Source organism: Streptomyces sp. NPDC031274 (assembly GCF_055570235.1).
The window spans coordinates 123,912-239,254 of sequence record NZ_JBVIHP010000014.1 but is presented as its reverse complement, the minus strand read 5'-3'; the positions used below and the strand labels follow the sequence as shown (position 1 = coordinate 239,254).

Genomic DNA, 115,343 nt, shown 5'->3' with positions numbered 1-115,343 from the left:
GGGATTCGCGCGTGGCGCGGCAGATGTCCACCACGTAGGCGGTGATCTCGGGGGAGACGGATGTCTTGGCGACCGCCGTGCGGGCTGCTTCCAGGTCGGCGGGGCCCGCCACGGGGCGGATGCCGGCGGCGTGCAGGTCGCGGGGGTTGAAGCCTTCCGCGTGGCGGGTGAGGACGTTGATCTCGTCCTGGCGGGAGGGGAGAGGGACGGTGAGCTTGAGGAGGAAACGATCCAGCTGGGCTTCGGGGAGCGGGTACGTGCCTTCGTACTCGACCGGGTTCTGGGTGGCCGCGACGAGGAAGGGCTCCGGGAGCGGGCGAGGGGTCCCGTCCACCGTGACCTGGCGTTCCTCCATCGCTTCGAGGAGGGAGGACTGGGTCTTGGGAGGGGTGCGGTTGATCTCGTCGGCGAGCAGGAGGTTGGTGAAGACCGGGCCCGGCTGGAACGAGAACTCGGTGGTGCGGGCGTCGTAGATGAGCGAGCCGGTGACGTCGCTCGGCATCAGGTCGGGGGTGAACTGGACGCGCTTGGTGTCGAGTTCGAGGGATGCGGCGAGGGCGCGGACGAGGAGGGTCTTCGCGACTCCGGGTACGCCTTCGAGGAGGACGTGGCCGCGGCAGAGGAGGGCCACGACGAGGCCCGTCACCGCGGGGTCCTGACCGACCACGGCCTTGGAGATCTCGGTGCGCAGGGACTCCAGGGAGGAGCGGGCGCTGTCGGAGCTTCCGGAGTTCTCGGCGTTGTCAGTGGTCGGGTCCATCATGAAGTACGTACCTCTTTTTCGAGGGCGTCGAGTTGGTCGGCGAGGGTGATGAGGGCTGCGTCGTTGCCCGGGGGCGGGCCGAAGAGGAGGGGGTGCAGGTCCTGGCCGGGGGCGCGGAGCCTGGCGGACAGGGCGGGGAGCAGGGTTTCGGGTGCGTGGGCCTGGCCGGGGGACACACCGATGAGGGGGGCGATGCGGGTGCGGGTGGTCGAGCGGAGGGCGGCGGAGGCGCGGTCGCGGGCGTTCGCCTTGCGGTAGAGGCGGGCTCGGCCTTCGACGGTCTCGGAGGCGCGGATGGCCACGGGGAGGCGCTCGGGGACCAGTGGGCCGAGGCGGCGGGCGCGCCACAGGGCGGCGAGCGCGGCGGCGACGGTGAGTTGCAGGGTGGCCCAGAGCCAGCCGTCGGGGATCAGGTCGAAGAAGCCGCTGTCGGCGGTGTCGTCGGTCGCTGCGTCGTCGGCGAGCGAGGGGAGGTACCAGACCAAGTCGGGGCGGGAGCCGAGGAGTTGGAGGGCCAGTGAGGCGTTGCCCTGTTCGTCCAGGCGGTCGTTGAGGAGGATGTCGGGGGCGCCGAGTACGACGGTGTCGCCGCCCCCTTCGGCGGCCGGGAGGTGCAGGAGGCTGGGCAGGCCGTCGCTGAGGTAGCAGGCCTCGGCGTCCGGGGCGAGGGTGTCGTAGCGCAGGCCGCCCACGTCGGCGGAGCCCGCGCGCTCGGCGGCGGGCAGGGAGCAGCGGGGGGAGAGCGTGGAGTCGAGGCTGGGGGTGGCGTCCACGGTGACCCCCGGGGCGAGGGTGCTGGCCGAGGGGGTCCCGGGGGCGATGAGGACGGTGCGGCCTCGGGAGTCCTCGATGGCCGAGCGGAGGCGCTTCTGCTGGCGCTCGGTGAGCCGGTCGGGGGCGGCCACCAGGAGCGTGGTGTCCGGGCCTGCCGCGGACCTGGCCTCTTCGGAGCTGGTGACGACGCGGGTGGATACGCCGCGGTCGGCGAGGAGTTCGGCGACGGCGCGGCTGCCGTAGGGGTCGGCGGAGCGCGGGTCGAGGCGTCCGTGCTGGGCACCGGAGCGGACGGCCGCGATGGCGATGGCGGCTGCCAGGAGGACTATCAGGGCGAGGAGGAGGCCTCGGGTTCGGGTCCAGAGTTGGCGGGGGGTGGGGGAGGTGGATGTGGGGGCAGAGGGGGCTGGAGGTGTTGAGGGGGCGAGCCCTGGGTTCGCGGGGTCCTTGGGGGCCGTCACCTTGGGGCTCCCTCGGGGGTGGTGGTGAGGGTTGGCCTTGTTCGGGTCAGGGCGTTGTCCAGGGACGTCAGTTGGTCGTAGGTCGGTTGGGTGGCTGTGCGGCCGCCGTAGGTGATCGCGTCGAACGACTGGGCCGCCGCGTGGAGTTCGGTGGCGTGGGTCGGGAGGGTCCGGGAGGCCTCTGCCGCTGCCTCGTCCGCTGTGCGGCCGGGGCGGGGGTCCAGGAGGGCGCGTTCCTCCAGGGAGCGGACTATGGCCCGCATGCGCTCCTGGACGGCTTGGTTCCAGTGGCCCTGGGCGGCGTGGGCCTCGGCGGCGGCGCGGTGTTCCGCGGCGGTGCGGGGGCGGTCGTCGAAGAGGGCGGGGGATGTGGTGGGGGCGCGGTGCGGTGTGCCCAGGCGCCACCAGAGGGCCCCGATGAGGGCCAGTACGGCGAGGACGATGACCAGGAGGCCGAGGCCGCCGCCCGGGGTTGCCCCCGAGGCGGCGTTGAACAGGTCGTCGACCCAGTCCCAGAAGCGGTTCAGGGCGCGGTTCAGGAGGCTGGGGTCGTTCTCGTGGTACGTCGGCTTGGAGAGTTCGCGTTCGGCGGCCTCCCGTGCGGGGTCGCGCGGGATCGTCACCGGTGGGGCGTCGTCGCCGCCGGTGCGTGCCAAGAGCGATGTGACCGTCTTCGACCCGTGCAGTACTGCCCCCGTCACCGCATCAGCTCCCGGAGGTTCCGGGGGCGTTGGAGCCGCCGGTGTCCTGGAGGCCCGCCGCGCGCGCGAGTTCGAGGTCGAGGGCCTCTCGGCGGATCCGCTGGTCGATGTAGAGGAGGACCGTGACGCCGGCGGTGATCGGGAACGTGAGCATCGAGCCGATGACCGAGCCGACGCCGCTGACGATCAGGAAGGTCCAGCCGAGGTCGCCGGTGCCGCTGTCGAGGAAGCCGGTGACGCCGTCGCCGCTCACTGCGCCCGCGATGAGCGTGAAGGGGATGACGATGATCGACGCCACCACGTTGGCGATGATCGCGGCGAGCAGTTGGATGCCGAACACCCGCCACCAGGAGCCGCGGACCAGCTTCACCGAGCGGGTCATCGACTTCTTGACGCCCTGCTTCTCCAGCATCAGGGCGGGCGAGGCGAGCGAGAAGCGGATGAGCAGCCAGACGGCGACGATGAGGGCGCCGAATCCGCCGAGGACGGCGAGGCTGATGCCCGCGTCGGTGGACCCGACCACCACGATCAGTACGCCGGGCAGGGTGCCGACGGCGACGACCGCGGCGCCGATGAGGGGCAGGAGCAGCGTCAGGCCGATCAGCCTCGGCAGCTGCGGCTTGGCGTCCTGCCAGGCCTCTGCCGTGGTGACCGACTTACCGAGCACGGCGCGGCTCGTGACCATCGTGAGCAGGGCGGTCGCGACGATCGTGCCGAGCAGGGTGATCAGCAGGATCACGCCGGAACTCAGCAGGGTGTCGCCCAGGGCGCGGGTCAGTTCGCCGACGGTCGCGCTCGGGTCGTCGATGGCGTCCGTGCTCGCGCTGTCGTCGAGGACGAGGCCCTGGAGCAGGATGACGATGATCTCCGTGAACACGGCCACGGCCAGGGAGATGCCGAGCACCGTGCGCCAGTACGTACGCATCGTGGAGACCGCGCCGTCCAGGATCTCGCCGACGCCGAGCGGCCGCAGCGGGATGACGCCTGGCTTGGCGGCGGGCGGCGGGCCCTGCCACGCACCCCATCCGGGGTAGCCGCCGGGGCCGCCCCGGCCGGGTCCACCTGGTCCGGGGCCGCCGGGGCGTCCGCCGCCCCAGCCGCCGCCGGGCGGAGTCGGCGGCGCGGGGGTCTGGCCGGACGCCGGCGGGCTGGGGGCGGACCACTGGGCGGGCGGCGGCTGCTCCTTGGACCACTTCGAGGGCGGGCCCTCGGGCTTGTCCGCGGGCTTGTCCTCGGGCTCGGCGGGTCCGGACGTACCGGAGTCCTGTCCGTCGGAGGGGGCGGATCCGGGCGAAGCCCAGCCCGGAGTGTCGTTCATCGTCGCTCCTTCACGGTGCCCGTCCGCGGTCGCGGCGGCCGGTTGGCAGCCATCGTGCCACGGCACACCCTTGCGGTGACTGGGCGGCGTATGGGCTGCACACCTTCAATTGTCCGTCAGGTACGGGGCAGACTGGGCGGATGGCTGATCAGTACGCGCAATCAGGCGAGGACACACGGCCGACCGACACCCCTATGAGCGCAGCGAAACCAGCGGACACAGAGAGCGCAGAGAGCACAGCGAATCCGGTGAAGGCGGTGGACGCGGCGATTCCCGCGATCCGCTGGGCCGAGCCGCCGGAGGGCCCCGTACTGGTCCTCCTCGACCAGACCAGGCTGCCCGGCGAGGAGACCGAGCTGGTGTGCACGGACGCGCCGGCGCTGGTGCAGGCGATTCGCACGCTGGCCGTCCGCGGGGCGCCGCTGCTCGGCATAGCCGGTGCGTACGGAGTCGCGCTGGCCGCCGCGCGCGGCTTCGACGTGGACGAGGCGGCGGAGGCGATCGCGGGCGCGAGGCCCACCGCGGTCAACCTCGGTCACGGCGTACGCAGGGCCCGGGCGGCGTACCGCTCGGCGGTCGTGGGCGGGGCCGGTCAGGAGCAGGCCGCCGCCGCGGCCCTTGCGGCGGCGCGGGCGCTGCACCGGGAGGACGCCCTGGCCAGCGCGGAGATGGCGGTGCGGGGTCTGGCGCTGCTCGACGAGATGCTGCCGGGCGGCGGGCACCGGATCCTGACCCACTGCAACACGGGGGCGCTGGTCTCCGGGGGCGAGGGCACGGCGTTCGCGGTGGCCCTCGCCGCGCACCGGAAGGGACGTCTGCGCAGGCTGTGGGTGGACGAGACGCGTCCCTTGCTGCAGGGTTCGAGGCTGACCGCGTATGAGGCGGCGCGGAGCGGAATGGCGTACACCTTGCTTACGGACAACGCGGCGGGGTCGCTGTTCGCGGCGGGTGAGGTGGATGCCGTACTGATCGGCGCCGACCGCATCGCGGCCGACGGTTCGGTGGCGAACAAGGTGGGGAGCTATCCGCTCGCGGTCCTTGCCCGCTACCACCACGTTCCGTTCATCGTGGTGGCGCCGGTCACGACCGTGGACCCGGACACCCCGGACGGAGCGTCCATCGAGGTGGAGCAGCGGGCGAGTCATGAAGTGACGGAGGTCACGGCACCCTATGTGCCGATGGCCGGAATTGAAGCGGGAGGCGGGATCGCGGTGGCACCTCTGGGGACCCAGGCGTACAACCCCGCGTTCGATGTGACACCTCCGGAACTGGTGACGGCGATCGTCACCGAGGAGGGCGTCGTGTCGCCCGTTACAGCAGAGGGCCTGGTCGAGCTGTGTGCCAGGTCACGCCAGGTATCGATGAGCTAATGGGATGATGTCAGGCATGAAGGGACGAGTCCTTGTCGTCGACGACGACACCGCACTGGCCGAGATGCTCGGGATTGTGCTGCGTGGAGAAGGTTTTGAGCCGTCGTTCGTAGCTGATGGCGACAAGGCGCTGGCCGCTTTCAGGGAGGCAAAGCCGGATCTTGTACTGCTGGATTTGATGTTGCCGGGCCGTGACGGCATCGAGGTGTGCCGCCTGATCAGGGCGGAGTCCGGGGTGCCGATCGTCATGCTCACGGCCAAGAGCGACACCGTGGATGTGGTGGTCGGGCTCGAGTCCGGCGCCGATGACTACATCGTGAAGCCCTTCAAGCCGAAGGAGCTCGTGGCCCGCATCAGGGCGCGGCTGCGGAGGTCCGAGGAGCCCGCGCCGGAGCAGCTCGCCATCGGTGACCTGGTCATCGATGTGGCGGGGCACTCCGTGAAGCGGGAGGGGCAGTCGATTGCGCTGACGCCGCTCGAATTCGACCTCCTGGTCGCGCTCGCCCGCAAGCCGTGGCAGGTGTTCACGCGTGAGGTGCTCCTCGAGCAGGTCTGGGGCTACCGCCACGCGGCCGACACCCGCCTGGTGAACGTGCACGTCCAGCGGCTGCGCTCGAAGGTCGAGAAGGACCCCGAGCGGCCGGAGATCGTGGTGACCGTCCGTGGTGTCGGTTACAAGGCCGGACCGAGCTGACGTGACCCGGGACAGTTCCCCCGCACCGCCCGGGGCTCCGGGTGGCCGCTCGGGGCGGACTGGAGGACCCGGGCGGCGCGGTTCCACGTACGGACGGCTTCTCGAAGGCGGTCTGCTGTTGCAGGGCGGGGTTCAGGGCAGCCCCGTCCTGAGGCTCTTCGTGCGCTGGGTGCGGCGTCCGCTGCTGCCCGCCCTGCGGCTGTGGCGGCGCAACATCCAGCTGAAGGTCGTCGCCACGACGCTGCTCATGTCGCTCGGCGTGGTCCTGATGCTGGGCTTCGCCGTTCTGAGCTCGGTGAACAACGGCCTGCTCAAGGCCAAGGTGAAGGCCTCGCAGAGCCAGGCCGACGGTGGATTCAGGGCCGCTCAGGACGAGGCGAACTCCGCGCGGCCGCGCTCCGGGCAGGACAGCGGCGGCGGCACGACCGGCGGCGGGGCCGCGCAGCCCACCGCCGTGTGGATGTCCGACCTGGTGGAGCAGCTCTCCAGCGGTGGTCAGAACGCGTTCAACGTGGTGACGCTGAGCCCGACGTCCTCGCCCGGCGGCGTCAGCACGCGCGGTCCGCGTGCCTCCGGGGGCGTGGACCCGATCCAGAGCGTGCCCGAGGCGCTGCGCGACAGCGTCGACAAGGGCACCAGGGCGTATCAGAGCAATACGCGGATCGTCTTCAACGACGGCCGCGACGCACAGCCCGGCCTCGTCATCGGCAAGCGCCTGAATGATTTGAACGGCGATCCTTACCAGCTGTACTACCTCTTCCCGCTGACGCAGGAGGAGGAGTCGCTCGGCGTCGTCAGGACGACGCTCGCCACCGCGGGGCTCTTCGTCGTCGTACTGCTCGGCGCCATCGCCTGGCTGGTGGTGCGCCAGGTCGTCACGCCGGTGCGGATGGCCGCGGGCATCGCCGAGCGGCTGTCCGCCGGGCGCCTTCAGGAACGTATGAAGGTCACCGGAGAGGACGACATCGCTCGGCTCGGTGAGGCCTTCAACAAGATGGCGCAGAACCTCCAGCTGAAGATCCAGCAGCTGGAGGAGCTCTCGCGGATGCAGCGGCGGTTCGTCTCGGACGTGTCGCACGAGCTGCGTACGCCGCTGACGACCGTCCGGATGGCCGCCGACGTCATCCACGACGCGCGCGTGGACTTCGATCCGGTGACGGCGCGCTCGGCCGAGCTGCTCGCCGACCAGCTGGACCGGTTCGAGACGCTGCTCGCGGATCTCCTGGAGATCAGCAGGTTCGACGCGGGCGCGGCGGCTCTGGAGGCCGAGCCGATAGATCTGCGTGAGGTCGTACGACGTGTCGTGGGCGGTGCTGAACCGCTTGCGGAGCGCAAGGGCACGCACGTCCGGGTCGTCGGGGACCAGCAGCCCGTGGTCGCCGAGGCGGACGCACGCCGTGTGGAGCGTGTCCTTCGCAACCTCGTGGTCAACGCCGTGGAGCACGGCGAGGGCCGGGACGTCGTGGTGCGGCTCGCGGTGGCGGGCGGCGCGGTGGCGGTCGCGGTGCGCGACTACGGAGTGGGGCTCAAGCCCGGCGAGGCGACCCGGGTGTTCAGCCGCTTCTGGCGGGCCGACCCGGCACGCGCGCGTACCACCGGTGGTACGGGTCTCGGTCTCTCCATCGCGCTTGAGGACGCACGGCTGCACGGCGGCTGGCTGCAGGCGTGGGGCGAGCCGGGCGGCGGTTCGCAGTTCCGTCTGACACTGCCGCGTACGGCGGACGAGCCGCTACGGGGATCGCCGATACCCCTGGAGCCCGACGATTCGCGGCGCCACCGTGGCCTGAACGACGCGGGTCTCCCGCTCGGCGGCGCGAACAAGCTCGCCACGGTGCCCGCGCAGCCGTCGGCGTCGGAGCGGGTGCCCCCGCCGGTCCCGGCGAGGGCACCGATAGCGCCGCGGCTCGCACAGTCGGCCGCGACGGCGGACCCGACCGCGTTGCCGGGGAACGGGTCGCGTGTCGTCCCGCGGCGACCGATGGACGACGGCGTGCCGGGGGACGAGGAGCCGGAGGGCGGCCCCGCCGCCGAGGGGCCCGCGTCGGAGGGCCTCGCATCCGAGAGCCCCGCGTCCGATGTGGCCCGGAGAGCCGGTGATCCGGCGTCCGGAACGGACCGTGCGCACGCGTCCGGAACAGACCGCGCGCACGCGACCGAATCAGACGACGCGCACGGGACCGAAACAGATCCCGCCAGGGAAGGGGAGATCTCTCGTGGGCGCTGACCACGATCGCCGCGCTCAGCGGCATCCGGCTCACCGGCGTCCACTGCGGGCCGGTCTGCTGTTCGGCTCCTGCGGGCTGCTGCTCGCGGGCTGCGCCTCGATGCCCGACAGCGGCAACCTCAAGGCGGTCGACGCCTCCCAGCGGCCGGACTCGCAGTCGCAGGTCCGGGTCTACGCGATGCCGCCGGGTGAGGACGCGGGCCCGGTCGAGATCGTCCAGGGCTTCCTTGAGGCGCTGACCAGCGACGACCCCGATTTCGCGATGGCGCGCAAGTACCTGACCAAGGAAGCGTCCAAGACCTGGAACCCGGATCTGCAGACGACGGTGCTCGAGAACGGGCCGAGCACGGGGTCGGGCAGTGTCGCGGACGGCGCCGAGACCGGCCGTTCGTTCCCGCTGACCGGGCGCAAGGTCGCCACGGTCGACAAGGAGCACGCGTACCAGCTCGACAACGACGCCTACAACAAGAGCGTCCACCTCACCCAGCGGGACGGGTCGAGCGGCAAGGAATGGCGGATCGACCGGGTCCCGCAGGGAGTCGTGCTCGGACAGTCCGACTTCCAGCGGATCTACTGGTCCGTCAATAAGTACTACTACGCGACACGTTCGGCAGGCGCCTCCGCGACGTCCGCCGCGACCGGCGGCGGCCAGAACCTCGTCGCCGACCCCGTCTACATACGCCAGCGAATAGATCCCGTGACGGAGACCGTCAAGGCGGTGCTCGACGGGCCCACCACCTGGCTCAAGCAGGTCGTGGACACGCGCTTCCCGACGGGTACGCGGCTCAAGTCGGGCACCAAGACACTGGCGCCCGACGACCAGGGCAAGCTGACGGTGCCGCTGAACGAGAAGGCCGATCCCATAAACCAGGAGCGGTGCACCGAGATGGCCGCGCAACTGCTCTTCACGCTCCAGGACCTGACGTCGTCCGGCGTCGAGGAGGTGGAGCTGCAGCGCCGCAACGGCTCGCAGCTGTGCGTCCTGAGCAAGGAGCGGGCCGAGTCCGTCGCCTCGCGCCGCACCGCGGACCAGCCCGGCTTCCAGTACCTCATCGACGACAAGCGGCGCCTCGTGCGGATGCCGGCCAGTGACGGCGGCAAGGCCGATCCCGTACCCGTGCAGGGGAGGCTGGGCAGTGGTGAGCAGCCGCTGCGCTCCGCCGCGGTGTCGCGGGACGAGGAGCGGGCGGCCGGGGTGTCGCTCGACGGGCGCTCGCTGTACATGGGGTCGCTCGTCTCGCCGGGCGCGCTCGGCAAGCCGGAGGTGCGCAGCAAGGCCAAGTCGGAGGAGGACGGTCTCTCCACGCCCAGCTGGGACGGCCGCGGCGACCTATGGGTGGCCGACCGGGACCCGAAGCAGCCGCGGCTGCTCTGGCTTGAGCAGGGCGCGGGGGAGCCGCAGCCGGTCGAGATCTCGAACCTCGACGGACGGATCGAGGCGGTGCGGGTGTCGGCCGACGGCGTACGGATCGCGCTTCTCGTGAAGGACAAGGACGGCAAGAAGGCCCTGAAGATCGGCCGCGTCGAGCGGTCGGGGGCCAAGGGCGAGCAGCCGGTCATCTCGGTGGTCGAACTGCGCCGGGCGGCACCGCGGATGGAGGAGGTCACCGCCATGTCGTGGGCGGGCGGCAGCCGTCTCGTGGTGGTCGGGCGCGAGTCCGGCGGTGTGCAGCAGATGCGGTACGTCCAGTGCGACGGCTCGGTGCCCGCGAGCGCGACGCTGCCGGGCCTCACCGGCGTGAAGGAGATCGCGGCGTCCGAGGACGAGCGGCAGCCGCTTCTGGCGCACTCGGACGACGGGATCGTGCGGCTGCCGACGGGTGCGCAGTGGCAGACGGCGGTCAAGGAGGGTTCGGCGCCGTTCTATCCGGGGTGATCCATCCGGGGTGACGCGCCTCAACGCCTGTTCCGCACGCGAGCCAACGCCTGTTCCGCACGCGAGCCAACGCCTGTTCCGCACGTGCCTCAACGCCCGTTCCGCTCGGTGGAGTTATCCACAGGCGGTTGTCCACAGGGGTGGCAGTGTCGCTCGCGGGTTGGCACAGTGGTGGGCATGCCGGGGTGGTGGCAGGACCTCACCGATCTGGTGCTGCCGGCCGAATGCGGAGGCTGTGGCAGGCCTCGCGCGGCGCTCTGCGCTCAGTGCGGCGACGCCCTGTGCGGTGCGGTGCCGCGCAGGGTGCGCCCCGATCCACGGCCGTCCGGGCTGCCGGTGGTGCACGCGGCGGCTCCCTACGAGGGTGCGGTGCGGGCGGTGCTGCTCGCGCACAAGGAGCGGGGTGCTCTTGGGCTCGCGGGACCGCTGGGCGTGGGTCTCGCCGGGGCGGTGCGGGCGGGGCTGCGGCTGCGGGACGGCGACGCTTCAGTAGGTGGCGGCGCTCCCGTACGTGGTGACGCTTCCGTACATGGCGCCACTCCCGTACGTGGTGACGCTCCGGTACTGCTCGTGCCTGTGCCGTCGGCTCGCGGGGCCGTGCGGGCGCGTGGGCACGATCCGGTACGGCGGATCGCACTGGCCGCCGCGGGTGAGCTGCGGCGGGGCGGGACGCGGGCCCGGGTGCTCTGCGTGCTGCGCCAGCGGCGTGCCGTGGCCGACCAGTCGGGGCTCAACTCCCGGCAGCGGCAGGCGAATCTCCAGGGCGCCCTGGAGGTGACCGCGGGTGGCGGGCGGCTCATCGCCGACGGTGGCCGGGTCGTGATCGTGGACGACCTGATGACCACGGGCACGACTTTGACGGAGGCGGCCCGCGCAATATGTGACGCATACACGGAAAGTAAAGAAAGGCGCGCGGTGGTAACAGCCCGTGAAATGGCGTGCGAGAGCACGATCACTGCGGCCGTTGTCGCCTCCTCACCGGATTCTTTCGGAATAAACCGGAACTGATTGGGAACTTGCATCGTTGCAGGTAGTGAGAGGGTCAATAGACCTGAATGGAGGTATGCGGCGGTAGAGGGTGACGCCATCCGCCCGGGCGAGATATCTTCAGTTGTGAGGAATGGTGGACGCCGTACCTCACATATCGGAATGCCGGTCGTCGGGGTTTTCTGCAATCACCCTGGCCGGTCGGGGTGGAGATCTTGTTCGTGGGGGAGGAGGAGGTGGAAGTCACCGAGTCCGAGGCTCCGGGAGTCACCGGGGCCTGGTGCAAAGAGGGGATGCTCCGCCGCCGAAGCGGGGCGATCCGGGAACGGAGTTCTGCGTGGACATCGTCGTCAAGGGCCGCAAGACAGAGGTACCCGAGCGGTTCCGCAAGCACGTGGCCGAGAAGCTGAATCTGGAGAAGATCCAGAAGCTCGACGCCAAGGTGATCAGCCTCGACGTCGAGGTGTCCAAGGAAACCAACCCCCGTCAGGCCGACCGTTCCGACCGCGTGGAGATCACACTCCGCGGGCGGGGACCCGTGATCCGCGCGGAGGCCTCGGCAACCGATCCGTACGGGGCGCTCGACCTGGCCACGGCCAAGCTCGACGCACGGCTCCGCAAGGAGCACGAGAAGCGCCACAACCGGCGCGGCACCGGCAGGCTCTCCGCCGCCGAAGTGGCCGAGCGGGTGCCGGACGCGGCGACTCTCAACGGAGACGGCACCATCGCGCGTGACGAAGAGCCGGACGGCGTGCCCGTCAAGAGGATCGGCTCGCTGGAGATCCAGGGCGAAGGCCCGCTCGTGGTCCGCGAGAAGACCCACGTGGCGGCCCCGATGACGCTCGACCAGGCGCTCTACGAGATGGAACTCGTCGGGCACGACTTCTACTTGTTCGTCGACTCGGAGACCAAGGAGCCGAGCGTCGTCTACCGGCGACACGCCTACGACTACGGCGTCATCCGCCTGAACACCGACCCGATGGTCGCGCAGCCCGAGATGGGCGGCGGGGGCGGCGCGCTCGGCGGCTGACCCAGGTCGGCCGAGGGTGAGATGGTGCCTCTGGAGCGCATGTGCGCCCCCAGGGGCACCATCGTGCGACCCCTGCGCGCACCGCACGGCCGTCCGGGCATGAAATCATGGACAGAGATGGCCAACCGGTGTGCTGCTGCCTCGGGTTGGCGGCAGCCAACGCACAACGGGCCATGGCCTTCAGGGGGAGGAACGATGGCGGACAGCTTCGGACCGATGCGGGATGAGGGTGCCGACGACGGCACGGGCATCGGCACGGACACGGGCGCACCGCGCAAGGAGCCCATCAGGGTCCTTGTGGTGGACGACCACGCGCTCTTCCGCCGTGGCCTGGAGATCGTCCTCGCCGCCGAGGAGGACATCCAGGTGGTCGGGGAGGCGGGCGACGGCGCCGAGGCGGTGGACAAGGCGGCGGACCTGCTGCCGGACATCGTCCTGATGGACGTACGCATGCCCAAGCGCGGCGGAATCGAGGCGTGCACCTCCATCAAGGAGGTCGCACCCAGCGCCAAGATCATCATGCTGACGATCAGCGACGAGGAGGCCGACCTCTACGACGCGATCAAGGCGGGCGCCACGGGCTATCTCCTCAAGGAGATCTCCACGGACGAGGTGGCCACGGCGATTCGCGCGGTGGCCGACGGGCAGTCGCAGATCAGCCCGTCCATGGCGTCGAAACTGCTCACCGAGTTCAAGTCGATGATCCAGCGCACCGACGAGCGCAGGCTGGTGCCCGCGCCGCGGCTGACCGACCGCGAGCTGGAAGTCCTGAAGCTGGTGGCCACGGGGATGAACAACCGCGACATCGCGAAGGAACTGTTCATCTCCGAGAACACCGTGAAGAACCACGTGCGCAACATCCTGGAGAAGCTGCAGCTGCACTCCAGGATGGAGGCGGTCGTGTACGCGATGCGGGAGAAGATCCTCGAGATCAGGTGAGGCCCGCGGCCCGGGCTCAGCCCAGGGCGCGGACCAGCTCGGCGGTCAGCTCGGGGCGGTTCACGCGCTCCACCCGGACGGAGTCGCAGTTCACCCAGGACGCCGCCTCACGCAGCGCCTGAGCCACCGCGGGCACGGCCTTGGGGCTGTCGAGCGACACCTGCTTGGCGACCAGCGTGCTGCCCTCACGGGCGGGATCCACGCGGCCGACCAGGTGGCCCCCGGCGAGCACCGGCATCGCGAAATAGCCGTGGATCCGCTTCGGCTTGGGGACGTACGCCTCCAGGCGGTGGGTGAAGCCGAAGATCCGCTCCGTGCGGGCCCGCTCCCAGATCAGGGAGTCGAAGGGCGAGAGGAGCGTCGTGCGGTGGCGGCCGCGCGGGATCGTCTCCAGAGCGGCGGGGTCGGCCCAGGCGGGCTTGTCCCAGCCCTCCACCGTCACCGGGACGAGCCCTGAGTCCGCGACCACCGCGTCGAACTGCTCGCCCTTGAGGCGGTGGTAGTCCGCGATGTCTGCGCGGGTGCCGACACCGAGCGACTGGGCGGCGAGACGGACCAGGCGGCGCAGGCACTCCGCGTCGTCCAGGTCGTCATGGAGCAGCGTGTCCGGGATCGCGCGCTCCGCGAGGTCGTACACCCGCTTCCAGCTGCGCCGCTCGGTGCAGACCACCTCGCCGTACATCAGCGCGCGCTCGACGGCGACCTTCGCGTCCGACCAGTCCCACCACTCGCCCTTGTTCTTCGCGCCGCCCAGTTCCGTGGCGGTGAGGGGGCCTTCGGTGGTGAGCTGCTTGATGACCGTGTCGTACGCGCCGTCGGGCAGGTCGTGGTGCCAGTGCGGGCGGGTGCGATACGCGCGGCGGCGGAAGGCGAAGTGCGGCCACTCCTCGATGGGCAGGATGCACGCGGCGTGCGACCAGTACTCGAAGGCGTGCGGCCGGGCGGGGCCCGCGCCCGTCGACGCCCCGTCCCAGTACGCCGCCTCGACCCTGTCGCGGCCCACGGCGCCCAGCCGGGCGTACGGAATGAGCTCGTGGGAGCGGGCCAGGACCGAGATCGTGTCGAGCTGGACCGCGCCGAGATGGCGCAGCACGCCCCGCACACCGGATCTGCGGTCCGGGGCGCCCATGAACCCCTGGGCGCGGAGCGCGATGCGGCGGGCCTCGTCGGCGGACAGGGTGGTGGCGGGGCGCGGCAGGCTCGTCATGCCGAAAACCATAGAGGTCGCTACTGACAACGCCGGTGGCCCGCGTGAACGGACCGGCGGCCGGGGCCGTCCTCAGCCCCGGGCCGGCAGATACGGCTGGACCGGCGGCAGGCCCAGGTCGCTCGGGAGCAGGGCGCCCACCCAGGAGTCACGGAGCGTGGACTTGTTCAGGAGAGCGCCGCGCAGGGTGCCCTCGAAGGTGAAGCCCGCCTTCTCCACCACGGCGCGCGACCCCGTGTTGCCGACCTCGGCGCGCCACTCCAGGCGGGTGCAGCCCAGGTCGGTGAAGGCCCACCTGGCCAGGGCGAGGACGATCTCCGTCATATAGCCGCTGCCCCGGTGCTCCTTCGCCGTCCAGAAACCGATCTCCCAGGCGCCCGAGCGCGGGTGGTGCAGGCTGGCTGCGGCGATCAGGGGGCCGCCGTCCCGGGGACGTACGGCGAAGGTGTACTCCGTGTCGTAGCGCCAGCCGTCCGGCACCATGCGCGTGATGAAGCCCGCCGCGTCCGCGCGCGCGTAGGGCGAGGGGATCGTGGTCCAGCGCTGGATGTCGGGGTCCTGGCAGGCTCTGTACGTCTCGTCCGTGTCGGCGGGCGTAAAGGTGCGCAGGCACAGACGTTCGGTGGTGAGGGTGACGGGCTCCATTCGGCGATTCTGCGGGGGCGGGGGAGCTGAGGCCAGTGCTTTTCAGCGACCTTTCACCCGCATTTCGCCGAGCGCTGATCGGCACAACCCGGCACCTTCCAGGCCCCCCGCCCGTTGACGTATCGGCAGACCTCCCGGCGCGGCCCGCTCCTCGCTTACGATGGCCGTTGCCCTATGAGTAAACCGACCATGCCAGGCCCGACCGGCAAGGAGACCAACCCTCGTGTCCGTCCTCTCGAAGATCATGCGTGCAGGCGAAGGCAAGATCCTGCGCAAGCTGCACCGCATCGCGGACCAGGTCAACTCCATCGAAGAGGACTTTGTCAGCCTCTCCGACGCCGAGCTGCGCGCGCTGACCGAGGAGTACAAGGAGCGTTACGCCGACGGCGAGACCCTTGACGACCTCCTCCCCGAAGCCTTTGCCACGGTGCGCGAGGCCGCCAAGCGCGCCCTCGGCCAGCGGCACTACGACGTCCAGATGATGGGTGGCGCCGCGCTGCACCTCGGCTATGTGGCCGAGATGAAGACCGGTGAGGGCAAGACCCTCGTCGGCACCCTTCCCGCGTACCTCAACGCCCTGTCGGGCAAGGGCGTGCACCTGATCACGGTCAACGACTACCTGGCCGAGCGCGACTCCGAGATGATGGGCCGCGTCCACAAGTTCCTGGGTCTGACCGTCGGCTGCATCATCGCCAACATGACCCCGGCCCAGCGCCGCGAGCAGTACGCCTGCGACATCACGTACGGCACGAACAACGAATTCGGCTTCGACTACCTGCGCGACAACATGGCGTGGTCGAAGGACGAACTGGTGCAGCGCGGCCACAACTTCGCGATCGTCGACGAGGTCGACTCGATCCTGGTGGACGAGGCCCGTACGCCGCTGATCATCTCCGGCCCCGCCGACCAGGCCACCAAGTGGTACGGCGACTTCGCCAAGTTGGTCACCCGCCTCTCCAAGGGCGAGCCCGGCAACACCCTCAAGGGCATCGAGGAGACCGGGGACTACGAGGTCGACGAGAAGAAGCGCACCGTCGCCATCCACGAGCCCGGTGTCGCCAAGGTCGAGGACTGGCTGGGCATCGACAACCTGTACGAGTCGGTGAACACGCCGCTCGTGGGTTACCTGAACAACGCCATCAAGGCGAAGGAACTCTTCAAGAACGACAAGGACTACGTCGTCATCGACGGCGAAGTCATGATCGTCGACGAGCACACCGGCCGTATCCTCGCCGGCCGCCGCTACAACGAGGGCATGCACCAGGCGATCGAGGCGAAGGAAGGGGTGGACATCAAGGACGAGAACCAGACCCTGGCCACCATCACCCTTCAGAACTTCTTCCGCCTCTACAAGCGTCAGGACCACGGGGGCAAGGAAGTCCCCGGCCTCTGCGGCATGACCGGTACGGCCATGACCGAGGCCGCCGAGTTCCACCAGATCTACAAGCTGGGCGTCGTGCCGATCCCGACGAACCGGCCCATGGTCCGCGCCGACCAGTCGGACCTGATCTACCGCACCGAGGTCGCCAAGTTCGCCGCCGTCGTGGACGACATCGCCGAGAAGCACGACCGGGGCCAGCCGATCCTGGTCGGCACGACGTCCGTGGAGAAGTCGGAGTACCTCTCCCAGCAGCTCTCCAAGCGCGGCGTCCAGCACGAAGTGCTCAACGCGAAGCAGCACGACCGTGAGGCGCCGATCATCGCCCAGGCCGGCCGCAAGGGCTCCGTCACCGTCGCCACGAACATGGCCGGACGAGGCACCGACATCAAGCTCGGCGGCAACCCCGACGACCTCGCAGAGGCGGAGCTGCGCCAGCGCGGCCTCGACCCCGTCGAGCACGTCGAGGAGTGGGCCGCCGCGCTGCCCGCCGCCATGGAGAAGGCCGAGCGGTCCGTGAAGGCGGAGTTCGAGGAGGTCAAGGACCTGGGTGGTCTTTACGTCCTCGGCACCGAGCGCCACGAGTCGCGCCGCATCGACAACCAGCTGCGCGGTCGTTCCGGCCGTCAGGGCGACCCCGGTGAGTCCCGCTTCTACCTCTCGCTCGGCGACGACCTGATGCGGCTCTTCAAGGCGCAGATGGTCGAGCGCGTGATGGCCATGGCGAACGTCCCGGACGACGTGCCGATCGAGAACAAGATGGTGACGCGCGCGATCGCGTCCGCCCAGTCGCAGGTCGAGCAGCAGAACTTCGAGACGCGTAAGAACGTCCTGAAGTACGACGAGGTCCTCAACCGCCAGCGCGAGGTCATCTACGGCGAGCGCCGCCGCGTCCTGGAGGGCGAGAACCTCCAGGACCAGGTCACGCACTTCATGGACGACACGATCGACGCGTACATCTCGGCGGAGACCGCCGAGGGCTTCGCCGAGGAGTGGGACGTCGACCGGCTGTGGGGCGCCTTCAAGCAGCTCTACCCGGTGAAGGTCACCATCGAGGAGCTGGAGGAGGACGCGGGCGACCGCGCGGGTCTGACCGCCGAGTTCATCTCCGAGGCCATCAAGGACGACATCCACCAGCAGTACGAGGCGCGTGAGGAGCAGCTCGGCTCCGAGATCATGCGTGAGCTCGAGCGGCGCGTGGTCCTCTCGGTCCTCGACCGCAAGTGGCGCGAGCACCTCTACGAGATGGACTACCTCCAGGAGGGCATCGGCCTGCGTGCCATGGCGCAGAAGGACCCGCTGGTCGAGTACCAGCGCGAGGGCTTCGACATGTTCAACGCCATGATGGACGGCATCAAGGAAGAGTCCGTCGGCTACCTGTTCAACCTGGAGGTCCAGGTCGAGCAGCAGGTCGAGGAGGTTCCGGTGACGGACGCGGCCGAGACCTCGCTGGACAAGAAGGACGCCGTTCCCGCCGGGAGCGGCCGTCCGGAGATCCGTGCCAAGGGGCTCGACGCGCCGCAGCGTCCCGACCGTCTTCACTTCCAGGCGCCGAACGCCGAGGGCGGGGTCGACGAGGGGGACTTCGAGACCGAGGACGCGGGCGCGCGGTCCGACTCGGACGGTACGACGCGCGCTGAGCGGCGCAAGGCTCAGAAGGGCGGGCGTCGCCGCAAGAAGTAGTCGCGGGACGCTTTAGCGGGATTGCTGGTCAGCGGGATTGCTGGGGCCGGGCGCCGAGAGGTGCTCGGCCCTTCGCGTGCGTGGAGTTCCGCGTCGCTACTTCGCCGGGGCGCCGACTTCTACCGCCGTGCAGCGCCACCTCTGGTCCGCTCCCAGGTGCAGGCGGAAGGCCAAGGCCCTGAGGGCGTGGCCCGTACCGATCCTCGCGAAGACCTCGTAGACCCCGGGGCACGGTTCGTAGTGGCCGATCCGGTGGATCGTGGGGCGCCGGCCGTTCACGTTCAGGGGAGCGAGCTCGGCGAGGCGGGTCACGTCGTCGAAGGCGGTGTGCGCGATGTGGCGGGCCGCCCAGTGGACCGGCTTCTGGCCGCTGAGGACCAGGAGCAGACGCTCGGTGAAGAGCTCTGTGGGGTGTGGTGGGGGCTGGGGCGGGGTCCTGAGGGGGCGAGCCGCCGTACGTGCCGCTGGGGCCGCTGTGGGGCGGCGGGTGTCCGTACGGCCCGGTGGGCGGGTGGTCATCGGGCGGGTGCGGGGCCGGGTCATTACCTTGGTCATCGCCTTGTGCATGCCGTGTCGCCTCCGGTACCGAGGAGTAACTTCCGTCGGGGATCTTGTACGGGGGCGGAGGCGGGGGTCGCAAGGGGATGCCGGTGGTGGGGGCGGGAGCCGGAGGATTCACCTATCAGGGTGAACGGGGGCGTCCGGTGCCTTGGGGGTGCTGGGGCGTGCCGGGTGAAGGGCGGGGGTGCCGGGTGACGCGGGGGGTGGGTACGGGGCGCAGCTCGAAGGGGGACTCCCGCGCGTATTCTGGGGATCTGATCTTTGACCTTCCGGCCTACCGGTCTACCGGTGCTGTCCTTCCGATTCTGTGATTCCGACTCTGTGATTCCGACTGTGAAAGCGGGCCCGTCATGCGCGTCTACGTTCCCCTGACCCTGAGCAGCCTCGCTGAGGTGTACAAGGCGGGCGAGCTGGGTCCGGGGCCGCTGACCGCCTATGCCGTGACGCCCGCGCTGCGTGAGTGGTACGCCTCGGACGACATCGAGGAGCTGGAGTACGCCGCCCTCAATCGGGCGGCGCTCTCTTCGTTGCGGCTGATCGCCGGGGACGCGGGGGCTGCTCGGCGGCGGGTCGTGCTGGCTGCGGATGTGGCGGACGGGGCGGTGGATCCGGGGGATCTGGGGGCAGGGGCAGGGGCAGGGGCAGCGGCGGGGGCTCACGGGCTTGGTGAGGTGCGGGTTGCCGGGGTGTTGGGGTTGAAGAAGGTTGCCGCTGTGCATGTGGATGCGGCGGATGCTGAGGCGGATGTCGCTGCGGCTGCGGCTGTGGGGGTGCTGGGGGCTGCGGATCAGGGGGACGGTGGTGCGGGGGCCCTTGTGGACGGGGTTGAGGATCATGAGCTTCTTTGGTTCGCCACGCAGGAGATTCCTGGGTTGATCGGCTGAACATTCCCTGCGGGTTCCCTGCGGGGCTGGGGCGGTGGGGGCGTCTGTCTCTGGGGGTACGGGTCTCTCCCGCCCACCCGCCCGATTGCCCCGGGTGTAGCTCTGGACGAACAAGCTCTCCCGCCCACCCGCCCGATTGCCCCGCATGCGCCTCTCGACGAACAAGCGATCCCGCCCGATTGCCCCGGGCGCGCCTCTGAACGGACAACCCATGCGTGGGCCCACATGAGGCCTGGGTACCGTTTCCTCATGGGGAAGCTTCAGCGCGGGGCGCACATCGTGTGGGACTGGAACGGGACGCTGCTGCATGACATTCATGCGGTGATCGAGTCGACGAACGCCTCGTTCGCGGAGATCGGGCTCGATCCGATCACGCTCGAGCGGTACCGCGATCTGTACTGCGTCCCCATCCCCCTCTTCTACGAGCGGCTGATGGGACGCCTTCCCACGGACGCCGAGTGGCAGGTCATGGACGCCGTGTTCCACAAGCACTACTGGGCGCGGGCCGAGGCGTGCGGCCTCGCCGACGGTGCGGCCGAGCTGCTCGCGGGGCGCCGGGCGGCCGGGCGTACGCAGTCGTTGCTCTCGCTCGCGCCGCACGAGCACCTGGTGCCGATCGTGCGGCGGCACGGGATCGAGGAGCACTTCGTGCGCATCGACGGGCGCATGGACACCTCGCACGCCGGCAAGGCCGAGCGAATGGTGCGCCACCTGGCGGCCCTGGAAGGGGTGGCCGCCGCCGAGCGGATCGTCGTCATCGGTGATGCCGTCGACGACGCCGTGGCGGCGGCGCACGTGGGCGCGCGGGCCGTGCTCTACACCGGGGGATCGCACAGCAGGGCCAGCCTGGAGGCGGTCGGCGTCGAGGTCCCCGTGGTCGACAGTCTCGCCGAGGCCGTGGAGGTGGCCGAGCGGCTTGCCGCCTGAGCGCCTGAGCGCCTGAGCACCTGAGCGCCTGAGCACCTGAGCGGCGGAGCTCAGGCCACCCCGCCCGCGCCCCGACGCCCACGCCCCAACGCCCACGCCCCAACGCCCACGCCCCAACGCCCACGCCCACCGCCCACGCCCCACCGCCTAGGTGACAGGCGCCTTCGCCCGCAGCACCGTGAGGAACTCCCTCATCCAGCCCGACTGATCCGGCCACGCGCGGGCCGAGACCAGCATGCCGTCGACCACCACCTCCGCGTCCTGGTACGTCGCGCCCGCCGTCTGCATGTCCAGTTCCAGGGCCGGATACGACGTCACCCTGCGGCCGCTCAGGGCGCCGATCGCCGCCGTCAGGAGCGGGCCGTGGCAGATCTGCGCGATCGGCTTGTCCGAGTCGAAGAAGGACTTGAGGATCTTGCGGAGCTCCGGGTCGTTGCGCAGATACTCCGGGGCCCGGCCACCTGGGATCACCAGGGCGACGTACTGGCCGGGGTCGACCTCGGAGAAGGCGAGGTCCGCGGGCCACGTGTAGCCCGGCTTCTCCGTGAACGTGTCGAAGCCCGGCTCGAAGTCGTGCACCACGAACTGCAGCTTCTTGCGGGCGGGGGCGGCGATGTGGACGTCGTACCCCTCCTCGCGCAGCCGTTGGTAGGGGTACATGACCTCCAGCGACTCCGCCGCGTCACCGGTCACTATCAGGATCTTGGCTGCCATCGGTGCTCGCTCCCCAATCGTGGGCGGACCGCATCCGGCCCGTCGCGCGCTGTCCGTTGCTGTCCGTTGCTGTCTGTCCGTCCGCTGTCCGTCCGCTGTCCGTCCGTCCCGCTCAACGTGCATCCGTGCGTCCGGTTTGCCAAGAGGGCGAGCGGTTGACGGATGGCGCGATAGTTCCTGTGCAGAGTGTCAAAGTTCCACCCCTTGTTTTGTACACATCCGGCCCATGACGAGCCCAGGGTGGAGGGCGATAGCCTTGACCCGTGATCAGCGCGATATCCCGCGGGGGCGTGTACGCCCCCGCCCTGCGCCCGGGGAACACGGAGGACATCCGTGCCCGGGGCGTCGCTGACGCTTCTTCGTGGTGCGGACAGCCCACTATTCCCAGCCATCGATCAGCGAAACCGCTGAAAATGGCGAATAACCGCCCGCTCATCTCTCACCGCGGCATAACGTCGACTTCGACCGGAGACCCCGCGTCGTGGCGTTACGTCGGATCATTTCCTTCTACGTCACGCAACGGCGCGCGACAGGAGTCAAGAGGACAATGCAGAACAAGCTGGACGAAGCCAAAGCCGAGTTGCTCACACGGGCGGCCCGGGTAGCTGAGAACAGCCCGGTCGGTGGCCGCCTGCCACATGGCGCACCGACCGGGTCGAAGGGCGACAAGGCCACGACCGACCAGGACATGGCCCTTGCGTTCCTCCAGCGCTACTACCTGCACACCGCCCCGGAGGACCTCGCCGACCGTGACCCGGTCGACGTCTTCGGAGCGGCCTTCTCCCACTACCGACTTGCCGAGACCCGCCCGCAGGGCACGGCCAACGTCCGCGTGCACACACCGACGGTCGAGGAGAACGGCTGGACGTGCAGCCACACCGTCGTCGAGGTGGTCACCGACGACATGCCCTTCCTCGTCGACTCGGTCACCAATGAGCTCTCCCGGCAGGGGCGCGGCATCCATGTCGTCATCCACCCCCAGGTCGTCGTACGGCGGGATCTGACCGGAAAGCTCCTGGAGGTCCTCACGGACCCGGGCACGGAGCGCCCGCACGACGCGGTCACCGAGTCCTGGATCCACGTCGAGACCGACCGCGAGACCGACCGCGCGGACCTGAAGCAGATCAGCGTCGATCTGCTGCGGATCCTCTCCGACGTGCGCGAGACCGTCGAGGACTGGGAGAAGATGCGCGATGCCGCCCTGCGCATCGCCGACGAGCTGCCCACCGAGCCGACCGCGAACGACCTGCGCGACCAGGAGGTCGGCGAGGCGCGCGAGCTCCTTCGCTGGCTGGCCGACAACCACTTCACCTTCCTCGGCTTCCGTGAGTACAACCTGACGGACGACGACTCGCTCGCCGCGGTGCCCGGCACCGGCCTCGGCATCCTGCGCGCCGACCCGCAGCACGACGGGGAGGAGGACCATCCGGTCAGCCCCTCCTTCAGCCGGCTGCCCGCGGACGCGCGCGCGAAGGCCCGCGAGCACAGGCTCCTGGTGCTCACGAAGGCCAACAGCCGTGCCACCGTGCACCGGCCCAGCTATCTCGACTACGTCGGCGTGAAGAAGTTCGACGCCGAGGGCAACGTCGTCGGTGAGCGGCGCTTCCTCGGGCTCTTCTCGTCCGCCGCGTACACCGAGTCCGTGCGCCGCGTGCCGGTCATCCGCCGCAAGGTCCAGGAGGTCCTCAAGGGCGCGGGCTTCTCACCCAACAGCCACGACGGCCGCGACCTGCTCCAGATCCTGGAGACCTACCCGCGCGACGAGCTCTTCCAGACCCCGCCCGACGAGCTGCGCTCCATCGTCACGTCCGTGCTCTACCTCCAGGAGCGCCGTCGACTCCGGCTCTACCTGCGCAAGGACGAGTACGGGCGTTACTACTCCGCCCTCGTCTACCTGCCGCGCGACCGCTACACCACCGGCGTGCGCCTGCGGATCATCGACATCCTCAAGGAGGAGCTCGGCGGCACCAGCGTCGACTTCACCGCCTGGAACACGGAGTCGATCCTCTCCCGGCTGCACTTCGTGGTCCGTGTCGCGCCGGGCGGCGGGCTCGCGGAGCTCACCGACGCGGACACCGACCGCATCGAGACGCGGCTCGTCGAGGCCGCCCGCTCCTGGGCCGACGGTTTCGGCGAGGCGCTGACCGCCGAGTGCGGCGAGGAACGCGCCGCCGAGCTGCTCCGCCGCTACTCGGGCGCCTTCCCCGAGGGCTACAAGGCGGACCACTCACCGCGGGCCGCCGTCGCCGACCTGGTGCACCTGGAGCAGCTGAAGCAGGGGCACGAGGACTTCGCGCTCAGCCTGTACGAGCCGGTGGGCGCCGCGCCCGGCGAGCGCCGCTTCAAGATCTACCGCTCGGGCGGCCAGGTCTCGCTCTCCGCCGTCCTGCCGGTGCTCCAGCGCCTGGGCGTCGAGGTCACCGACGAGCGCCCCTACGAGCTGCGCTGCACGGACCGTACGAACGCCTGGATCTACGACTTCGGCCTGCGCCTGCCCAAGTCCCAGAACGGCAACGGCGACTACCTCGGCGACGACGGCCGCGAGCGCTTCCAGGAGGCCTTCGCCGCCGCCTGGACGGGCGAGGCCGAGGTCGACGGCTTCAACTCGCTCGTCCTGCGGGCCGGGCTCAACTGGCGGCAGGCGATGGTGCTCCGCGCCTACGCCAAGTACCTGCGCCAGGCGGGCTCCACCTTCAGCCAGGACTACATGGAGGACACCCTCCTCAACAACGTCCACACCACCCGCCTGCTCGTCTCGCTCTTCGAGGCGCGGATGTCCCCGGACCGCCAGCGCGCCGGGACCGAGCTGACCGACGGGCTCCTCGAGGAGGTGGACGGCGCGCTCGACCAGGTCGCGTCGCTGGACGAGGACCGGATCCTGCGGAACTTCCTCACCGTCATCAAGGCGACGCTGCGCACGAACTTCTTCCAGGAGGCGGAGGGCGGCAAGCCGCACAACTACGTCTCCATGAAGTTCGACCCGCAGGCGATCCCCGACCTCCCCGCGCCGCGTCCGGCGTACGAGATCTGGGTGTACTCGCCGCGCGTCGAGGGCGTGCACCTGCGCTTCGGCAAGGTCGCGCGCGGCGGGCTCCGCTGGTCCGACCGGCGTGAGGACTTCCGCACCGAGATCCTCGGCCTGGTCAAGGCGCAGATGGTGAAGAACACCGTCATCGTGCCCGTCGGCGCCAAGGGCGGCTTCGTCGCCAAGCAGCTGCCCGACCCGTCCGTGGACCGCGACGCATGGCTGGCCGAGGGCGTGGCCTGCTACAAGACGTTCATCTCGGCGTTGCTCGACATCACCGACAACCTCGTCGCAGGGGAGGTCGTGCCGCCGGCCGACGTCGTGCGCCACGACGAGGACGACACGTACCTCGTGGTCGCCGCGGACAAGGGCACCGCGACGTTCTCCGACATCGCGAACGAGGTCGCCCAGTCCTACAACTTCTGGCTCGGCGACGCCTTCGCGTCCGGCGGCTCGGCCGGTTACGACCACAAGGGCATGGGCATCACCGCCCGCGGCGCCTGGGAGTCCGTCAAGCGGCACTTCCGGGAGCTGGGCACCGACACCCAGTCCGAGGACTTCACGGTCGTCGGCGTCGGCGACATGTCCGGTGACGTGTTCGGCAACGGCATGCTGCTCTCCGAGCACATCCGCCTGGTGGCCGCCTTCGACCACCGGCACATCGTCATCGACCCCAGGCCCGACGCCGCGACCTCGTACGCCGAGCGCCGCCGCCTCTTCGAGCTGCCGCGCAGCTCCTGGGCGGACTACAACAAGGAGCTGCTCTCCGCGGGCGGTGGGATCTTCCCGCGCAGCGCCAAGGCGATCCAGCTGAACAACCACATCCGCGAGGCCCTTGGCATCGAGCGGGGCGTCGCGAAGATGACCCCGGCCGACCTGATGAAGGCCATCCTCCAGGCGCCGGTCGACCTGCTGTGGAACGGCGGCATCGGTACGTACGTGAAGTCGTCGGCCGAGTCGAACGGCGATGTCGGCGACAAGGCGAACGACTCGATCCGCGTCAACGGCGCCGACCTGCGCGTCAAGGTCGTCGGCGAGGGCGGCAACCTCGGTCTGACCCAGCTGGGCCGCATCGAGTTCGCCCGGGCCGGTGGGCGCATCAACACCGACGCCATCGACAACAGCGCGGGCGTGGACACCTCCGACCACGAGGTGAACATCAAGATCCTGCTCAACGCGGTCGTCGCCAACGGCGACATGACCGTCAAGCAGCGCAACAAGTTCCTCGCCGCGATGACGGACGAGGTCGGGACCCTGGTCCTGCGCAACAACTACGCGCAGAACACCGCCCTGTCGAACGCGGTCGCCCAGTCCCCGTCCCTCCTCCACGCCCACCAGCGCTTCATGCGAAGGCTCGGCAAGCAGGGGCACCTGAACCGGGAGCTGGAGTTCCTGCCCACCGACCGGCAGGTCCGTGAGCTCCTGAGCTCGGGACGCGGGCTCAGCCAGCCCGAGCTCGCCGTGCTCCTCGCGTACACGAAGATCACGGCGGCGGACGAGCTGATCCAGACGACGCTGCCCGACGACGACTACCTCCGTCGTCTGCTGCACGCGTACTTCCCGAAGCCTCTGCGGGAGAAGTTCCCCGAGCAGGTCGACGGGCACGCGCTGCGCCGCGAGATCATCACCACGGTCCTGGTCAACGACACGGTGAACACGGGTGGTTCGACCTTCCTGCACCGTCTGCGTGAGGAGACCGGGGCCTCGCTCGAGGAGATCGTGCGGGCGCAGCTCGCGGCCCGCGAGATCTTCGGTCTCGGCAAGGTCTGGGACGCGGTCGAGGAGCTCGACAACGTCGTGGCGGCCGATGTCCAGACCCGCGTCAGGCTGCACTCGCGCCGCCTGGTCGAGCGCGGCACGCGCTGGCTGCTCAACAACCGGCCGCAGCCGCTCCAGCTCGCCGAGACCATCGACTTCTTCAGCAAGGGTGTCGCCGAGGTCTGGACCGAGCTGCCGAAGCTGCTCAGCGGCTCCGACCTGGAGTGGTACGAAGGCATCCGCGACGAGCTGACGGGCGAGGGTGTCTCCGACGAACTCGCCCAGCGCGTCGCCGGGTTCTCGTCGGCCTTCCCGTCGCTCGACATCGTGGCGATCGCGGACCGCATGGACAAGCAGCCGATGGCCGTCGCCGAGGTCTACTACGACCTCGCCGACCGGCTGCGGATCACCCAGCTCATGGACCGCATCATCGAGCTGCCGCGGGCCGACCGCTGGCAGTCGATGGCGCGCGCGTCGATCCGCGAGGACCTGTACGCGGCGCACGCCGCCCTGACGGCCGACGTGCTTGCCGCCGGGAACGGCGAGGACACTCCCGAGCAGCGGTTCAAGGCCTGGGAGGAGAAGAACGCGGCGATCCTGAGCCGGTCGCGGACGACGCTGGACGAGATCCAGAGCTCGGACGCGTTCGACCTGGCGAACCTGTCGGTCGCCATGCGGACGATGAGGACGCTCCTTCGTACGCACTCGTAATCCGTCGTACGCCGATGGGGGCGCCCCGGGCCTGATGGCTCGGGGCGCCCCCTTTCGCGTATCCGGACTAGGCCGAACACACCCCCCTGAAGAGCGCTAATCGGTCAATAGCGATACTTAGTGGGGTGAGCCGGTATCTGACTGGAGGGACGCATGGGAGCGATAGGTGAGCGGGGGACGCCGGAGGCCGGACCCGATGTGTCCGTAGGCGGGCCCGTAGACGGGCCCGTGGATGTGCCCGTAGACGTGTCCGTAGTGGTGATCGTCTACAACGACGCCGAGCGGCTGCCGACCGCCGTCCGGTCGGTGCTCGACCAGACGCTGCACGGAGTCGAGATCGTCATCGTCGACGACTGCAGCACCGACGACTCGTACGGCACGGCGCGGCGCATCGCCGCCGAGCACCCCGAGCGGGTGCGGGCCTACCAGCTGCCGGAGAACAGCGGCGCGGGCGGGGAGCCCCGCAACGTGGGCATCGGCCACACCGTCGGCACGTACGTGATGTTCCTCGACAGCGACGACGTCCTGGAGCGCAACGCCTGCCGCAACCTCCTCGAAGCCGCCGAGCGCGAGGGCTCCGACATCGTCTCCGGGCTCTGCGTGCGGCTGTCCATGGACACCCGCAACAAGAAGCGCGATCAGTGGTACCCCTGGCTCTACGCCACCACCCGCACCCTGGAGTCCGTCACCGAGCTGCCCGACCTGTTCGTCTGGGACACGCTCTCCACGAACAAGCTCTACCGCCGCGACTTCCTCGTCGAGAACGCCCTCCGCTTCCCCAAGGGCATGTTCTACGAGGACCTGATGTTCATCGCCGAGGCCTACCTCGCCGCCCGGCGCATCACGCTCATCCCCAACCAGGTCTACTTCTGGCACGTCCACGAGCGCGCCGCCGCGAAGTCGGTGACCAACCGGCGCCACGAGATGACCAACTTCGAGCACCGCCTTGAGATCCACCGCCGGATCGACGCGCTGCTCGCCGAGCGGGGTCTGGACGAGCTGCGGCTCTTCAAGGACATCAAGTTCCTCAAGCACGACCTGGTGCTCCACCTGCGCGACCTGCCGTTCCGCGACGACTCCTACCGCCAGGAGTTCGCGGACCTCGCCCGCGGCTACCTCGCCGGGATCGACCGCGCCGCGTACGGCGAGGTGCTGCCCGCCCAGGCCATCTGCGCCTACCTCCTGGAGCAGGGCGACTGGGAGAACCTGCTGCCCGCCGTCGACACTCTCACCAACCGCGACAAGATCTCCTCGCCGCTCGCCGAGCGGGACGGCCACGTGTACTGGTGCGCCGAGCACCTCGACGACCCGTTCGGCCGCCAGGTCCTCGACGTGACCGCGCTCGGCTACCACAGCAAGCGCCTCGACCAGATGTTCCTGCGCAACGTCCTCACGCGGTACGAGGAGTCGGCGGGCGTCGTGAAGATGGCGGGCCGCGTCACCAACCCGCTCGGCATCGTGCGCCCCGACGCCGTGCTCACCGCAGAGCTCGAGTTCAGCGCCCGGCGCCGCAGCCTGCAGTCCTTCCGCTTCCCTGCCGCCGCCGTGCGCCAGGAAGGGGAGAGCGTGACCTGGGAGGCCTCGGTCGACCTCGCGCGCAAGCTGCGTCCGCTCGGCGTCGTCGACGCGGTGTGGGACGTACGCCTTCACCTCGTCGCCGATGGCGTGCGCACCCGGACGCGGCTCACCCCGAGCACTCCGGGTCTCGCCGAGGGGATGCTTCCGGTGCGGCCGAGGCTGACCCGGCTTGTCGCCGATCATCTGGAGCCCGAGGTCTCGCAGCGCGGGCACCTCGCGTTCCGGCTCGTCACGCGGGACGCGGCGGGCGGCCGGATCCAGGACCTGGTGGCGCGCGGCACGCGGGGCGCGCCCGGGCGGCTCGCCAAGTCCGGCTTCCGCAGGGCGAAGAAGCTGCGCAAGAACCTCACCTCCGGGCAGAGCCGACTGCGCGTGTACGACGAGGTGTTCAGCCGCCTGCCGGTGAAGAAGGGCACGGTCGTCTTCGAGAGCCACCTCGGCAAGCAGTACAGCGACAGCCCACGCGCGATCTACGAGGAGATGCGGCGCCAGGGTCTGGACTTCGACGCCGTGTGGTCCTACGCCGGGAAGCCCGAGGGGTTCCCCGACGACGCGACGCTGGTGCGGCGCTGGTCGTTGCCGTACCTCCGGGCCCTGGCGCAGGCCGAGTTCTGGGTCGACAACCAGAGCTACCCGCTCAAGCTCACCAAGCGTCCCGAGACGACGTACATCCAGACCTGGCACGGCTCGGCGCTCAAGCGCATGGGCTTCGACGAGCCCGCCTGGAAGCTGCGGAGCAAGGCGCGGCAGGACGAGCAGGAGCGGGTGCTCGGCCGCTTCGACCGCTTCCTGATCCGGTCGGAGCACGACGTGCGGACCCTTGCGAAGGCCCTGCGCCTCAAGGAGAAGGTGCTGCTGCGGGTCGGTTATCCGCGCAATGACGCCCTCGTGCGGGCGAAGCGGGCCGAGGACGCGAGCGGTGTGCGCGAACGCGGGCCGCTGGCGGCGGAGTTGGGTATCCCGGCCGACAAGCGGGTGCTGCTTTACGCGCCGACCTTCCGGCGGCACGGAGGGCGTCACGGGCGCTTCGAGCTGCCCTTCGACGTGGAGCGGTTCGCGGCGGAGTTCGGCGACCGGTACGTGCTGCTCGTGCGCTCGCACTACCTGAACCATGTGGTGCTCCCGCCGTCCGTGCGCGGACGCGTCATCGACGTCTCCGCACACCACGACGTCACACCGCTCTATCTGCTCGCCGACGCGATGATCACCGACTACTCGTCCGTGATGTTCGACTACGCCCTCCTCGACCGGCCGATGCTGTTCTTCACGTACGACTACGAGGAGTACGTCCACGAGGGCCGCGGCACCTACTTCGACCTGCGGGAACGGGCCCCAGGGCCGGTGCTCGACACCGAGGACGAACTGTTCGGGGCGCTGAAACCGCTGAACGCGCTCGATGAGCAGGCCCTTGAGTACGGGGCGGCGCGGGCGCGGTTCGTGGCCGAGTTCGGCGAGTACGACCGGGGCGACGCGGCGAAGAGCGTCGTCGATCAGTTCTTCTCGCACTTCTCGCGTGTCCCGTATGCCTCGCATGTCCCGCACTTCTCGGACGGGAGCCGTCGATGACCGAGTACGCAACGCCCCGGCGGGACATCTTCTTCGTCTCCAACAGCGTCAACGAGCTGGGCGGGATCACCAGTTGGTCCCATCAGATGGCACGCCTCTTCGTCGAGCGCGGCCACCGCGTGCACGTCATCGGCGTCACGGAGCCCGGTGAACCGCAGGACATCGGCACGGACCTGCCGTACCCCACCACGACGCTGTACGACGAGCATCCGCCGCGCGTCGGTCCCGCGCGCGGCATCAAGGGGCGGCTCAACGTGGCCGAGCGCCGGCTGCGGGCGCGGCGCGCGGCGGGCATGCTGGAGCAGGCCGCCAAGCTGACCGCGCTCTTCGCGCAGGCCGGGCCCGGTGCCGTCGTCATCGTCACGCAGGTGTGGGCGATGGAGTGGGTCGAACTCGCCGACACCAAAGGCCTGTTGGTCATCGGTATGAGCCATGAGTCGTTCGGCTACTCGCGGGCGTCCTCGCGCGGCGCGCGCGTGCGCAAGCACTACAAGGACGTCGACCGGATGCTCGCGCTGACCCGCGAGGACGCCGACCTGTGGATCAGGCAGGGAATGGACAACGCGTCCTTCATGCCGAACCCGCTGCCGTTCATGCCCGAGGTGCCCTCGCGGCGCACCGAGAAGATCGTCACCAGCATCGGCCGCCTGCACGACCAGAAGGGCATCGACATGCTCCTCGACACCTGGGCGGAGGTCGCGCCGCTGCACCCGGACTGGAAGCTGCGGATCTACGGCTCCGGCGAGGACGAGGAGACGCTCAAGAAGCAGTGCACGGCCCTCGGCCTAGACGGCTCCGTGGAGTGGATGGGGCGCACCGGCGATGTGCCGGGTGCGCTGCGGGGCGGGTCGGTCTTCGTGCAGTCGTCGCGGGGTGAGGGTTTCCCGCTCGCGCTGATGGAGGCGATGGCCACCGCGGTGCCGTGCGCCGCCTTCGACTGCGCGCCCGGCGTGCACGAGATCGTCCAGGACGGCGTCGACGGGCTGCTCGCGCGGCTCGGGAACACGGGTGAACTGGCGCGCAGGCTGGACACGTTGATGTCCGACAAGGAATTGCGGGACCGGATGGGGGAGCTGGCGAGGGTGAACATCCAGCGCTATACGACCGAGGCGGTCGTGCGGCGCTGGGAGGAGCTGTTCCTGTTCCTGGAGCGCTGAGGGCCGCTACTTCTTGCCGCCCGTGAAGCGCTCGTACTCCTTCAGGACGTCCTCCGTCGGGCCGTCCAGGCGCAGCTCGCCGTGCTCCAGCCAGAGCACGCGCTCGCAGGTGTCGCGGATCGACTTGTTGTTGTGGCTGACCAGGAAGACCGTGCCCGCGCGCTTGCGCAGCTCGCGGATGCGGGCCTCCGAACGCTTCTGGAAGGAGCGGTCACCGGTCGCCAGGGCCTCGTCGATGAGCAGGACGTCGTGGTCCTTGGCGGAGCCGATGGAGAAGCGCAGGCGGGCCGCCATGCCGGAGGAGTACGTACGCATGGGGAGCGTGATGAAGTCGCCCTTCTCGTTGATGCCGGAGAAGTCGACGATGTCCTGGTAGCGCTCCTGGACCTGCTCGCGGGTCATGCCCATCGCCAGGCCGCCGAGGCGGACGTTGCGCTCACCGGTCAGGTCGTTCATCAGGGCCGCGTTCACGCCGAGGAGGGAGGGCTGGCCGTCGGTGAAGATGCGGCCGTGCTCGACGGGCAGGAGCCCGGCGACCGCCTTCAGGAGGGTCGACTTGCCCGAGCCGTTCGTGCCGATCAGGCCGATGGCCTCGCCCTTGTGGGCGGTGAAGGAGACCTTCCTGACGGCGTGCACCTTGCGCACGCCGGACTCCTCGCCGCCCTTGCCGCGCTTGAGGATACGGCCGAGGGCGGCGGTCGCGCTGCCCCGGCCCGAGGGGGACCCCGCGCCGTGCACCCGGTAGACGATGTCGACCTCGTCGGCGATGACGGTGGGGGCGGGGCCGTGGGCGGGGGGATCTGTCTTCGTCGGGGTCGCTGTCTTCGTCAGGGTTGCTGACTCCGTCAGAGTTGCTGTCTTCTCAGCCACGGCCGTAGGTCTCCTCTGCCTTCCAGAAGTAGATGAACCCGCCGACTCCGGCGAGCAGCGCCCAGCCGAGCGCCCACGCCCAGACGTGGTGCGGGAGCTGGTCCGCGTGGAAGCTGTCGATCAGCGCGAACCGCATCAGGTCGATGTAGACGGCGGCCGGATTGCTCTCCAGGAGGACCTGAAGGACGTGCGGCAGGTGCCGGTCCTTGAGGACCGCGTCGATGCTCCACATCACGCCGGACACGTACATCCACGTACGAAGCACGAACGGCATCAGCTGGGCGATGTCCGGCGTCCTGCTGCCCAGGCGTGCCATCACGAGGGCCAGGCCCATGTTGAACGTGAACTGCAGGGTCAGGACCGGGAGCACCAGGAGCCAGGACGGGGTGGGCGGTACGCCGAAGCAGAGCAGGATCACGACCAGCGCGCACATGGAGAAGAGCAGCTGCTGGAGCTGTTGCAGGCAGTACGAGATCGGCAGCGCGGCCCGCGGGAAGTGCAGGGCGCGGACCAGGCCGAGGCTGCCGGCGATGGCGCGGGTGCCCGCCATCACCGAGCTCTGCGTGAAGGTGAAGATGAAGACGCCGGTGACCAGGAACGGGACGTAGTCCGGGACGTCGCGCTTGGTGTTCATCAGCATGCCGAAGATGAAGTAGTAGACCGCCGCGTTCAGGAGCGGCGTCATCACCTGCCAGACCTGGCCGAGCTTCGCCTGGCTGTACTGGGCGGTGAGCTTGGCGGTCGCGAAGGCGGTGATGAAGTGGCGTCGCTGCCACAGCTGCCGGACGTACGCCGGGAGCGTGGGGCGGGCGCCGCTGACGGTCAGGCCGTGCAGGGCGGCGAGCTCGGCGGGGTCGGGAGCGGGCTCGCTGGGGCCGGGGGCGCCGACCGCGGTGCTGGATGGAGCGTCGAGGACCTGACTCACGTCCGCTGCTTTCACTCGGGAGCCGTGGGGCATGCGGTGCGTACGGGCGTCCGTACGTCGGGACGGGCCCGTATCGTCGCCACGTCGAGAGTAGAGCTGTTCGACGTCGGAACGCAACCGTATCGTCGTCACGTTCTATGCTGTCCGTATGACGACGAGCAGGCCAGGAGATGAACAGTCGCGCCGCAGGGCCCCCGCCGGGGCCGCGGTGCTCCGCGAGGACGTGACCGAGGCCATCAGGGCCGCCGTCTTCGAGGAGCTGGCGGCGGTCGGGTACGCGCGCATGTCCATCGAGGGCATCGCGCGCCGCGCGGGCGTCGGCAAGACCGCCGTCTACCGGCGCTGGCGCTCCAAGCTGCATCTCGTGCTCGACCTGGTGTCCGCGATAGCGGTCCAGGGTCTGCCGATGCCGGACAGCGGCTCCCTGGAGGGCGATCTGCGGCTGCTGTACGAGGTGACGTCGCGCGCCCTGCGGCACCCGGTGGCCTCGCAGGTGATCCCGGATCTGCAGGCGGAGGCGGCACGCAACCCGGAGATCGCGGAGGCCATGCAGAAGGCGCTGCGGGAGGGGCAGCACGGGGTGGCGAACGGCATCGTGCGGGCGGCGGTGGCGCGGGGCGAGGTGCGGGACGGGGTCGACGAGGACCTGGCCCTCGACCTGGTGTCGGGGCCGCTCTACTGGCGGTCCGTGGTGGTGCGGGCCGAGCTGCCCAAGGGATACCTGGGCAGTCTCGCGACGGCTACGGCGGCGGCGCTCCGGGCGTTGTGACCGCTCAGGCCTTGGGTGACCCCTCAGACCTTGGGTGACCGCTCAGGCCTGGGACGACCCCTCAGGCCTGGGGGTGCCTCTCCCGCATCAGGAACAGGGCCGTGCCCGAGCCGAGCGTGGCGATACCGGTGCAGACACTGATCAGGACCTGCTGCACCCCGTCGAAGGCGAAGCTGGTGGAGACGTTGACGGCCAGGGCGATCGCGAGGACGAGCCAGAGCAGGGCCTTCATGGCGGGGCCTTTCAAGTCGGTGGTGGGGCGGGGGGCGTGTCCCGCCGTGTGATCAACTCTCCCCGGTCGGGGGCGGCGTGACGATGGTGCCCTCTCCCGGACCGGAGGTGTAGCGCGCTACACCGTCCCCGGGGGAGCGGCCTCGCCCGCGTGTGCGAGCGGGGTCGCATAGCCTCATGACCCATGACCATGCGGGACATGCGAGGCATGCGGGAGACACTGCGGCGGACGGAACGGGCCCTGGAACAGCTGGGCGCGGCGGCACTCCTGTCCCTCGCGTCGTACCTCTTCATCGGGGTCATCCTGCTCACCCTCGTCACCACGCTCCTCGTCGTCGGCGCGGGCATCATGCCCGAGACGGTCCTGATGCTGCGGCGGATGGCGGGCTTCAAACGGCGCCGGGTCGCCGTCTGGACGGGCAAGGAGATCCCCGAGGCGTACGTGCCGCTGACCGGCACGCTCACCCGGCGGGTGCGCGCGGGGGTCACGGACCCGGCGACGTACCGCGATCTGCGCTGGCTCGGCCTGCACTTCTTCTACGGCTGGCTGCTGCTCTACGTCTCCCTGCCGTTGTTCATCGTCGGGATGCTGGTCGACGGCGTGTGGTGCGGGCTGCTCGGCCGCCGTGCCGTGGTGCTGCCCCTCGTGGCACGTATCGCCGACCTGGAGGCCGCTTGGTCGGGGGCGCTGCTCAAGGCGTCGCCGGAGGCGGAGCGGGCCGCGCGGCTCTCCGAGCGGGTCGAGGAACTGACCGTCACACGGGCCGGCGCGGTCGCCGCGCACGGCGCCGAACTGCGCCGCATCGAACGGGACTTGCACGACGGTACGCAGGCGCGGCTCGTCTCGATGTCGATGCGGGTGGGCCTCGCGAGGCGCGCGTTCGACAAGGACCCCGAGGCGGCGCGGAAGCTGCTCGCCGATGTGCAGGACCAGGCCGAGGAGGCCCTGACCGAGCTGCGGCACGTCGTACGCGGCATCCATCCGCCGATCCTGACGGACCGGGGTCTGGTGGGGGCGGTGCGGGCGCTCGCCGCGAGCAGCGGGCTCGATGTGGCGGTGCGCGCGGAGGGGGTGGAAGATCTCTCGGGGGACGACGGGCGGGCTCCGGCCGCGGTGGAGGCCGCCGCGTACTTCGTCGTCGCGGAGGCGCTCACGAACGCCGCCAAGCACAGTGGCTCGGAGCGGGCCTTTGTGGAACTTGTCCGGACGGGTGGAGTGTTGAGGATCTCGGTACGTGACGAGGGGCGGGGCGGGGCCGACGACGCGGGCGGCACCGGGCTGCTCGGGATGCGGCGCAGGGTCGCCGCGCTCGACGGGACCGTGGAAGTGGCGAGCCCCGTCGGGGGGCCGACCGTGATCGAAGTGGAGCTGCCGTGCGCGTGGTGATCGCCGAGGACAATGCCCTGCTGCGGGAGGGGATGGTGCTGTTGCTGTCCTCCGCCGGGCACGAGGTGGTGGCGGTGGCGGCGAGCGGGCCCGAGGTCCTTCCGGCGCTCTTGGAGCACCGGCCGGACGTCGCTGTCCTGGACGTGCGGATGCCGCCCGGGTTCCGGGACGAGGGGCTGCGGGCCGCGCTCTCGGCCCGGGAGCGGATCCCCGGTCTTCCGGTGCTCGTGCTCTCGCAGTACGTCGAGGAGACGTACGCCGCCGAGTTGTTGGGCGGGGGTGCGAGTGGCGTCGGCTATCTCCTGAAGGACCGGGTGGGGCGGGTCGACGAATTCCTCGACGCGCTGGAGCGGGTGGCCGGGGGCGGCACCGCGCTCGACCCGGAGGTCGTCACGGAGCTGCTCACCCGGCGCCGCGACGACCCGCTGGACTCGCTGACGCCTCGGGAGCGGGAGGTGCTCCAGCTGATGGCGGAGGGGCGGGACAACGGGACGATCGCGTCGGCGCTCGTGGTGTCGGACCGCGCGGTGAGCAAGCACATCGGCAATGTGTTCGCGAAGCTGGGGCTGCCGCCGAGCGACAGCGGGCATCGGCGGGTGCTGGCCGTGCTGGCCTACTTGAACAGGGGGTAGGGCTCAGCTCGCGGTGTGGGTCAGGACCGCTTGTCCCGCTTGACGAACAGGGTCACGCCGCAGGCGAGGGCGACCGCGCCGGTTACCACGCTGACCAGGGCCTGCCGTGTGTTGTCGTCCATGACGAAGCTGGACGTGACGTTGACGACGAGGGCGATGGCGAGCACGAGCAGGAGCATGATCTTCATGGGGTCAAGTGTGCCGGTCCTGCGGGGCTTGCTCGTGTGCGGGGTCGGGGTCCGCCCGCCGGGCGACCTCTGCTGCCCGGCGACGCGGGGTATCGGGCGGGTGAGTGGGGGACATCCGCCGCGGCGCGGCGGGACCGTACGTACGGTCAACGCCCCTGCGAGGGATAGCGGCCCCGCAGCACCCGCCAGGCCGGCGGCAGCGTCCCCGCGGCGGTCGTCGCCGTGACCACCAGAGCTATCAGCCCCGCCTGCGCCGCCGTCACGTGCGGCACCGTGCGGACCATCGCCACGCTGAAGGCGAGGAGCGGGACCAGGCCCACCACCCCGCCCACGGCCAGCCCCGTCACCGCGGAGGCCGCCGCTTCGAGGCGCAGCATGCGGCGCAGCTGACTCCGCCCCGCCCCGGCCAGCCGGAGGAGCGAGAGCTCGGGCCGCCGCCCGATGGTGATGAGGCAGAGCGTGCTGAGGATGGCGATGACGGTGAAGCCGCCGATCGCACCGACCGCCGCCACGGTCACCACCTCACCCAGCACCTGGTCCTCCGGTTCCAGCTGCTCGGGCGCGGGGTCCCGCGAGACCCGCGCCCCGGGTGCGGCCGCCCGCAGGGCCGAGGCAGCGGCGCCGCCGCCGTCCGTGGCGACCAGGATCCGGTCCGCCGACCCCGGTGAGGACACATGGCGCAGCAGCTGTTCCTGGGAGAAGAGGAAGCCGCCGAGCGCCAGCTCGCGCTCATACGTCGCCACCACCCTGAGCCGCGCCTCGACCCCGTCCCCGAACCGCACCGTCACCGTCGAGCCGGGTCGTGCGTCCAAGGAGCGCGCCTGGTCCCGGCCCACCGCCACCGTGCCGGGGCGCAGCGCGCCGATGTCGCCGTCCCGGACACCGGGGTCGAGGGTCCGGGCCAGCCCGTCGGGCGTGACGCCGAGCACCGGCAGGCGGTCGAGGCGGGGCGAGCCCGTCTCCCTGCGGGCCAGGACCACCGTGCTCCGCGTGACGCCGGTCGTGGCCACCACCCCGGGTACCTTCCGGACCCGCTCCAGCGTGCCCGCGGGCAGCCCGCCGCCCCCCGCGCTCACCGCGAAGTCCGCCCGCGCCGCGTCCCGCGCCTGCGTGCCCGCCGCGTGCGTCATCGTCGCGCCCGCCGAGAGCTGGACCAGGATGAACGCCGTCACCAGGATGATCGGCGTGATCGCCGCCCCCAACCGCCGTGCCGAAGCAGTGCAGTTGGCCGCAGCGAGGTGACCTGCCGCACCGCCGATCCGGCGCATCGGCGACCCGAGCACCCGCATCGCGCCCTCGGCGATCCACGGGCCGAGCAGCGCGCAGCCGATGGCGAGCACCACCGTCGCCGCACCGGCGGCCGCCGCCGCGGCCTCCCCGCTCTGGAGCGTGGCGGTGCCCGCCGAGCTCACGCCGAGGAACAGCAGCACCAGGCCGGTGACCCTGCGGGCCGTGCCGGGCGCCGCCTCGCGCAGGGCCTGAGCGGGGCGTACCTTCGCCGTCCTCGCGCACGCGATCAGCGCGGCCAGGCGGGCGACGAGGAGCGTCAGGCCCGCGGTGACGAGTGCCGCGGGCAACAGCCAGAGGGGGAGGGGGAGTTCCAGCCCAGGCGGCAGTGCGCCGCAGGCGTCGAGGAGCGTGCGGAGGCCGAGGAAGGCGGGGATCGCGGCGACCGCTCCCACCAGCGCCGCCACCGTGGCGACCCGGCCGACCTCCCGGCCCACCGCACCCCGCAGCTGCCGGGGTGTGGCGCCGACCGCCCGCAACAGGCCCAGCTCGCGCGAGCGTTGCTGCAACGCCTGCACGATCGTCGACGACACGACGAGCAGCGCGATGAGTACGACGGTGCCGGCCACGGAGCCGAGCAGCGCGAGCATGCCCGCGCGGGCCGGGGCGACCTGGAGGAATTCGGCGCCGCCGCGCCCGTCCCCGGTCAGGACGCGCAGCCCGGCGCCGTCCCCGTCCGCCCGGTGCCCCACGCTCGTGAGGCCCGCGGTGTCCAGGGCGTGCCGCACGCGCGCGTGGAGGGCGGACGTGCTGGTGCCGGGCTCCGCCGTGACGCCTATCGCCGCCACCGACCTGGGGTGACCGGCCAGGCGGTGGGCCTCGGCCGAGGTGAAGTAGACGGCGGCGCGCGGGCCTTCGGCCACCCCGGTCACCTTGTACGTCGCGTCGGTGCCGGACACCCGGACGGTGACGCGGTCACCGACACGCGCCGTCCCCTCACCCACGACGACCTCGCCGTCGCGCTCCGGTCCGCCCCCGTCCCGTAGGACATGGGGAGCCAGCCGGGCGGCGCTCCACGGCCGTCCGACGGCCTCGCGCACACCGCCCGCCACGCCCACCTGAAAGACCTCGTCGGCGATGGCCGAACGGACCCCGGGGACCTCGCGCACGGCCTCAAGCGCTGCCCGCGGGACCCGCACGCGTTCGGTCAGGCCCGCTGTCACCGTCTCGCGGTCGCTGCCCCAGGGCTTCGCCGTGAACCGGGTGTTCTGGTCGCCGGTGACGACGAGATCGGCCCCCGCGTAGCGCTCCACGCGCGCGTGGCCGAGTCCGGCCGAGGCGAGCGCGAGGCCGAAGGAGCCGAGGAGGAGAGAGGTGAGGGCCAGCGCGGCGAAGACCGCGGCCCACGCCTTGCGGTGCATGCGGGCGGCGCGTGAGGCGAGGAGCCGGGTGACGTTCGGTGTCGCCGCCATCAGGCTGCCGCCCCCTTCAAGTTCCTCATGATGTGGTGCACTTGGTCGCTGTCCGGCTGGAGGAGCCGGGTGGCGACGTGGCCGTCGGCGAGGAAGAGCGCCTCGTCCGCCCAGGCCGCGGCCGCCGGGTCGTGGGTCACCATCACCACGGTGTGGCCGTCCTGGTCGACGGCCTGGCGAAGGAGCGCGAGCACGCCGTGCGCGGTGACGGGGTCGAGGGCGCCGGTGGGCTCGTCGGCGAAGACGACTTCCGGTCGGGTGACCAGGGCGCGGGCGATGGCCACGCGCTGCTGCTGGCCGCCGGAGAGTTCGGTCGGGCGGTCGTCCCCGCGGTCGCCGAGCCCGACCTCGGCGAGGCCGAGCGCGACGCGCCCCTCGTCGGGCGCACCGCCGAGGAGCAGCGGCAGGGCGACGTTCTCGGCGACGCTGAGCGAGGGCACCAAGTTGTGCGCCTGGAACACGAACCCGACGCGTTCACGCCGCAGCCGGGTCAGCGCGGCTTCCTTGAGGGAGCCGATGTCGACGCCCCCGATGCGTACGGTCCCGGCGCTCGGCCGGTCGAGCCCGGCCGCGCACTGCAACAGCGTGGACTTGCCGGACCCGGAGGGCCCCATCACGGCGAGGAACCTGCCGCGGGGGAGCGTGAGCCGGAGGGGCGCGAGCGCGGCGGGCCCACCGCGCCGGTAGGTCCGGGTCACTCCGTCGAGGCCGAGCGCCTCGGTGCCGCCCGGAGGGCCGCCTTCCAGGGTTCCCGCCGCGGAACCTTGCCGCCTGAACATCGCTGAGAGCTCCCTGCCGCCGACCGTCACTGCCACCGGAAACGCTAGGCAGCGCGAACCGACGGGACGAGAGAGCACGGTCCCGGAGCGGTGGTGTAGCTAGGTCCACCAGGGGGATTGCAGGAAAGTCCCACGACACGCCGGTGCGGGGGACGCTGAGGCGGGATTTTTCTGCGATCGGCCGAGGACTACCCCCGGCGCCAGCCCGCCCACGCCGACGCCACCATCTCGCGCACGTCCCGCTTGGCCGTCCAGCCCAGTTCCGCCGCGGCGCGGTCCGCCGATGCCACGACGCGGGGCGGGTCGCCGGGGCGGCGGGGGGCCACGGTGGGTGCGCGGTCGTAGCCCGTGACCTCGTTGATCAGGGTGGCCATCTCCAGGACCGAGACGCCCTCGCCGCGGCCGATGTTGAGCGTCAGGTCGGTGCCGCGCGGTGCCGTGGCCAGCTTGCGGGCCGTCGCCACGTGGGCCTCCGCGAGGTCGGCCACGTGGATGTAGTCGCGTACGCACGTACCGTCCGGCGTCGGGTAGTCCGCGCCGAAGACGCGCGGGGCCTCGCCGTCCGTGAGCTTCTCGAAGACCATCGGGACCAGGTTGAAGACGCCCGTGTCGGCCAGGTCGGGGCCGCCCGCGCCCGCCACGTTGAAGTACCGCAGGGACGCCGTCGAAAGGCCGTGCGCCCGGCCCGTGGCGCGGACCAGCCACTCGCCGGCCAGCTTCGTCTCGCCGTACGGGCTCATCGGGAGGCAGGGGGTCTCCTCCGTCACCAGGTCCACGTCGGGCATGCCGTACACCGCCGCCGACGAGGAGAAGACGAAGGAGGCGACACCGGCCTCGGTCACCGCCGACAGCAGGACCCGCAGGCCCTCCACGTTCTCGTGGTAGTAGTGCAGCGGCATCTCCACCGACTCGCCCACCTGCTTCTTGCCCGCCAGGTGCACGACACCGGTGACGGCGTGCTCGGTCAGGGTGCGGGACAGCAGGTCCGCGTCCAGCGTCGATCCGGTCACCAGCGGTACGCCGTCGGGGACGCGCTCGGCGATGCCCGTGGACAGGTCGTCGTAGACCACGGTCCGCTCGCCCGCCTCCGCCATGGCGCGGACCACGTGTGCCCCGATGTAGCCGGCCCCGCCGGTGATCAGCCAGGTCATCGTCAGTGAGCCTTCCCGTGTGGTGTCGTGCGTGTCCCGCCGTAGGCGTTCCGACGTGCAGTCTCGCAGAGCGCCGGGTACGGGCCGCGTCAGCGCCCGCCGCCGCCCGTCCACCGCGCCAGGCGCCTGCGTGCAACGCCCGCCACGCCCCGCATCCCCGGCGCCAGCCGCACCGCGAGGTTCCCGGCCTGGGTCGCGTACGGCTGGGCGAGGAGGAGACCCCGGCGCGAGGGCAGCGCCGTGCGCCGCAGCAGGCCCGGGCCCGCGACCGCCCGCGCCGTCGTCTCGCGCGCCGTACCGTCGCCGAAGTGGAGGCGCAGCCGCAGGTCCCATACGCCGCCGCCGAGCGAGCCCAGGTCAAGGACGACGCCCGTCAGCCAGGTGACGCCGTCTTCGGAGGGGCTGAACGCCGTCGTGCGGCGCAGCGCCGGGCCCTCGCCGTTCCTCGGTGCGAGCTCCACGTCGACCGTGGTCGGGCCCGCGTCGGCCACGCGCCCGTACAGCTCGTGCAGCCGCAGCGTCAGGCGGCTGCCGTGCGCGCGGGGGCGCAGTTCGGCGTCCACCGCGAGGGGCAGGAGGCGGATGGGGCGTACGAGGAGGTGTTCCAGGGTGACCTGGGGGAGGTCGGGGGACCAGAGGGGGGTGGTGCCGTCGGGCGATCGTGCGTACGGGGGTGAGAGGCGCGCGGGGCGGGACGCCACCTCCTGGAGGCGGGGCAGGTCGCGCGGCCGGGGGGAGGCCAGGATCACGCGGGCGATGACCCTGCCGGGTGCGGGTGCCGCGTCCAGGTCGGCCGTGTCGAAGGTGGCGAGGTACGCGCGCGTGGCCGTCCACCACTCCTGGCGGTACTCGGGGCCGCGGGCGGTGAGCTCACGCGCGTACATCCGCAGGCTGTGGTCGATGAACTTCGCCCGGGAGGCCTGCGCGAGCCGTTTGCCCGCCATACCCGTCGGGCTCCGTGCCTCGCGCAGGATGTCGACCGACAGGCGGTGGGCCTCCATGCGGGCCCGCCAGTTGTCGATGCCGGAGCGGTCGAGGGAGATCGAGAGTTTGGCCGCCGTGCGGCGTACGTTCCACACGTAGACGAGGTCCGTGATCAGCGCGATGCGCGGGCCCGCCGCGAGGACGCGGGCCGTGAAGACGAAGTCCTCGTACGTGAAGTGGCCCTCGGGGAAGCGCAGGGCGTGCTTGCGCAGGAAATCGGTGCGGTAGAGCTTGTTGACGCAGAGCGTGTCGTGGACCAGACGGGTGCGCAGCTCGGGGCGGGCGATGAGGCGGGCCTTCTTGTAGAGGAGGGGCTGCCAGGGGGTCTCGCGTCCGGAGGGCAGCTCACGGCGTACGCAGAGGCCGGTGGCCACCTCGGCGTCGTGCCGCGTCGCGGCCTTGAGGAGGGCGTCCACCGCGCCGGGCGGCAGGACGTCGTCGCTGTCGAGGAACATCACGTACGCGGACGTCGTGGCCTCGATCCCGTCGTTGCGGGGAGTGCCGCAGCCGCCGCTGTTGACGGCGCGGCGGATGGGCTTGACGCGCGGATCCTCCTGCGCGAGCGCCGCGAGCAGCGCGCCGCTGTCGTCCGTCGAGCAGTCGTCGACGGCGATCACCTCGCGGACGGCCGGGCCCTGGGCGAGCGCCGAGCGCACCGCGTCCGCGAGGTGCGCGGCGTCGTTGTAGCCGATCACGACGACGCAGACCTGGGGCGACGGGGGCGGGAGAGACGGAGAGAGGTCCACGGGGGAAATTTTAGAGGTTACTGGTAATTGTCTGATTAGGGGGGTTGGTGGGTTTAGCGGGGTTTGTGGGATTGGTGGGGGTGGAGGGTCTTTCTCTGCTCACTCCTGTGCGCACTCTTGTGCTCGTCCTTGGGTTCGTCCGTGCGTCCGCCCTTGCGTCCGTCCTTGGGTTCGTCCGTGCTTTTACCGGCACTCACCCGCGCGAGCACCTCCCCCGTCCGTGGCCCCCACGCCACCACCACCGCCTCCTCGGGCACCTTCTGGTCGGGCGAGAGCAGCAGCCAGCGCACGTGGTTGCGGTGGACCGTCCGCGTGCGCTCGGCGCGGGTCGAATCGGGGGAGAGGTAGTCCCGCACCTCCTTCAGGCGGCGGTTGCGTGTGTCCTCGCCCAGTGACGGGTCCGGCCAGGCGGGTGCGACGAGGTTGGCGCCGTACGCGGGGAGGGAGCGGGTGGGGTAGTAGCCGTCGGTGAGGACGACGTCGCCCTCGTGCATCCGGCTCACCGCCCAGCCGTAGCCGGGCCAGCGCGGCGGCTGGTCGAAGCCCACCGGGTCCAGGGCGCGCGGCACGACCGCCCCCGCCTGGAGCGTGAAGAAGCCGATGGCCGCTCCGGTGGCCGCGACGCCCCCGAGGGCCGTGCGCCACCGGCGCCAGGGCCGTGGCGCGGCCAGCTCGATCGCGAGGGCGAACTGGAGCGGGACGAGGGTCAGGCCCAGGATGCGGCCGTAGGTGTAGTGACCGCTCAGCCAGCCGTACGCGACGACCGCGCAGTCCAGGACGAACATCAGGACCAGGGGGTCGCGGCGGTTCTTGTGGAACCTCAGGGCGAGGGCCGGGAGGCCGAGCAGCGCGAGCCAGAATCTCCCCGGCATCTCGGTGTAGAGCTGGCGGTGGATCCAGTCGACGCTCTCGTCGCCGACGAGGGAGAACACGGAGTAGTAGGGCCAGCTCGCCGCGATCACCGCCGCCGTCACGGCGGTCGCCGCCCACTTCCACAGAGCGGAGGGGAGGAAGGGGCGAGGGGCCGACGCGGCGAACGCGACCACCCCGATCACCGCCGCCACGGACGAGATCGGGTGGACGAGCAGGATCACCCCGCACAGCGCGCCGAGCCCCGCGTACGCCCAGCCGCTCCGGGGCGAGCGCGCGAGCGACCCCGCAAGGCCCCACGCCCAGAACGCCAGGCCGATCGCGAACGTCGACGGATACCCGAGGTTCCCCGTCATCGACATCAGACCGAGGTAGCCGCTCCACCACGCCATCCGGGTGCCCCAGAGCACGACCATGGCGAACAGGGCGAGAACAGGCGCCCACTGACGTGACGTCAGGACCTTCACGAACCGGCCGAGACCCGTGAGCAGCACAAGGAGGTTCAGCGGCCCCGCGAGCTTCACGACCTCCCAGCCCGCGAGCCCCGTCGCCCGTGCGAAGACGCCCTGCGCCACCGCGTACGGCGAGTAGTACGGGCTGCCCGCGCCCGGCAGGTCCGCCATCGGGTGGCGCGGGTGAAGGAGGTCGGCCTTGAGCCGCTCGATCACCGCCGCGTGCTGCCCGAAGTCGCAGCACATCGGCACCCGCCAGAAGGCGAGCGACATGACGATCCAGAAGAGGCCGCCGAACACGACGTACGGGCTCGGCCGCCACCTTCCGCGCCCGTGCAGCGCCGTCGAGCCGTGGACCTGGCGCCGCGTGCGGAGCGCGGCCCCCCGCGTGGCCATGGTCATCGCATGAGCCTCTCCGCGACCCGAGCCGACGCCTGCCCGTCGTCCAGATCGCAGTAGGCCTCGCGGAACGCCGCGTACGCGTCCGCGTGCCGGGCCGTGAGGGAGTCGAGGTCGCGGAGGGCCTCGACGACCTCGCCGGTGGAGGCGAGCAGCGGGCCCGGGGCGCTCGTCTCGAAGTCGAGGTAGAAGCCGCGGACCGTGTCGCGGTAGTGCTCCAGGTCGTAGGCGTGGAACAGCATCGGGCGGCCCGTGTGCGCGAAGTCGAACATCAGGGACGAGTAGTCCGTCACCAACACGTCGGAGATCAGGAGGAGTTCGGCCGTGCGGGGGTGGGACGACACATCGCGTACGAAGGGTGCGTGGGCCCCGGGCAGGCGGCCCGCCGTCAGCGGGTGCTTGCGTACGAGCAGGACGTGGTCGTCGCCGAGCACGTCCTGCGCCGCGGCGAAGTCGAGCGCGGGTTCGTAGCGGAAGCGGCCGGGGGAGTAGGCGAGGTGGTCCCGGTAGGTCGGCGCGTACAGGACGATCCGTTTGCCGGGGTCGATGCCGAGATCGCGGCGCACGCGTTCGGCGACCTTGGCGCGGTCCTCGGAGAAGAGGACGTCGTTGCGGGGGGAGCCCGCCTCCATGACCTCGCCCTCGTAGGCGAGTGCCCGCCCGAGATGCGGAGTCGAGAACCGGTTCGGCGACACGAGCACGTCCCACTGCCGGGAGAGCTTGGGCAGGACGTCGAGGTGGCCGTGGTCGGCGTAGAGGGTGTCGGTGAGATCGGTGCCGATGCGCTTGAGGGGCGCGCCGTTCCAGGTCTGTACGACGGTCTGCCCGTCCCGCCTCTCGAAGAAGTCGGGCAGATGCCCGGCGGTGACGATGCGGCGGCAGCGGGCGAGCGCCTCGTACCAGGCGGCGCTGTGCTCCTCCACGCCCTTCGCCCCCGCGGGGACCCGCGTCTGCTGGTCCTGCGTCACCCACAGGTGCTCGACCTGCGCGCCGCGCCGCACCAGCTCCTCGTGGACCGCGCGCGGGGAGTCCCCGTCGAAGTAGAGCACCGCGTCCCGCAGCGGCTGGGTGCGCCGGCTCGGATAGTGCGCGGTACGCAGCCGGTGCCGACGGTAGGCCCCGCGCTCGCCCCGCGCGAGCACGGACCCGGACTCCAGGAGCAGCCGGTCGCCGAACCGCCGGTCGACGGTGAACTCCCGCCCCTCCACGGTCTGGTGGAGCGGGAAGGCGGCGGACACGGAGGCGAGCAGCCGCACGGGCATGCCGTCCTGCGGAACGCCGTGCGCGGCGGCGTCACTTCCCACCTCCCGCAGGAACGCGTACCACCGCCCCTCCCGCAGCACCCCGCCCCCCGGCGCCACCACCCCCCGGAAGCGACCTGCGGTGCGCTCCACCGGGACCGTCAGTTCCTCGTCCCTGCCGCTGTGCCGCAGCACCAGTTCCGCCGTGTCCCAGTTCGCGTCGGACACCGTGCCCTCGATCGTCAGCGTGCCGTCCTCGCTCCACACCACCCGGTCGGCGATCGGCTGCCGGGTCAGTTCGACGACGAGCTGGCCCTGGTCGTTGGCCGATGCGCACAGCTCGCGGCCGTTCGCGCGCGAGGCGTAGCGACCCGGCGGCAGGTCGAGGGCCGCGGCGAGGGACTTGAGCTTGCCGTCGGGCAGGACCAGGTTGGCCTGCCAGCGGTCGCCGTGCGGGGGCTCGACCTCCTTGGGGGCCAGATGCGGGGTGGGCGCGATGTCCTCCAGGTCCGCGAGGCGCATGCGCACGTCGAAGCGGTCGTCGCCCGGGAGCGCCACGGGGTAGTCGAACTCCGCCGACGAGTGCTTGTGCGTCAGGCGCAGGGAAGTCGGGCGCAGATGGCTCGGCAGATGGCCGCTGAGGACCATCTCGTCGCCGTCCTGGTGATGGGCGTCGACCCGGGCCACGTAGTCCTGGATCTTCAGCACCAGGCGGCCCTTGCTGTAGCCGAGGACCAGGCGGAGCCCGTCGCCCAGTTCGCGTACGACGGACTGGGCGGCCGAACCGTCCAGGGGGCGGACCGCGGCCCGCCGCACCGAACCGTGGCCCGCGACGACCACGCCGAGCAGCCAGTTGCCGGGCCGCCACCTGCCGCCCGTCTTCAGCTGCTCGGGGTCGATGGTCAGCTCGAACCCGGAGAGGTCGTAGCAGTGCAGCTGCTGCCGGGAGTTCTCGGTGGCCTGCGGGGCGGCGACCGTCCGGGTGGCGACCTTCCTCAACTGCGCCCTGCTGTGCGCCGACTTGAGGACGGCCGCCTTGACGGAGTGCCCGGGACGCGTCGCCTCCAGGTTGCGCACGTACGCGTATCCGCTGATCCGAAGCAGCCCGTCCGCACCCCAGGCGGCCTCCCGCACCCGCGCGATGACCGGCAGCTCGCCGCGCCCGATGCGGGCCAGCTCCTGCGGCACCCGGATGTGACCGCCCGACGCGCGCGGGTAGGCGGCACTGCGGCGCACCACCCCCCGGATCTGGAAGGCGCTCCCGTTGCGCTGCTCGAAGGTGAGGAGGTCGATCAGATCGGCGGTGCGCCCTTCGCGTACGAGATGCCATTTCACGCGCAGGGACACCGGGAGCCCCGTGATCACCTCCGGATCGGCGCGGCGCAGGAACGCCGACGCGCCCTTCATGAAGGTCGCGCGGTACTCGGGCCCGCCCATCGGCAGACCCTGGAGGAAGTACACGAAGTCGTCGCGCAGGCAGGAGGTGTCGTATGTCTTGCGCATCTCGGGCGCGTGCTCGGCGAGGAACGCGCTGACGTGCGCGCACGCCGCGATCCGGTCGCGTACGCCCTTGACGTCCGTGCGCCGCCGGGTGATCGAGCCCTCGCGCACCCGCCAGTAGTAGACGTGGTCGCTGAGCACGTCCACGGAGCCCGCGAGGAAGTGTGCGGGGATCATGACGGGCGTGTCCTCGTAGAGCTTGCCCTCGGGGAAGGTGAAGCCGTGCCGGTCCCAGAAGGCGCGGCGGAAGACCTTGTTCCAGGCGACGCGGTCGGCGAGCAGCTCCAGGTCACGGCTGATGTGGGTGCGCGAGCGCGGCTCGGTCAGCCATTTGTACTGCCAGGCCTGCTGGCGTCCGCGCTCGTTCAGGCGCCAGACGTTGCCGCTCGCGAAGTCGGACCCCGTCGAGTCGAGGCTCGCGGTCATCCGCGCGTACGCGTCGTGCGGCACGACGTCGTCGCTGTCGACGAACGCCAGGTACTGGGCGGTCGGGGTCGCGTGCCGCACTCCGGTGTTGCGGGCGGCGCTGAGCCCCGCGTTCGGCTGGCGCACATAGACGAACCGTGGATCCTTCGCCGCGAACTCACGTGCGATCCGCGGACTGCCGTCCGTCGAGCCGTCGTCGACGAGCACGGCCTCCAGGTCGGCCATGGTCTGCCCGGCGATCGACTCCAGGCACTCTTCCAGGAACTCTTCGACGTTGTAGATGGGCACGACGACGCTGAGACGGGGCTGCACGGCGACCGGCCTTTCGTGCGCTCCCGGGCGCGGCGGTGGCAGGGGAGCGGCATGGGAGTGGCGTAGGAGCAATCATGGGAATACGGGCGTATTCATCTCATTTGCCCCTTCTCGTCAATTTCTTTGCCCTCCTTCACCCCAATGAGTGAGGCAGGGTCTTCGACAGGACGTGTTCGGCTGACTACCTTCGGTGTTCATGTCGCGCTTCTCGGTCGTCGTCCCCGCCCACCGCGTCCAGGGCTATCTGCGGGAGTGCCTGGACTCCGTGCTCGCCCAGAGCCACCGCGATCTGGAGCTGATCGTCGTGGACGACGCGTCGCCGGACGCCTCCGCCGCGATCGCCGCGGAGTCCGCTGAGCGCGACCCGCGCGTGCAACTCGTGCGCGTCCCGGCGCACGCGGGCGCGGGCCCCGCCCGCAACATCGGCGCGGACCGCGCCACCGGCGACTACCTCCTCTTCCTCGACGGCGACGACCTGCTCCTGCCGGGCGCCCTGGAGGCGATCGACGGGGCGATCGACGCGGCTCGCGACGGGTCTCTCGACGAGGCCGGGGCCCCGGACGTCCTGCTCTTCGGCCACGACCGCGTCGACTGGTGGGAGAACGTGCGCGCGGGCGGCGACGACCTGACGGGAGACCCCCTGGCCGTGACCGTCGCCGCCTGGAACCGCGTCTTCCGGCGCGGGTTCTGGCAGGAGCGCCGCCTCGCGTTCAGCGACGGGGCGTACGAGGACGTGGTGCCGGTGCGGCGCGCGACCCTGGCCGCGGGCGGGCGCGCCGCCGTCCTCGACAAGGCGTGCGTCCGCTGGCGCGAGCGGCGCGGCGGCAGCTTCGCGACGTCACCGGGCCGGGCGCACTTCGCCGTCATCGGGCGGTACGAGGAACTGCTCGCCGCCGCCGACCCGGCCGACCGCGCCCGGCTCGCCCCGCACGCCGCCGCGCATCTGCTCGCGGTGCTCGACGACGCCGGGCGCATCGCGCCGCGCGACCGGCGTGACTTCTTCCGCGGGGCGGCCCGCCTCTACCGGACGTACGGGCCGGTCGAGGCGGCGACCACACCGGGGGAGAAGGCCCTCGCCACCGCCTCGTACGCCGCCTACGAAGCGCAGCGCAAGAGCCGCTCCCGCAGGAAGGGCGTCACCCAGAAGCTCAAGGAGCGGAAGAAGAAGCTCCGCGCCCGCGCCATGCGCCTGGCCTACCGCACCGACCTGCGCCGCCCCCTCGATCCCCACCTCGCGGTCTACGGCGCCTACTGGAACCGCGGGATCTCCTGCAACCCCGCCGCCATCCACGCCAAGGCCCGCGAACTCGCCCCGCACATCAAGGGTGTGTGGGTGGTCTCGTCCCGGCACAAGCACCGCGTGCCCGCCGGGGTCGAGTACGTCGTCGAAGGCTCGCGGCGCTACTGGCAGGCGATGGCGCGAGCGACGTACCTGATCAACAACTCCAGCTTCCCCGGCGGATTCACCAAGCGGCCCGGCCAGGTCTACCTCCAGACCCACCACGGAACCCCGCTCAAGAAGATGGGCCTCGACCAGCGCCGCTACCCCGCGGGCACGCACGGCATCAGCTTCCAGAAGGTCCTCGACCACACCGACCAGTGGGACTTCAGCCTCTCCGCGAACCCGCACTCCACGGAGGTCTGGGAGCGGGTCTACCCCTCGACGGCGTACCAGGCCCTGGAGGCGGGCTATCCGCGCAACGACGTCTACTTCACGGCGGGCGACGCGGAAGTCCAGCAGATCCGCGAGGAGCTGGGGATCGCGGACGGACGCACCGTCCTGCTCTACGCCCCCACCCACCGCGACTACCAGAAGGGCTTCCTGCCCCGCATCGACCTGGAGCGCTTCGTGGACTCGCTCGGCCCCTCGTACGTCGTGCTCGTGCGCGCCCACTACTTCTACGGCGCCGACGCGGGCCTGCGCCACCACCCGCAGCTCATCGACGTCACCGGGCACGCGCGCGTGGAGGACCTCTGCCTGGCCGCCGACGCCCTCGTCACGGACTACTCGTCGCTGATGTTCGACTACGCCTGCCTGGACCGCCCGATCGTGACGTACGCCCCCGACTGGCAGGCCTACCGCCTCGCCCGCGGCACCTACTTCGACCTCCTGTCGGGGCGCGCGGGCGAGACGCCGGGGGCCGTGGCCACCACCGAGGACGAGCTCGCCGGGCTCTTCCGCGACGGCGAGTGGGACACGGCAAAGACGGCGCGGCTGCGCAAGGCCTTCCGGGCGCGGTTCTGCCCGTACGACGACGGGGGCGCCGCCGAACGCGTGGTCCGGCGGCTGTTCCTGTCGCAGTAGGCGCGCAGGAGGCCAGCCCCGCGCTTAGCCGTTCAGCCCCGCTCGTAGGGCGAGCGGACCGGGAAGTACGCCGCGAGGAACGAGCGCATGGCCAGCGCCATCTCCTCGTCGGCGAGCTCGCTGTCCGGGGACTCGCCGATGCAGAAGGCCGTCTTGTTGCGGCCCTGGAGCAGCTGGCCCAGGCGCGCGTGGTCGGCGCGCCTTCCGATGTCGACGAAGTCGTAGGAGATGCCCGCCGGTACCGCGCGTCCCGTGAGGTAGGCGTAGTGGTGGTGCAGGGACGACACCAGGGCGAGGTCGCTGTTCGAGCGGAAGCGGCTGCGCGCGGTGGCTCCGAGCTCGTCCGGGAAGCGCTCGGTCAGCTCCGCGAGGACGCTGCGGTGCAGGGCGTAGGGCGCGTGGAAGAAGCTGTGCGTCGTCGTCCTGCCGAACTCCCGCCGGAGCAGGGCCCGGTTGTTCTTCGCCGCTGCCAGATAGCCCTCGTCGTCCGGTGAGACGGGCAGCGCGGGCACGGACGCCGACGACCAGAAGAAGCGGGAGATGCCCGAGCTGAGGAAGAAGGTCTCCGGGGTGGTGGGGCGGCCGAGGAACATGTCGTCGTTGAGGTAGAGGAAGTGCTCCGACAGGCCCTCGATGCGGTGCAGTTGGCTCTCGATGGAGTGGGAGTTGAAGGTGGGGAGCGCGTCGTCCGGGTCGGCGAACAGGTCGCGGTGGTCGATGACCGTGATGCCCGGGTGTGCCTCGTTCAGCCAGGACGGGGTCTGGCCCGCCGTGACGAGGTAGATGTGCCGGATCCAGGGCGCGTTCGCCGCCAGGGAGCGCAGTGAGTAGCGCAGCTCGTCGCGGTTGCGGAAGCGGACGGTTCCGTGGTCCGGCGACGATTCGTCTTCGGGGACGCCGAGGGCCTCCTCGCGGCGGGCGCGCCACTGGGGGTCGGAGTCGTCGACCCAGGTGTAGACGGCGTCGACGGGGAAGTCGACGTCGCTGATGAGGAGTTGGGAGAAGACGTCGAGGGTCGGGTACGTGCGGTCCGCGACGCGCAGGGTGGCGGTGGGGGAGAGGGAGGGCAGTTCCGACCCGGCGAGGGTGCTGCCGAAGGGCGCGCGCCGGGCGTCGCTTCCGGTGGCTGTGTCGGCTCTGTCGGCAGTGTCGGCTCCGTCGGTCACGCCGTCGGCGACCCGCGGCCAGAACGCCACCGTGCAGGACTGTCCGACACCGTGCCGCAGGGAGAGCGTCGTCGTGGTCACCGGCTTGAAGATCTTGACGCCCGCGACCTCGCCGATGCCGTCGAGGCGCTCGGCGAGCACGACTCCGGGTGCGGCGTCCCGTGGATGGATCAGCTCGGCGTACACGGGCTGACCGTGCAGGGACTCGGCGATCGCCTTGAGCGCGCCGTCGCGTTCGTCGTCGGCGACCGCGAGGGTGTGCGTGGTGCCCGACGTGCGGACGAGGACGTAGGGAATGTCCTCGGACTCAAGCGCGGTGGCGGTGAGTTCGAGGTTCCAGTCGGTCATGTCGGGCGCGAGGACGTCGTCACGGCGCTCGGCGAGACGGCCCACCGAGCGGATGAGGATGCCGCTGGTGTCGGCGGCGATGATCTCGTCCTCGCGGGCCCGCTCGTCGACGCCCGGCGCGGCGTCTAGGGTGTACGGCGTGGTCGGGCGGAAGCCGCAGCCGCCGGACGCGACACCGAGCGCCACCCGGTCCGCGCGGTCGTCGAGCCGCTCGGGGGCGTCGCGCCGGGCCACGAGCCGTGAGTACAGCTCCTGCCAGCGCGCGGTGACGTCGGTGGAGGAGAAGCGGGCGTAGACGCCTTCGCGGGCGGCATGGGCGTAGCTCCGGCGGGTTTCGGGATCACCCATCAACTCGCTCATGGCGGAGGCCAGTTCATGGATCTGGCCGGGCGGTACGAGCAGCCCGTCGACGCGGTGCCTGACGATCTCGGCGGGCCCGGTCAGGACGTCGTACGCGACGACGGGCACACCCGCGGCGAGTGCTTCGAGCAGCACGAGCGGGAAGGCCTCGTTGTGCCCGGCGGTCATCAGGGTGAGCCCTGCCTTGGCCCACTCGGCGGCCATGTCCTGGCAGGGGCCGAGGAGTTCGACGCGGTCCTGCAGGCCGAAGCCGTCGACCAGGCGGCGCAGCTGCTGCTCGCGGTGGCCGCCGCCGAAGACCCGCAGGGTCCAGTCCGGGTAGGCGTCGGCGATCTCGGCGAAGGCCCGCACGGCGTGGTCGACGCGCTTCTCGCCGGTGAGCCGCGCGGCCATGACGATGATCTTGCTCTCGCCGTCGGCGCGGGGCCTGAAGCCGTCGGGCACGGCGTTCGGGATGACCGCGAGCTCGGGGGCGGTGGCGCCGAGGGACTCCGCGATCCAGTCGCGGGTGCGCTCGGTGAGGGTGACCAGGGCGTCCAGGCGCGGCGCGTGCAGGAGCAGGGGTTCGCCGGAGGGGCCGCGGCGCTGGGTCGGGCGGTGCTCCTGGTGCACGGTGACGACATCGGCCGGGACGAGCCCGACGGCGGCGGCCATCAGGGCGGGGGTCGTGGTGACCAGGACGTCGGTGTCCAGGGTGGTCAGGGCGGCGGCCATCTCGACGTCGGAGAGGCGGTCGAAGGCGGACTCCCAGGAGGGCTTGATCAGTTCGCTGGGCAGTGCGGCGAGGGTGCGGCAGGCGGCCTCGTCGAGGCGCGACGCGCGCACCGGGCGCTCGGGGGCCGCCGTGCGGTCGACGAGATAGCGGACGGGGAGGCTGCGGGCCTCGGGGAAGAAGGGCTCGGGGCGGGTCCGGAAGACGGAGATGACCTCGACGTCGTGCCGGTCGGCGAGGTGCTGCGCCTGGGTGTAGGTGGCCAGCTCGGTGCCGCCCATCTCGTCGCCCCAGCCGAGGAGGTACGTGATCTTCATGAGGTCTCCTTCGAGATGTCCCAGCACGTCAGGGCGAAGGCGCCGGACTTGGTGAAGTGGGCGTGGGCGCGGACCAGGGCGCCGCCCGGCAGGGCGAAGACACGGAAGGGGGTGGGGCAGGCGGCCGAGGGGTCGCGCACGTCGGAGAGCCACCGCCCGAGGGGGAGCGGGGCGGCGGCGCGGCTCTCGGCCTCCACGTGGAAGTCCCACACCCACTGCCCGGGGCTCGCCCCCGCCATCTCCCCGAGGGGCAGCCGGAAGCTGAACTCGGCGCCGTCCCACACCGCCCCGACGGGCACGGTGACGCCGTCCCGCCGCCGCACGGCCTTCGCCCGCCACCGCCGCCGGTCGCCCGTCATGACGAGCCGCCCGTGCACGGTGATGCCGTCGCCGCCGGGCACGAACCGCAGGAGCTCCGCGCGCGGCTTGGACCGGGTCACTTGCAGCACCGCGCGCCCGCTGCGGCACCGGACGACGCGGATGAGCGTGCCGGTGCGGGGGTCGGGGGCGTGCAGAAGGGTGGGGGTGGGCGGCAGTTCGGTGTCCCCGTCGATGCCGATGCCGCGCCGCAGTTCGCGTCCGCGGGCGTCGGCGGTGACGACCGTGAGCCGCCAGACGCCTTCGCCGAGGCGCGGGTGGGCAGGGGTGTTCTCCGCCGCGGCGAGCGCGTCGCGTACGTCGCGCAACGTGGCGGTACCGGTGAGCAGCAGCCCCCCGTGGGCGTGCTGCTCGAAGGCGAGCGGGATCCGGAACCGGCGGTGGCCGCGCGAGAGGACCAGCCGGGCCCGCTCCACCTGCTCGTCGGGGAGGACGGCGACGGCGAGGTTGAGCGTGCGGCTGTCCCGGATCGACAGATGCACGGGCGCCAGGAGCGCCTGCGCCCCGCCCCCGGACCCGCCCCCGGACCGGCCGCCGACCCGGCCCGCCACGGCGCGTTCCGCGCGAAAGCGCGTGGTCCTCGCGGTGGCGAGGAGCCGCCGCACGGCGGGCGGCGTGGCCGGGGTCATGGCGTGAACCCAATGTGGTGCATTGGGCCACTTTGCCCGTAGTCCGCTCCGATGTGCCCGTTGTTCGCTCCGGTATGGGGTGAGGCCGCGTACGGGTCACCCGGCTGGCGGACGTGGGCGTAACTCGGGGCAATTTGTGGTGTTATGCCCCTTAATGGTTATGTCTCCCGCGCAGTTCCAGCGCCGTAAGGAACCATCCGTACCACCGGAATCCGTACCACCGGAGTCCGCACCACGGGCCGAAGCCCCCTCTTCGGCTCCCGGGCCGCGCGCACTCGCCTTGTGCCGCCGCTGGGCCGACCCCGCGGCCGTGGCGCTCACGACCCTCCTGGTCACCTGGCGCGCGAGCTCGCTGGGCCAGTGGATCGTCGACGACGCGGCCGTCACCTTCGCCTACGCCCGCAGCATCGACGAGGGCCTAGGCCCCGTGCAGCAGCCGGGCGCCGACCCCGTCGAGGGGTACTCCAACCCCTCCTGGCTGGCCCTGCTCGTCATCGGCCGCAGGCTCGGCCTCTTCGACCACGGCGCGCTCCTCGGGATCAGCGACCTGGTGCTCTACCCCAAGGCCCTCGCGCTGCTCTGCACGGCGGGCGTGCTCGCCTGCGTGGCCCTGGCGGCGCGGGCCGTGCTTCCGGGGCGGGCCTGGGTGGTGACGCTGCTTGCCGGTGGCGTCCTCGCCGCCAACCTGTCGTACGTGGCCTGGTCCTTCTCGGGACTTGAGAACCCGCTGTACGCGCTGACCGCCGCGGCGACCGGGGCGCTGCTCGTCCGGGCCGCCGTGCGCGACACCCTGCTGCGGCCCGCCGTCGCCGTGGGCGCGGGCGCCCTCGCACTGCTCGCCGCGCTGACCCGCCCCGACGGCGCGGTACTCGCGGCGGCCTTTCCGCTGACCGTGCTGCTGTTCCTGCGCCGGGAGAGCGTCGCGCGGGCCGCGCGTGCGGTGGCCCTGAGCTGCGGCACGTTCGCGTTGCCGTACGCGGCCTTCCTCCTCTGGCGCCACGCGACCTTCGGACTCTGGGTCCCCAACACGGCGGTCGCCAAGTCCCAGCAGGCCCCCCGGCTCGCCCAACTGTCCGCCGCCGGCGAGCTGCTGACCTACGGCGGCTGGGCGCTCGCCCTGATCGGCGCGGCCTGCGCCGGCATCGCGCTCGCCCGCCCGGGACCGGCACGCGGCGCCCTCACGGCGCTGCTCGTCCCCCTCGCCCTGACCCTCCTGGCGTACGGCGTGCTCGGCCGGGACTGGATGAAGCTGTACCGCTTCGCGACCCCGGTGTGGGTGCTCGCCGCGACGGCGCTCGCCCTGGCCGCGGTCGCCGTCTGGCAGGCGGAGCGCCCTCGTGCGCGCGTCCTCCTCGGCTGCGCCCTCGCGGGCGCCCTGCTGCTCTCGGCCACCGGACAGGCCGCGCGGGACCGGGGGTTCGTCCACCGCCCGACCCTGTCCATGTGCTTCGTGGCCGAGCGCTACGGCGAGACCTTCAACGCGTACGCCCGTCATCTCGGCCTGCGCGACGCCACCGTGGCCCTGCCCGACCTGGGCGGCACCCTGCTCACCTCGCGGCTGCGCGTCGTGGACCTCGCGGGCCTGACCGACCGCCGGGTCGCCGACGCGTACGCCGCCGCCGACACGGCCGCCCTGCGCGACTACGTCCTGAACGAGGTGCGCCCCGAACTGCTCCACGTACACGCCGCCTGGACCCGCAGATCGGGCCTGACCCCGCCCCTCCTGGCAGCCGCGGGCTACGTCCCCCTCCACATCGAGGGTGACGGCGGCGACTTCGTCCGGGCCGACGCGGTGAAGGACCCGGCCCGGATCGCCGCACTGCGCGAACGCGTGCGCCCGGCCCTGGACGACATGGCCGCCCAGATGCGCCCGGCGGGATGCGGTCCGGTCCTGCGCGCCGGAGAGGGGTCCCCCGCATGACGACAGCTCTCCCGCGCCAGACCCGCCCGCTCCCCGGACTCCCCGCAGCCACCGAGCCCGCACCCCGGGTCGACTCCCTCACCGGGATGCGCTTCATCGCCGCCTTCGCGGTGTTCGTGCACCACTTCACCGGCCTCAGCGCACAGGGCGGCGTGGCCCACGCGCCGCTGCTCTTCCCGTACTCGACGCTCGGCGCGAACGGTGTGGGGTTCTTCTTCGTGCTCTCCGGCTTCCTGCTCACCTGGGGGCACCGCCCCGGCACCCTCGCCCGCCTCTTCTACTGGCGCAGGGCGGGTCGCATCCTGCCCGCCCACCTGGTCGCGACCATCCCCTGCATCTGGGTCTTCTACCTCTGGGGCGGGGTGCCGACGGACGACTTCAGCTTCGTGGCCTCGCTCTTCCTCGTGCAGACCTGGTTCCCCGGTGTCGTGCCGACGCTCCCCGGCAACGGCGTCGCCTGGACACTCAGCGTCGAGGCCTTCTTCTACCTTCTCTTCCCGTTCGCGATCCGCGGCGCCCTGCGCCTGCGCACCCGCACCCTCGCCCTGCTCGCGGGCGGCGGACTCCTCGCCATGTGGCTGGTCAAATGGTGGACGGCCGTCCATCTCTCGCCCTTCGCCAGCGAGTGGATCATGCGCAACCCGGTGAGCCGCCTCCCCGAGTTCGGCGTCGGAATGGCCTGCGCGCTCGCCCTGCGCCGGGGGCACCGCTTCCGGCTCCACCCGCCCGTGCTGCTCGCCTGCCTCGCCGCGTACGCCGTCCTGTACTGCCACCGCACGACCTGGTTCGGCCCGCACGTGGCCGCACAACTCCTGTGGACCCTGCGGCCGTTCGCCGCGCTCTTCGCCGTCCTGTTCATCGCCGCCTACGTCCAGCGCGAGCTGACAGGGCGGCGCGGCTGGCTCTGCTCGCGCCCGATGGTGCTGCTCGGCCTCTGGTCGTACGCCTTCTATCTGCTGCACCAGACCGTCAACCGCCTGATCCTCGACACCTGGGGCCGCCCGCAGCCGGAGAACTCCGCGGTGTTCACGCTCCTGGGCGTCGCGGTCACCGTGGTCGCCCTGTCCTGGGCGATGTTCACGTACGTCGAGGAACCGGCGCGGAAGTGGTGCGCCCGGCGCACTCCGGACCGCTGGCGCCGCTGTGTCGGTACGCGCTAAATGCAGTTTTTGCAGAGAAGATCCCCGTTGAGGCCCATGGAGGAGGAGACGTGCACCAGTCCGCGTACGAACAGATGGAACTCTGTGTGGAGCGGTACATGCCCGCGGGGAAGCGCCACCGGGTGGTCGATCTCGGCGCCCGCGTCTCCGACGGGCAGACCCGCACCCACAAGGCCCTGCTCGAAGGGCGCGACACGGAGTACGTGGGCGTCGACGTGCTCGACGGCCGCAACGTCGACGCCGTGATGACGAAGCCGTACCGGATCCCCGTGAAGTCCCGCAGCGCCGACTTCGTCATCTCCGGGCAGGCGTTCGAGCACATCCCCTTCTTCTGGGCGACGATGCTGGAGATCGCCCGCGTCCTGAAGCCGCGGGGCATCGCCTTCGTGACGGCGCCCTCGCGCGGCCATGTGCACGACGCGCAGGACTGCTGGCGCTACTACCCCGACGGGTTCCGCGCCATGGCCGCGTACAGCAGGCTCGAACTCCGCGAGGCCTACACGGACTTCCCGCCCATGAAGGGCATCCGCCACGCCTACGGAAGCATCGACGCCAAGCACGCCTACTGGGGCGACTCCGTGGGCGTCTTCCAGCGGCCCCGGAACTACCCGAGTCTCACCATGGCCTTCGTGCGGTCCACGACCACGTGGTGGGCGAACAGGATCGGCGGGGTCGACGGCGTACCGCTGCCCGAGCCCATCGAGGGCCGCGCGCACTGCGGCAGACCGAAGACGGTGGTGGCGCCGCGCTCGGTGGACGAGCAGGCGGAGCAGCCCGTACAGCCCGTGCAGCCCGCACAGTCCGTTTCGGCACCAAGTGACGGCACATGAACCTATGTTGACGAAATGTGACATGAAGGATGAGTTGAGCGTACTGTCCGCTTCCATGGCATGGCGACGCGCTGTGAATGGCGCACTGAAGCAATTGACCGGATACCAGCTGACGCGCAAGCCCGTACCGGCCCCGCGCTCGGCGGCGGCCCCGGCGCAAAAGCCCACCCCGGCATCGAAGCCGAAGCCCAAGCCGAAGGCCCTGAACCTCCCCGCCGACTACGACGACGAGGCGAAGGACATCATCCGTGCGGTGAAGCCGTACACGATGACCTCTCCCGAACGGCTGAACGCCTTCATCCTGGCGACCCGGCACGTCGTGCGGCACGACATCCCCGGCGACATCGTCGAGTGCGGTGTGTGGCGCGGCGGTTCGATGCAGGCCTGCGCGAAGGCGCTGCTCGCCGCCGGGGTGACCGAGCGCGACCTGTACCTCTTCGACACCTATGAGGGCATGACCCCGCCCACCGAGGAGGACCTGCGCCTGGACGGCAAGTCCGCCGAGGAGCTGCTCAAGCTGCAGGGAAAGGACCGCCCGATCTGGGCCGTCGCCTCGCTCGACGACGTCAAGTCCGGCTTCGAGAAGGTGCCTTACCCCAAGGAGCGCGTGCACTACGTACGGGGAATGGTCGAGGAGACCGTCCCGCGCGAGGCGCCCGAGCAGATCTCCATCCTGCGTCTGGACACCGACTGGTACGCCTCGACCAAGCACGAACTCGAAGAGCTGTACCCGCGGTTGGTCAGCGGCGGGGTCCTGCTCATCGATGACTACGGCTACTGGCAGGGATCGCGTCAGGCGGTCGACGAGTTCATGGAGAAGACCGGCGAACGGCTGCTGCTCCTGCGCATGGACGAGGGACGCATCGCCGTCAAGCCGTGACTCGGGAGTCAACCAACTGTATGTGGCAGGTATGTGAGCGGGCCCTGTGTCCGGCAGCCCCGAGCTGCCGGGCGCGGGGCCCCTCGCGTGCTCACTCGAATGGCCCTGCGCGGGTGACCCGGAAGGGCGGTGGTTGTTAACCGGGTGGCCCCCCGCAGGACGCGCAGCCGTGCCCATCAGTACTCCGGAAGGAATGTGCGCAGCGCATGACACCCCGACTCGCCGTCGTCGTCCCCGTCTACAACGTCGAGGAGTTCCTCGGCCCCTGCCTACGGTCACTGGCCGAGCAGACCATGCCGGATCTCGAAGTCGTCATGGTCAACGACGGTTCCACCGACGGGAGTGCGCGCATCGCCCGCGAGTTCGCCGACGGGGACGGCAGATTCCGGCTCGTCGAGCAGGAGAACGCGGGACTCGGCGCGGCCCGCAACGCGGGGGTGCGCGCGGCGCGCGGGACGCATCTGGCGTTCGTCGACAGCGACGACGTCGTGCCGCGGGACGCCTACGAGCGGATGCTCGCCGCCCTTGAGGAGTCAGGATCCGACTTCGTCACCGGCAACGTCCACCGGCTGCGCTCCGGCGGCAGGAGCGAGCAGTCCCCGATGTTCCGCAAGGTGATGGAGAGCGACCGCAGCGGCACGCACGTCACCCGCGACTGGGATCTGCTCGGCGACCGCATCGCCTGCAACAAGGTCTTCCGCAGGGACTTCTGGGACCGGCACGCGTTCGTCTTCCCCGAAGGCGTGCTGTTCGAGGACACCCCCGTCATGATCCCCGCCCACTTCCTCGCCGAGTCCGTCGACGTGCTGAAGGAGCCCGTCTACCTCTGGCGCGACCGCGACGGCTCCATCACGAGCCGCCGCGCCAAGCCCCGCGCCGTCCGCGACCGCACGGCCGCCGTCCTCGCGGCCAGTGGCTTCCTCGCCTCGAAGGCCGCGGAGGCGGCGGGCACCCCGCGGGCGAAGGTCTTCGCCCGCGCCAAGCGGCGCTACGACGCCACGGTGCTCTCCGGGGATCTGTGGCTGTTCATGGAGGCCCTGCCGCACGGCGACGCCACGTACCACGACGCTTTCCTGGAGCAGGCCAACGCCTTCGTCGACACCGTCGACCCCGCGGTCGTCGCCGCGCTGCCGCTCCCGCTGCGCGTGCGCTGGCAGCTCATCCGCCAGTGTCGGGTCACCGAACTCCTCACCTTCATGGCGTTCGAGAAGTCCCACCCCGGCGCCTTCCGCGTCCGCGGCCTGCGCGCACGCCGGGCCGACTTCCCCGGGATCGGCGGCCTGCCGCGCGAGACCGTCGCCCTGAAACGTTCCGACCTGCCGCTCACCGCGGAACTCACGCACGCCGCCTGGGACGAGCAGGGAAAGCTGCGGCTCAAGGGATACGCCTACATCCCCAACCTGCCCGCCGGGCGGATCGGGGCGCACGCCAGGGTCGCCTGGCTGCGGGCGGGGCGGCGGCGCGTCCTTCCGCTGAAGCTGCGCACGGTGCGGGCGCGCGAGGCGACGTACCGCTCCAAGCAGGGCCTGCACAGCTACGACCGGTCGGGGTTCGAGACGGTCATCGACCCCCGCAGGACCGTCACCAAGGCGCGCGGCACCACCTGGAAGGTGGAGATGGGCGTGGTCAGCGGGCTCCTGCCGCGCACGGGACCGGTGCGCACGAGCGCCGCGCCGCGGCTTCCCGTGCGGTATCTGGAGGAGTTCCTGCGGGTGGCCGTCACCCTCAGCAAGGGGCGGCTGCGGCTGCGCACGGAGCGGGTGGCGGCGCGGCTCGTCGCGCACGAGGGGTGCGGCGGCGTCGTCCGGCTGCACGGCAGGCTCGCGCCGGGGGAGTCCCCGGCCGTCGACGCCCTGCGGATCGAGAACTGGCACACCAAGGAGGCGCACTACGCCCCGGCCCTGGTCAACGGCCGCGAATTCAGCGCCGATGTGCCGCTCGCCCTCTTCCACGCCGGAGAGGACGCGCGCACAGGGCTGCCGCGCAAGGCCGACCCCTGGGGCGTCGCGATCATCCGCGAGGGCGGCGACCGCACACCGCTCGCCGCCTGCCCCGATGTGCCGCCCGGGCGCTACGGACTGCTGCCGGGGCGTGAACTCCTCGTCCTCGCCAACGCGTCGGGGAACCTGGAGCTGCGCGACCAGACCGTACGCCCGCTCGTCGACGCCGTGACCTGGGACGACGAACTGGTCATCGAGGGCAGCCACCCCGACACGGCGGCCCGCGCGGGAGAGCTGGTCCTCGTCCACGCCGGGCACGGCGACGAGGCCGTGACGCCGGTGCGGATCGAGGGCGGCCGGTTCACCGCGACGCTGCGTCCCGAGGCCGTGCCGGGCCCCGGCGGCACCCTGCCGCTCGCCGAAGGACGCTGGAACCTCTTGTTGCGCGCGCCGGGCGAGAGCGACCCCGAGCAGTACACCCCGGTGTGCGTGGCGCCGGGCATGAGCGGTGAACTCCCGCTGGTGCGCACCCGGTCGGGCCGTGACATCAGCCTGAAGCGCCACGCCCACGACGGCCTGCACCTGCGCTCGGGCTCCGCGCTCCCCATGGCCGACCGGGGCGGCCCGCGCCAGCGCCGCCTGCGCGAGGTGTACGCGGCGCGGCGCGCCGAGCCGCTGCGGGACGCCGTCCTGTACTGCAGCTTCGACGGACGGCAGTACTCGGACTCGCCCCGCGCCGTGCACGAGCACCTGGTCGCCAAGGGCGCCGACCTCGAACACCTCTGGGTGGTCCGCGACCAGCAGGTGGCGCTGCCCGGGAGCGCCACGCCCGTCGCCCTGTGGAGCGCCGAGTGGTACGAGGCCCTGGCCCGCTGCCGCTACCTCGTCACCAACACCCAGCTGCCCGAATGGTTCGAGCGTGCAGCGGGCCAGTACGTCGTGCAGACCTGGCACGGCACCCCGCTCAAGCGCATCGGCCTCGACCTCGCGGGCCGCTCGTCCGGCGACCGCGCCTACATGGACACCCTGCCGGGGCGCGCGGCCCAGTGGAGCGTGCTCGTCTCGCCGAACCGCTTCTCCACGCCCGTCCTGCGCCGCGCCTTCGGCTACACCGGCGAGGTCCTGGAGCGCGGCTATCCGCGCAACGACCTGCTGCACGCCGCCGACCGGGCGAAGGTCGCCGCCTCCGTGCGCGAACGACTCGGCATCCCCGAGGGCAGACGCGTCGTCCTGTACGCGCCCACCTGGCGCGAGAACCAGCCCAAGCAGGCGGGCCGCTACGGCCTCGACCTCCAGCTCGACCTCGAAGCCGCCGAACGTGCCATCGGCGACGACCAGATCCTCCTCGTCCGCAGGCACTACCTCGTCGGCGGCACCGTCCCCGGCTCGGACTTCGTACGCGACGTCACCCGCCACCCGGACGTCAGCGAACTGCTCCTGATCAGCGACGTCCTGGTGACCGACTACTCGTCCCTGATGTTCGACTTCGCGCAGACCGGGCGCCCGATGCTCTTCCACACCTACGACCTCGACCACTACCGCGACACCCTGCGGGGCTTCTGCTTCGACTTCGCGGCCCAGGCGCCCGGACCGCTGCTCGCCACCAGCGACGAGGTGATCGCCGCGCTGCGCGACCCCGAGGCCGCCACCGCCGCGTACGCCGACGCGTACGACAGGTTCCGCGAGGTCTTCTGCGATCTGGACGACGGGAACGCGGCCGCGGGCGTCGCGGACGCCATGCTCGAGGGAGGCCGCGCATGAGCACGCCGGAACTGCACGACGTCAGCTGTGTCGTGGTCGCGGGCCAGGACACCGACGCGCTCGAACAGTCGGTGCGGTCCGTGCTCGACCAGACGATGGCCAACGTCGAGGCCGTCGTCGTCGACCCCGGGGCGGACGGACCCGCCCGCGACACGGCACAGGCGCTCGCCGCCGATCAGCCGCACCGGGTGCGGCTGGTCCGGGCCGGGCGCCCGATGTCCGTCGCCGCGGCGCGGAACCTCGGGCTCGACGCGGCACGCGGGCGGTACGTCATCGTGCTCGGCGAGGGCGAACTCCTGGAGCGGCACGCCTGCCGCAACCTCTTCGACGCCGCGCGCACCACGGGCGCCGACCTGGTGGCCGGGCGCTGGACCCGGCTCGCGGGCGGCGGCAAGAAGGAGCGCGGCCCGCTCTGGCATCCTCAACTGCACGCGCGGACCCGGAGCGTCGAGAACCTCTCCGACGTCCCCGAACTCGTCGCCAGGGACTCCCTGGTCACCGGCTTCTGCGTCCGCAGGGACCTCCTCCACGCGGCGCGTCTGCGGTACGTCGAGGACCTCGCGCACAGCGAGGTCCTCTTCGGCGTCGAGGCGGTCCTCGCGGCCCGCGGCATCACCCTCGTACCGAACCTCATCACCACCCACCGCGCCGAGCCCGACCACGCCCGCGAGACCCCCGCACTCGCCGAGGCCAACGACCGCGTCGCGGCCCTCCTCATCACCCTGGGCCGGCTCGACCTGTGCGACCGGCGTGAACGGGCCTTCCTCACCGACCACGTGCTGCCCTTCGCCCGTACGTTCCCCCGGCTCACCGCGGCGGACCGGCGCCGGGCCACCGCCGCACTCGCCCCGCACCTCGAAGCCCGAGCGGACACCCGCGCCCTGGACGCCCTCGAACCCGTTGAGCGGGTGTGCGTGCGGCTGCTCGCCGACGGCGACACGGACGGCGTGCTGGCGGCCGCCTACGCCCTCGGGCGGCCGGGCACCGTCGTGTCGGAGCTGACCGAGTGGGAGGGGAAGGTCTACTGGCACGCGGAGGGACTCGACGACCCTCGCGTACGAGAAGTGCTCGACGTCAGTGAACTCGGCCACCAGCACCGGGGGTTGGGTGACGTCCGCCTCCTGAACCGGCTCACCAGGTGCGCCGTGCAGGGCGTCGAGGCGGTCCTCGAAGGGAAGGTCGTACTGCCCGGCGGCCTGGTGCCCGACCGGCCGCCGCTCACCGCCTGGCTCGACGTGCGGGTGCGCGGCACGGACACGAGACGGCGCGGCTTGTGCGTACCCGTCCAGGAGGTGCACTACGACGGCGGCGCCGTCGTCTGGCGGGCCACGGTGGACCTCACCGCCGCACTGCGGGACCTCGGCATCCGCGACCGGGCCTGGGAGCCTCGGCTTCAACTCGCCGCGGGCGGCCAGGACATCACCACCGAACTCGTCGCCGAGCAGGAGACCGTGGGCACGGGCCACGGGATCACCGTGACCGGCGCGAACAGGCTGGAGCTGCGCCTGACACCCCGCCACCGCGCCGCCCGCACCGTGCGCGCGGCCCTGCACTACGCCACGCACTTCCGCCCCGCACGCAAGCTGAGGCTCCGGCTGCGCGCTCTGCGCAAGAGGTGGGACAGGCTCGGCGGCAAGGCGTTCAAGCTGCGCGTCTACCGCCGTGTGCTGCGGCGCCTGCCCGTCAGCAAGGGCTCGGTGGTCTTCGAGTGCCACACGGGCAAGTGCTACGGCGACAGCCCCCGCGCCATCCACCAGGAGATCCTCGACCGGGGCCTGCGGCTGCGCTGCACCTGGTCGTACGCCGCCTCGTCCGACGGGTTCCCCGACTCGGCCCGTCTCGTACGCCGTTGGTCCTGGCGCTATCTGTGGGCCCTTGGCCGCGCGGAGTTCTGGATCGACAACCAGGGCTTCCCGCACCACCTCGCCAAGCCGCGCCACACCACGTACCTCCAGACCTGGCACGGCTCCGCGTACAAGCGGATGGGCTTCGACGAGGCGCGCCTGAAGACGCAGAACGCCCCGCAGCGCGAGCGGCTCCAGGAGGCCGTCGACCGCTTCGACCACTTCCTGGTGCGCTCCGAGCACGACGTGGACACCCTGGCCCGCGCCTACGGCATCTCCGACGAGCGGCTGCTGCGCTGCGGCTACCCGCGCAACGACCGCCTGGTCGCCGCGCGCGCCCGCGACGAGTCTTCGGGCCGCTTCCCGAGGCCCTCCGTCGCCACCGACCTCGGCATCCCGGACCACAAGGCGGTGGTGCTCTACGCGCCGACGTTCCGCGGCCTGCCCTCGGGCAACAAGCCGGTGCGGCTGCCCCTGGACGTACGCGGGTTCGCGGACCGCTTCGGCGACACTCACGTACTCCTGGTGCGCGCCCACTACATGGAAGCGGCGAGCCTCCCCGTGTGCCCGCCCGGCACGGTCGTGGACGTCTCGGCCCACCACGACGTGAGCGAGCTGCTCTGCCTCGCCGACGTCCTGGTGACCGACTACTCGTCGATCATGTTCGACTTCGCGCTCCTGGACCGGCCGTTGGTGCACTTCGCGCCCGACCTCGACGCGTACGCGGCCGAGCGGGGCAGCTACTTCGCGCTGCGGGACGACGCGGGCGGGCCCGTCGTCGAGACGGAGGAGGAGCTCCTTCGCGTGCTCGCCACGCTGAAGCAGGCCGACGGCGCGTGGGCAGAGGCCCGGCGGGCGTTCGCCGGGCGGTTCGGCGCGTACGACAAGGGGCGGTCCGCGGCCGACGTGGTGGACGCGCTCTTCGGCGAGCGGTTCGGAAACAGCGAGCGGTCCGGAAACACGGAGAAGAGGGACGGCGCATGACCACGACGATGGCGAGCGGGCCCGGTGCGACGAAGAGCCGCGACCTCTTCCTCGTCGCGAACACCGTCGACGAACTCGGCGGCGTCACCGCGTGGGCCCACCAGATGGCCCGGCTGTTCCAGGGCAACGGCCACCGGGTGCACGTCATCGGCGTCCACGAGGCCGAGCTGAAACTGGCGCTCCCTGACGACCTCGGCTACCCCGTGACCAGCCTGTACGGCGAGCATCCCGCGACTCCGCGCCCGGCACGCGGCCTGGGCCGCCTGAACGTGGTGGCGCGCTGCCGCGAGTCCGCGAGGGCCGCCGCCCAGCGCCGCGTCGTGCACCGGCTCTCGGAACTCTTCCGTGCGGCGCGACCCGGCGCGGTCGCCATCGTCACGCAGGTCTGGCCGATGGAGTGGATCAGGGAGGCGGACACCGCGGGCCTGCGCGTCATCGGCATGAGCCATGAGTCGTACGCCTACACCCGGGCCTGTCACCGCTACCGCGCCGTCAAACGCAGCTACCCGTCCGTCGACCGCTGGCTCGCCCTCACCCAGGAGGACGCCGACGACTGGATCGCCGACGGCATGCACAACGTCGGCGCGATGCCCAACGCGCTCGCCCACCTCCCCGCGGTGCCTTCGCGGCGCGAGGGCAAGGTGGTGTGCAGCATCGGCAGGCTCGCCGACCAGAAGGGCGTCGACATGCTCGTCGACACCTGGGCCCTTGTGGCTCCGCTGCGGCCCGACTGGACGCTGCGGATCTACGGCGCGGGCGCGGACGAGGCGAGCCTCAGGAGGCAGTGCACGCGGCTCGGCCTCGACGGTTCCGTGGAGTGGCGGGGCCGCACCAGCGATGTGCCGGGCGTCCTTGCCGAGAGCTCCCTCTTCGTGCAGTCCTCGCGGGGCGAAGGGTTTCCGCTCGCCCTGATGGAGGCCATGGCCAGTGCGGTGCCGTGCGCGGCGTTCGACTGCGCGCCGGGCGTGCGCGAGATCGTCCGCCACGGCGAGGACGGGCTGCTCGCCCCCGCCGGCGACATCGAGGCCCTCGCCGACCGCATCCTGCGCCTCACCGGAAACCCGCGGCTGCGGGACGCGATGGGGGAGCGGGCCCGGGTGAACGTGCAGCGGTTCTCGCAGGCGCGGGTGCTTGAGCGCTGGGAGGCGCTGTTCGAACTCCTGGAACGCTGAGTACTCCTGCGAGTCTCCTGGAACGCTGAGTACTCCTGCGGGCCCCGGCGGCGTCAGGAGCGGCCCGAGCGGGTGAGCAGGGACGACAGCAGGCCCCTGGCCCTGCTCCCGGCGCCGGTGGCCGCCGTGGACGGCGCGGTCACCGGGGCCTGTCGCTCGGGGGTGGCCTCGCCCGCGTGTCGGGACGGCGGCTGCTCCGGCGGCTTCGCCTTCTTGCCGCTGATCCGGATCATCGGGAGACCCGCGACCTCCTCGGCGCCGTGCCACATGTCGTCGCGCCCCTTCAGGAACGCGGCGAGATCGGCGTGGATCGCGTCGTAGTCGCCCCACGTTCCGTAGAACTTCGTGGCCGTGATGCAGAGCGGTTTGAGCCCCGTGCTCGCCACCGCGCCCCACGTCGCCGCGGCCACCCCCGGGCAGTGCTCGGCCCGGAAGTCGTCGAGCACGACGATCCCGTCCTGCCCGAGCACCTCCCGGGCCGCGGCGATGTCCGCGTGGACGTGCTCGTACAGATGCGAGGCGTCGATGTGCACGAAGCGGCAGCTGTCCGCCGCCACGTGTGCGGTGATCCCCGAGGACGGCTCCTGGACGATCCGCGGCAGACCCTCGTGGAAGGAGCGGTAGTTGGCCTCGAAGGCGCGGCGCGTGAGCGTGGCGTACGAGCGGCCCATCTCGGCGGAGTTGGCCTCGTCGGGGGCGGGCGAGTCGAAGAGGTCGCAGACCGTGAAGGTCTCCTCCGCGCGCAGATACGCGCCCATGAAGATGGCGCTCTTGCCCAGATACGCGCCGAGCTCGACCAGATCACCCCGCTCGCCCCGGTCCAGCTGCCTGCTCATGATCCAGTCGAAGAGCACCTGGTCGACCGGGTGGAACCAGCCCTTCACATCGGAGAGTCCGCGCGGCCGCGGCAGCTGGCCGGTGCCGTTCGTGGGCGTGGTGGCTGAAGCGTTCTGCATATCTGGTCCCGGAGGTGGGGGGAGCGGAGGACGGTGCGGCGGACGCGTGGGGGCGCCGGAAGCACGGTGCGGCTAGAGACGTGGAGCGGGCCGGGAGGCGTCGGCCCGCGGCAGCGGCTCATCGGCCGTCCCCGCGGCGGGCGCCGGGTGCCGGTCCGCCAGTGGCGTCACAGACGGTAGACCCCCTGCCTCGCCGAGCACCACATGCCTCACAACTCGTTCAGCCGCCCGCCCGTCGTCGTACACGCAGAAGCGGTCTCGGAACGCCGCGCGCAGCTGCGCCGAGCGCGAGCCGCGCCAGTGCCCGGTGGCGAAGATGTCGGTGAGCTCGTCCTCGCTGCGGGCGACGGCGCCGGGCGGGAACCGGCGCACGTCGAAATAGGTGCCGCGGGCCGCCTGGTACGCCTCCCAGTCGTCGGCGTGCAGGACGACGGGGCGGTCGAGATTGGCGTAGTCGAACATCAGTGACGAGTAGTCCGTGACCAGGGCGTCCGACGCCAGGCAGAGGGACTCGACGCTCGGGTGGTCCGACACGTCGATCAGGCGGCCCGCCGAGGGAGCCATGGGCGCCCCGTACGAGTGATGGGCGCGCGTGAGGATGACGAAGCGGGGGCCGAGGTTGTGCAGCACGCGCTCCAGGTCGAGGGAGCGCACCTGCGTGTGGCGGTAGTCGCGGTGGGTGGGCGCGTACAGGATGGCGACGGCGCCCCGGGGGATGCCGATGGTCTCGCGGAGGCGGGCCACGTCGGCGGAGCTGGCCCGCTGGTAGATGTCGTTGCGCGGGTAGCCGTACTCCAGGGTCGTGTAGGAGGCGGGGAACACACGCTCCCAGACCAGCGTCGAGTGCCGGTTCGCCGACAGGAGGTAGTCCCATTTGTCGGCGTTGCGCATGAGGGCGGCGAAGTCCATGCCCCGGGCGGCGGCCGGGCGGTCCTGGAGGTCGAGGCCCATCAGCTTCAGGGGCGTGCCGTGCTGGGTCTGGATCATGATCTGGCCGGGGCGTTTGATCATCCTGCGGTCGAAGTTCACGTTGTTGACGAGGTACTTGGAGCGCGCGAGCGCCGTCCAGTACGCCGCCGTACCGGGGCGCAGCCCGCGCGTCGCCGTCGGCAGGGTGTGGTGGTGGACCGGGTCCGCGATCCACGCGGTGCGGATGTGCGGGGCGTGCTCGCGCAGCGCGGCCTCCAGGGCGCCGGGGTTGCAGCCGTAGCCGCGACCCCAGTACGAGGAGAAGACGGCACGGTCGGCGCGGACCGGCAGGCGCAGCTGGATGCGGTAGTGCAGTTGCAGCACGGCGCCCTTGGAGCGGCGCCGCGCGGTGGCCGCGTACCGCCGGGCCCTGGTTCTCAGGCGCATCGCCGTCCACAGGGTGCGGTATGTGCGGTGCGTTCCCAGGCGTACGAGGCCGTGCCGCAACCGGGTGCGGGCGCGCGGGCGTGCGCCGGGGACGCGGTAGCGGCGGTAGTGGGTGCGGGCCTTGCGCAGGAACGCGGGGCGGCTGCCGCGCGGGAGGCGGTCGCGCTTGGTGAAGACCGTCGAGAGGTGGTCGACCATCCGCCGGAAGAGGAGGGGCCGCCAGGCCGCCGAGAGCTCCGGGTGCTGGTCGAGGAACGTGAAGACCCGCTCGTACTGGTCGAAGATGTCGAAGTGCCGACGCGTCGTGGTGCGCAGGATGCTGCCGCGGCGGCGCTGGAGGTAGTGCACGCAGACCCGGTCGAGGGTGGCGATCGTGCCCGCCTTCATCAGGACCGGGTACGTCCAGGGCGTGTCCTCGTAGAGGCCGGGCGGGAAGACGAAGCCCTCGCGCTCGATGAAGTCGCGGCGGTAGGCCTTGTTCCAGGCGACCATCAGGAGCCTCAGCAGGCCGGGCCGCTCGCTCAGCCGGAAGGGGACGTCGCCGTCCTCCTTGAGGAGCCCCGAGAACTGGTTGCGCACGGCCTCGCCCGACCAGAACACGCGCGCGTAGTCGTAGATCAGGACGTCCGGCTCGGCCGTCTCCTTGATGCGGTCCGAGATCGCGTGCAGGGAGTCGGGGGTGAGGGTGTCGTCGCTGTCGAGGAAGATCAGGTAGTCGCCGGTGGCGAGCTCCATGCCCGCGTTGCGGGCCCTGCCCAGACCCACGTTCTCCTTGAGATGCACGGCCCGCACCCGGGTGTCACCGGCCGCGCACTCGTCGATGAGGGCGCCGCACGCGTCGGGCGAGCAGTCGTCGACCACGATCAGTTCGAGGTCCGTGAACGACTGACCGAGGACGGATCCGAGGCATGCGTGCAGATACGCCTGCACCTTGTACACGGGCACGATGACACTGAACCGGGGCAAGGCACATCCATGGGTCGGCGGGGGCGTACTGCCCGGCAACGTCCCGACGCCCGGTCGGGTTACGCCGACGCGGCATCCGGGGGACCCGCGTTCGGGGGACGGACATGCGTGAGGCGGCCCCCGTGGTGGGCCGCCTCACTCGTCGAACGTGTGCGCCTGTGCTGGGTGTCCTTTCGGGAGCTGTGTGTCTGTCGAACGACCGTCTTGCTACTTCACCGCGCCCGCCATCACGCCGGACACGAACTGCCGCTGGAACGCGAAGAACACGGCGAGCGGGATCACCATCGAGATGAACGCGCCGGGCGCCAGGATCTGCACGTTGTCGCCGAAGGACCGCACCTGCTGCTGGAGCGCGACCGTGATCGGCGGGTTCTTGGAGTCGGCGAAGATCAGCGCGATCAGCATGTCGTTCCAGACCCAGAGGAACTGGAAGATGCCGAGCGAGGCGATCGCGGGCGCGCCGAGCGGCATCACGACCCGGAAGAAGAGCCGCAGTTCACCGGCTCCGTCCAGGCGCGCCGCCTCCAGGAGTTCGCGGGGGATCTCCGCGAAGAAGTTCCGCAGGAGGAAGATCGCGAACGGCAGACCGAAGGCCACGTGGAAGACGACCACACCGACCGTCGTCTCGAAGATGCCGATCGCGCCGAAGATCTTCGACACCGGAAGCAGCGCCACCTGCACGGGCACCACGAGCAGCCCCACGACGGCCAGGAACCACCAGTCGCGCCCCGGGAACTCCATCCACGCGAAGGCGTACCCGGCGAGGGACCCGATGACCACGACGAGCAGCGTCGCAGGGACGGTGATCATGATGCTGGACAGGATCGAGTCGGTGATCGTCTCGTCCTTGAGGAGGCTCGTGTAGTTGTCGAGCGTCATCTGCGACGGCGCGCTGAACACCTTCCACCAGCCGCTCTCGGCCATGTCGGCCGAGCTGCGCAGCGATCCGAGCAGCAGACCGACCGTCGGCACCAGCCAGAAGAGCCCGACGAGGACGAGGAAGACGCGTACGGCGGTGCCGCTCAGGACGGAGGCGATCCGCCCGCCGATCGACTGCTTGGCCTTCACCACTTCGACTTGGGTGGTCATCGCTGTCGCTCCCGCCGCAGTCGCCGCACATTGAAGAGCATCACCGGGATCACGAGGAGGAAGAGCAACACGGCGATCGCGCTCGCCACGCCCGAATCGTCATCGAGGAACGCCGAGTTGTAGAGCTGAAGGGCCAGGACGTTCGCGTCGTCCTTCGACGAGTTCGGCGGGATGATGAAGATCAGGTCGAAGATCTTCAGTACGTTGATCATGAGCGTGACCGCCACCACCGCGAGCACCGGCGCGAGGACCGGCACGGTGATCCGGCGGAACACCTGCCACTCGTTGGCGCCGTCCACGCGGGCGGCCTCCAGGAGTTCACGCGGCACGCTCGCGAGCCCGGCCGCGATCAGGACCATCGCGAAGCCCACCCAGATCCACAGGTACGAGCCGATGACCGCGGGCGTGATCAGGGAGGGGCCGAGCCAGTCCACGCCGTTGTACGGCTCGTGGAAGTTCGAAGCGGGGAAACGGAGTTGGGCCCCGTCGGCCTCCTTGGGAAGCGCGAACGTGCCGTCGCCCGCCGCCTCGGTCGAAGCCACCACCTTGCCGTCCTTGACGGCCTCGACCTTGATCCCGGCATAGCCGAACTCGGTCTTGTCCGGGGCGTTCATCTCGCCCCGGCCCTTGCCGCGCGTGAAGTCCTGCCAGGCCGTGCCCGTGACCTTGTCGGGGTCCGGCTTCGCGGCCGCCGCGGACTTGGCGCCGTCCGGCATGTCTTCCGGCGCCACACCGGTCAGCGGCAGCGCCACCGGAGTGCCCGCGCTGACCGGCTCGCGCGTGACGAAGGCGCCACCGCCTGCCGGCTTCAGGGGCGACTCCGTACTGGGATGCGCCTGCGGGAAGGAGGACGACTCGGCGAACGTGTCGTGCACGCCCACGACGACGGCGTTGGCGACACCCCGGTCGGGATCGGACTCGTACACGAGCCGGAAGATGATGCCGGCGGCGAGCATCGAGATCGCCATCGGCATGAAGATGACCAGCTTGAACGCCGTGCCCCAGCGGATCCGTTCGGTGAGCACGGCGAAGATCAGGCCGAGTCCGGTCGCCAGGGTCGGGGCGACGACCACCCAGATCGCGTTGTTCTTGACCGCGGTGAGGATGGTGTCGTCCGTGAACAGGGTCTTGTAGTTGCCGAACGCCGTGAAGTCGCCCGACTTGTCGAAGAAGCTGCGGAAGAGGGAGTACCCGATGGGGTAGAGGACGAGCGCGCCGAGCAGCACCAGGGCGGGCAGCAGGAAGAGCGCCGCCATGCCCTTGTGCGTTCCGGTCACGCTCTTGCGCGGCTTGGGAGCCGGGGGCAGCGCCGCACTCGGCGTGCCCCCGGCGTTCGCGGACGCCATCGCGTCAGTCCTTGTAGGCCTTGGCGGCGGCCGTCTCCAGAGCCTGCTGCGTGCCCTCGACGTCCTTCGGGTTCTTCAGGAAGTCCTGCAGCGCCTTCCACTCACCCTTGCCCGGCGTGCCGCCGAAGGCCTGCGGGGCCTGGTCGGACATGTCGAAGCGGATGTCGTCGCCCGCCGCGATGAGGGCCTTGGCGATGCTCCGCTGCACGTCGTTCGGGTACGCCGCCATGTCGAGGCTCTTGTTCGGCGACACGAAACCGCCCGCCTCGGCCCAGATCTTGGCCGACGCGGGAGACGCGAGGTAGGTGAGAAGGGCCTGGGCGCCCTTGCTGTCCTTCAGCGCCACGGCGGCGTCACCGCCGACGACCGCCGGTGACTCGCTGCCGACCGCCGGGAACGGGAACACCTTGGCGTCCGTGCCGACCTTGGCCTTCGTCTCCGAGATCGGCAGCGAGACCATGTCGCCCTCGAAGACCATGCCCGCCTTGGGCTGGTCGCCGCCGGTGAAGGTCTGCTTGACCGACACGGGGAACTCGGTCTGGAGCGCACCGTCGGCGCCGCCCGCGACGAAGCCCTTCGTCCCGAAGACCTGGCCGAGCGTGGTCAGCGCCTTCTTCACGGACGGGTCCGTCCACTTGATCTCGTGCTTGGCGAGCTTGTCGTACTGCTCGGGGCCCGCCTGCGAGAGGTAGATGTTCTCGAACCAGTCGGTCAGGGTCCAGCCGTCGGCGCCCGCGACCGAGATCGGCGGTACGCCGGAGTCGTACACGGTCCTGGCCGTCTTCATGAAGTCGTCCCAGGTCTTGGCCGGTTTGGCGCCCGCGTTCTCGAAGACCTGCGTGTTGTACCAGACCAGGGACTTGTTGGCGGCCTTGAAGTACACGCCGTACTGCTTGCCGTCGACGGTCCCCAGGTCCTGCCAGCCCTTCGCGTAGTTCTTGTCGATCTCCTTCTGCGCGGCGGGCCCGACCGGTTTGGCCCACTTGTTGGCCACGGCCTGCTTGACCGCGCCGACCTGCGGAAGCATCGCGACGTCCGGCGGCGAGCCGCCCGCGACCTTCGACTCGAGGAAGCTGATGATGGGATCCTGGGCGGGTACGAAAGTGACCTTGGCCCCGGTCTGCTTCTCGAACTCGTCAAGAACCTTGAGGAAGACCTTCCGCTCCGCGCCGCCCCATACGGCGGCGACGGAGACGGTCTGCCCGTCCAGCTTGGGCAGTTGGACCGCGGCGCCGCTCTCCGTGCCGCTGGCCTTGTCCCCGCCGTCCTTGTCGTTGTCGTCGCCGCCACCGCACGAGGTGACGGTGAGCGCGAGCGCGCCCGCGACGACCGCCGCGGCGAATGTGGCGGTGGTACGCCGGTGGTGCGGTGCCCTGCGTGTACGAAGAGTGCTGCGCATCACTGCCCCGTTCTCTTCCCTGGTCCCTGGCGAGTCCGTGCGGCCTGTCTACGCCTGCGCGGGGAGAAGCGGCAAGAGCGCAAACAGTCCCAACCAGCTGATCGTGATGGCGTTGTGACGTGCCGTCATGAGCCAGGGCACCGGGCACGGACGAGAGGGGCGCCCGGCACCGGAAGCAGCGCGGAGCTACAAAGCAGAGCTGCAAAGCTACAAAGGAGAGCTACAAAAGGGACGGCACCTGATCCGCGGCGACAGAGCGCGCGGCCCGCTCGAGCGCGCTGGCGAGCAACGCCAAGTCCGTCGGCCCGTTGCCCAGTTCACGAACAGGGCGGCGGGCCGGAGGGTCGCCCATCCGCTCCCACTCCAGCGGAACAACCGTGGGCCGCAACGTGGACGTACGAGGAATGCGCCCGGTGACCCGCCCCGCCTGGAAGGGACTCACCCGCCCCTCGGCGGTACGGAGCTCCCCCCGCCCGGGAGCAGGCTCCTCCGCGCCGGGAGAAACCGCGTCCAGCGCGATCCGCACAGCGGCCCGTCGCCCCAGCTCGGTCTCAGCCATCCGCTCACTGCGAGCCGTAGTGGCCACGAGATGCACCCCGAGCCGCTCTCCGTCCCGGGCGACAGCCTCAAGTGCCCGCACGACGGACCCCGCCGCGGGCCGCCCGGGCGACCCGAGCGCGGGAGAGAGCAGCGCGTCGAAGTCATCGACGAGCACGACGAGCCGAGGCAGCGGAGGCCCGGGCTCGACGCCCTTGCTGACAGCGACGGGCCGCAATCGCATCGTGGAACTCGGCGGCGGCTCAAGATCGCCCCCGCCGCTACCGGGACCGCTGCCATCGCTGACGCTCCCGCCGGCGGACGGCACCCGCGCATGCCACTCGGCGAACCCGAGACGCCCGAGCAACTCGGCCCGCCTCTTCAGCTCGGCGGTCAAGGACTGGGCGAACTCCCGCATCCGCACCGGGTCGTTGGCGGCCAGATGCGTGGTGACGTGCGGCAGGTCCATACAGACCGCGAGGCCCTCGACCAGCCGTATGTTCCCCCCGTTCGTCCCGCTGTTCCCACTCCCCGTGCTGTCCCGCCCGTCGATGAGGACCATGCCGAGGCGGTCGGGGCGCTCCGCCGCGGCCAGCGACGCGGCGACGGACCGCAGCAGCTCCGTACGACCGCTCCCCGAAGGGCCCTCGGCCAGCACATGCGGGCCCTCGGTGGCGAGGTCCACGACCACGGGCCCGCGCGGCCCGGCCCCGAGCACCGTCGCGGCCCGCCCGCCCGCCGCCTCCGGGTCGTCGGCGGCAGCGGCCCATCGCGCCATCAGGGACGCGGGCGTGGCCCGGGCGAGCCCCAACTCATCGAGGAGCCGCGCCATTTGAGGCAACGGAGCAGACACGCGCGCGTGCCCGTCGCCGGGTGCCCCGTCCGTACGGAAAGGCGCAAGGGCGCGGGCGAACCGCTCGGCCCAGGCCTGCGACACCGCGTCCACCGCCGCGACGGTGCCGTGCCCCGCCGGGTGCCCGTCCACGGTCCGCAGCAGCCGCAGGGCGGTGGCCACGTCGCCGCTGAGCAGCGCGACGGCACCGCAGGCGCGGAAGGCGGGCGACACGGAACAGGCGGCTTCGTACGTGGCGGACACCGGCGACGCGGGCGACGCGGCGGGCGTCTCCGCCAGGCAGACGACGTGGATCCCGGCGCTGCCCCCTTCGCGCGCGAGCCGTGTCACGGCTTCGCGCAGCCCGGCGGCCCCGGGGTCGCCGTCCACCACGACGACGGTGCGGGACCCGGCGTCCAGGGAGCTTTCCGCTGAGCTGTTGCTGTTGCTGTTGCTGTTGCTGCGGCCGTCGGTCGCGGTGGCGGACGCCTTGTCCGCCACGTAGTCGTCGAGGCGCCGCAGCAGCTCTCCCGTACGCGCTGCCGCCTGCTCGCGGTCGTAGGCGAGGAGGAGGCGACAGTCCTGGCCGTGCGTGGGCCGCAGATGCGGGAGCCAGCCGAGCCAGGACCACTCGGCGGCGCGCTCCGGCGTGGGCCGCGCCCGGTCCGTGCTGAGCAGCACGATCTCCAGGGTGTCGGGGGAGTGCAGCGCCGCGAGCTGGGAGACGACGGCACGGGCGAGCCCCGTGAGCCGCTCGCGCGGTCCCGCGAGGCCGAGCGCGCCCGCCTCGCGCAGGCTGACCGTCACGGGGACGGCGGGCAGCAGGCCGCGCTCGTCCGGGGCCGTGCGGTCGACCGTGCCGAGCCGGACCGCGAGCGCCTCCGGGTGGCCGGGCCCGCGCTCCCAGAGCCGGGGTCCTGGACCGAGCGCCGTGAGCAGCAGGGCCGCGGGATCGGGCCAGGACTCCGGGGTCCGCGCGGCGGCGGCCACCGCGAGATCCTCGGGGGTAGGACCCGCCGGTTGCGGGGAGGAGGGGCCGTCCTCCGGCGTTTCGTACGCGTCGTCCTCGGGGCCGGTCTGTCCGGGCTCGTCGTCACGGGCGCCCGTGATCCGCCGGGCCCAGGCGGAGAGGCCGCTCCGTTTGCGCAGGTTGCGCGGCACAGTCGTCCCGCGCGCGGGGGTGCCGACGCGGGTGCTCTCGGTGTCCGGGGCGCCGCCCTGCTGGGGCACGAGCGGCACATCGGTGAGAGAGGTGCGGCCGTACGCCCCTTGCGTTCCCTGCGCCCCGTCCCGGCCGTCGTCGCCGGCGGAACCCCAGCCCGCGGAGCCGTAGGCGTGATGGGTGCCGTCGGAGGGCGCGTGGCCCGCTCCGGGGGGCGCGCTCCGGAGGTCGTCGCCGCTCGGGCCGCTCGCGGCGACCCGCACGCGCACGTGCCCCTCGCCGTCCGCCGCCGTCGGCAGCGCGCCGCCCGTCCCGTCCCCGGTGGTGAGCCGCAGCGCGGACTCGCCGAGCCGCAGCAGGGAGCCGGGGGAGAGGCGCACCGGGTGGTCGGTGATCTCGCGGCCGTCCACCGTGGTGCCGTTCGTGGACCCCAGGTCCGTGACGGTGACCTGGCCGTCCGGGGCGAGCGTCACCGCGCAGTGCAGGCGGGAGACGTCCGGGTCGTCCAGCGGTACGTCCGCGTCGCCCGAGCGGCCGACGCGGATCTGGCCGCCGTGCAGGAGGTGCACGCCGCCCGCGTCGGGGCCCGCGATCACGTGCAACTGGGCTGCGGCCGAGGCGAGTTCGGGTCCGGGCTCGGCGGGGGAGCCGAGCGAGAGCACCGCTCCGTCGATGAGCGGTGGCTCCCCGATGGTGCAGCGCTGGGCGTCGAGCCGCTCCGACTCGGCGTACAGGACGACTGGTCCCTCGCCGCCCGAGACGACCGCGGCGAGGCCGGACGCGACCGTGGCGAGCGCGGTGCCGGCGGGGGCGGTGACGAGCACGTCACAGGCGCCGCGCGGCACGGCAGGACGGTCTTGGGGCTCGGCGGTCTGGCCGCTGCGCGGCCCGAGGACGGTCAGCCGGATCTGCATCGCCGTCAGCGGTCCCTTCTGCCCTTGCCGCCGGGCGCGGGGACGCGCGCTGTACTCGCGCTGTGATTCCCCCCACCGCACACGGCCACATCGGCCAGTAACAAGAAGGCATCTTCGCACCTGCCGCTGACAACACGCCCGGCGGCCACCCGTAAGTGATCTTGATTGGTCGGCTCTGCTCGGAAAAGTGCCTGCTTGGACCGTTGCGATCGTCGGTCGGCGCATCGTGACGAAGGTCAATTCGACGCCCATCGGCAACCAACGGCGTCAGTGGAGCGTCTTTCCACCGAACGGCTGTCCGGTCACCTGTCCGGTCAGCTATCCGGCCACCTCGTGGCCGGGTCGGAATGAGACCGGCCGGTGCCCCGTTCGGCGGCACTAGAGTGGGTCGGAACACCTTCCGGCGGGTAGCCGGGTACGGACAGACCAGTCAGATCAGTAGATCAGCAGGGAGCCTGACGTGCGGCCGGTAGGCAGCAAATACCTGCTCGAGGAGCCGCTCGGTCGCGGCGCCACGGGCACCGTCTGGCGGGCCCGCCAGCGCGAGACCGCGGGTGCCGAGGCGGCAGTCCCGGGCCAGCCCGGCGAGACCGTCGCGATCAAGGTCCTCAAGGAGGAGCTCGCCAACGACGCGGACATCGTGATGCGCTTCCTGCGCGAGCGATCCGTCCTGCTCAGGCTGACGCACCCGAACATCGTGCGGACCCGCGACCTGGTCGTCGAGGGGGAGCTCCTCGCCCTCGTCATGGACCTGGTCGAAGGCCCTGACCTGCACCGCTACCTCCGCGAGAACGGCCCGTTCTCGCCGGTCGGCGCGGCCCTGATGACCGCCCAGATCGCCGACGCCCTCGCCGCGAGCCACGCGGACGGAGTCGTGCACCGCGACCTGAAGCCCGCGAACGTCCTGCTCAAGCAGGACGCCGACGGCTCGATGCACCCGATGCTCACCGACTTCGGCATCGCGCGCCTCGCCGACTCCCCGGGCCTGACCCGCACCCACGAATTCGTCGGCACGCCCGCGTACGTGGCACCCGAGTCCGCCGAGGGCCGCCCGCAGACCAGCGCCGTCGACATCTACGGCGCGGGCATCCTCCTGTACGAGCTCGTCACCGGCAGCCCGCCCTTCGGCGGCGGCTCGGCCCTCGAAGTCCTGCACCAGCACCTGAGCGCCGAACCGCGCCGCCCCTCCACGGTCCCCGACCCGCTGTGGACGGTCATAGAACGCTGCCTCAGCAAGAACCCCGACCACCGCCCCAGCGCCGAGAACCTCGCGCGCGGTCTGCGGGCCGTCGCGGAAGGCGTGGGCGTGCACGCGTCCAGCGCGCAGATCGCCGCCGCGGAGGGCGTGGGCGCCCTCCTCATGCCCGACCCGTCGCCCGCCGCGGTGCCGGGCACCGCCGGTGCGGCCGACCCCACCCAGGTGCTTCCGAACAACGCGGGGTCGTACGACCCCAGCGCGCCGACGAGCGTCATGCAGAACACCGGCGGCCCCGGTTCCGGGGACGCCGACCCGACGTCGGTGCTGCCCACCGGCAGCGGCAGCCGAGGCGCGGCCGACCCGACGGCCGTCATGCCGCCGGTGCCGCCGAACCAGCCCGGCGGGGCCCCGGACGACCAGCATCCCTGGCAGAACCAGATGCGGGCGGCCCGGGACCGCAACGAACAGACGCAGGTCCAGGCGTACATGGACCCGAACGACGACCCGCTGCGCCGCCGCCCGCAGCGCCAGGTGGCCCGCCCGCAGCAGCAACAGCCGCAGCAGCGCCCCCAGCAGTACGCGCCGCAGCAGCAGCGCCAGCAGCGTCCACAGCAACAGCAGTACGCTCCCCAGCCTCAGCAGCAGCAGCAGTACGCGCCGCCGCAGCAGACGCCGCCCCAGCAGCCGCCCGCGGGACGGCCGCCGCGCGAGCCCAGGGAACCCAGGCAGCGCGGCTCGAACCCGAACCGGATGAAGATCCCGGGTCTCGGCTGCCTCAAGGGGTGCCTCTTCACGATCATCATCCTCTTCGTGGCGAGCTGGCTCGTCTGGGAGCTGAGCCCGCTCCAGGAGTGGATCGGCACGACGAAGGGTTACTGGGAACAGCTGACGGACTGGTACGACACGGTCTCCGGCTGGATGGGGAAAGTGAGCGGCAACTAGCTGCGACTAGCAGCGCCGTGCGGCCCTGCGGTCAGCGGTGGGCCACTGACGGATCAGCGATGAGCCGGTGATGAGTCAGTGATGAGCCACTGACGGGTCAGTGATGGGCGAATCCCCGACCGACCTTGGGGATTTGTCGACACCTGCAGGGTGATTTCTGCTCCTGGAGTGAAGGTTGGCGTCGAGGCCGCGTAGCTTTGTCGCCAACACGCATCCGTAGGAGCAGTCTTGGCACGCAAGATCGGCAGCCGGTACACCGCCCACCAGATCCTTGGTCGGGGCAGCGCCGGCACGGTGTGGCTCGGCGAGGGACCCGAGGGGCCCGTCGCCATCAAGCTGCTGCGCGAGGACCTGGCGTCCGACCAGGAGCTCGTCGGCCGCTTCGTCCAGGAGCGCACGGCGCTCCTCAGCCTCGACCACGCGCGCGTGGTGGGCGTCCACGACCTGGTGGTCGACGGCAACGACCTCGCCCTGGTGATGGACCTGGTCCGCGGCACGGACGTGCGCACCCGCCTGGACCGTGAGCGGCGCCTCGCTCCGGAGGCGGCGGTGGCGATCGTGGCGGACGTCGCGGACGGCCTCGCGGCGGCGCACGCCGCGGGGATCGTGCACCGTGACGTGAAGCCGGAGAACGTACTGCTCGACATGCAGGGCCCGCTGGGCCCCGGCGGCTCGCACCCCGCGCTCCTCACGGACTTCGGGGTGGCGAAGCTGATCGACTCCCCGCGCCGCACCCGCGCGACAAAGATCATCGGTACGCCGGACTACCTCGCCCCGGAGATCATCGAGGGCCTGCCCCCGCGCGCGGCCGTCGACATCTACGCGCTCGCGACCGTCCTGTACGAGCTCCTCGCGGGGTTCACGCCGTTCGGTGGAGGCCACCCCGGGGCGGTGCTCCGCCGCCACGTCACGGAAACGGTTGTGCCGCTCCCCGGCATCCCGGACGAGCTCTGGCAGCTGATGGTCCAGTGCCTCGCGAAGGCCCCGGCATCCCGCCTGCGCGCCTCGGAGCTGGCGGCGCGGCTGCGGGAGCTTCAGCCCCTGGTGGCGGGGATGCCGCCCCTTGACGTGGACGAGCCGGACACGGAGCCGCTCGCGGAGGAGGCGGAGGAGGAGCCGGCGCCGGAGCCGGCCCCGGGCGCTCCACGCCGTGGCGCGGTCCCCCTCGTCCCCGGGTCGTCCCCCGACTCGAACCGCGACACGCACACCTCCATGCGCGTGCCGGGCCCCGACGAGCTCGCCGGGGGCGCCCGCGGCACGGCTCGCGCCCCTCGCGCGTCCGGCGCCGCCCGCCCCGGCTCCGCCCGCCACCGCGCCTCGGCCCGCCGCCGCAGGATCACGCTCGGCGTGGCGGGGGCGGTTCTGGTGGCCGCGGCGGGCATCGGCACCTGGGTGGCCACGAACGGCGACGACGCGGACGCCACCCCCCAGGACCAGAAGAACTCCGCCCCCGCAACACCGTGACCCTGCGGCCCCTTCCTGCCCTGCCCCACCGCTCCGCGGCGGATGTCTCCCACCCGCCCACCCGTTTACCCGGCATCACGCGGTTGCCGGGCGGTGGCGGTCGCCCGCGGACGGTCGGGCCCCTGCCCCGCCGCTCCGCGACGGATTTTCCCGCCCACCCACCCGATTACCCAGGGTCACGCCGTTGCCGGATGGGGACGGACGTCTGCGGACGGTCCAGCCCCTGTCCCACCGCTTCGCGGCGGATTTTCCCCGCCCACCCACCCGAGCACCCCGGGTAATCGGGTGGGTGGGCGGGAGGCATCCGCCGCGAAGCGGCGGGACAGGTTCGGCCGGGGCGAGTCGCCGGGCGGACGCGCAGCCCGGTGCCCCTACGGCTCTGGCTGGATGCGGGGTGCTCGGGTGGGTGGGCGGGAGAGGTCCGTCGCGGAGCGGCGGGCCAGGTTCGGCCGGGGCGAGTCGCCAGGCGGACGCGCAGCCCGGTGCCCCTACGGCTCTGGCTGGATGCGGGGTGCTCGGGTGGGTGGGTGGGAGAGATCCGTCGCGGAGCGACGGGACAGGTTTGCCCGGAGCGAGCCGCCAGGCGGACGCGCAGCCCGGTGCCCCTACGGGCCCCGCTCGATGCGGGGTGTTCGGGCGGGTGGGTGGGAGACATCCGTCGCGAAGCGGCGGGACAGGACAGGCAGGAGCGGGCCCGCAGGCGGACGCACGGCCCGGGCCACGGGAGGACCCGGCCCGGACGGCGGGCCCGGACACGCCGCCCCGTAGGGGCGAGGAGGCGCTGCCGAGGGGGCGGCGACCACGCCCCCGCAGCCGCGAGGGCAGACCCCTTGCCCCCAGCCGTTAGGCTGGACCCGTGGCAGTCGTCGATGTATCCGAAGAGCTCAAGTCCCTCTCCTCGACCATGGAGTCGATCGAGGCCGTCCTGGACCTCGACAAGCTGAGGGCAGACATCGCTGTGCTCGAGGAGCAGGCGGCCGCACCGTCCCTGTGGGACGACCCGGAAGCGGCACAGAAGATCACCAGCAAGCTGAGCCACCTCCAGGCGGAGGTGCGGAAGGCCGAGGCCCTGCGCGGGCGTATCGACGATCTCAGCGTGCTCTTCGAGATGGCCGAGGAGGAGGACGACCCGGACACCCGCGCCGAGGCCGAGTCCGAGCTCACCGCCGTCAAGAAGGCGCTGGACGAGATGGAGGTCCGCACCCTCCTCTCCGGCGAGTACGACGCCCGTGAGGCGCTCGTCACCATCCGCGCGGAGGCCGGCGGCGTGGACGCCTCCGACTTCGCCGAGAAGCTGCAGCGCATGTACCTGCGCTGGGCCGAGCGCCACGGCTACAAGACGGAGCTCTACGAAACCTCGTACGCGGAAGAGGCCGGCATCAAGTCGACCACCTTCGCCGTCCAGGTCCCGTACGCCTACGGAACGCTCTCGGTCGAGCAGGGCACCCACCGTCTCGTCCGCATCTCGCCCTTCGACAACCAGGGCCGTCGCCAGACCTCCTTCGCCGGAGTCGAGATCCTCCCGGTCGTCGAGCAGACCGACCACATCGAGATCGACGAGTCCGAGCTGCGCATCGACGTCTACCGCTCGTCGGGCCCCGGCGGCCAGGGCGTGAACACGACCGACTCCGCGGTCCGCCTGACGCACCTGCCGACCGGCATCGTCGTCTCCTGTCAGAACGAGCGCTCGCAGATCCAGAACAAGGCGAGCGCGATGAACGTCCTCCAGGCCAAGCTCCTCGAGCGCCGCCGCCAGGAGGAGCAGGCGAAGATGAACGCCCTCAAGGGGGACGGCGGCAACTCCTGGGGCAACCAGATGCGTTCGTACGTCCTGCACCCGTACCAGATGGTCAAGGACCTGCGCACGGAGTTCGAGGTGGGCAACCCCGAGTCCGTTTTCAACGGCGAGATCGACGGTTTCCTCGAAGCGGGAATTCGCTGGCGCAAGCAGCAGGAGAAGTAAGCGCCGCTTTATCGACAAGGCAACTGCCGCCCAAGAGGCGGCAGTTGCCTTTTACGTCACAGTCACATCTCCGTACGCCGGTCAACTGCTGCTATTTCAGACATCGCTCGCGCAACGACCTTGACGTTGCTCCGGAAACTGGAAAGGCTAGCGAGCGGCATGCGTATCTCTGGGGCGCGTGTGATCTGTGGGGGGCGGATTCAGCGCTCCTGACGAACGCGGACCCGGACGCTGCCTCACTGACGATTCAGCTACTGGGGGTAGCAGCCAGATGACCAAGAAGACGCGGATCCGCGTTGCACGCATAGCGGCAGGTGCGGTGATCGCCGCCGGTGCTTCGCTGACCGCCGCGGGTGCCGCTTCGGCCCTCGACGTCGGCGTCGACCTCGGCGGCGGTGTGGGCGCCAGCGCCAGCGCCGACGAGAACGGCATCGGAGTCGACGTCGGCCTGGGTGAGGACGACGACGACCCGACCAACGACCCCACCCCGCCCACCGAGATTCCGACGGAGCCCACCGCGGACCCGACGGAACCCACGGAGGAGCCGACCGAGCCCACCGAGGAGCCCACGGAGCCCACCGAGGACCCGACGGACCCGGGCACGCCCACCGACGACCCGACGGACCCCTCGGACCCGGGCACGCCCACCGAGAACCCCAGCGACCCCGGTAACGGCAACGGCACCGGTGGTGGCGGCAACGGCGGCAATGGCGGCAACGACAACGACCCCGACGGCGGCGCCAACAACCCCGTCGAGCAGGGCAAGGGCAAGGACAGCCTGAACGACACGGGCTCCGCCCCGGTCGAGCAGGGTGACAAGGCCGACAAGGGTGAGCTCGCCGAGACGGGTGCCGCCGAGACCACGTTCCTGCTGATCGGTGCCGCGACGATGATCGCCGGTGGCATCGGCTTCCGCGTTCTGCCGCGCTTCGTCGGCAACCGCGGCGCCGCTGCCTGATAGAGGGCATCGGCACGGCATGGCGTGACATGACATGACAGAAGGGCCCGGAGCAGCCAGCTCCGGGCCCTTCTGGTGTCCTGGTGCGCGCCTGTGGCGTACTGAGCGCGCTCTAAGCGGTCTGGTGTGCCAGCAGGGCCACCGCCGCTATCAGCACGACGAGCAGTCCTATCAGGGCCGCAGGGCTGAGGCCGCCGAACGGCCCCTCTTGCTGCATGCGCTCGCGATTGGCCCGGCACACGGGGCAGCGGCCTTCGCTCACGGGCGACGCGCAGTTCGCGCACACCAACCTGTCGTAGGTCATGCGCTCCTCCTCCCGCACAGTCACAGCCTGCCCAACGCTAGGGGGAACTCAACCGTTCCCAATCCGTTCCTCTACCACTGTGCCAGCTTCCACGACTTTCGGCGCGGCCCGCCCGTCCTCGTCGGTTTCCAGCTGTTACGTTCCGTGGTATATCCGCGACAATTCGCGCAACTCAGGACGCTGACTGCGCTCGCGTACCCGCTTCGCGTATGGTCACGCTCACCTACCCCCGGCGACCCGTGGTGCATCCGTGATCCGATTCGACAACGTCTCCAAGGCCTACCCCAAGCAGACCCGGCCCGCCCTCCGGGATGTCTCTCTGGAGATCGAAAAGGGCGAGTTCGTCTTCCTGGTGGGTTCTTCCGGCTCCGGAAAGTCCACCTTCCTGCGCCTCGTCCTGCGGGAGGAGCGCACCAGCCACGGCCAGGTGCACGTCCTCGGCAAGGACCTCGCCCGCCTCTCCAACTTCAAGGTGCCGCACATGCGGCGCCAGTTGGGCACCGTCTTCCAGGACTTCCGGCTCCTTCCGAACAAGACCGTCGGCGAGAACGTCGCCTTCGCGCAGGAAGTCATCGGCAAGTCCCGCGGCGAGATCCGCAAGTCCGTCCCCCAGGTCCTCGACCTCGTCGGCCTCGGCGGCAAGGAGGACCGGATGCCCGGCGAGCTCTCCGGTGGTGAGCAGCAGCGGGTGGCGATCGCGCGAGCCTTCGTCAACCGCCCCAAGCTCCTCATCGCCGACGAGCCGACCGGCAACCTCGACCCGCAGACATCGGTCGGCATCATGAAGCTGCTCGACCGGATCAACCGCACGGGCACGACCGTCGTCATGGCGACCCACGACCAGCAGATCGTGGACCAGATGCGCAAGCGGGTCATCGAGCTGGAGAAGGGCCGTCTCGTCCGCGACCAGTCGCGCGGCGTCTACGGCTACCAGCACTGACGACCCGTACTGATCCACTGCACTGATCCACTGAAAGGGAGCCATGCGCGCCCAGTTCGTCCTGTCGGAGATCGGCGTCGGTCTCCGCCGTAATCTCACGATGACCTTCGCGGTCATCGTCTCCGTGGCCCTCTCGCTCGCCCTGTTCGGCGGCTCGCTGCTCATGCGTGACCAGGTGAGCACGATGAAGGGCTTCTGGTACGACAAGGTCAACGTATCGATCTTCCTCTGCAACAAGGCCGACGCGGAGCAGGATCCCAAGTGCGCCAAGGGCGCGGTCACGAACGAGCAGAAGGAACAGGTCAAGGTCGACCTGAAGAAGATGCCCGTCGTGCAGAAGGTCGAGTACGAATCGGCCGACCAGGCCTACAAGCACTACAAGGAGCAGTTCGGCGACTCGCCGCTGTCCAGCTCCCTCACGCCGGACCAGATGCAGGAGTCGTACCGCATCAAGCTGAAGGACCCGGAGAAGTACCAGGTGGTCGCGACCGCCTTCTCCGGGCGTGACGGCGTGCAGTCCGTGCAGGACCAGAAGGGCATCCTGGAGAACCTCTTCGGGCTGCTCAACGGCATGAACTGGGCCGCGCTCGCGGTGATGGCGCTGATGCTCGTCGTCGCGCTGATGCTGATCGTCAACACGGTGCGTGTCTCCGCGTTCAGCCGGAGACGTGAAACCGGGATCATGCGGCTCGTCGGCGCGTCCAGCTTCTACATCCAGATGCCGTTCATCATGGAGGCCGCCGTCGCCGGGCTGATCGGTGGCGGTGTCGCCTGCGGAATGCTCCTTGTGGGCCGGTACTTCATCATCGATCACGGCCTCGCGCTCTCCGAGAAGCTGAATCTGATCAACTTCATCGGGTGGGACGCGGTCCTGGCCAAGCTGCCGCTGGTGCTCGCCATCAGCCTGCTGATGCCCGCGCTCGCCGCGTTCTTCGCGTTGCGCAAGTACCTGAAGGTGTGACAAGACCCGCTGGAGCATGGGGGCGCTGTGCGGTTCAACCGGCCGTACGGCGCCCTTCGTTGTCCTAGACTCACCGGCATGTCAGGCCTCGACCGGTTCTGCTACCGGCTCTCCCGGCCCCGCCGTATCCGCCGCGGGGCGACCCTGACATTGGTGTTCGCGAGCGTGCTCGCCACCGGTGCGGCCACCGGGTCCTGGGACGACGTGGCCGACGAAGGCCGGAAGTCGCCTGCTCCCTCCACGTCCACCCGTTCCGTCGCCTCCTCCACCGACGCCGCCTCCGAAGCGGCCGACGCCGCCGCGGAGGCGATGGCTGACGGCAAGTCCGGCGAGAAGGCCGCGGAGGACGCCGTCAGCCGCAGCGGTGACCGCTGGGGGGCGGTGTACTCCCCGGGGGAGTACCAAGAGTTCGAGCAGTCCCTGGACGGCGCGTACACCGGTGTCGGCCTCTGGGCCAGGCGCACGGCCGACGGGCGCATCGAGGTGTCCCGGGTCCAGCGCGGCGGCCCCGCCGAGCGGGCCGGCATCCGCGAGGGCGACCAGCTGGGCAGCATCGACGGCAAGCGCGTCACGGGCCTTCCCGTCACCGAGGTCGTGTCCCTGCTGCGCGGTACCCGCGCGGGCAGCCCGGTCGAGCTCGGCCTGAAGCGGGGCACGCGCGCGTGGAGCGAGACGCTGCACCGGGCCCGCCTGACCACGGACTCCGTCACGGTCACCCAGCTCGCGGGCGGCGCCGTGATGATCAAGGTCGAGGCCTTCACCAAGGGGGCGGGCAAGCGCGTACGTTCCGCGGTGCGCGACGCTCCCAAGGGCGCCGGAATCCTGCTCGACCTGCGAGGCAACTCCGGGGGCCTGGTGTCGGAGGCGGTCACCGCGGCCTCGGGGCTCGTCGACGGGGGCCTGGTGGCGACGTACGACGTGCGCGGTCGGCAGAAGGCCCTGCACGCGGAGCGTGGCGGTGACACCACCAGACCCGTGGTGGCCCTGGTCGACGGCGGCACGATGAGCGCGGCCGAACTGCTCACGGGCGCCCTGCAGGATCGCGGCCGTGCGGTCGTGGTGGGCTCACGGACCTTCGGCAAGGGCTCGGTCCAGATGCCGAGCCGGTTGCCCGACGGTTCGGTCGCCGAGCTGACGGTCGGGCACTACCGCACTCCTTCGGGGCAGGCGGTCGACGGCCGTGGCATCACCCCGGACCTGGAGGTCCAGGACAGCGCCGAGAGACGGGCCGAGACAGTATTGACTGGCCTTGGACCCCCCTCGTAGTGCGAAAATAGGCGCACTATGGCGAAGGAAAAGGTAAAGCGCAAGGCCGCGAAGGCCGCTGAGAAGGCCCCTGCCCGGAAGATGGTCGCGCAGAACAAGAAGGCGCGGCACGACTACCACATCATCGACACCTACGAGTGCGGCCTCGTCCTGATGGGCACCGAGGTCAAGTCGCTGCGGATGGGCCGGGCCTCCCTGGTGGACGGCTTCGTGCACATCGACGGCGGCGAGGCCTGGCTGCACAACATCCACGTCCCGGAGTACGTGCAAGGGACCTGGACCAACCACTCCGCCACGCGGAAGCGCAAGCTGCTGCTGCACCGGGCGGAGATCGACAAGCTGGAGTCCAAGTCGCAGGAGACGGGTCACACGATCGTGCCCCTGGCCCTGTACTTCAAGGACAGCCGGGTCAAGGTCGAGATCGCGCTGGCCAAGGGCAAGAAGGAGTACGACAAGCGCCAGACGCTCAAGGAGAAGCAGGATCTGCGCGAGACGAACCGCGCGGTCGCGGAGGTCAAGAAGCGCCAGCGCAGCGCCTAGGACCCTGGGTCCGCGTGGGCCCGGACGGGGCACGCGGGAATTGGCTGGCCCCGTCGGGCGTTGTTCACGTACGATGGGCACTGCCCCGCACAACCGGGGCGCGCATTGAGGCAGTATCTAATTCAATAGCGGTAAACATGGGGATGATCGGTTTCGACAGCGGATGTCGAAGCAGGGGAAGCGAGCCGAGGAAGCGACAATGATCTCGTTAACCATATGTCGCAACCAATAATCGCCAATTCTAAGAGCGATTCCCAGTCCTTCGCCCTCGCTGCCTAATAAGCAGTGAGTGAAGGACCCTTAATGGGTGTCAGCCCGGGGGTGTTCCCGACCCGGATCCTGGCATAATCTAGGGAACTAAACCATCGATCCCGGTCACGGGGTTCGATGGGAAATCAAACAGTGACTGGGCCCGTCGGAGACTTGTTCGCGAGATCACCGGGGCCGAGAAAATCGTAGCGAACTGCGCTCGGAGAAGCCCTCCTTTTGCACCGTTGGACGCGGGTTCGATTCCCGCCATCTCCACAATTCCCATGTGAGGTTAAAGCCTCCTGGCCGCTGGCCAGGGGGCTTTTTCCGTGGCCACACCCGAGGCCGCCCCATAGATGTCCGGAGTGGGGTCTGTCGCGAGGCGGCCGCGTCCGGGATGCTCCTGGGTCATGAGTAGACCCGTGAGACGCGTCAACGCCCGTATGCGCCACTGGATCTGGCCCGCCGTGCTCGGAGTCGCGGCGGCCACCCTCTCCGTCAGCTCGCCTGCCGGGGCCGACTCCGACCGCAGCGGCCTGCCCGAAGCCATCGACACGATCCTCGGCGATCCCCGGATGGAGGGCGGCGCGGCGAGTGTCGTCGTCGCCGACGCCGCGTCCGGTGACGTGCTCTACCAGCACCTGCCCAGCGGACGCCTGATGCCCGCGTCCAACACCAAGCTGCTCACCTCGACGGCGGCCATGGAGCGGCTCGGGCCCGACCACCGCTTCACCACCGATGTGCTCACCGACGGCAGGCAGCACGGCCCCGTCCTCTCCGGTGACCTCTACCTGCGGGGCACCGGCGACCCGACGACGCTGGCCAAGGACTACGACCAACTCGCCGCGAAGATCGCCGACTCGGGGGTCCGGAAGGTCTCGGGGCGGCTGGTCGCGGACGACACCCGGTTCGACGACAAGCGCATCGGCGACACCTGGTCCGGCGACGACGAGTTCGCGTACTACGCGGCCCAGATCTCCGCGCTGAGCGTCGCCCCGGACACCGACTACGACACCGGGACGGTCATCGTCGAGGCCACGCCCGGAGCGAAGGCCGGGGACCGGCCCAAGGTCACGGTGACCCCGAAGACCGATTACGTGGACGTCGACAACAGCGCAAGGACCGTCGCCGCCGGCGGTCAGGACACGCTCACCATCGAGCGCGAGCACGGCACCAACACCCTCACGGTCACCGGCACCGTCCCCGTGGGGGGTGACGCCACCAAGGAGTGGATCACCGTCTGGGAGCCGACCGGATACGCGGCCGCGATCTTCCGGGACGCGCTGAAGGCGCACGGGGTGCGGGTGAGCGGGCCGACGAAGGCCGGGCTGGCCACTCCCAAGGGCGCGCGTCAGCTCGCGTCGCACGACTCCATGCCGCTGAAGGAGCTGATGATCCCCTTCATGAAGCTCTCCAACAACATGCACGCGGAGAACCTCACGAAGACGATGGGGTACGAGGCGACCGGACGGCCGGGGAACTGGACGGACGGTCTCGCCGCCATCAGCTCCTACCTGAAGACCGCCGGTGTCGACCCCGGCAAGGTGCGCCAGGTCGACGGCTCCGGGCTCTCGCGCAAGGACAACGCCCCCGCCGACCAGCTGATCAAGCTTCTGCTCTCGGCCAAGGGCGAGCCCTGGTACGCCGACTGGTACAAGTCCCTTCCGGTGGCCTGCGCCCCGGACAAGTTCGTCGGCGGCACGCTGCGTACGCGCATGTGCGGAACTCCGGCGGCCATGAACGTACGGGCCAAGACCGGGTCGTTGACCGCCGCGTCCGCGCTCTCGGGGTACGTGAAGGACGCGGGCGGGCGTGAGCTCGTGTTCAGCATCATCCTGAACAACTACATGCCCTCTTCGGTGAAGGCCCTGGAGGACGCGATCGTCGTGACGCTCGCCAAGTCGACCGAGGACAAGGCCGTTTTGGTCATGCCGCGCTCGCGGCGCGGGGCCGAGCCGAGCGGGGATCTGGAGTGCTCGTGGCGCAAGCCCGCACGATGCTGAGCAGCAGCGCGCAGCACGCGGCGGTGACCGGGACCGCGTAGCCCCGGGCGGGACTCAGGTGCTCCACCACCCAGCCCCCTGCTGCGGCCCCGCACGCGATGCCCCCGAGGATGCCGGTGACGGCGAGGGTCATGCCCTCGTTCAACCGGCCCTCGGGGGTCAGCTGTTGGACCAGGGTCATGCCGGTGACCATCGTCGGTGCCGTAGCCATTCCGGCGACAAGGAGAGCCCCGGCGAGCACAAGGAGCGAGCCGGTGAGCGTGGCGGCCAGGAGCGGAAGCGTCATCAGGGCCGCCATCGCGCCGACGCACAGGATGTGGCGGCGGCGCAGCGGCCCGCTCGGCTTGAGCGTCCCGTAGAGGAGGCCCGCCGCGCAGGAGCCCGCGGCCTGGAGCGCGAGGATCGCACCGGCGACAGCCTTGTGCCCCTGCGTGTCCGCGAAGGCGATCGTCACGACCTCCATCGAACCGAAGACGGCACCGGTGGCGAGGAAGGCGGCGAGCAGTGTGGGCATCCCGCGCGCGTGGAGGGGCGTTTTCTCCTTCGTGGTCGTACGTCCCCGGGGCGGCGGTTCCGTCGTGCGCTGGGCGGCGAAGAGCAGGACGCCGGTCATGAGCAGGACGACTCCGATGAGGGTGCCCGCCTCCGGGAAGAGCGCCCCGCACAGGAAGGCCGCGAGGACGGGGCCGAGCATGAAGCAGAGCTCGTCCGCGGCCTGCTCGAAGGAGTTGGCGGTGTGCACGGCCCGCTCGTCGTCCTTGAGGAGGTGGGCCCAGCGGGCGCGGGACATGCCGCCGGTGTTGGGGGTCGTGGCCGTCGCCGCGTACGAGGCGAACAGGGTCCAGCCGGGCGCTCCGTAGTGCACGCACAGGAGCAGGGAGAGCGAGCCGAGTGCGGCGATCGCGGTGGCGGGGACGGCGATCCGTGCCTGGCCGTACCGGTCCACGAGGCGGGCGGTCCAGGGCGCCACGAGGGCGGTCGCGGCGAGGCCCGTCGCGGTGACGGCGCCCGCGAGGGCGTACGAACCGCGTGCCCCGGCGATCATGATGACGGCGCTCACGCTGAACATCCCCATGGGGAGGCGGGCGATGAGGTTGCCGAGGGTGAAGGCGGTGGCTCCTGGTATGCGGAAGAGGCGGGCGTAAGGGTTGCGGCGGCGGGGCGCGCGGGATTCGGCGGGCGGCATGCGATCACCCTCACCGGGGCGGCGGTGCGGGGTCCAACACCTACTGGGGCCCCACTCACGCACTCCTGTTGTAAGTCCCCGTCTCCGGCGCCTGTAAGTCGCCGTCTCCGGCGCTTGCAAGTCCCCGCCTCCGGCGCCCGTCGCCGATGTAGGTTCTCGGCGTGACAGACCTGGAACCCCGCCTCCTGCGTGCCTTCATGGCCGTCTGTGAAGAGCTGCACTTCACGCGGGCCGCCGCCCGCCTCTACGTGGCCCAGCAGGCGTTGAGCCGTGATGTGCGGCGCCTGGAGCGGGAGTTGGGCGCCGAGCTCTTCGTACGGACGACGCGGCAGGTCACGCTGACGGCCGACGGCGAGCGGCTGCTGCCGTACGCGCGGCGGGTGCTCGACGCGCACGACGACCTGGCCGCCGCCTTCGCGCGGGGCGCGAGCTGCGGCGGCGCGGCGGCCCGCCCGCTGCTCGTGGACCTGAACAGCGAGGGGCTCATCAGCCGGCGCGTCCTGGAGCGGGCCCGCGAACTCGCCCCGGACTGCGAGCTGATGGCCCGCTTCGAGAGCGGCCTCACCTGGGCCGCCGCCGAGATCGCCGCCGGGCGGCTCGACGTCTCCTTCGGGCGGTACGCCGGGCTCGAACCGGCCCTGCGGTCGCGGCTCGCTCAGCAGCCGGTGCGGTACGAGCCGATGGCGGTGCTCCTGCCGCTCGGCCACCCCTTGGCCGAGCTGGACGCGGTACCGCTCGGGGCGCTCGCGGGGGAGAGCGTGTACGCGGGGGCGGGCAATCCGCGGACGCTGGAGTGGACCGACCTGGCGCACCGCCTCTTCGAGGGGCGCGGCATCGAGGTGGCGCCGCCCGCGCCCCTCGCGGTGGGCGCCGAGGAGTTCGGGCGGGTCATGGCGAAGAACCGGAACCCCGTGCTGGCGGCGGTGGATTTTCCGGCCATGCCCGAGTCGGTCCTGCGGCCACTGATCGATCCGGTGCCGCTGTCGCCTGTGTCGTTGGTGTGGAGAAAGGGGCTCGTGCATCCGGGGGTCGACGCGTTGCGTGCGGCGGCTGCCGAACTCTCCGAGGCCGAGGGGTGGCTGCGCAGGCCCGAAGGCGGGTGGGTTCCGGCCACGGATGCGCTCATCATGGTGGGGCGGGACTGATGGATTAGTACGACTGTCACCGCTGTGCGCTACATTCATGGTCCGGGCGCGGTGTGATAGGGGGGCGCTCGGATCGGGTGGGGGCCCGGTCCGACGGCAAAAAGTTGCCCGGAGTCGTGCGCGCCCGAGCCAGGTTATGTGGGGGTTGTGCGTACGCATGGAGAATTGGCGAGAAGATGCCCTACCGGAACACACCCATGATCCGAACGAAGTCACCGTTCAGATCGACGGAGTGGGGCGACAGCTGGCGGATCTGTCCGCCGAGAGTGGCCAAGACGCGCCGGACGGGCCGGTCTTCGTCGACGAGACGGGCCGCCGCAGCCGGAGATACCGCCGCATAGGCGTACTCGTCGGCATAGCCTGCGCCGTGTACGCGGTGATCATCGTAGGCACCCTGCTCTCGGGCAACTCCGACGCACCCTGGGTCCCGATCGACCCCAAGGACGAGAAGCCGGCGAGCAAGGTGGACACACCGAACCGCCCGGCCGACTCCCTCGACCCCTCGGCATCATCCGGCACGACACCCTCGCCCGGCGCGTCGGAGAGCGGCAACACCGCCCCCGCGACCGGTGGCGACGGCTCGGCCGACCCGTCAGAGACGGCCGACGGCAAGGGCGACGCGGGCGGCGGCAAGCCCGACCCCGATCCCACGGGCGGCGGCAAACCCGACCCCGACCCGACAAGCGGCGGCGGTGGTGGCGGCACGGACCCCGACCCGACCGTCGACCCCACGAAGCCGGGCACGGACCCGGACCCGACCATCGATCCCACCACGCCGGACCCGGACCCGTCGACGGAGCCCCCGGGCGACGCCGGCGGAGGCGCCGGCGAAGTCCCCGTCATGCAGCCCGCCGGCGAACAGCAGTCCCCGCTGCGCGTCCAGGTCGCCGTCTACGGCCATCAGTCCCCGCTCAGCTCCGCCCAGCAGCCCTCGGAGGGCTCACAGCGATGAACTCCCGTACCAACAGGGGCCGGTCCGCCGGTTCCAGGAACGGCCACGCCCAGAACCGGAACGGTCATGCGCCGCCCCGGAACGGCCGTGCCCAGCCCCGGGGCAGTGGCGGCGGCCGACGCCGTGCGCAACCGGCCCGCGGCACCAAGCGGCGCAGACTCCCCCTGCGCTACCTCCTGCCTCTGCTCCTCCTCGTCGCCCTGATGGCGATGCTCATGCTGCGCGGCTACACGCACAGCGAGATCCTCGCCGACCACCGCATCCGCCCGCCCGCGGGCACCGGCAAGGTCCCGGAGAAGATCCTTGAGGGCGGCCCGGTCATCGACACCCGAGGCGGCCACGAGGGGACGCTGAGCGTTCCACGCCACCGGCTCGTGCTGACCTTCGACGACGGCCCGGACCCGGAGTGGACCCCCAAGGTCCTCGACGTACTGAAGAAGCACCACGCGCACGGCGTCTTCTTCGTCACCGGCACGATGGCGTCGCGCTACCCCGACCTCGTCGAGCGCATGGTGGACGAGGGCCATGAGGTCGGCCTGCACACGTTCAACCACCCCGACCTGTCGTACCAGTCACCGGGCCGCATCGACTGGGAGCTCACGCAGAACCAGCTCGCCCTCGCGGGCGCCGCGGGCATCCGCACCTCCCTCTTCCGCCCGCCGTACTCGTCGTTCTCCGACGCCATGGACAACAAGTCCTGGCCGGTGACGAAGTACATAGGCGGCCGCGGCTATCTCACCGTCGTCAACAACACCGACAGCGAGGACTGGAAGCGCCCCGGCGTCGCCGAGATCATCCGCCGCGCCACGCCCAAGAACGGCGACGGGGCCGTCGTCCTGATGCACGACTCCGGCGGCGACCGCTCACAGACGGTCGCCGCGCTCGACACCTTCCTGCCCGACCTCCAGCACGAGGGCTACCACTTCACGAACCTCACCGAGGCACTGGACGCCCCCAGCGCGCACGCGCCCGTCTCCGGCATTGAGCTGTGGAAGGGCAAGGCCTGGGTCTTCCTGGTCGGCGCGTCGGAGAAGATCACCGGCGTACTCGTCGTCGCCCTCGCCGTCATCGGCTCCCTGGTCCTCTTCCGCTTCGGCCTGATGCTGCTGCTCTCCGCGGTGCACGCGCGCAAGGTGCGCAGGCGCGGCTTCCGCTGGGGCCCCGACGTCACCGAACCGGTGTCGGTCCTCGTCCCCGCCTACAACGAGGCCAAGTGCATTGAGGCCACGGTCCGTTCGCTCATGTCGAGCGACCATCCCATCGAGATCATCGTCATCGACGACGGCTCGTCGGACGGCACCGCGCTGATCGTCGAGGGCCTTCGCCTCCCGAACGTACGCGTCGTGCGCCAGCAGAACGCGGGCAAACCGGCCGCCCTCAACCGAGGCATAGCCAACGCCCGTCACGACCTCATCGTGATGATGGACGGCGACACGGTCTTCGAGCAGTCCACCGTGCGCGAGCTGGTGCAGCCGTTCGGCGACCCGCGCGTGGGCGCCGTCGCGGGCAACGCGAAGGTCGGCAACAGGGACTCGCTGATCGGCGCCTGGCAGCACATCGAGTACGTGATGGGCTTCAACCTCGACCGCCGGATGTACGACATGCTCGGCTGCATGCCGACCATCCCCGGCGCCGTGGGAGCCTTCCGTCGTTCGGCACTCGAACGGGTCGGCGGCATGAGCGACGACACGCTCGCCGAGGACACCGACATCACGATGGCGATGCACCGGGACGGCTGGCGGGTCGTGTACGCCGAGAAGGCGCGCGCGTGGACCGAGGCGCCGGAGACGGTGCAGCAGCTCTGGTCGCAGCGCTACCGCTGGTCGTACGGCACCATGCAGGCGATCTGGAAGCACCGCCGCTCGGTGATCGAGTCGGGCCCCTCGGGCCGCTTCGGCCGCGTGGGCATGCCCCTGGTCTCCCTCTTCATGGTCCTGGCACCGCTCCTGGCCCCGCTGATCGACGTGTTCCTGCTCTACGGCCTGGTCTTCGGCCCCACCCAGAAGACGATCGTCGCGTGGCTCGGCGTCCTCGCCGTCCAGGCGGTGTGCGCGGCGTACGCCTTCCGGCTGGACCGCGAGCGCATGACCCATCTGATCTCGCTGCCCCTCCAGCAGATCCTCTACCGGCAGCTGATGTACGTCGTGCTGCTTCAGTCCTGGATCACCGCCCTGACCGGAGGCCGCCTTCGCTGGCAGAAGCTCCGGCGCACGGGAGTGCTCGGAACCCCGCCCTCGATTCCGCGGCAGCGGACGGGCAGCCCTGACCGGAGGCCCGTCGCATGACCTATCCCACGCAGCCGCTGCCCCAGGTGCCGCCGCCCCCCGGGTTGGCGGTGACGCCGGTGGGCCCGGCCCGTCCCGAGGCGGCCGGTCCCGAGGCGGCCCGTTCCGATGCGTCCCGTCCCGAGGCAGCCCGTCCCGACGCGGCTCCCGCCCCGGCGAAGAAGCCGGGCCGCGACCGCTACTTCGACGTACTGCGCTCCCTGGCCCTCGTCCGCGTCGTCATCTACCACCTGTTCGGCTGGGCCTGGCTGACGATCGTCTTCCCGTCCATGGGCGTGATGTTCGCGCTGGCGGGCGCGTTGATGGCGCGCTCCCTGAAGCGCCCCGCGTGGGGCGTGATCAGGGGGCGCATCCGCCGACTCCTGCCGCCCATGTGGGCGTTCAGCGCGGTGGCACTCTTCCTGCTGTTCTACGGCGGCTGGAACGTGAGCAAGGACCCGGACCACGGGGGCACCTGGGGCCTGGTCAGCATGCTCAACTACGTGTTCCCGGTCGGCGCCCCGCCCTTCCCCTGGCACATCGGGGACAAGGCGGGCCTCCTGGAGGACACTTGGCCCGCCCAGGCGGCGGGCCCGCTCTGGTACATCCGCGCGTACCTCTGGTTCGTCATCGCGTCGCCGCTGCTCCTGTGGGCGTTCCGCCGGGTCCCGTGGGCGACGCTCTTCGCGCCCCTTGCCCTGACGGCGGTGCTCGCCACGGGCGTCGTGACGATCCCCGGCGAGACGGGCAACGCGGTCTCGGACTTCGCGGTGTACGGCAGCTGCTGGGTCCTGGGTATCGCCCACCAGGAGGGCGTCCTCGCCCGCGTCCCGCGCTACCTGGCGGTCTCCGTCTCGGCCCTGATCATGGCCTTCGGCCTGTGGTGGGCATCGGGCCATCTGGGCCCGGACGGCTGGGACCTGAACGACATCCCGCTCGCCCAGGCGGCATGGTCCTTCGGCTTCGTCGTCATCCTCTTCCAGTACTCCCCGTCGTGGCAGGAGCTGCCGGGCCGCCTGAAGCGGTGGGACAAGCTCATCACCCTCTCCAACAACCGAGCGGTGACGATCTACCTCTGGCACAACCTCCTGATCATGGCCACGGTGCCGATCATCGACCTGGCGTACGACCTGCCGTTCATGGAGGACGAGCAGTGGAGCTCGGCCCTGGACACCACGTACATGGTGTGGATGACGGTCCTCGTCTGGCCGTTGATCGGCCTGATGGTGATGGCCGTGGGCTGGATCGAGGACTTCGCGGCGAAGCGGAGCCCCAGGTTGTGGCCGAACGGGGCCAAGTCCCGTCGCTCGGCGGCACCTGCGCGAGGTGGTGCGCACCGGGGCTGAGGGAGGCTGGGGGGCTGTCGGGTTCTGTCGGGTTCTGCCGGGTGGGTGTCAGTGGTGGTCCAGGCCCCCGGGCGCCCACCCGCCGGACTCCGACCAGCTGTACACGGGGCGTCCCTCTTGGCCGCTGGTCCGGAACGGCTTGCCCTGGTCGTCGATGCGCAGCACGTCGTGCCGCTTGCCGCTGGACCACTCCATTTCCAGGTACCAACGCACGTCGTGCAGATCAGAGTTGGCCTCGACGTAGAAGACCTGCGGGTCCTTCTCGCTGACCTTGTACGGGAAGCGGCTCTGGCCCGGGTTGGGCGTGGCGCGCGGCGTCGCGTCGTCGAGGTCGACGGTGAAGACCTTGTTGAACAGCTTGTCGCCGCAGTGGGTCCCCATCTGGAAGTTGTTCCAGGCGAGCGGGGCACCGCTGCTCTGCACGCGGACTTTCATGTTCCGCAGGGTGACGGTCTCGTCGCCCGTGCCCTGCACGGTGAACGCGATGTACTGGTTGCGGGCCGAGACGGCACCGAGTTCCCCCACCCAGGCGGGCACGTCCCCCTCGGAGGGCGGCTCCGGCATCTGGGCAGGCTTCCGGTTCACCAGGAAGTGGTGCTCGCAGTCTTCGTAGAGATACGGGTTGACGCGTGCCGCCAGGGGCACGTCGGGATCGTCGCCCCGCCCACCGTCGGGTACGGGGCCCTTGCCGATGCCACGGGGGCCGGCGGGGTCGGGACGGCCGTTCTGGTTCCTGTCGTTCTCGTCGTTCTCGTCGTTCCTGTCATCTCTGTCGTTTCTGTCGTTCTCGGACGGTGAAGCGGAAGAGGCACTCTTCTCGGCCTTGCCATCGGGTCGGCCCTTGGCGCCGGGCCGGTCCTGGCCTTCGAGCCGGTCCCTGTCGGCGCTTTTGCCGGTCCGCCCGTACGGCGAGCCACTCGGGTCCGGCGGGGCGGTGGGCCTGGCGTGCTCCTTCTGCATCCGCTTGTGCGCGTCGCCGTCACCGCTGCGGTTCATGGCGAGAGCGAGGGAACCGATTCCGACGACTGCGGCGACGGTGGCGGCGAGGACGAGGGTCCGCCGCTTGCGGGACGGGGGTGAGGGGGATGAGGGGGGCGATGAGGGCGATGAGAGCGATGAGGAGGACAAGACGGTTACGGTGGCCGCCGGGCCGGACGGCGTCTCGGTCTCCGGCTGCGGCTGCGGCTTCGATTCCGGCTCTGGCGCCGGTTTGGGCTTGGCCTTGGGCTTGGGCTCCGGGTCCGGCTTCAGGTTCGGCTTCAGGTTCGGCTTCAGTACGCCGGAGGCGGTGGGCTCCGCCTTCCGCCTCCGGTCCGCGTCCGCCAGGACCCACTGCCGGTGGATCTCCACCAGCTCTTCCGGAGTCGCCCCGCAGAGGCGGGCGAACTGCTTCAACGGAGTGAACTGGGTCGGTGGCGCACCCCCGTTGCAGTACCGGTGCAACGTGGACGTACTCATGTGAAGCCGCTCGGCAAGGACTTTGTAACTGAGGCCTGACCGCTCCTTGAGCTCCCGCAGCAGCTCCGCGAGAGACGCCATCTTCGCCCTCCACCATCCAGGCCAGTCGTTTCCACCGCACAGCCGGACAGGGGTCTACTCGTGGGCGCTGATCTCGCCACCGGCGCTGAGCACGATGTACACGCCGTTGGCGACGGCCCCGTCATCCTGCTGGTCCGCCTCCAGCGTGCCTTCCACCGCACCCTCGTTGCCGATGATCTCCGCGCGGTAGTGGAGCTCGCCGACCTTCGTCACCTTGACCGTCCAACCGCCCGCGACCTTGAACGTGCCCGGTCCCTGGTGTTCGCCGCCCATCCAGGAGTGGACCTTGCCGTCCAGGGTGAGCACCACGAACATGCCGTTGGCGTCGACTCCGGTGTCTTCCCCGTTCGCCTCCAGATCGCCGACGACCTGACCGTCACTGACTATGTCGGCGCGGTAGTGCTGGCCGCCGAGCTTGTAGATCTTGGCCGTGCTGCCGTCCACCAGCTTCTGGGTGCGGTACGTCGAGGCCGCCTTGGAGGAGTCGGACACGGACACGACGTCGTCGGCCTGGGACTTGCCTGCGCCGGTCTGGGATCCGTTGACCGTGACCACACCGCTGTTGCCGGTGGAGAACGAGGCGGAGGCGGAGTCCTTCTTCGCCGGTCCAGCGGCGCCGTCCCCGCTCCCGCCGCAGGCGGTCAGCGAGAACGCGGCAGCGGCGGCAACGACCGCCAGGGCGGCGGAACGGGCGGTACGGCGAGCGCGGCGAGTGGTCATCACTAGGTTCTCCCAGGGGATATCTGAAGTGTCTGTTGGCTACACCCCCTCAGATGAGCCCCACGTCGGCCTCGTTCACCGGGTTCCGTCCGCACTCGGTAACAAGAGATCCGTACTCGGTAACAGGGGCCTTCAGGCCGCGTCCGTAGCCGTGGTCGCGGGAGCAGCCCGGCGGGCACGACCACGGCCCTGCCCGACCAGGACACTCGCCACCACGAGCACCAGACCGCCGACCTGCCAGAGAGTGAGGGTCTGCCCCAGGAGGAGCAGCCCGGCGAGGGTGGCGACGACGGGATTGGTCAGCCCCAGGAACGAGACGGAAGAGGCGGGGAGCCGCTCGATGCCGCGGAACCAGAGGGCGTACGCGACGGCGGTGCCGATGATGCCGAGGTAGGCGTATCCGGCGAGGTTGGCCCCGGTGAAGTGGCCGGGAAGCCCTTCGAAGCTGAGGGCGATGGGTGCCAACACCACTCCGCCCACGGTGAGTTGCCACCCGGTGAGGGCGAGCAGCGAGACGCCTTCGGGCCGTCCCCAGCGCTTGCTCAGTACGACGGCGAGGGCCATCAGGGTGGTGGCGGCCAGCATGGCGACGAGCCCCGCGAGGTCGAAGGAGGCGCTGCCGCGCAGGACGAGCAGCGCGACGCCGACGAAACCGACGAGCCCGGCGACCAACGTACGACGGGTGGGCCGCACCTTCAGAACACCGACTCCGAAGCCGGCGACGAGCAGCGGCATGACGGCGCTGATGGTCGAGGCGACGCCGCCGGGAAGGTGGTAGGCGCCGAAGAACAGAAGAGGGAAGAAGGCCCCGAAGTTGAGCAGCCCCAGGACGGCCGCCTTCCACCACCAGTCACCGCTGGGCAGCCGCCGGGTGAGGGCGAGCAGGATGAGCCCGGCGGGCAGCGCGCGCAGGGCCGCGGCGAGCAGGGGGCGGTCCGGGGGCAGGAGTTCGGTGGTGGTGACGTAGGTGGTGCCCCAGGTGGCGGGCCCGATGGCGGCGAGGGCCGCGGTGGCGAGGCCCCCGGTAGCGAGGGCGTGGGCCCGCGGCGCTGGAGCGGGCCGGACCAGGGTGTCTGCCTGCTGTGATTGCCGTGCTTGCTGTCCACGGACGGACATGTTGCTCCCCCTCGACTTCTACTCAACGCTGTTATTCTCAACGTTGAGATAAATATGAACCCGAGGCCTGCGAACGTCAAGTATCTCAATATTAAGAGACCTGACGGGCTCCGGCCTGCTGAGAGAGAGGGGGCGCGACAGTGGCAGAACCTGAGGCGTCGATGTCGACGGCAACCGTGAAGGCTGACGCGGAGGTCGATGTGGAGGCCGACGCCATCGACGAGCTGCGCGCTCAGTGGCACCGGGAACGCCCGGACATGGCGGCGGCGAGCCTGGACGCGATGGCCCTGGTGGGCCGCATCACGCGGGCGAACCACTTGCTGAGCAAAGGGATGAAACCGATCTTCGCCGAACACGGCCTGGAGTTCCCGGAGTTCGACGTGCTCGCCACGCTGCGCCGGGTGGGCGCCCCGCACGAACTGACGGCGGGCGGCCTCATCAAGACCGCGATGGTGACATCGGGCGCGATCACCAACCGCCTCGACAAGCTGGAACGCAAGGGCTTCATCGAACGCCACCCGGACCCGTCCGACCGCCGCGCGATCAAGGTGCGCCTGACGCGGGCGGGCCTCGAACTGGCCGACCGTGCGGTGGTGGACCACGTGGCGAACGAGGAGCGGATGCTGGGGGATTTGTCGGCGGAGGACCGGCGGGCGCTGGATGGGGCGCTGCGGAGGCTGCTGGTGTCGCTGGGGGATACGCACTTGGGGTAGCGGCGTGAGTTTCGCTGACGCGAAGACCGCGGTCCGGGTGACCCGCTCTTCGGCGCGTGATCAATTCGCTGCGCCGGGGATCAATTCGCGCCATGGGGGCAAGGCGTGGGTGCTATGCCCGCGTATGTCTTGCTGCTGGCGGCCCTCGACGTGACGTCGCCCTTGCCTCGTCGATAGCTTGGTTCACTCCAGAGAACCCTCGCCCCCATCAGGAGCTGACCGTGAATCGCCGACCCACCCTGCTCGCAGCGGCCACCTTCACTGCTGCCGCAGTCCTTTCGCTCACTGCTTGCGGAGGGGGCGACGGCGGCTCCGGGGACGGCGACAAGATCGCGGGCGCCGAGACCGGCGACAAGAAGAGAGAGTCGCCGTCTCCGTCGGCGTCCGATGAGGGGTTCGAGCGGCCGGAGATCAAGCTGCCGAAGGGCGTGAAGAACGTCTTCGAGGGAGGCAAGACGGGTGACGCGAAGAAGGACGCGATCCTGGCGGACAACGAGCGGCGGATCAACTCGATTGATGAGGCGATCACGGTCGATGCCAAGGAACATCCGGCGCTGAAGTTCTATTCGTCGGGCGATGCGTTGCTGACGGCGGCGGACTACGTTCAGAGCTTCTACAAGGACGGCAGGAGTTTCGAGGGGACCACTCGGTACTTCGACCGTCAGGTGACGTTCCTGAAGTCGGGCGCCGCAGCAGTGACGTACTGCGTGGATGAGACGAAGTCGTACCCGAAGGACCGCAAGACGGGCAAGGTGGATAAGTCGATTCCGGCATCGAAGGACGACTACGCCTTTTACAACACGAGGCTGAAGAAGAACGCCAAGGGCGTTTGGCAGACAGATTCCGTCACCAGCACGACGGGGGCCAAGCAGTGCCTGTGAAGCTCCATGCCGCCTGGCGGTTGCTGGTCCCCGCCGTAGCCTTGTCCGTGGTGGTAGCACCTGGCTTTGCCTACGCGGCCGGCAAGAGCGGCAAGGGCGGTGCTCGTGAAGGCGAGGCCAAGGCGGGCCGACAGGGACAGAACCTCAACGTCCAGACGAGAATCCAGACCACGGTCGAGGGCAGCCCCAAGTCCGCGAAGACGGGCTCGCTCACACCCGCCAACAGCAACTGGGATCCACCGGCCTGCTGGTACGAGCCCGCGTACTCGCCGAAGCAGATCCAGGCCGCAGTCAAGGCGATTCGTCAGGTGAAGGTATTCGGGGTCGGCGACTTCGTGGGTAGCGCTTTCGACTCGTACTTCAAGGAAGGCCACCCCTACAAGAACTACAACCTGGACAAGCAGGGCGACGGACAGTTCTGGGCGGCGGCCATCAACGAAAAACGCAAGGACGAACCCGAGGCTAAATCCTGCGACAAGATGCCCTTTTGGGTGACCACGGGCGAGACTCCCAAGGAACCGCTCGCAGTCTCGCCCAAGATCCTCGCTGAGTACGCCTACGACGAACTGCCCGTACCCAGCACCGAGATCGCGATGGCACCCGAGGGGACGACGAAGGTCAACCTCCCGACCTGGGTCTGGCTCGACAAGGCGAAGTTCAAGAAGGTCTCCGTCACCGCGAGCATCCCGGGCTCGGGGCTCTCCGCGACGACGACTGCTGAACCCGTGTCTCTCTCGATCGCCCCGGGGACGAAGGACGCCGAGACCTACCCCGCGTCGGGAAGTTGCCCCATCGTGGACGGCAAGATCGGCAAGCCCCGCGCGAAGGGCACCCCCGCCGACACGCTGCCGCCGTGCGGCGTGCAGTACCTGCGGTCCTCCGGCGACGACACGTACGACCTCCAGGCCACCGTCACCTGGAAGATCAGCTGGACGAGCACGACCGGCGAGGGCGGTGACCTCCCGGACGGCGAGTTCGGCGGGGATCAGCAAGTCGCGGTGGAGGAGATCCAGTCCATCAACCGCTGAGCGCCTGATCGCCGGGAGGCGAAGGCAGCGTCGATTGCAGAAAAGTCCCGTGGAGTGCCCTATTTGGTGGGGTATTGCCGGGACTTTTCTGCAGTCGGCCGAGGCAGCGCCGCGCTCGCCACGGGTGCCCAGGACCACTTGTTCCTGGCCGTTCCCGTTAGAAGGCTCCGGCGCCGGCGTCCTCGACGTTGGCCACCATCCTGCGCAGGACCGTGAGTGCGGCCACGTACTCTTCGTCGCTGATGCCTTCGTGGACCACGGCGCGCAGTTCGGTCACCAGCTCGCGCAGCCGCACCCTGGCGGCCTCTCCGGCATCGGTGAGGTGCAGGCGGTGCTCGGCGTCGCTTCGCAGCCAGCCACGGTGGATCAGCTGGTCGACGACGCGCCCCATCTCATGTGGCCCGTCCGCGAGGGGCGTCAGCTGGATGACTGCCTCCTCGCGGCTCGGCGCCAGGGGCCCGCCGTTCACACGGTTCAACACCCAGTACTGCGGCTGTGTGACGTCGATCCTGGCCATGGCATCACGCAGATGCCGGGTGACGACCTCATGGGCGAGGCCGCTCCAGTACCCGACGGGCTGGGTGGCCAGCGTGTCGTCGGTTGCGGCAGGATCGGCCGGTGCCTGGTCGGTGCCTGGTCGGTGCCTGGTCGGTGCCTGATCGGTGCCTGATCGGTGGCTGTATCGGTCGGCGGTTTCATGATCCGACGCTATATCCCCCAAGGGGTGGCCTTGAGGGTGCGTATCAGGATCAGGTTGTGCAGGCGGTCGGGGGTTGTCGTGAGGACGGCGTCGGGGGCGTCGCTTTCGCGGAGGTGGATCGTGCTGTCGGGGGTGGCGGCCACGTATACGCAGGAGGAAGCCTCCTGGCTGTGGGATGACTTCTGCCAGCGCAGTTCTGACATTTGGGGCTTCTTTAGATGTCGTGGGCCAGCCGCATGATGTGGTCCCGGGACTCGCCTGGCGCCAGCGCGGCGGCTTGCATGCGGTCCAGGACCAGACGGTAGCGCTCCAACTGGGCTGGTGAATCGATGAGTTCCCCGCCGTGATCGGTATCGCACGCCACTCAACTGCCCTGCCCCGCAAGGCGGAAGCGCACCGCGCCACACAGTCGCGGCATTGCCACCGCCGTACGGTCGCCGACACGTCGAGTGGGTCAATTCCCTTCTCTGGGAGCTCTGGGAGGCCCCCCATGGTCACCGTAGCCCCACCCCAAGGCTGGTCCTACGCCCTTCATCTGCCCCACGATCCAAGAGCGCCCCGCGTCGCCCATATGACCTTGCGGGCCGTGCTCACCGGGCACGGCATGGGAGAACTCCTTGACGTCGCCGAGTTGTTGACGTCGGAGGTGGTCACCAACGCCTACCGGCATGCGAAAGGGCCCTCCTCGCTGCGGCTGCGGTCCGTTCGGGGCGGGCGGCTTCGGGTCGGGGTGTGGGACAGCGACCCCCATATCCCCGCCCCCTTCGGCAATCCGCCCGGCCCGTTCGGTGCGCCGCCCGTGCCGACCGAGTCCGACAGCGGGCGTGGGCTCTTCCTCGTACGGGAGTGCGCGGACGCGTGGGGTGGGTGGCCGCTCGGGGGCCAGCTCTTCGGCGCCCGGGGGAAGTTGCTGTGGTTCGAGGTGGGGGAAGACGGGGGTTGTGCCTCCGGTGCCGTGTAGTGGATGTTGGGGTGGGCGGGGGCAGGGGGTCTCCGCTGGGCTCTGCGAGGAGCCAGTCGGACAGCGAGGGGATCCGAACCACATGACCCAGCCTCCCGGCCAGCCGCCGCAGAACCTGCCGCCGCAGAACCAGCCGCCGCAGGACCCGTCGCCGCAAGACCCGTCGCCGCAGGGAGGATTCGGACCCCCGCAGCAGCCCCAGCCGCCCGTGCCGGGACCGCCCGCCGGTCCTTACGGCGCGCCGCCGCCGCAGCCTCAGCAGCCGGACGGGCAGAACCCGTACTCCGGGTCGCCACCCCCGCAGAAGCCGCCGTACGGTCAGCCTCAGCCTGGTCCGTACGGGCAGCAGCCCTACGGCCAGCCCGGCCCCTACGGTCAGCAACCCCAGCCCTTCGGCCAGCCCGACCCCCAGTACGCCGGCTACCCGCCACCCCCTCCGCCCGGCGGTCCAGGCGCCCCCGGCAAGAAGAAGCTCGCCCTCATCGTCGGCTCCGTCGTCGTGGTCGCCGCGCTCGTCGGCGGCGGGATCTTCCTCGCCACCAGCGGGGGCGACAGTGACGACGATCAGAAGCCCAAGGCCGGTGGGAGTGTTTCGGCCAGTCCCTCCATCAGCCCTTCCGCCTCCGCCTCCGCCTCCGACACAGCCTCGGAAGAGCCGCCCGCTGACGACCCCGCCACCGAGGACCCCCTCGACGAGCCGACCGGCGACACCAGGCCCGCCGGTGACACCGGCTACCAAGGGCAGTGGCAGGACGCCGACGCCAAGACCCTCACCATCGGCGACAAGCTCACCTCGGGGCAGGGCAAGGGCAAGCACTCGGTGTCGTACATCGACGCCGGTGGTGACGGGCTCTGCATGGGGCTCGGGCAGGAGCAGGGCGGCGGCGGTTTCCGTATCGCCCTCAAGTGCGGCACCGGCGACGACAAGAAGTACATCTCCGCCGACCTCACCCAGGCCAATGACGAAGTGACCCTGAAGTGGGACAAGGGCGGCGGCAGTGACGTACTCCCGTGGGTGAGTGCGGGATGACCGGCTGACCTGCACGGACGCCCCCGGGCGCGGGGCCCTCACCGCCCGCCCCACCCCCAGGTGAGAGCAAAGTTCCCCGCCGGTCACCGCGTGCCACAGGACTGAAACCCACCCTCCCTACCTTCGGGCCATCAGCCATCAGCCGTCGGCTGTGGAGATGCGGAGGTCTGGCATGTGGATCCAGCGGTGGGACCCGGAGGACGAGAGCTTCTGGAAGGAGGAGGGCGGAGAGCGCGTCGCCCGGCGGAATCTGGTGTTCTCGATCCTCTCGGAGCACATCGGGTTCTCCATCTGGACCCTGTGGTCCGTGATGGTGCTCTTCATGGGGCCCGAGTACGGGATCGACCCCGCCGGAAAGTTCTTCCTGGTGTCCATGGCCACCCTGGTCGGCGCCATCGCCCGCGTCCCCTACACCTTCGCCGTCGCCCGCTTCGGCGGGCGCAACTGGACGATCATCGCGGCCAGCGCGCTCCTCGTACCGACCGTCGCGGCCTTCGCCGTCATGGAGCCGGGTACCTCGTACACCACCTTCATGGTGTGTGCTCTGCTCACCGGCGTCGGCGGCGGTAACTTCGCCTCCAGCATGACCAACATCAATTCCTTCTTCCCGTTGAGGGAGAAGGGGTGGGCGCTCGGGCTCAACGCCGGGGGCGGCAACATCGGCGTGCCCGTCGTGCAGCTCGCCGGGCTCGCGGTCATCGGGGCCGGTGGCGGACCCCGTGTTCTTCTCGGGATCTACATCCCCTTCATCCTCGTCTCCGCCGTCTGCGCCGCCCTCTTCATGGACAACCTCGCCACCGTGAAGAACGACACCGGCGCGGCCAAGGAGGCCGTCCGGGACGCCCATACCTGGATCATGGCCTTCCTCTACGTCGGGACCTTCGGGTCGTTCATCGGGTACAGCTTCGCCTTCGGGCTCGTCCTGCAGACCCAGTTCGGGCGTACGCCGTTGCAGGCCGCCGCCGTCACCTTCATCGGGCCGCTGCTCGGCTCGCTGATCCGGCCCGTGGGCGGGCGGCTCGCCGACCGGTTCGGTGGGGCCCGCATCACGCTGTGGAACTTCGTCGGGATGGGCGCGGCCACCGCTGTCGTGGTCGTCGCCTCCATGCGGGAGTCGCTCGCGCTCTTCGTCGCCGCGTTCATCGCCCTCTTCGTGCTGACCGGGCTCGGCAACGGGTCGACGTACAAGATGATCCCGGGCATCTTCCACGCCAAGGCCCTCCAGAAGGGGCTCCACGGTGAAGCCGCCGCGGCTTACGGGCGGCGGCTCTCCGGGGCCTCCATGGGGCTCATCGGTGCCGTCGGCGCGCTCGGCGGGCTCGGGATCAATCTGGCCTTCCGGCAGTCCTTCCAGACCGTGGGGTCCGGCACCGGCGCTTTCGTCGCCTTCCTCGTCTTCTACGCCGCCTGCTTCTGCGTCACCTGGGCCGTATACCTTCGCCGCCCGACGGCCGCCGCGGACTCCGGGCAGGCGTCGGACACGGACGCGGATGCCGAAGCCGACGCAAAGCCCCAGCTCACGTACGCGCGAGTTTGAGGCAGGGGTGGTCGTAGCCTGGTGTACGTAGCCTGGCGTAACACGTACGACATCGTGATGATCCGGGGTTGTCACGGGCTGTTGGCAGGCTCGTTCAACCCCGGGCCACCCACCACGCAGTATTAGCGGGACGAGAGCAGCTGCCATGCACGCGACCCCTCAGAACGGTCACCAGAACGGTCACCAGAACGGTCCCGATGGACGCGACGGACGCGACGGACGCGAGAACGGGCCCCTCGCCGGGTTCACCGTCGGCGTCACCGCCGCCCGGCGCGCCGAAGAGCTCGGCACGCTGCTCCAGCGGCGGGGCGCCACCGTCCTGCACGCGCCCGCACTGCGCATCGTCCCGCTCGCCGACGACAGCGAACTCCTCTCCGCGACCAAGCAGCTCATCGACCACGCACCCGACGTGGTGATCGCCACCACCGCGATCGGGTTCAGGGGATGGGTCGAGGCCGCCGATGGATGGGGCTTCGGTGAGGCGCTCCTGGAGTGTCTGCGGGGCGTCGAAGTGCTCGCCCGCGGGCCCAAGGTCAAGGGCGCCATCCGTGCCGCCGGGCTCACGGAGGAGTGGTCGCCCTCGTCCGAGTCCATGGCGGAAGTGCTGGACCGGCTGCTGGAGGAGGGCGTCGAAGGGCGGCGCATCGCGCTTCAGCTGCACGGTGAACCGCTGCCCGGCTTCGTCGAGTCGCTGCGTGCCGGGGGAGCGGAGGTCGTCGGCGTGCCCGTCTACCGGTGGATGCCGCCCGAGGACCTCGCCCCCGTCGACCGGCTCCTCGACGCCACCGTCGCGCGCGCCGTCGACGCGCTGACCTTCACCAGCGCGCCCGCCGCCGCGTCCTTCCTGGCCCGCGCCGAGGACCGTGGCATGTCCATCGAGCTCTTCGCCGCCCTCCAGCACGACGTGCTCTCCGCCTGCGTCGGCCCGGTCACCGCGCTGCCGCTCCAGGCACGCGGCGTCGACACGGTGCAGCCCGAACGCTTCCGGCTCGGCCCCCTCGTACAGACCCTGTGCAAGGAACTGCCCGCCCGCGCCCGTACGTTGCCCGTCGCGGGGCACCGCGTCGAGATCCGCGGGCACGCCGTCCTTGTCGACGACGAGCTGCGGCCCGTTCCGCCCGCGGGCATGTCGCTGCTTCGGGCGCTCGCGCGGCGTCCGGGGTGGGTGGTCTCCCGCGCCGAACTCCTTCGCGCGCTGCCGGGCGCGGGGAGCGACGAGCACGCCGTGGAGACCGCGATGGCCCGGCTGCGTACGGCACTTGGGGTGCCCAAGCTCGTCCAGACGGTGGTCAAGCGCGGTTACCGGCTCTCGCTCGACCCTGCCGCCGAGTCCAAGTACGCGGACTGACGGGCCCCGCTGCCCCGCCCCGCGCCCTCGCCCTTGACCCTGACCCCCGCCCTCGAACGCCCGTCACGCCTTTGTCCGTCATGGGGCAGAGTCAATCGGCCCCGGACGCCCCGGGCCATGGCCGTGCCGCGCACCCCCATAAGCGGGCGTCTCACCGCCGTGCGCGGTGGCAGGGGTTCCGCCGCCGCCCAAGGCGAGGCACTGTAGGGGTAGCACTCACCGGTAACCCCACAAGGCGGTGACAGGGGCATGGCATTGGGCATGGACCCGGCCACGTACGAGATGCGATTCGACTCCGGGCGGAGTTGTCTGGACCTCGTGGCGACGAACCATCCCGTGGAACGGCTCGACTCCGTGGACCGGCTGCTCGCCTGGCTCGCGGGCGCCGGGCTCATCCCGGATCGCACGGCCGTGCGAGGCGCGGGCCCGGTATGGCTCACCGCCTTCCGTGAACTACGGGGCTACGTAGCGCAGTTGATGCTCGCCGAGATCGAAGGGCGCTACGAGGAAGGCGCGTTGGCCGGTGTCAACGCCCTCGCCGCCGCCGCGCCGCCCGCCCCGCGCGCCGTCCGGCGTCCCGACGGGATCCTGGTCCGCGCCCTGGACGGCGACCCCGGCTGCGCCGCCCTGCTCGCCGCCGTCGCCCGTGACGCCGTCGACCTGCTCACCGACCCCGCGGCGCGCGCCCTGCTGCGCCAGTGCGAGGGCGACAACTGCCCCATCGTGTACCTCGATACGTCACGCGGGCGCCGCCGCCGCTGGTGCTCCAGCGAGGTGTGCGGCAACCGGGAGAGGGTGGCCAGACACCGGCGCCGGGCCGCGCTCGCTCGGGCCTGAGGCGTGGCCCCGGTGCGGGCCTGAAACGCGGCGCCCGGGCGGGCCTGACACACACTCAGCCGTACGCCGTCGAAAACTCGTGTGATCTCCGTTGAACGCAACCCCTGCCACCTACGTAAGTCCAGGGTGAAAAGCCGACAGGGCGAAGCCCGACGAAGAGCGGACACCGGAGGCAGACGTGCGCAAGGATTCCGCCGTGGCCGATGAGCGCCCGCAGGAACGCCCGCACCGACATCGTCTCGCCCCCCGACGCAACGGACCCGACGAGGAGTTGATGCGTGCCCTGTACCGCGAGCACGCGGGTCCACTTCTGGCCTATGTTCTCCGTCTGGTGGCGGGGGACCGGCAGCGCGCCGAAGATGTCGTACAGGAAACGCTCATCCGTGCCTGGAAGAACGCCGGTCAGCTCAATCGTGCGACCGGTTCGGTACGCCCCTGGCTGGTGACGGTCGCCCGGCGCATCGTCATCGACGGCCACCGCAGTCGGCAGGCCCGGCCGCAGGAGGTCGACCCGTCGCCGCTGGAGGTCATCCCCGCGGAGGACGAGATCGATAAGGCGCTGTGGCTGATGACTCTCTCGGACGCACTCGAGGACCTGACTCCCGCACACCGGGAGGTACTTGTCGAGACCTACTTCAAAGGGCGTACGGTCAATGAGGCGGCCGAGACGCTGGGTATACCCAGCGGGACGGTGCGTTCGCGGGTCTTCTACGCGCTTCGCTCGATGAAGCTGGCGCTCGAGGAGCGGGGGGTGACGGCATGAACGAGTCCGACTACACCAGTCATGGCGCGCAGGGCGACGTGCACGAGACCGTCGGCGCCTACGCCCTCGGCATCCTGGACGACGCGGAGGCGACGGCCTTCGAGGCACATCTGGCGGGCTGCGCCACTTGCGCGCACCAGCTGGAGGAGTTCTCCGGCATGGAGCCGATGCTGGCCGCGCTCGCCGACTTCCCGGGGGCGCGGGGCGCACCGGCGATCGGTGAACAGCTCGCCGCGCGGCCGAGCCCGCACCTCGCGGACCGGCTCGTGGACGAGGTCTCCGTGAAGCGCGCCCAGAAGCGCAGGCGCGGCATGTATCTCGTCGCCGCCGCTGCCGCGCTGATCATCGGCGGGCCGCTCACGGTCCTCGCGATGAGCGACGACGGCGGTTCGCACGACGTGGCGGGCGAGCCGCACCCCACGAGCCCCGCCGAGGACGCCTTCTTCAACCACATGACCGACAAGATCAAGGCCACGGACCCGAAGACCAAGGTCAGCGCCACGGTCGGCACGGAGGAGAAGCCCTGGGGCACGCACGCGGTCCTTGAGCTGAAGAACGTGAAGGGCCCGCTCAAGTGCTCCCTGATCGCGGTCGGCAAGGACGGCGAGAAGGAGACGGTGACCACCTGGTCCGTCCCGAGGTGGGGCTACGGCATCAAGGACAGCCCGAACAAGTGGTCGCGCGGCCCCCTGTACGTCCACGGGGGCGCCGCCATGGACCGCAACGAGATCGACCACTTCGAGGTGACCACCTTCAACGGTGATCGCCTGGTGGAGGTGGACGCGTAGGAGAAGTGCACACAGGGGCCCCCTTTCGCGTACGGTAGACGGCTGCTCAATAGAGCAGCTGCACGTCCGGAAAGGGGCCTCGGTGGCCGACGTACGCGACCGTGAGATCAGCGTCGAACAAGAACATCTCGACCAGGTCTACCGGCGTCTCGAGGAGAAGATCCACGAGGCCGAGTTCCTCATGACCGACGCGGCCAAGCGTTCCCAGGTCGGCACGCCCGGCGCGCTGGCCGAGCGGGACGCCCAGGTGTTCCGCGCGGGGGTGCATCTCAACCGCCTCAACAGCGAGTTCGAGGACTTCCTCTTCGGGCGGATCGACCTGCTGCTCGGCAAGGACGGCAAGAAGGGCCCGGACGGCGCGTACACGTCGGTCGAGCCCGCCGAGGACGCGGTGAGCGAGAACAACACCGCCGAGATCGCCGAGACCCTGCACATCGGCCGCATCGGCGTCCTGGACGCCGACTACTCCCCGCTCGTCATCGACTGGCGGGCTCCGGCCGCCGCGCCCTTCTACCGCTCGACGCCGGTCGATCCGGGCCGTGTCGTACGCCGCCGGGTCATCCGCTCCAAGGGCCGCAAGGTCCTGGGCGTCGAGGACGACCTGATGCGCCCCGAGCTGACGGCCACCCTGAACGGCGAGACGCTGCCCGTCATCGGCGACGGCGCCCTGATGGCGGCGCTCGGCCAGGCCCGCAGCCACACGATGCGGGACATCGTGGCGTCGATCCAGGCCGAGCAGGACATGGTGATCCGTGCCCCCGCCGCCTCGGTGACGTACGTCGAGGGCGGCCCGGGCACCGGCAAGACCGCCGTGGCCCTGCACCGCGCGGCCTACCTCCTCTACCAGGACCGCCGCCGGTACGCGGGCGGCATCCTCATCGTCTCCCCGACCCCGCTCCTCGTGGCCTACACGGAGGGCGTGCTGCCCTCGCTCGGCGAGGAGGGGCAAGTCGCGATCCGCGCGGTCGGCGCGCTGGCCGACGACGCGACGGGCACGGTGGAGGCCACGGTCTACGACTCGCCCGCGGTGGCCCGCGTCAAGGGCTCGTCCCGGATGCTGCACGTGCTGCGGAAGGCCGCGCGGGGTGCTCTGGAGAGCGGCGTGGGCGCGGCCGCGAAGACGGCCGCACAGAGCGGCCAGCTGTCCTTCGGGGAGTTCGGCGACGATGACGACGACGAGAGCCCCCAGACCCCCCTTGAGACCCCCACACGCCTGCGTGTGGTCGCCTTCGGCCGCCGTCTGGAGCTTGAGGCCGACGCCCTGGGCCGCATCCGCCGCAACGCGCTCAGCGGCACGGCGCCCGTCAACCTCCTGCGCCCGCGCGCCCGCAAGCTCCTCCTGGACGCCCTGTGGTCGCAGTCCGGCTCCGCGGGCCGGCACAGCGACCCGGAGCTCGCCGCCGAGCTGCGCTCCTCCTTCGACGAGGACATCACGTCCGAGGACGACTTCATCCGCTTCCTCGACGCCTGGTGGCCCGAACTCACCCCGCGCGCCGTCCTGTCCGCGATGGGCGACGAGCGGCGTCTCGGCCGCTGGTCGCGGCGCGTCCTGAACCCGGGCGAGGTCCGCAAGGTCGCTCGCTCCCTCAAGCGCGACGCCCTGTCCGTGCACGACGTGGCGCTCGTCGACGAGCTCCATTCGATCCTCGGTACGCCGCCCAAGCCCCGCAAGAAGAAGGATCTCGACCCCCTCGACCTGCTCACGGGGCTCGACGAGCTGATGCCGCAGCGCGAGGAGTCCCAGCGCGAGCGCGCCGAGCGGCTCGCGGCGGAGCGCACCGAGTACGCCCACGTCATCGTCGACGAGGCCCAGGACCTGACGCCCATGCAGTGGCGCATGGTCGGCCGCAGAGGGCGGCACGCCACGTGGACGATCGTCGGCGACCCCGCCCAGTCGTCCTGGTCCGACCCGGACGAGGCGGCCGCGGCCCGTGACGAGGCCCTGGGCAGCCGCCCGCGCCGCCGCTTCACCCTCACCGTCAACTACCGCAACCCCGCCGAGATCGCCGATCTGGCCGCCAAGGTGCTCGCGCTCGCGATGCCGGGCGCCGAGTCCCCGTCAGCCGTTCGGTCCACCGGGGTGAAGCCCCGTTTCGCCGTCGTACGCGACAAGGACCTCGGCGCGTCGGTCCGTGACGAGGCGGCGCGGCTGCTCGAACAGGTGGACGGCACGGTGGGTGTCGTCGTGGCGATGAACCGCCGTGAGCAGGCAGCTCGTTGGCTCGCCGGGCTCGGGGGCCGGGTGGTGGCGCTCGGCAGCCTGGAGGCCAAGGGCCTGGAGTACGACGCCACGGTCGTCGTCTCTCCGGCGGAGATCGCGGACGAGTCCCCGGCCGGCCTGCGCGTCCTCTACGTGGCCCTGACCAGGGCCACTCAGCAGCTGACGGTCCTCTCCGGCGAGCGCGACGAGCCGGACGCGGACGGGGTGCCGGACCTGCTCCGCGAATGACTTTGCGGTACGGGAATTGCCTTGCGGGGATCGTTTGTTACCGTTGATGTGGCACCGGCCCGATCCAAGCCCCCGGGCCCAACCTTCGTCGCTTCGAGCGACCACTTGCCGCGAGGCGAGCATGGCGGGTCGGTGTCATTAGCGTAGGAAGAGGCCCTCGTCACGACGTGACGAGGGCCTCTTTCCGTTTCTCCTGCCGATCCCCCTACCGACCGCGCACAACTTCTCGTATGGTGGAAACTAGTTTCCGAAAAACTAGTGAACGAAAAGTTCGCAATCCGAGGCGGCTACCACGTACTCAGTGGTAGGTGCGACGATCGGACGGCAAGAGCAACACGGTGAAAGCAGAGGAAGTCGGCCATGGCAACGGCGCCCAGCGTCTCCTACTCGAACACGGTCCGGTTGGAGGTGCCCGCCAGCGGCACCGCGGTCTCCCAGATCACCACGGCCGTCGAGTCCCACGGAGGCTCGGTCACCGGCCTCGACGTCACGGCCTCCGGCCATGAGGCACTCCGGATCGACGTCACGATCGCGGCGACCTCCACGACGCACGGCGACGAGATCGTCGCACAGCTGCGCACCATCGAGGGCGTCACCGTCGGCAAGGTCTCCGACCGTACGTTCCTGATGCACCTCGGCGGCAAGATCGAGATGGCGTCCAAGCACCCCATCCGCAACCGTGACGACCTCTCCATGATCTACACCCCGGGCGTGGCCCGCGTGTGCATGGCGATCGCCGAGAACCCCGAGGACGCACGCCGCCTCACGATCAAGCGAAACTCCGTTGCGGTCGTAACGGACGGTTCGGCCGTTCTCGGGCTCGGCAACATCGGCCCGAAGGCCGCGCTGCCCGTCATGGAGGGCAAGGCGGCCCTCTTCAAGCGCTTCGCCGGCATCGACGCGTGGCCGCTCTGCCTGGACACCCAGGACACGGACGCGATCGTCGACATCGTGAAGGCGATCGCCCCCGGCTTCGCGGGCATCAACCTTGAAGACATCTCGGCGCCGCGCTGCTTCGAGATCGAGGCCCGCCTGCGCGAGGCCCTGGACATCCCCGTCTTCCACGACGACCAGCACGGCACGGCGATCGTCGTGCTCGCCGCCCTGACCAACGCACTTCGCGTGGTGGGCAAGGGTGTCGGCGACGTACGCGTCGTCATGTCCGGTGCCGGCGCGGCCGGTACGGCCATCCTCAAGCTGCTCATCGCGGCGGGCGTCAAGCACGCCGTCGTGGCCGACATCCATGGTGTCGTGCACGCGGACCGCGAGGACCTCGTGGACGCCGCGCCGGACTCGCCGCTGCGCTGGATCGCCGACAACACCAACCCCGAGGGCGCCCGCGGCACCCTCAAGGAAGCGGTCGTCGGCGCCGACGTCTTCATCGGCGTGTCGGCTCCGAACGTCCTGGGCGCGGACGACGTCGCGGCCATGGCCGACGGCGCCATCGTGTTCGCGCTCGCGAACCCGGACCCCGAGGTCGACCCCGCGATCGCCCGCCAGACGGCGGCAGTCGTGGCCACGGGCCGCTCGGACTTCCCGAACCAGATCAACAACGTCCTGGTCTTCCCCGGCGTCTTCCGCGGCCTGCTCGACGCCCAGTCGCGCACGGTCAACACGGAGATGATGCTGGCGGCGGCGGGCGCCCTCGCGGACGTCGTCGCCGAGGACGAGCTCAACCCGAACTACATCATCCCCAGCGTCTTCAACGACAAGGTCGCGGGCGCCGTAGCCGATGCGGTGCGCAGCGCGGCGAAGGCCGCCGGGGTGACTGTGACAGGTGCCACGGGCCAGTAGTACGGCGCGTCGCGGAACCCGGGGCCCGCAAAGGCCCTCTAGGGTGGCGTGGAAGCGCGCCCCCGACTGCCACCTTCCAGGGGGCGGTGAAGCTGTTCGTGTGACCCCCCGAGGGCTCCGGATTGGCTTTCCCGCCGCAGGTGGGGGCAGGATGCCTTTCTGGGCGCGAGGGTCCGGAACACGGACCCGGGTCCGGGGCCTGACCGAGGACCCTGGCAGCATCGGCTTCGCTGTGCCCATCATGCGGCTCCGCCGCGTGGCACGCCTCAACGGCAAGAAGAACACGGGAGTACAAACATGAACCGCAGTGAGCTGGTGGCCGCGCTGGCCGACCGTGCCGAGGTGACCCGCAAGGACGCCGACGCCGTGCTGGCCGCGTTCGCCGAGACCGTCGGCGAGATCGTTGCCAAGGGCGACGAGAAGGTCACCATCCCCGGCTTCCTGACCTTCGAGCGCACCCACCGTGCCGCTCGCACCGCACGGAACCCGCAGACCGGCGAGCCGATCAACATCCCGGCCGGCTACAGCGTCAAGGTTTCGGCGGGCTCCAAGCTCAAGGAAGCCGCCAAGGGCAAGTAGCCTCAGGCAGCAAGAGAAGGGGGGGGGGACCGGGTGGGTGTGGGGTGCCTGTTTTTTTGTTGGGGGGACGCAGGTTGAGGTTTACCCTCCCGGCAGCTTCCCCCTTCCCCCCCGATCCACAAA

At 70.8% G+C, this 115,343-nt stretch carries 84 protein-coding genes and 1 other RNA gene (1 of these 85 only partly in view); 51 read left to right on the top strand and 34 right to left on the bottom strand.

Annotation, left to right across the window (positions count from 1 at the left end; translation table 11 throughout):
• The 4 genes in view from ACZ5CR_RS23425 to ACZ5CR_RS23410 are tightly spaced (at most 4 nt apart) and all read right to left on the bottom strand, a layout consistent with a single transcriptional unit that may run on beyond the window.
• A protein-coding gene (locus tag ACZ5CR_RS23425) for an AAA family ATPase (RefSeq protein WP_468860307.1) crosses the window boundary here: on the bottom strand, positions 1 to 763 show its 5' portion. The gene continues 230 nt to the left of window position 1, outside the view; only the first 763 of its 993 coding nucleotides appear in the window; it begins with the start codon at positions 761 to 763; its stop codon lies off the left edge, out of view.
• Positions 760 to 1,998, bottom strand: a complete 1,239-nt coding sequence (locus ACZ5CR_RS23420; RefSeq protein ID WP_468860306.1) for a DUF4350 domain-containing protein — start codon at positions 1,996 to 1,998, stop codon at positions 760 to 762. Before ACZ5CR_RS23420 ends, ACZ5CR_RS23425 begins: the two co-directional genes overlap by 4 nt.
• Positions 1,995 to 2,699, bottom strand: a complete 705-nt coding sequence (locus tag ACZ5CR_RS23415) for a DUF4129 domain-containing protein (RefSeq protein ID WP_468860304.1) — start codon at positions 2,697 to 2,699, stop codon at positions 1,995 to 1,997. The genes ACZ5CR_RS23420 and ACZ5CR_RS23415 overlap by 4 nt, the downstream gene beginning before the upstream one ends.
• A 4-nt stretch (positions 2,700 to 2,703) precedes the next feature.
• Positions 2,704 to 4,017: a DUF7847 domain-containing protein gene (locus ACZ5CR_RS23410; protein ID WP_468860302.1), complete on the bottom strand. Its 1,314-nt coding sequence runs from the start codon at positions 4,015 to 4,017 to the stop codon at positions 2,704 to 2,706.
• A gap of 140 nt (positions 4,018 to 4,157) precedes the next feature.
• Here ACZ5CR_RS23410 and mtnA point away from each other — a divergent pair, with 140 nt between their 5' ends.
• The 7 genes from mtnA (at position 4,158) to ACZ5CR_RS23375 (ending at position 13,137) form a co-directional block, all read left to right on the top strand.
• Complete coding sequence (mtnA, locus tag ACZ5CR_RS23405) at positions 4,158 to 5,387, top strand: S-methyl-5-thioribose-1-phosphate isomerase (RefSeq protein ID WP_468860300.1); 1,230 nt, start codon at positions 4,158 to 4,160, stop codon at positions 5,385 to 5,387.
• 4 nt (positions 5,388 to 5,391) lie between these two features.
• Complete coding sequence (gene mtrA, locus ACZ5CR_RS23400; RefSeq protein ID WP_190080121.1) at positions 5,392 to 6,081, top strand: two-component system response regulator MtrA; 690 nt, start codon at positions 5,392 to 5,394, stop codon at positions 6,079 to 6,081.
• Between the two features lies 1 nt (position 6,082).
• The gene (gene mtrB / locus ACZ5CR_RS23395; RefSeq protein ID WP_468860298.1) at positions 6,083 to 8,305 is read left to right on the top strand and encodes an MtrAB system histidine kinase MtrB; all 2,223 of its coding nucleotides are present in this window, start codon (positions 6,083 to 6,085) and stop codon (positions 8,303 to 8,305) included.
• The gene (locus tag ACZ5CR_RS23390) at positions 8,295 to 10,181 is read left to right on the top strand and encodes an LpqB family beta-propeller domain-containing protein (protein ID WP_468860296.1); all 1,887 of its coding nucleotides are present in this window, start codon (positions 8,295 to 8,297) and stop codon (positions 10,179 to 10,181) included. The genes mtrB and ACZ5CR_RS23390 overlap by 11 nt, the downstream gene beginning before the upstream one ends.
• Before the next feature lie 177 nt (positions 10,182 to 10,358).
• Positions 10,359 to 11,189 (top strand): ComF family protein, encoded by an 831-nt coding sequence (locus tag ACZ5CR_RS23385; protein WP_468860294.1) that lies wholly within the window; start codon positions 10,359 to 10,361, stop codon positions 11,187 to 11,189.
• Positions 11,190 to 11,505: 316 nt separating this feature from the next.
• Positions 11,506 to 12,198, top strand: a complete 693-nt coding sequence (hpf, locus tag ACZ5CR_RS23380; RefSeq protein WP_468860293.1) for a ribosome hibernation-promoting factor, HPF/YfiA family — start codon at positions 11,506 to 11,508, stop codon at positions 12,196 to 12,198.
• A 195-nt stretch (positions 12,199 to 12,393) separates the two neighbouring features.
• The gene (locus ACZ5CR_RS23375) at positions 12,394 to 13,137 is read left to right on the top strand and encodes a response regulator (RefSeq protein ID WP_468860291.1); all 744 of its coding nucleotides are present in this window, start codon (positions 12,394 to 12,396) and stop codon (positions 13,135 to 13,137) included.
• 16 nt (positions 13,138 to 13,153) lie between these two features.
• On the opposite strand, the gene ACZ5CR_RS23370 is transcribed toward ACZ5CR_RS23375, so the two are convergent.
• Together ACZ5CR_RS23370 and ACZ5CR_RS23365 are read right to left on the bottom strand one after the other, a co-directional pair.
• A complete protein-coding gene (locus ACZ5CR_RS23370) occupies positions 13,154 to 14,344 on the bottom strand; it encodes a winged helix-turn-helix domain-containing protein (protein ID WP_468860289.1) in 1,191 nt (396 codons plus the stop codon).
• 72 nt (positions 14,345 to 14,416) lie between these two features.
• Positions 14,417 to 14,989, bottom strand: coding sequence for a GNAT family N-acetyltransferase (locus ACZ5CR_RS23365; RefSeq protein ID WP_468860287.1), 573 nt, complete (start codon positions 14,987 to 14,989; stop codon positions 14,417 to 14,419).
• Between the two features lie 223 nt (positions 14,990 to 15,212).
• On the opposite strand from ACZ5CR_RS23365, the gene secA reads away from it, so the two are divergent.
• The gene (gene secA / locus ACZ5CR_RS23360; RefSeq protein WP_468860285.1) at positions 15,213 to 18,050 is read left to right on the top strand and encodes a preprotein translocase subunit SecA; all 2,838 of its coding nucleotides are present in this window, start codon (positions 15,213 to 15,215) and stop codon (positions 18,048 to 18,050) included.
• 96 nt (positions 18,051 to 18,146) lie between these two features.
• On the opposite strand, the gene ACZ5CR_RS23355 is transcribed toward secA, so the two are convergent.
• On the bottom strand, positions 18,147 to 18,605 hold the full coding sequence (locus ACZ5CR_RS23355) for an Rv3235 family protein (RefSeq protein WP_468860283.1): 459 nt from the start codon (positions 18,603 to 18,605) through the stop codon (positions 18,147 to 18,149).
• A gap of 356 nt (positions 18,606 to 18,961) precedes the next feature.
• Between ACZ5CR_RS23355 and ACZ5CR_RS23350 the strand changes: the two genes are divergently transcribed.
• Positions 18,962 to 19,495: a DUF6912 family protein gene (locus ACZ5CR_RS23350; RefSeq protein ID WP_468860281.1), complete on the top strand. Its 534-nt coding sequence runs from the start codon at positions 18,962 to 18,964 to the stop codon at positions 19,493 to 19,495.
• Positions 19,496 to 19,744: 249 nt separating this feature from the next.
• A complete protein-coding gene (locus tag ACZ5CR_RS23345) occupies positions 19,745 to 20,422 on the top strand; it encodes an HAD family hydrolase (protein ID WP_389908625.1) in 678 nt (225 codons plus the stop codon).
• Positions 20,423 to 20,569: 147 nt separating this feature from the next.
• Here ACZ5CR_RS23345 and ACZ5CR_RS23340 read toward each other — a convergent pair whose 3' ends face one another.
• Complete coding sequence (locus tag ACZ5CR_RS23340; RefSeq protein ID WP_468860279.1) at positions 20,570 to 21,136, bottom strand: DJ-1/PfpI family protein; 567 nt, start codon at positions 21,134 to 21,136, stop codon at positions 20,570 to 20,572.
• 547 nt (positions 21,137 to 21,683) lie between these two features.
• On the opposite strand from ACZ5CR_RS23340, the gene ACZ5CR_RS23335 reads away from it, so the two are divergent.
• From ACZ5CR_RS23335 to ACZ5CR_RS23325, 3 genes are all read left to right on the top strand, one after another.
• A complete protein-coding gene (locus ACZ5CR_RS23335; protein WP_468860278.1) occupies positions 21,684 to 26,630 on the top strand; it encodes an NAD-glutamate dehydrogenase in 4,947 nt (1,648 codons plus the stop codon).
• 153 nt (positions 26,631 to 26,783) lie between these two features.
• Positions 26,784 to 29,774, top strand: coding sequence for a bifunctional glycosyltransferase/CDP-glycerol:glycerophosphate glycerophosphotransferase (locus ACZ5CR_RS23330; protein ID WP_468860276.1), 2,991 nt, complete (start codon positions 26,784 to 26,786; stop codon positions 29,772 to 29,774).
• On the top strand, positions 29,771 to 30,931 hold the full coding sequence (locus tag ACZ5CR_RS23325; RefSeq protein ID WP_468860274.1) for a glycosyltransferase: 1,161 nt from the start codon (positions 29,771 to 29,773) through the stop codon (positions 30,929 to 30,931). The genes ACZ5CR_RS23330 and ACZ5CR_RS23325 overlap by 4 nt, the downstream gene beginning before the upstream one ends.
• Before the next feature lie 6 nt (positions 30,932 to 30,937).
• On the opposite strand, the gene ACZ5CR_RS23320 is transcribed toward ACZ5CR_RS23325, so the two are convergent.
• Positions 30,938 to 31,762, bottom strand: a complete 825-nt coding sequence (locus ACZ5CR_RS23320) for an ABC transporter ATP-binding protein (RefSeq protein WP_468860343.1) — start codon at positions 31,760 to 31,762, stop codon at positions 30,938 to 30,940.
• Between the two features lie 31 nt (positions 31,763 to 31,793).
• Positions 31,794 to 32,726, bottom strand: coding sequence for an ABC transporter permease (locus ACZ5CR_RS23315; protein ID WP_468860272.1), 933 nt, complete (start codon positions 32,724 to 32,726; stop codon positions 31,794 to 31,796).
• 148 nt (positions 32,727 to 32,874) lie between these two features.
• Here ACZ5CR_RS23315 and ACZ5CR_RS23310 point away from each other — a divergent pair, with 148 nt between their 5' ends.
• Entirely contained in the window at positions 32,875 to 33,495 is a 621-nt protein-coding gene (locus tag ACZ5CR_RS23310; protein WP_389908609.1) for a TetR/AcrR family transcriptional regulator, read from the top strand.
• A gap of 61 nt (positions 33,496 to 33,556) precedes the next feature.
• Here ACZ5CR_RS23310 and ACZ5CR_RS23305 read toward each other — a convergent pair whose 3' ends face one another.
• Positions 33,557 to 33,727: a hypothetical protein gene (locus tag ACZ5CR_RS23305; RefSeq protein WP_468860270.1), complete on the bottom strand. Its 171-nt coding sequence runs from the start codon at positions 33,725 to 33,727 to the stop codon at positions 33,557 to 33,559.
• Positions 33,728 to 33,934: 207 nt separating this feature from the next.
• Between ACZ5CR_RS23305 and ACZ5CR_RS23300 the strand changes: the two genes are divergently transcribed.
• Both ACZ5CR_RS23300 and ACZ5CR_RS23295 read left to right on the top strand, forming a co-directional pair.
• Positions 33,935 to 35,113, top strand: coding sequence for a sensor histidine kinase (locus ACZ5CR_RS23300; protein ID WP_468860341.1), 1,179 nt, complete (start codon positions 33,935 to 33,937; stop codon positions 35,111 to 35,113).
• The gene (locus tag ACZ5CR_RS23295; RefSeq protein ID WP_468860268.1) at positions 35,101 to 35,745 is read left to right on the top strand and encodes a response regulator transcription factor; all 645 of its coding nucleotides are present in this window, start codon (positions 35,101 to 35,103) and stop codon (positions 35,743 to 35,745) included. The genes ACZ5CR_RS23300 and ACZ5CR_RS23295 overlap by 13 nt, the downstream gene beginning before the upstream one ends.
• A gap of 20 nt (positions 35,746 to 35,765) precedes the next feature.
• On the opposite strand, the gene ACZ5CR_RS23290 is transcribed toward ACZ5CR_RS23295, so the two are convergent.
• The 7 genes from ACZ5CR_RS23290 to ACZ5CR_RS23260 form a co-directional block, all read right to left on the bottom strand.
• The gene (locus ACZ5CR_RS23290) at positions 35,766 to 35,933 is read right to left on the bottom strand and encodes a hypothetical protein (RefSeq protein WP_468860266.1); all 168 of its coding nucleotides are present in this window, start codon (positions 35,931 to 35,933) and stop codon (positions 35,766 to 35,768) included.
• A 146-nt stretch (positions 35,934 to 36,079) separates the two neighbouring features.
• Positions 36,080 to 38,632 (bottom strand): ABC transporter permease, encoded by a 2,553-nt coding sequence (locus ACZ5CR_RS23285; RefSeq protein WP_468860264.1) that lies wholly within the window; start codon positions 38,630 to 38,632, stop codon positions 36,080 to 36,082.
• Entirely contained in the window at positions 38,632 to 39,411 is a 780-nt protein-coding gene (locus ACZ5CR_RS23280; protein ID WP_468860262.1) for an ABC transporter ATP-binding protein, read from the bottom strand. The genes ACZ5CR_RS23285 and ACZ5CR_RS23280 overlap by 1 nt, the downstream gene beginning before the upstream one ends.
• 188 nt (positions 39,412 to 39,599) lie before the next feature.
• Positions 39,600 to 40,562, bottom strand: coding sequence for a UDP-glucose 4-epimerase GalE (gene galE / locus ACZ5CR_RS23275; RefSeq protein WP_468860260.1), 963 nt, complete (start codon positions 40,560 to 40,562; stop codon positions 39,600 to 39,602).
• An 89-nt stretch (positions 40,563 to 40,651) separates the two neighbouring features.
• Positions 40,652 to 42,292 (bottom strand): glycosyltransferase, encoded by a 1,641-nt coding sequence (locus tag ACZ5CR_RS23270; protein ID WP_468860258.1) that lies wholly within the window; start codon positions 42,290 to 42,292, stop codon positions 40,652 to 40,654.
• A gap of 53 nt (positions 42,293 to 42,345) precedes the next feature.
• Positions 42,346 to 44,016 (bottom strand): hypothetical protein, encoded by a 1,671-nt coding sequence (locus ACZ5CR_RS23265; protein ID WP_468860256.1) that lies wholly within the window; start codon positions 44,014 to 44,016, stop codon positions 42,346 to 42,348.
• Positions 44,013 to 47,492, bottom strand: coding sequence for a bifunctional glycosyltransferase/CDP-glycerol:glycerophosphate glycerophosphotransferase (locus tag ACZ5CR_RS23260; RefSeq protein WP_468860254.1), 3,480 nt, complete (start codon positions 47,490 to 47,492; stop codon positions 44,013 to 44,015). Before ACZ5CR_RS23260 ends, ACZ5CR_RS23265 begins: the two co-directional genes overlap by 4 nt.
• 196 nt (positions 47,493 to 47,688) lie before the next feature.
• On the opposite strand from ACZ5CR_RS23260, the gene ACZ5CR_RS23255 reads away from it, so the two are divergent.
• Positions 47,689 to 49,797, top strand: a complete 2,109-nt coding sequence (locus ACZ5CR_RS23255; RefSeq protein WP_468860252.1) for a bifunctional glycosyltransferase/CDP-glycerol:glycerophosphate glycerophosphotransferase — start codon at positions 47,689 to 47,691, stop codon at positions 49,795 to 49,797.
• 32 nt (positions 49,798 to 49,829) lie between these two features.
• Here the strand turns inward: ACZ5CR_RS23255 and ACZ5CR_RS23250 are convergent, their stop codons facing one another.
• The gene (locus ACZ5CR_RS23250; protein ID WP_468860250.1) at positions 49,830 to 52,700 is read right to left on the bottom strand and encodes a stealth conserved region 3 domain-containing protein; all 2,871 of its coding nucleotides are present in this window, start codon (positions 52,698 to 52,700) and stop codon (positions 49,830 to 49,832) included.
• Complete coding sequence (locus ACZ5CR_RS23245; protein WP_468860248.1) at positions 52,697 to 53,707, bottom strand: hypothetical protein; 1,011 nt, start codon at positions 53,705 to 53,707, stop codon at positions 52,697 to 52,699. Before ACZ5CR_RS23245 ends, ACZ5CR_RS23250 begins: the two co-directional genes overlap by 4 nt.
• A 310-nt stretch (positions 53,708 to 54,017) precedes the next feature.
• On the opposite strand from ACZ5CR_RS23245, the gene ACZ5CR_RS23240 reads away from it, so the two are divergent.
• The 7 genes from ACZ5CR_RS23240 (at position 54,018) to ACZ5CR_RS23210 (ending at position 66,199) form a co-directional block, all read left to right on the top strand.
• Entirely contained in the window at positions 54,018 to 55,628 is a 1,611-nt protein-coding gene (locus ACZ5CR_RS23240; RefSeq protein ID WP_468860247.1) for a hypothetical protein, read from the top strand.
• On the top strand, positions 55,625 to 56,788 hold the full coding sequence (locus ACZ5CR_RS23235) for an acyltransferase family protein (RefSeq protein ID WP_468860245.1): 1,164 nt from the start codon (positions 55,625 to 55,627) through the stop codon (positions 56,786 to 56,788). The genes ACZ5CR_RS23240 and ACZ5CR_RS23235 overlap by 4 nt, the downstream gene beginning before the upstream one ends.
• Positions 56,789 to 56,838: 50 nt before the next feature.
• A complete protein-coding gene (locus tag ACZ5CR_RS23230; protein ID WP_468860243.1) occupies positions 56,839 to 57,618 on the top strand; it encodes a class I SAM-dependent methyltransferase in 780 nt (259 codons plus the stop codon).
• Positions 57,619 to 57,673: 55 nt separating this feature from the next.
• A complete protein-coding gene (locus tag ACZ5CR_RS23225) occupies positions 57,674 to 58,498 on the top strand; it encodes a TylF/MycF/NovP-related O-methyltransferase (RefSeq protein ID WP_468860241.1) in 825 nt (274 codons plus the stop codon).
• Between the two features lie 206 nt (positions 58,499 to 58,704).
• Positions 58,705 to 62,199 carry a bifunctional glycosyltransferase/CDP-glycerol:glycerophosphate glycerophosphotransferase gene (locus ACZ5CR_RS23220; RefSeq protein ID WP_468860239.1) on the top strand — a complete coding sequence of 1,165 codons (3,495 nt, stop codon included), beginning with the start codon at positions 58,705 to 58,707 and terminating at the stop codon, positions 62,197 to 62,199.
• A complete protein-coding gene (locus ACZ5CR_RS23215) occupies positions 62,196 to 65,027 on the top strand; it encodes a bifunctional glycosyltransferase/CDP-glycerol:glycerophosphate glycerophosphotransferase (RefSeq protein WP_468860237.1) in 2,832 nt (943 codons plus the stop codon). The genes ACZ5CR_RS23220 and ACZ5CR_RS23215 overlap by 4 nt, the downstream gene beginning before the upstream one ends.
• On the top strand, positions 65,024 to 66,199 hold the full coding sequence (locus tag ACZ5CR_RS23210) for a glycosyltransferase (protein WP_468860235.1): 1,176 nt from the start codon (positions 65,024 to 65,026) through the stop codon (positions 66,197 to 66,199). The genes ACZ5CR_RS23215 and ACZ5CR_RS23210 overlap by 4 nt, the downstream gene beginning before the upstream one ends.
• Before the next feature lie 53 nt (positions 66,200 to 66,252).
• On the opposite strand, the gene ACZ5CR_RS23205 is transcribed toward ACZ5CR_RS23210, so the two are convergent.
• The 6 genes from ACZ5CR_RS23205 to ACZ5CR_RS23180 all read right to left on the bottom strand — a co-directional run bounded on the left by ACZ5CR_RS23205 (position 66,253) and on the right by ACZ5CR_RS23180 (position 76,756).
• On the bottom strand, positions 66,253 to 67,155 hold the full coding sequence (locus ACZ5CR_RS23205; protein ID WP_468860233.1) for a class I SAM-dependent methyltransferase: 903 nt from the start codon (positions 67,153 to 67,155) through the stop codon (positions 66,253 to 66,255).
• 72 nt (positions 67,156 to 67,227) lie between these two features.
• Entirely contained in the window at positions 67,228 to 69,477 is a 2,250-nt protein-coding gene (locus tag ACZ5CR_RS23200) for a bifunctional glycosyltransferase/CDP-glycerol:glycerophosphate glycerophosphotransferase (RefSeq protein ID WP_468860231.1), read from the bottom strand.
• 207 nt (positions 69,478 to 69,684) lie between these two features.
• Entirely contained in the window at positions 69,685 to 70,566 is an 882-nt protein-coding gene (locus ACZ5CR_RS23195; protein ID WP_468860229.1) for a carbohydrate ABC transporter permease, read from the bottom strand.
• Positions 70,563 to 71,912: a carbohydrate ABC transporter permease gene (locus ACZ5CR_RS23190; protein ID WP_468860227.1), complete on the bottom strand. Its 1,350-nt coding sequence runs from the start codon at positions 71,910 to 71,912 to the stop codon at positions 70,563 to 70,565. Before ACZ5CR_RS23190 ends, ACZ5CR_RS23195 begins: the two co-directional genes overlap by 4 nt.
• Before the next feature lie 4 nt (positions 71,913 to 71,916).
• Positions 71,917 to 73,311 carry an ABC transporter substrate-binding protein gene (locus ACZ5CR_RS23185; RefSeq protein ID WP_468860225.1) on the bottom strand — a complete coding sequence of 465 codons (1,395 nt, stop codon included), beginning with the start codon at positions 73,309 to 73,311 and terminating at the stop codon, positions 71,917 to 71,919.
• A 220-nt stretch (positions 73,312 to 73,531) separates the two neighbouring features.
• On the bottom strand, positions 73,532 to 76,756 hold the full coding sequence (locus ACZ5CR_RS23180; RefSeq protein ID WP_468860223.1) for an FHA domain-containing protein: 3,225 nt from the start codon (positions 76,754 to 76,756) through the stop codon (positions 73,532 to 73,534).
• Positions 76,757 to 77,216: 460 nt separating this feature from the next.
• Between ACZ5CR_RS23180 and ACZ5CR_RS23175 the strand changes: the two genes are divergently transcribed.
• From ACZ5CR_RS23175 to ACZ5CR_RS23160, 4 genes are all read left to right on the top strand, one after another.
• Positions 77,217 to 78,896, top strand: a complete 1,680-nt coding sequence (locus ACZ5CR_RS23175; RefSeq protein WP_468860221.1) for a serine/threonine-protein kinase — start codon at positions 77,217 to 77,219, stop codon at positions 78,894 to 78,896.
• Positions 78,897 to 79,124: 228 nt separating this feature from the next.
• On the top strand, positions 79,125 to 80,360 hold the full coding sequence (locus ACZ5CR_RS23170) for a serine/threonine-protein kinase (RefSeq protein WP_468860219.1): 1,236 nt from the start codon (positions 79,125 to 79,127) through the stop codon (positions 80,358 to 80,360).
• A gap of 856 nt (positions 80,361 to 81,216) precedes the next feature.
• The gene (gene prfB, locus ACZ5CR_RS23165; RefSeq protein ID WP_468860217.1) at positions 81,217 to 82,323 is read left to right on the top strand and encodes a peptide chain release factor 2; all 1,107 of its coding nucleotides are present in this window, start codon (positions 81,217 to 81,219) and stop codon (positions 82,321 to 82,323) included.
• Positions 82,324 to 82,594: 271 nt separating this feature from the next.
• Entirely contained in the window at positions 82,595 to 83,281 is a 687-nt protein-coding gene (locus ACZ5CR_RS23160; protein WP_468860215.1) for a hypothetical protein, read from the top strand.
• Between the two features lie 112 nt (positions 83,282 to 83,393).
• Here ACZ5CR_RS23160 and ACZ5CR_RS23155 read toward each other — a convergent pair whose 3' ends face one another.
• Positions 83,394 to 83,585, bottom strand: coding sequence for a hypothetical protein (locus tag ACZ5CR_RS23155; protein WP_389908534.1), 192 nt, complete (start codon positions 83,583 to 83,585; stop codon positions 83,394 to 83,396).
• A 250-nt stretch (positions 83,586 to 83,835) separates the two neighbouring features.
• Between ACZ5CR_RS23155 and ftsE the strand changes: the two genes are divergently transcribed.
• From ftsE to dacB, 6 genes are all read left to right on the top strand, one after another.
• Complete coding sequence (gene ftsE / locus ACZ5CR_RS23150) at positions 83,836 to 84,525, top strand: cell division ATP-binding protein FtsE (RefSeq protein ID WP_030788113.1); 690 nt, start codon at positions 83,836 to 83,838, stop codon at positions 84,523 to 84,525.
• A 43-nt stretch (positions 84,526 to 84,568) separates the two neighbouring features.
• On the top strand, positions 84,569 to 85,486 hold the full coding sequence (ftsX, locus tag ACZ5CR_RS23145; RefSeq protein ID WP_468860213.1) for a permease-like cell division protein FtsX: 918 nt from the start codon (positions 84,569 to 84,571) through the stop codon (positions 85,484 to 85,486).
• Between the two features lie 78 nt (positions 85,487 to 85,564).
• Positions 85,565 to 86,752, top strand: coding sequence for a S41 family peptidase (locus tag ACZ5CR_RS23140; protein WP_468860211.1), 1,188 nt, complete (start codon positions 85,565 to 85,567; stop codon positions 86,750 to 86,752).
• 18 nt (positions 86,753 to 86,770) lie between these two features.
• The gene (gene smpB / locus ACZ5CR_RS23135) at positions 86,771 to 87,292 is read left to right on the top strand and encodes an SsrA-binding protein SmpB (RefSeq protein ID WP_389908525.1); all 522 of its coding nucleotides are present in this window, start codon (positions 86,771 to 86,773) and stop codon (positions 87,290 to 87,292) included.
• A 139-nt stretch (positions 87,293 to 87,431) separates the two neighbouring features.
• Positions 87,432 to 87,820, top strand: a transfer-messenger RNA (tmRNA) gene (gene ssrA, locus ACZ5CR_RS23130).
• Between the two features lie 131 nt (positions 87,821 to 87,951).
• Positions 87,952 to 89,544 carry a D-alanyl-D-alanine carboxypeptidase/D-alanyl-D-alanine endopeptidase gene (gene dacB / locus ACZ5CR_RS23125; RefSeq protein ID WP_468860209.1) on the top strand — a complete coding sequence of 531 codons (1,593 nt, stop codon included), beginning with the start codon at positions 87,952 to 87,954 and terminating at the stop codon, positions 89,542 to 89,544.
• On the opposite strand, the gene ACZ5CR_RS23120 is transcribed toward dacB, so the two are convergent.
• On the bottom strand, positions 89,468 to 90,730 hold the full coding sequence (locus ACZ5CR_RS23120) for an MFS transporter (RefSeq protein ID WP_468860207.1): 1,263 nt from the start codon (positions 90,728 to 90,730) through the stop codon (positions 89,468 to 89,470). The genes dacB and ACZ5CR_RS23120 overlap by 77 nt on opposite strands.
• A gap of 161 nt (positions 90,731 to 90,891) precedes the next feature.
• Here ACZ5CR_RS23120 and ACZ5CR_RS23115 point away from each other — a divergent pair, with 161 nt between their 5' ends.
• The 4 genes from ACZ5CR_RS23115 (at position 90,892) to ACZ5CR_RS23100 (ending at position 96,437) form a co-directional block, all read left to right on the top strand.
• A complete protein-coding gene (locus ACZ5CR_RS23115; RefSeq protein WP_468860205.1) occupies positions 90,892 to 91,875 on the top strand; it encodes a LysR family transcriptional regulator in 984 nt (327 codons plus the stop codon).
• Positions 91,876 to 92,107: 232 nt separating this feature from the next.
• A complete protein-coding gene (locus ACZ5CR_RS23110) occupies positions 92,108 to 92,827 on the top strand; it encodes a hypothetical protein (protein WP_468860203.1) in 720 nt (239 codons plus the stop codon).
• Positions 92,824 to 95,112: a glycosyltransferase gene (locus ACZ5CR_RS23105; protein WP_468860201.1), complete on the top strand. Its 2,289-nt coding sequence runs from the start codon at positions 92,824 to 92,826 to the stop codon at positions 95,110 to 95,112. Before ACZ5CR_RS23110 ends, ACZ5CR_RS23105 begins: the two co-directional genes overlap by 4 nt.
• Positions 95,109 to 96,437, top strand: a complete 1,329-nt coding sequence (locus ACZ5CR_RS23100) for an acyltransferase family protein (protein WP_468860199.1) — start codon at positions 95,109 to 95,111, stop codon at positions 96,435 to 96,437. The genes ACZ5CR_RS23105 and ACZ5CR_RS23100 overlap by 4 nt, the downstream gene beginning before the upstream one ends.
• 48 nt (positions 96,438 to 96,485) lie before the next feature.
• On the opposite strand, the gene ACZ5CR_RS23095 is transcribed toward ACZ5CR_RS23100, so the two are convergent.
• The 3 genes from ACZ5CR_RS23095 to ACZ5CR_RS23085 all read right to left on the bottom strand — a co-directional run bounded on the left by ACZ5CR_RS23095 (position 96,486) and on the right by ACZ5CR_RS23085 (position 99,812).
• Positions 96,486 to 97,976, bottom strand: coding sequence for a helix-turn-helix domain-containing protein (locus ACZ5CR_RS23095; protein ID WP_468860198.1), 1,491 nt, complete (start codon positions 97,974 to 97,976; stop codon positions 96,486 to 96,488).
• 54 nt (positions 97,977 to 98,030) lie between these two features.
• Positions 98,031 to 98,696, bottom strand: a complete 666-nt coding sequence (locus ACZ5CR_RS23090; RefSeq protein WP_468860197.1) for a hypothetical protein — start codon at positions 98,694 to 98,696, stop codon at positions 98,031 to 98,033.
• Positions 98,697 to 98,828: 132 nt separating this feature from the next.
• Positions 98,829 to 99,812 (bottom strand): EamA family transporter, encoded by a 984-nt coding sequence (locus ACZ5CR_RS23085; RefSeq protein ID WP_468860195.1) that lies wholly within the window; start codon positions 99,810 to 99,812, stop codon positions 98,829 to 98,831.
• Positions 99,813 to 99,952: 140 nt separating this feature from the next.
• Here ACZ5CR_RS23085 and ACZ5CR_RS23080 point away from each other — a divergent pair, with 140 nt between their 5' ends.
• The 3 genes from ACZ5CR_RS23080 to ACZ5CR_RS23070 all read left to right on the top strand — a co-directional run bounded on the left by ACZ5CR_RS23080 (position 99,953) and on the right by ACZ5CR_RS23070 (position 102,434).
• The gene (locus ACZ5CR_RS23080) at positions 99,953 to 100,525 is read left to right on the top strand and encodes a MarR family winged helix-turn-helix transcriptional regulator (protein WP_468860193.1); all 573 of its coding nucleotides are present in this window, start codon (positions 99,953 to 99,955) and stop codon (positions 100,523 to 100,525) included.
• Positions 100,526 to 100,746: 221 nt separating this feature from the next.
• The gene (locus ACZ5CR_RS23075; RefSeq protein ID WP_468860191.1) at positions 100,747 to 101,406 is read left to right on the top strand and encodes a hypothetical protein; all 660 of its coding nucleotides are present in this window, start codon (positions 100,747 to 100,749) and stop codon (positions 101,404 to 101,406) included.
• 50 nt (positions 101,407 to 101,456) lie between these two features.
• The gene (locus tag ACZ5CR_RS23070; protein ID WP_468860189.1) at positions 101,457 to 102,434 is read left to right on the top strand and encodes a hypothetical protein; all 978 of its coding nucleotides are present in this window, start codon (positions 101,457 to 101,459) and stop codon (positions 102,432 to 102,434) included.
• 157 nt (positions 102,435 to 102,591) lie between these two features.
• On the opposite strand, the gene ACZ5CR_RS23065 is transcribed toward ACZ5CR_RS23070, so the two are convergent.
• The 3 genes from ACZ5CR_RS23065 to ACZ5CR_RS23055 all read right to left on the bottom strand — a co-directional run bounded on the left by ACZ5CR_RS23065 (position 102,592) and on the right by ACZ5CR_RS23055 (position 103,498).
• Positions 102,592 to 103,023, bottom strand: a complete 432-nt coding sequence (locus tag ACZ5CR_RS23065; RefSeq protein ID WP_468860339.1) for a MarR family winged helix-turn-helix transcriptional regulator — start codon at positions 103,021 to 103,023, stop codon at positions 102,592 to 102,594.
• Between the two features lie 119 nt (positions 103,024 to 103,142).
• Complete coding sequence (locus ACZ5CR_RS23060) at positions 103,143 to 103,337, bottom strand: DUF397 domain-containing protein (RefSeq protein ID WP_468860188.1); 195 nt, start codon at positions 103,335 to 103,337, stop codon at positions 103,143 to 103,145.
• A gap of 11 nt (positions 103,338 to 103,348) precedes the next feature.
• Entirely contained in the window at positions 103,349 to 103,498 is a 150-nt protein-coding gene (locus ACZ5CR_RS23055) for a Scr1 family TA system antitoxin-like transcriptional regulator (RefSeq protein ID WP_468860186.1), read from the bottom strand.
• A gap of 126 nt (positions 103,499 to 103,624) precedes the next feature.
• On the opposite strand from ACZ5CR_RS23055, the gene ACZ5CR_RS23050 reads away from it, so the two are divergent.
• The 10 genes from ACZ5CR_RS23050 (at position 103,625) to ACZ5CR_RS23005 (ending at position 115,220) form a co-directional block, all read left to right on the top strand.
• Positions 103,625 to 104,095 carry an ATP-binding protein gene (locus ACZ5CR_RS23050; RefSeq protein WP_468860184.1) on the top strand — a complete coding sequence of 157 codons (471 nt, stop codon included), beginning with the start codon at positions 103,625 to 103,627 and terminating at the stop codon, positions 104,093 to 104,095.
• An 82-nt stretch (positions 104,096 to 104,177) separates the two neighbouring features.
• Positions 104,178 to 105,125, top strand: a complete 948-nt coding sequence (locus ACZ5CR_RS23045; RefSeq protein ID WP_468860183.1) for a hypothetical protein — start codon at positions 104,178 to 104,180, stop codon at positions 105,123 to 105,125.
• Between the two features lie 157 nt (positions 105,126 to 105,282).
• The gene (locus ACZ5CR_RS23040; protein WP_468860181.1) at positions 105,283 to 106,662 is read left to right on the top strand and encodes a nitrate/nitrite transporter; all 1,380 of its coding nucleotides are present in this window, start codon (positions 105,283 to 105,285) and stop codon (positions 106,660 to 106,662) included.
• 145 nt (positions 106,663 to 106,807) lie between these two features.
• Positions 106,808 to 108,010: a uroporphyrinogen-III synthase gene (locus ACZ5CR_RS23035; RefSeq protein WP_468860179.1), complete on the top strand. Its 1,203-nt coding sequence runs from the start codon at positions 106,808 to 106,810 to the stop codon at positions 108,008 to 108,010.
• Between the two features lie 249 nt (positions 108,011 to 108,259).
• On the top strand, positions 108,260 to 108,847 hold the full coding sequence (locus tag ACZ5CR_RS23030) for a CGNR zinc finger domain-containing protein (protein WP_468860177.1): 588 nt from the start codon (positions 108,260 to 108,262) through the stop codon (positions 108,845 to 108,847).
• Positions 108,848 to 109,025: 178 nt separating this feature from the next.
• Positions 109,026 to 109,610: a sigma-70 family RNA polymerase sigma factor gene (locus ACZ5CR_RS23025; protein ID WP_468860175.1), complete on the top strand. Its 585-nt coding sequence runs from the start codon at positions 109,026 to 109,028 to the stop codon at positions 109,608 to 109,610.
• Positions 109,607 to 110,398: a zf-HC2 domain-containing protein gene (locus tag ACZ5CR_RS23020; protein WP_468860173.1), complete on the top strand. Its 792-nt coding sequence runs from the start codon at positions 109,607 to 109,609 to the stop codon at positions 110,396 to 110,398. The genes ACZ5CR_RS23025 and ACZ5CR_RS23020 overlap by 4 nt, the downstream gene beginning before the upstream one ends.
• Before the next feature lie 82 nt (positions 110,399 to 110,480).
• A complete protein-coding gene (locus ACZ5CR_RS23015; protein ID WP_468860171.1) occupies positions 110,481 to 112,847 on the top strand; it encodes a HelD family protein in 2,367 nt (788 codons plus the stop codon).
• Between the two features lie 360 nt (positions 112,848 to 113,207).
• Positions 113,208 to 114,641: an NAD-dependent malic enzyme gene (locus ACZ5CR_RS23010; RefSeq protein WP_468860169.1), complete on the top strand. Its 1,434-nt coding sequence runs from the start codon at positions 113,208 to 113,210 to the stop codon at positions 114,639 to 114,641.
• Positions 114,642 to 114,938: 297 nt separating this feature from the next.
• On the top strand, positions 114,939 to 115,220 hold the full coding sequence (locus ACZ5CR_RS23005; RefSeq protein WP_016645140.1) for an HU family DNA-binding protein: 282 nt from the start codon (positions 114,939 to 114,941) through the stop codon (positions 115,218 to 115,220).
• Positions 115,221 to 115,343 lie beyond the last annotated feature (123 nt).

What these genes read in the sequence shown, in the direction of transcription:
- ACZ5CR_RS23410 (WP_468860302.1), bottom strand. Translation starts at nt 4,017, where the DNA reads ATGAACGACACTCCGGGCTGGGCTTCGCCCGGATCCGCCCCCTCCGAC.
- mtnA (WP_468860300.1), top strand. Translation starts at nt 4,158, where the DNA reads ATGGCTGATCAGTACGCGCAATCAGGCGAGGACACACGGCCGACCGAC.
- mtrA (WP_190080121.1), top strand. Translation starts at nt 5,392, where the DNA reads ATGATGTCAGGCATGAAGGGACGAGTCCTTGTCGTCGACGACGACACC.
- ACZ5CR_RS23385 (WP_468860294.1), top strand. Translation starts at nt 10,359, where the DNA reads ATGCCGGGGTGGTGGCAGGACCTCACCGATCTGGTGCTGCCGGCCGAA.
- ACZ5CR_RS23375 (WP_468860291.1), top strand. Translation starts at nt 12,394, where the DNA reads ATGGCGGACAGCTTCGGACCGATGCGGGATGAGGGTGCCGACGACGGC.
- ACZ5CR_RS23370 (WP_468860289.1), bottom strand. Translation starts at nt 14,344, where the DNA reads ATGACGAGCCTGCCGCGCCCCGCCACCACCCTGTCCGCCGACGAGGCC.
- ACZ5CR_RS23365 (WP_468860287.1), bottom strand. Translation starts at nt 14,989, where the DNA reads ATGGAGCCCGTCACCCTCACCACCGAACGTCTGTGCCTGCGCACCTTT.
- ACZ5CR_RS23355 (WP_468860283.1), bottom strand. Translation starts at nt 18,605, where the DNA reads ATGACCAAGGTAATGACCCGGCCCCGCACCCGCCCGATGACCACCCGC.
- ACZ5CR_RS23350 (WP_468860281.1), top strand. Translation starts at nt 18,962, where the DNA reads ATGCGCGTCTACGTTCCCCTGACCCTGAGCAGCCTCGCTGAGGTGTAC.
- ACZ5CR_RS23345 (WP_389908625.1), top strand. Translation starts at nt 19,745, where the DNA reads ATGGGGAAGCTTCAGCGCGGGGCGCACATCGTGTGGGACTGGAACGGG.
- ACZ5CR_RS23340 (WP_468860279.1), bottom strand. Translation starts at nt 21,136, where the DNA reads ATGGCAGCCAAGATCCTGATAGTGACCGGTGACGCGGCGGAGTCGCTG.
- ACZ5CR_RS23335 (WP_468860278.1), top strand. Translation starts at nt 21,684, where the DNA reads ATGCAGAACAAGCTGGACGAAGCCAAAGCCGAGTTGCTCACACGGGCG.
- ACZ5CR_RS23330 (WP_468860276.1), top strand. Translation starts at nt 26,784, where the DNA reads ATGGGAGCGATAGGTGAGCGGGGGACGCCGGAGGCCGGACCCGATGTG.
- ACZ5CR_RS23325 (WP_468860274.1), top strand. Translation starts at nt 29,771, where the DNA reads ATGACCGAGTACGCAACGCCCCGGCGGGACATCTTCTTCGTCTCCAAC.
- ACZ5CR_RS23310 (WP_389908609.1), top strand. Translation starts at nt 32,875, where the DNA reads ATGACGACGAGCAGGCCAGGAGATGAACAGTCGCGCCGCAGGGCCCCC.
- ACZ5CR_RS23305 (WP_468860270.1), bottom strand. Translation starts at nt 33,727, where the DNA reads ATGAAGGCCCTGCTCTGGCTCGTCCTCGCGATCGCCCTGGCCGTCAAC.
- ACZ5CR_RS23300 (WP_468860341.1), top strand. Translation starts at nt 33,935, where the DNA reads ATGCGGGAGACACTGCGGCGGACGGAACGGGCCCTGGAACAGCTGGGC.
- ACZ5CR_RS23290 (WP_468860266.1), bottom strand. Translation starts at nt 35,933, where the DNA reads ATGAAGATCATGCTCCTGCTCGTGCTCGCCATCGCCCTCGTCGTCAAC.
- ACZ5CR_RS23285 (WP_468860264.1), bottom strand. Translation starts at nt 38,632, where the DNA reads ATGGCGGCGACACCGAACGTCACCCGGCTCCTCGCCTCACGCGCCGCC.
- ACZ5CR_RS23280 (WP_468860262.1), bottom strand. Translation starts at nt 39,411, where the DNA reads ATGTTCAGGCGGCAAGGTTCCGCGGCGGGAACCCTGGAAGGCGGCCCT.
- galE (WP_468860260.1), bottom strand. Translation starts at nt 40,562, where the DNA reads ATGACCTGGCTGATCACCGGCGGGGCCGGCTACATCGGGGCACACGTG.
- ACZ5CR_RS23265 (WP_468860256.1), bottom strand. Translation starts at nt 44,016, where the DNA reads ATGACCATGGCCACGCGGGGGGCCGCGCTCCGCACGCGGCGCCAGGTC.
- ACZ5CR_RS23255 (WP_468860252.1), top strand. Translation starts at nt 47,689, where the DNA reads ATGTCGCGCTTCTCGGTCGTCGTCCCCGCCCACCGCGTCCAGGGCTAT.
- ACZ5CR_RS23250 (WP_468860250.1), bottom strand. Translation starts at nt 52,700, where the DNA reads ATGAAGATCACGTACCTCCTCGGCTGGGGCGACGAGATGGGCGGCACC.
- ACZ5CR_RS23245 (WP_468860248.1), bottom strand. Translation starts at nt 53,707, where the DNA reads ATGACCCCGGCCACGCCGCCCGCCGTGCGGCGGCTCCTCGCCACCGCG.
- ACZ5CR_RS23235 (WP_468860245.1), top strand. Translation starts at nt 55,625, where the DNA reads ATGACGACAGCTCTCCCGCGCCAGACCCGCCCGCTCCCCGGACTCCCC.
- ACZ5CR_RS23225 (WP_468860241.1), top strand. Translation starts at nt 57,674, where the DNA reads ATGGCATGGCGACGCGCTGTGAATGGCGCACTGAAGCAATTGACCGGA.
- ACZ5CR_RS23220 (WP_468860239.1), top strand. Translation starts at nt 58,705, where the DNA reads ATGACACCCCGACTCGCCGTCGTCGTCCCCGTCTACAACGTCGAGGAG.
- ACZ5CR_RS23215 (WP_468860237.1), top strand. Translation starts at nt 62,196, where the DNA reads ATGAGCACGCCGGAACTGCACGACGTCAGCTGTGTCGTGGTCGCGGGC.
- ACZ5CR_RS23210 (WP_468860235.1), top strand. Translation starts at nt 65,024, where the DNA reads ATGACCACGACGATGGCGAGCGGGCCCGGTGCGACGAAGAGCCGCGAC.
- ACZ5CR_RS23205 (WP_468860233.1), bottom strand. Translation starts at nt 67,155, where the DNA reads ATGCAGAACGCTTCAGCCACCACGCCCACGAACGGCACCGGCCAGCTG.
- ACZ5CR_RS23195 (WP_468860229.1), bottom strand. Translation starts at nt 70,566, where the DNA reads ATGACCACCCAAGTCGAAGTGGTGAAGGCCAAGCAGTCGATCGGCGGG.
- ACZ5CR_RS23190 (WP_468860227.1), bottom strand. Translation starts at nt 71,912, where the DNA reads ATGGCGTCCGCGAACGCCGGGGGCACGCCGAGTGCGGCGCTGCCCCCG.
- ACZ5CR_RS23185 (WP_468860225.1), bottom strand. Translation starts at nt 73,311, where the DNA reads ATGCGCAGCACTCTTCGTACACGCAGGGCACCGCACCACCGGCGTACC.
- ACZ5CR_RS23180 (WP_468860223.1), bottom strand. Translation starts at nt 76,756, where the DNA reads ATGCAGATCCGGCTGACCGTCCTCGGGCCGCGCAGCGGCCAGACCGCC.
- ACZ5CR_RS23160 (WP_468860215.1), top strand. Translation starts at nt 82,595, where the DNA reads ATGACCAAGAAGACGCGGATCCGCGTTGCACGCATAGCGGCAGGTGCG.
- ACZ5CR_RS23155 (WP_389908534.1), bottom strand. Translation starts at nt 83,585, where the DNA reads ATGACCTACGACAGGTTGGTGTGCGCGAACTGCGCGTCGCCCGTGAGC.
- ftsX (WP_468860213.1), top strand. Translation starts at nt 84,569, where the DNA reads ATGCGCGCCCAGTTCGTCCTGTCGGAGATCGGCGTCGGTCTCCGCCGT.
- ACZ5CR_RS23140 (WP_468860211.1), top strand. Translation starts at nt 85,565, where the DNA reads ATGTCAGGCCTCGACCGGTTCTGCTACCGGCTCTCCCGGCCCCGCCGT.
- smpB (WP_389908525.1), top strand. Translation starts at nt 86,771, where the DNA reads ATGGCGAAGGAAAAGGTAAAGCGCAAGGCCGCGAAGGCCGCTGAGAAG.
- dacB (WP_468860209.1), top strand. Translation starts at nt 87,952, where the DNA reads ATGAGTAGACCCGTGAGACGCGTCAACGCCCGTATGCGCCACTGGATC.
- ACZ5CR_RS23120 (WP_468860207.1), bottom strand. Translation starts at nt 90,730, where the DNA reads ATGCCGCCCGCCGAATCCCGCGCGCCCCGCCGCCGCAACCCTTACGCC.
- ACZ5CR_RS23105 (WP_468860201.1), top strand. Translation starts at nt 92,824, where the DNA reads ATGAACTCCCGTACCAACAGGGGCCGGTCCGCCGGTTCCAGGAACGGC.
- ACZ5CR_RS23100 (WP_468860199.1), top strand. Translation starts at nt 95,109, where the DNA reads ATGACCTATCCCACGCAGCCGCTGCCCCAGGTGCCGCCGCCCCCCGGG.
- ACZ5CR_RS23095 (WP_468860198.1), bottom strand. Translation starts at nt 97,976, where the DNA reads ATGGCGTCTCTCGCGGAGCTGCTGCGGGAGCTCAAGGAGCGGTCAGGC.
- ACZ5CR_RS23090 (WP_468860197.1), bottom strand. Translation starts at nt 98,696, where the DNA reads ATGACCACTCGCCGCGCTCGCCGTACCGCCCGTTCCGCCGCCCTGGCG.
- ACZ5CR_RS23085 (WP_468860195.1), bottom strand. Translation starts at nt 99,812, where the DNA reads ATGTCCGTCCGTGGACAGCAAGCACGGCAATCACAGCAGGCAGACACC.
- ACZ5CR_RS23060 (WP_468860188.1), bottom strand. Translation starts at nt 103,337, where the DNA reads ATGTCAGAACTGCGCTGGCAGAAGTCATCCCACAGCCAGGAGGCTTCC.
- ACZ5CR_RS23050 (WP_468860184.1), top strand. Translation starts at nt 103,625, where the DNA reads ATGGTCACCGTAGCCCCACCCCAAGGCTGGTCCTACGCCCTTCATCTG.
- ACZ5CR_RS23045 (WP_468860183.1), top strand. Translation starts at nt 104,178, where the DNA reads ATGACCCAGCCTCCCGGCCAGCCGCCGCAGAACCTGCCGCCGCAGAAC.
- ACZ5CR_RS23040 (WP_468860181.1), top strand. Translation starts at nt 105,283, where the DNA reads ATGCGGAGGTCTGGCATGTGGATCCAGCGGTGGGACCCGGAGGACGAG.
- ACZ5CR_RS23035 (WP_468860179.1), top strand. Translation starts at nt 106,808, where the DNA reads ATGCACGCGACCCCTCAGAACGGTCACCAGAACGGTCACCAGAACGGT.
- ACZ5CR_RS23030 (WP_468860177.1), top strand. Translation starts at nt 108,260, where the DNA reads ATGGCATTGGGCATGGACCCGGCCACGTACGAGATGCGATTCGACTCC.
- ACZ5CR_RS23020 (WP_468860173.1), top strand. Translation starts at nt 109,607, where the DNA reads ATGAACGAGTCCGACTACACCAGTCATGGCGCGCAGGGCGACGTGCAC.
- ACZ5CR_RS23010 (WP_468860169.1), top strand. Translation starts at nt 113,208, where the DNA reads ATGGCAACGGCGCCCAGCGTCTCCTACTCGAACACGGTCCGGTTGGAG.
- ACZ5CR_RS23005 (WP_016645140.1), top strand. Translation starts at nt 114,939, where the DNA reads ATGAACCGCAGTGAGCTGGTGGCCGCGCTGGCCGACCGTGCCGAGGTG.